This is a genomic window from Massilia jejuensis (assembly GCF_042656795.1).
Classification (GTDB): Bacteria; Pseudomonadota; Gammaproteobacteria; order Burkholderiales; family Burkholderiaceae_D; genus Telluria; species Telluria jejuensis.
Genome location: NZ_JBHSMS010000040.1, coordinates 1 through 115343, shown reverse-complemented (window position 1 = coordinate 115343; position 115343 = coordinate 1). Strand labels below are relative to the sequence as shown.

Sequence of the window (115343 nt, the reverse complement as noted above, 5' to 3'; positions counted from 1 at the left end):
TAGGCGCCATACTGCGCGACCAGCTTGCGCGAGGCGGCCCTGAAGTGTTCCAGGTCTTCCTTCGTCCACCAGTCGCGCAGCCGGCCCTGGGCGTCGAACTGTGCGCCCTGGTCGTCGAAGCTGTGGCTGATCTCGTGACCGATGATCGAGCCGATCGCGCCGTAATTGGCGGCCTCGGACCCTGTTGGATCGAAGAAGGGCGGCTGCAGGATCGCGGCCGGGAAGTTCATCGCGTTTTGCAGCGGCAAATTCACGGCGTTGACCAGTTGCGGCGGCATGGCCCATTCGGTGCGGTCGGGTTTGCGTTTTAGCTTGGCCAGTTCTTGCCGATAATGGTATTCCTCGGCGCGGATCGCATTGCCGAAGGCGTCGCCGGCGACCACGCGCAAGCCGTCGTAGGATTTCCAGCGCTCCGGATAGCCGATGCCGACATACAGCGCTTTCACCTTGGCCTGGGCATGCGCGCGGGTGGCCGGCGCCATCCACGCAAGCTTGTCGATACGGCGGCTGAAGGCGTCGATGATATTGGCCACCATTGCCTGTACCTTGGCCTTGTTTTCGGCTGGGAAATAACGGGCGACGTAGAGCTTGCCGACGGCCTCGTCCATCGCCGCATTGGTGGCGCCGAGCGCGCGCTTCCAGCGCCCCGACTGCTGCTGAGCACCGCTCAGCGCCTTGCCATTGAATTCGAAGCGCTGGTCGGAAAAGGCCTTCGGCAGCAGGCCTGCGTACTGGTTCAGCTTGTGGAAAGCCAGGTAGTCGCGCCAGGTGGCGACGTCGGCGTCGGCCAGCAGCTTGGCCGCGCCGACGATGGCGCCCGGGTGATAGACCTGGAAGCGGTCCTGGCCGGACAAGCCGGCCGCCCTGAAGAAGGCGTTCCAGTCGACACCCGGGGCCTTGGCCGCGAAATCCTGCATGGTCCAGACATGGTTTGACTTCTGGATATTCGCCGACTCCTCGCGCGTGGCGTGGGTCTGCGCCAGCGCCAGCTCGAGTTCGAAGACGCGCGCGGCGCGCGCGTCGCTCCTGTCCATGCCGGCCAGCTTGAGCATGGCGGCGATGTGCTGCTGGTACCGGGTGCGCAGCTCGGCCATGCGCGCATTGTTCTCGAGGTAATAGGCGCGGTCCGGCAAGCCGAGACCGCCCTGCAGCAGATAAGGCAGGTTGCGGGACGGTTCGGCCAGGCCTTGCGCCACCCATAGGCCGAACAGGTTCTCGGTGAAGAAATTGGTGGCGTTCAGGGGATCGACGTCGGCGCGGATCGAGCCGCCGAGCGCGCGCACCAGGCCGGCCTTGTCCTTGATGCCGGCAATACTCGCCAACACGGGTCTCAGCGGCGCCAGGCCGCGCTTCTCGATACCGGCTTCATCCATGTAGGCCGCGTAGAAGTCGGCCACCTTGCGCGCTTCGCCGCTCGTGCCCTTGGCCGCGCCGAGTTCCTCGATCATTGTTGCGATGCGCTCGTTGGTATCCTCGGCCAGGGCGCCCATCGCGCTCCAGGAACCGCGGTCGGCCGGGATCTCGGTCCTGGCCAGCCAGTCGCCATTGGCCCAGGTAAAGAAGTCGTCGCCCGGCAGCACCGTCATGGCGGCGCTCTTGCCTGGGGCGGGTTTGTCGGCGGGCGGCGCGACCTGGACCGCCTGGCCTGCCTGGACTGCGGCGATCGCCGGCGCGCCCAGGGCGCCACCGCAGAAGGCCAGAACGATGGCGGTGGTCGTCGGTGTCCAGCGAGTCTGCATGCTTTTCCTCGAATGATGAAGGATTGGATGACAATATAAGGACCGGATGACGCATCACGGTAGCGCTGCCGGCAAGGCGGCCAGCGCATCCGGTCCGAAGTTCTGGCCGCGACGTGTCGGTCAGTGTACCGCTCTCCCCTGTCCGCATGGCGCGTCGGCCGACGCCCCCGGCGACCGGAGCGCGCGGCTGGAAAAACTTTTCAATTATTTTCGCAAATACCCCTAAAGTTCCACCGCGCCCTGCCGTAAAAGGAGGACAACCGGTAATCCAGCCGAAAAAAAATTGTCGCGGCACTAACATGACCTCCAACGAAGTTCTCTCGATGTACGAAAATATTGCTGGCTTGACGGGCAAGATGGCGGTCGCGGCGCAATCGGGTGACTGGAAGCATTTCGACAGCTTGAAGGCGCAGTGCGCGGCTCAGGCGGGCGCGACGGCAAGCGGCGTGCCGCCGCTGGAAGGCGCCAAGCGCCTGCGCAAGATCGACCTGCTCAAGCAGATCATGGCCAACGACCGCGCCGTGCGCGACGTGACCGAGCCATGGATGGGCCAGCTGGAGCGCGCGATGCGCGCGCATTGAACCGCCCTCCCCGCGTCGTACGACAAGCGCCTGCGGGCGCTTTTTTTACGTCTGGACGAAAGACGCCTGCAATCGCAACGGAGGGAGCGAGCATGCCGACCGAGCCCTCCCGCACCACCCTGCCGACGGGTCCGCACTCCCGAAGCGTGCGCCGAGTGGACGCACAACAAAAAAGCGCCCGCAGGCGCTTGTTTGCTACGCAAGGGGTTGCGTATGAATTCGGAGAGCAACACCAGGTCGTCCCGGTGTTGCCTCTTTGCCGGTTGCATCCGGCGTCCGCTGCCGCTGTTGGCAGCGTGACCGCTTCCGAAAACAGGCGTCTCGCGACGTACATCCGGTACCCGCGCCACGCTATCGGTGGTGGCTGCGCCGAACTCTGTTTCGTTTTGTGGTTTTGATAACCAACAAATTCAGTATAGCGCAAATTTTAAGGATGTGTGATCGATTCGTGCGTGCCCTGTTCCGGCTGGGAAATCGCGTCGTCCAGGACCGGTTCGGCCGCCTTGGAAGGCGTTCCCTTGCCCCGTCCCGGCATCAGGCGCGCCTTCACCGCCGCCATGAAATGCGGCGTCGGCGCGCCGGGTACCGGCGCCGCCTTCGGCAGCTTGGCCGGTTTGTGCAGCGCCGCGATCTTGCCGAAGCCGGCGCCGTGGCGGCGGCGCAGCAGCATCAGCACCAGGGCGCCGAGCGCCAGCATGGCGGCCAGGCCGGCGCCGATCAGCTGCCATGGGGTGTCGGGTGCGGGCGGCTCGGCCTTCTTCGGCTTGCGGTGGATGCGCGGCGCGCCCGTGGGGGCGTCGCCGGGTGTCGCCTGCGCCGCCGGGGCGGACGCCGCGACGGGCCGCGGCGGCGCCGGCGGCGCGGTGCCTTGCAGCAGCTTGACCTTGTCTTCGAGCCGGTCCAGTTGCCGATGCAGCGCTGTATTCTTCTCGCCGAGCGCGACGCAGGCGTCCACATGCGCGCTGGGCGCCTGCGGGGCGCAGCTGGGCGCTTCGGCCGCGGCTTTCATGGGAGCAGCCGCTTTTTTCACGGGCGCCGGCCTGGGCGCGGCCTTGCGCGGCACGGGCGGTGTCGGCCCGCCCGCTTCCACGTATTCCTCGCCCGCATGCAGGGCAGCGGCCAGGCGCGGCGCCGGCACCGGCGCGCGGGCCGGGGCAGGAAGCTGGGGCGCCGGCTGCAGCTTCGGCGTCTCGGGCACGGGCGGCGGCGGCGGCGCCGGGTTCGGGTCCGGCGTCAGCCACAGGGTCACCAGGCGCACGCTGCGCTGGCCGCCGTCGGCCAGCTCGAGGTACAGGTGGAGATGGCGGCTCTCGACCGGTTTGAGCGAGGTCAGATGCAGGAACTGGCGGCCGTCGCGCCGCATCACCGTCATGGCCAGGCTGGAGAGGACCGGCGGCATGGCGATGTTCGCGCCGCGGTACACATCCGCGTGGGCCAGGCGCACGGCGACCGGCTTGCCGGGTTCCTCGACCAGGGTCAGCTCGACGTCCGCCACGAGCGCTTGCCCGATGTGCGACCGCACCTGGGCGTCGCCCAGTTCGGCGGCGTGGCCGGCCGCCGTCGCGGCCGCCAGCAACAGGCTTGAAAACAGGGTCAGTGTGCGAAACGCCATGGCGGGAAGAAGTTTGTAGCCTAAGCGTCATTAACGGGTGTTCGGATACACTCTTTAGCTCCCGCGTCGAATAAACAGGACAAGCCATGGAAATCCGGATGGAAAAAGACAGTTTCGGCCCGATCGAGGTCCCGGCCGAGCGACTCTGGGGCGCCCAGACCCAACGTTCTCTGCATCACTTCGATATCTCGACCGAACGCATGGCGCCGGAACTGGTCGCCGCGCTGGCCCAGGTCAAGCGTGCCGCGGCCGCCGTCAACCGGTCGCTCGGCAAGCTCGCGCGCGACAAGGCCGATGCCATCATCGCCGCCGCCGACGAAGTGCTGGAAGGCCGCCATCCGGACGCATTCCCGCTGGCCGTCTGGCAGACCGGTTCCGGCACCCAAAGCAACATGAACATGAACGAGGTGCTGGCCAACCGCGCCTCCGAGCTGATCGGCGGCGAACGGGGCGAGGCGCGCCTGCTGCACCCGAACGACGACGTCAACATGGGCCAGTCCTCGAACGACATCTTCCCCACCGCCATGCACGTGGCCGCGGCGCAGGCGGTGGCGAACAAGGTGCTGCCCTCGCTGGCGCGCCTGCGCGCCACGCTGCTGGTCAAGTCGCGCGATTTCGAGGACATCGTCAAGATCGGCCGCACCCACCTGCAGGACGCCACGCCCCTGACGCTCGGCCAGGAGTTCTCGGGCTACGTCGCCCAGCTCGAATTCGCCGAAAGCGCGATCCGCACCTGCCTGCCCGGCCTGCTGTCGCTGGCAGCCGGCGGCACGGCGGTCGGCACCGGCCTGAACGCGCACCCGGAGTTCGCGCCGCGCATCGCCGCCGAACTCGGTTCGCGCACGGGGCTCGCCTTCAAGACCGCGCCCAACAAGTTCGCGGCGCTGGCCGGACACGATGCGCTGGTGTCGGGCCACGGCGCCTTCAAGACGCTGGCCACGGCGCTGATGAAGATCGCCAACGACGTGCGCTGGATGGCCTCCGGGCCACGCTCCGGCCTGGGCGAGATCACGATCCCGGAAAACGAGCCGGGCAGTTCGATCATGCCGGGCAAGGTCAATCCGACCCAGTGCGAAGCGCTGACCATGCTGTGCTGCCAGGTGTTCGGGAACGACGTGGCGCTGACGGTGGGCGCCTCGCAGGGCAATTTCGAGCTCAACGTGTTCAAGCCGATGATCGCGCACAACTTCCTGCAAAGCGCGCGCCTGCTGGCCGACGGCATGCGCTCCTTCGACGAACATTGCGCCCGCGGCATCGAGCCGAACCGCGCCCGGATCGGCGAACTCATGGAGCGCTCGCTGATGCTGGTGACCGCGCTCACGCCGCACATCGGGTATGATGCCGCCGCGCGGATCGCCAAGCATGCGCAGCACGAGGGCATCACGCTGCGCGAGGCGGCCCGGCAATCGGGCCTGGTCACCGAGGAACAGTTCGACCAGTGGATCGTTCCGATGAACATGACGCGTCCCGATCCCGAGTAAGCGGCCCGCGCGGGCGCGCGCTTGCGCAAGCCCCGCCCCGGCACCCTGCTGAGGCGAGCCCAACCGTGCGCTCCATAATTCTCCCCGAGGATAATATGCAAAAGACAACTTTCGAACTGACATCCGAGTTCGTCGAACTCAACCAGCTGCTGAAACTGGTGGGCTTGTGCGACAGCGGCGGCGCCGGCAAGAACATGGTGGCCAGTGGCGTGGTGTCGGTCGACGGCAAGAAAGAACTGCGCAAGACCGCCAAGATTCGTACCGGTCAGACGGTGACGGTCGGCGACGTGCGGATTGCAGTTCAATAGGAGGGACTACCGGCCTCTACGGCGCACGTTTGCGCGCAGACAAACGCGACGGGTGGTCCTTGTTTTAATTTTAAGACGTGACCAATCGTCTTTTAAGGGTGAACGCAATGGAAACCCCGGAAGAAAATCCGCAAACGCAGGAACGGCTTATCGGCGATCTGCGCCTCGTCATCGAGAACGCACAAGAACTGCTGAAAAACACCGACCAATATACGAGCGTCCTCTACCAGAACGCGCGCGCCAAGCTGGCGATGGCCTTGAATGCCGCCAACGAGGAACTCGAGCGATTCGAGGATGCGCAGCTCAGTCGCATGATGGAAGCGGCCCGCCTGGCCGCCGAGAGTTGCGCGGGCCTCTCCGGCGAAGAGCGCGTCCTGCGCGCCTTCCATTGAAGTCACCGCGGCGCCATCGGGCGCCGCGCTTGCATTCCATCCGCTGCGAGGACGGGTCCTCGGTGCGGATCCGCCGGCGCCCCATGCGCCGGCCAGGATTTATGCCGTGGTGTTGATCTTGCTACCCAGGTTCGGGGGCAGGTTCTGCGGCGCCGGCGGCGGCGTGATGCCGTCGAGGATCTGGGTGATGGCCGTTTTCTGCGCGTCCTGCTGCTTCTTGAGCATGGTGACGGCGACTTCCTCCTTGCGGCCGGTCTCGGCGATAGTGGTGGACAAAGCGGCGATGCCGGTGACGTTCATTCGAGTCTCCTGGTGAGGGTTGTCCTCCTTTAACGGCTTGTCACGCGGAAACTTTAGCCTGCCTCAGCATCCAGTCGATCAGCCAGTCCAACACCGTCTCGGGTGCATTCAGGTCGAGCCAGGCCGGCCCCGGCCCCGCGGGCGCCGGCCCGTCGGACGCCACGGCCACGACCAGCGGGTCATCCGGGAACAGGGGTGCCCGCCCCAGCGACGGGCGATACACTTCGAGCTTGGGCAGCGGTTCCCATTTGTAGCCTTCGACCAGGGTCAAGTCGCCCGGCGACAGGCGCGCCAGCTGCTCGGCAAGCGGCGGCTCGGGCTGGCCGCGCAGTTCGCGCAGGATGGCGTAGCGGTAGGGCGAGGCGATCATCACTTCGGCCGCGCCGGCCATCCGCAGGCGCGCGCTGTCCTTCTGCGGCGGCTCCAGTTCGATGTCGTGGTGGCTGTGCTTGACCACGTTCACGCGCAGCCCGCGCCCGGCCAGCTGGGCGACGAGGAATTCGAGCAGCGTCGTCTTGCCGCTGCCCGACCAGCCGACCACGGCCAGCACGGCGCCCGCCACCGGATCAGTAGCCGACACGGTAACGGGTGCCCCGGAAATTCATGACCGCGTATTTCGGCATCAGGCGTTCCAGTACGAGGCCGGGCGCGAGCTCTTCGCCTTCGCGGCGCAGCATCTTGTCGACCAGCAGCAGCCGGTCCGCGGGATTGGGCGAGTAGATATAGCCGCCGACGGCCACCTTCGGCACCTCGCGCTGGATCGCCTCGGGCAGCTGCTGCAGGGTGCGCAGGTGTTCCTCGACGATCGGATCGGGCGCGCGGGCCGGTGCCGGCGCAGGTTCGGGCGAGCGCGCCGGCGCCGGCAGGTAGACCGGCTCGGGCACGGCTTCGCGCGCGGCCACCGGCGGCGCTGGCGCGACAGGGGCAACGTGCGGCGCCGCCGCTGTCGTGGGCCGGAGGGCGGCCGGCGGCGCAAGCGGGGCAGTGTCGCGCACCACCCTGGCAGGCTGCGCGGGCGGCACCGGCGTACCGGACGCCGGCGGCGTTTCCACAGGCGGCGCAACCGGCATGGCCGCTGGCGCCGCCGGCACGGACTGCGCCGACGCGCCGGGCGCGGCCTTGCCGGCCTGCGCCAGCACGGCAGGCGCGCCCGCCGGGGTGCGTGCGCGCCACATGAGTCCCGCCGCCACTGCCACGACGACCACGCCCGCGCCCAGGCCGACCAGCAGCGGCTTGCGCTGCGCGCCGGCCGCCACCACCGGCGCATGCACCGGCTGGGGCGTATGGATGCCGGGCGCATTGCCCAGCTGGCGTTCGGCTTGCGCCTTCTTGAGTGCTTCCAGAATGTACGACATTTAGTATCCCGTCCTGGCGGCGGCGAGCAGGCGCGGCTCGGCGACCCCGGTCAGCTGGTTGAGGCGCATGTAGGTGCGCGGTCCGGCGACGCCGTCCGCTTTCAAATTCTGCCTGGCCTGGAAGCTGCGCAGCAAGTCCTCGGTGCGCGCATCGAAAGGCTGCTGCGGGGCCGGCGCGGCGGCGCCGCCGAGCCGGGCCAGGCGCGCGGCCAGCCAGTCGACGTCCACGCCCTGGTCGCCGGGCGCCAGCCGGTCGCGGAAGGCGCGCGGCACCTTCCAGAAAGTCGTGTACTCGCCGGTGAAACGCGGCACCAGCGCGGCCAGGTCGACACGCTCGCGCTTGCCTTTGGCGAGCAGGGTCACGTTGCGCTCGTCCATGCCGACCAGCACCGCATGGCTGGTGGCGGGTCCGTCGCGCAGCACGATCACGGCCGGACGGTCGAGCTGGCGCAGTTCATAGATGCCGCCGCGCCCCGCATGGCAGCGCAGGTCGAGCCGCAGCGCGGCCTGGCAGGGTTCGCCCGGCGGCAAGGGCGCGCCCCACAAGGCGCCCAGGGCGCGCAGGGCGGAGGCCTCGTCGGCATGGCCGCGCGGCGCGCCGGCCAGCGCAGGGGCGGCGGCCGCGGCGGCGCCCTTTGCCACCGCATCCGCCCTGGCCGGCGCCGGCCCGGCAAGCGGCGGCAGCACTTGCCAGGCCGCAGCGGCGCTCAGTGCGGCGCCCGCCAGCAGGCCTGCGCCGACCAGCGGCCAGCGCGCCGTGCGCAGCGGCGCCGCTTCGTTCGCAAACACTTCCTCCGCGGCCTTTCTCAGGATGGTGCGCGTGACGGTGCCGCTGTTCTCGACATAGGCGCCCAGCAGCGCGCGGTCGCACAGCAGGTTGATGCGGCGCGGCACGCCTCCGGTCGCACGGTGCACCAGCGGCACGATCGCCGCCGGAAACACGGGCGCGCCCTGGGCGCCGGCCACCGCCATCCGGTGCGCGATATAGGCGCCGGTTTCCAGCTGCGACAGCGGTCCCAGGTGGTAGCGCGCGATCACGCGCTGCGCCAGTTGTTCCAGTTCCGGACGCGCCAGCATGGTACGCAGTTCCGGCTGGCCGATCAGAATGATTTGCAGCAGCTTGCGTTCGCTCGTTTCCAAGTTGGTCAGCAGGCGCAACTGTTCGAGCACATCGGGCGCCAGGTTCTGCGCCTCGTCGATGACGAGCACGTTGTTGCGCCCCTGCGCGTGCGATTCGAGCAGGCAGGCGTTGATGGCATCGACATAGCCCTTGATCCCATCCTTGCCGCCCGCGCCGCCGGGCGCGGCGATGCCGAACTCTTCGCAGACCGTTTGCAGCAGTTCGCCGACGGAAAGCTTCGGATTGAAGATATACGCGAGCCGGCAATTTTCGGGAACCTGCTCGATGAAGCAGCGGCAGACCGTGGTCTTGCCCGCGCCGATATCGCCGGTGAGCAGCACGAAGCCGCCGCCGCTGTTGATGCCGTACAGCAGGTGCGCCAGCGCCTCGCGGTGGCGCTCGCTCATGAACAGGTAGCGCGGGTCGGGGGCGATCGAGAACGGCGCCTGCTTGAGCTTGAAGTAATTGGTGTACATGCTGGTCTAGCGGCCTGGCGGAAGAGGTTTATACCTGGCGCAGTATATTTTGGATTTGCCCTGGTGATAAGCGATGACGCTGCCCGGGTTCGCCACCCTCAATGGCGCGGCCGAGGCATCGGCCGCCTTGTGGCGCAATCCCGCCCTCGCGCGGATCGCCGCTTCCAGTTCCTCCGGCTCGGCATCGATCACGGCGGCGACGAACACCATCGGATTGCTGTCGTCGCTGACCATGACGTCGAGCACCTGCTTGCCCCACAGGGTCGCGTCGCCCTTGAACCAGTGCGCGCCGCCCTCGCGCCGGGTGGAAGGACCGAGGGCGGTGCTCAGGTAAGCATGGAAATAGGCATTGTCGAGCTGACTGCGGCACAGCAGCGCGCCGCCGATGACGGGTCCGAACGTCGAGGGCAGCGCCTGCGCGCCGGCGCAGGCGAACGCCAGCAGCACGCCGGCGGCGCGGCGCTTGCCGCTCACAGCTTCGACAGCCAGTTGCGGTTGGCGGCGATCTTCGCCTTGGCCGATGCCGGCAAAGCCTCGTAGCAGCCCGGATGCTGCTTGAGCGCGTGCTCGCGGACCTCTTTCTCGAGGCCGTTCACGATAAACACGTAGACGGTGGCGCCTTCGCCATTCTTGCGCGTGCCCATATAACGAATCACTTGTTTCTCCTTACTCGACCCGCCCATTATGACACCTGCCGCCCCCGAAGGCAGCGCCGGGGAGCGGCGGGATGCCGCCGGACGCACCGGACAGCGTCGCGGATCGTTGTGCTCGAACCACGCTTCGACCTGCGCGCGCGCCGGCGCCGGCCGTGTGAACGTCGGCGGGTCCGGCGCGCGGCGCGTGGCGGCCAGCGCCGGATCATGCCGCGCGCCATACCAATTCAAATACCACCTGCACCGCCCCTCCTTCACAGGAACCTTATTCGAAGCAAGGGTCGTCCGTCACGACCGCCATGCAGAAGTTCAATACCAATTAGCTACCTGTTGACAAGCAGAACTCGCCTCCCTATAGTGCCCGGACCTCCCCAGCACCTATTTCCCATGATCGAATATCTCATCGGCGTCGATGGCGGCGGCACCGGTACCCGCGTACGCCTGGCCGATCCCAACGGTGTCGAACTGGCCCAGGCCAGCGCCGGCCCCTCCGCCCTCTCGCACGGCCTCGACAATGCCTGGACCGCCATCCTGTCGGCCATCGGCGAAGCCTGCGCGGTGGCCGACGTCGGCTTGCCGCCCCTGTCCTCGATGGCGATCGGCCTCGGGCTTGCCGGCGTGCACAACAAGGACTGGGCGGCGCGGTTCGTGGCCGCCGATCCCGGCTTCGCCGCGCTCGTGCTCGACACCGACGGCTTCACTACGCTGATGGGCGCCCATGGCGGCGCGCCGGGCGCGATCGTGGCGATCGGCACCGGCAGCGTGGGCGAAGCCATGCGCGCCGACGGCAGCAAGGTCGAAGTCGGCGGCTGGGGTTTCCCGGCCGGCGACGAAGCCAGCGGCGCCTGGATGGGCCTGCGCGCGTTGAACCACATCGAACAGGTGCTCGACGGCCGCGTGACGGGCGGCGCCTTTGCCGGCGACGTGATCGCCGCCTGCGGCGGGGAGCGCGACGCGGTGCAGATCTGGCTCGGCCGCGCCAACCAGACGGCCTACGCCGGCCTGGCGCGCTTCGTCGTGCTGCATGGCGAGAGCGACCCGGTGGCACGCGCCATCCTCGAACACGCCGGACGCGAAGTGGCGAGCATCGCCGCCGCCCTCGATCCGCAAGGCGCCCTGCCCCTCGCCCTGTGCGGCGGCCTGGGCGACGTGCTGCTGGCCTGGCTGCCCCCGGACACGCGCGCACGCTGCCTGCCTCCCCAGGGCGATTCCGCGCGCGGCGCCCTCTTCATGATCGAGCGCCACCTCAAGGACACCCGATGAGAGGCAACATCCTCACCCCCGGCGGCTGGATCGGCGGCGAATTGCGCTTCGGCGCCCGCATCGACGCCGTCGACGGCGGCCCGGTCGACCCGGTGGCGAACGGCGACGACTACATCCTGCCCGGCTTCATCGACGTCCACGTGCACGGCGGCGCCGGGCGCGACATGATGGAAGGCGGCGACGCGCCGCACGTGATCGCCGCGCTGCACGCCAGGCACGGCACCACCAGCCTGCTGGCGACGACGATGACCGCGCCGCCCGACGACATCGAGCGCGCCTTGCGCGCCATCGGCGCCGCCTGCAAGGAGCGCGGCAAGGGCGAAGCGCGCATCCTCGGCGTGCACCTGGAAGGCCCGTACATCAACGCGGCCAGGCTCGGCGCGCAGCCGCCGTTCGCGAAGGAAGCCACGCTGCTCGAGGTCGAGGCCTACGAGCGCCTCGCGCCGCTGCGCGTGATCACGGTGGCGCCCGAGATCCACGGCCACCTGGAACTGGTGCGCCACTTGAGCGACGCGGGCATCCGCGTCCAGATCGGCCACACCAGCGGCTCCTATGAAGACGGCGTGGCCGCGCTCGAACACGGCGCGGCCGGCTTCACCCACCTGTTCAATGCGATGCCGGGCCTGCACCACCGCGACCCGGGCATGGTCGGCGCAGCGCTGGCGCATGCCCGGTATGCCGAGATCATCCCCGACCTGCTGCACGTGCATCCGGGCGCGATCAAGGTCGCCCTGCGCGCGATTCCACAACTGTTCTGCGTGACCGATTCGACGGCGGCCGCCGGCATGCCCGACGGCGACTACATGCTGGGGCGCCAGGTCGTCCACAAATGCATGGGCGGCGTGCGCCTGGCCGACGGCACCCTGGCCGGCTCGACGCTGACGATGGACGGCGCCCTGCGCAACCTCGTGCGGATCGGCCTGTCGATCGAGGACGCTGCGCGCCGCGTCTCGACGAATGCCGCCGACTACCTTGGGGAAGCGCTGCGCGGGCGTCTCGCGCCCGGCTGCCACGCCGACTTCGTCGTGCTCGACCGCGGGCTCAATATCAAGGCCGTGTATATCGAAGGAGAAGCGCTGTGACTTCGCTCATGCTGCAGGAAGCCGTCTCCGCCGGCGACTGCGTCGCCCTGCAATTGTCGCAGGACGGGGAGCGCTACGCGGCGCTGGGCCGCACGCTGCGCTCGACCAATTTGAACAGCGCCGTGACCGTCGCGCGCGGCAGCTCCGACCATGCCGCCGGCTATGTCGCCTACCTGGTCATGTCGCGCCTGGGGCGCCTGGTGACGTCCTTGCCGATGTCGCTCGTCACGCTCTACAAGTCGCCGCTGGTGACGCGCGACACGCTGGCGATCGCGATCTCGCAATCGGGCCAGAGCCCGGACTTGGTCGAGCCGGTCCGCTATTTTCGCGACGGCGGCGCCACCACGGTGGCCCTGGTCAACGATACCGGGTCGCCGCTGGCGCAGGCCGCCGCCTGGGCCCTGCCCCTGCATGCGGGCAGGGAGCAGAGCGTGGCCGCCACCAAGAGTTTCATCGCGAGCCTGGTCGCCGGTGCGCGCCTGGTCGCCGAATGGCAGGACGACGCGGACCTGAAAGCCGGCCTGGCGGCCCTGCCCGGCGACCTGCGCGCCGCGTCCCGGATCGACTGGTCGGCCGCGCTCGAGGTGCTGGCGCCGGCGCGCAACATCATGGTCGTCGGACGCGGCATCGGCTTTCCGATCGCGCTGGAAGCGGCCCTGAAACTCAAGGAAACCTCCGCCCTGCAGGCGGAAGCCTTCTCCGGCGCCGAGATCAAGCACGGCCCGATGGCGCTGATCGAGGACGGCTATCCGCTGCTGATCTTCGCCACCCGCGGTCCGGCCCAGGCGGGCCTGGTGGCGCTGGCAACGGAGATGCGCGGACGCGGCGCGCGCGTGCTGCTGGCCGCGCCCGGGGATATCCCGAAGCGCGACCTGACGCTGCCGGTGGCGGCCACGCCCGACCTCGACCCGATCGTCGCCATCCAGGCCTTCTATGTCATGGCGGCGCAGTTGTCGAAAGCGCGCGGCCTCGATCCGGACCGGCCGCGCCACCTGAGCAAAGTGACCAGGACCAGCTAAGGATAGGTTCCAAGAATAGGTTCCAAGAATAGGTTCCAAGACCAACCAAGCAATCAAGACCAACCGAGGCCAGAGAATTTATGGACGACCTGAAACAACTTGCCGGCCAGCTGATCATGGTGCGCCTGTTCGGCACCGAACTCGACGACGACACGGCAGCCTTCCTGCAAGCGAACCGCGTGCGCGGCGCCTGCCTGTTCCGCCAGAACATGGTCGACGCGGGCCAGCTGACGCGCTTCACCCGCGCCCTGCGCACCGCCATGGGGCCCGCGGCGCTGATCGCGCTCGACCAGGAAGGCGGCGCCGTGGTGCGCTCGACCTGGGTGCCGGCGCCGCCGTCGGCGATGGCGCTGGGCGCGGCCAACGACCCGGAACTTGCGCGCGAGGTCGGCGCGGCCGTGGCGCGTGCGGTGCGTTCGCTCGGCTTCAACTGGAACTTCGCACCGGTGCTGGACCTGAACAACAACCCGCACAACCCGGTGATCGCCGAGCGCTCCTTCGGCGCCGACCCGGACGCCGCCACCCGCATCGCCATGGCCTGGATGGCCGGCAGCGCGCATGAGGGCGTGGCCTGCTGCGTCAAGCACTTCCCCGGCCACGGCGACACCCATGTCGATTCGCACCGTGCGCTGCCGACCGTCGACAAGCCTTTGGCCGAGCTGGAACGGTTCGAATTCGCGCCGTTCCGAATGGCGGCTCCCCACGCCCCGGCGATGATGACGGCCCATATCGTCTACCCGGCGCTCGACGCCGAGTATCCGGCGACGATGTCGCGCGCCATCCTCACCGGCATCCTGCGCGAGCAGTGGCAGTACCAGGGCGTGATCATCACCGACGGCATGGACATGGACGCGATCGCCCACCGCTACGGCGTCGGCGCGGCCGCGGTGCGCGCGCTGGTGGCGGGTGCCGACATGGTGATGGCGATCGGCTCGCGCGAGGCGCAGATCGAAACCATCGAGGCGATCGCCGCGGCGATCGGTTCGGGCGAGCTGCCGATGGCCGGTGTCGAGGCGCGCCTGGCGCGGCTGGCGAAGCTGGCCGCCGCGCACCCGGCCGGCGGCGCCATGCGTCCGGCCGCCCAGGTGACGGCCGCGGACCGGTGCGAAGTCCTGGTCAGCGAGGCCCCGGGCGCCGACGAGGCGCCGATCTACACGACCGACGACGAGGACCGCGCCCTGATGGCGCGCGCCTGGCGGCGCGGGCTGAGCGTCAGGGGGAACGCCTTGCGCCCCTCGCCCGGCGCGCGCCTGCGCCTGGTCGCGCGCCAGGACGTGGTCAGCGACGGCGTGTCGGAGGCGGGCGTGCCGGCCGCGCTGATCGCCGCCTCGCTGGCCCAGCACTTCGAGGTCGAGCTGGTGACCTTCGCCGATGCCGACAGCTTCGACTGGGCCGGCCTGCCCGAGGACGGCCGCTTCACGATCCTGGCCTCGACCTCGCGCCGCCGCTACAGCCCGCAGCTGCGCGCCCACTGGCATCCCGACCTGCACCTGGCGCTGTGGAACCCCTACCAGGCGCTCGACTTCGATGCGCCGGCCCTGATGACCTATGGCTTCGCCGCGCCCGCGCTGGCGGCGGTGAACGCCTGGCTGCTGGGCGAGATCGAGGCCACGGGCCAGTGCCCGGTACCCGGCTTCTGAAGCGCGTTGCCGCAGTGCGTTACCGTACGTCAATCACGGTAACGCAATGTAACGCCAGCCCCGTCCACCCTGGCCCTGCGGCACAATTGCGCCGCAGCGTCCCGCGGGTTTATGGGACAATGCGCGTTTGCCCAAGCTTGGCAAAAATGCCACCTTGCCGCGGATTTGTACCGCTCATCTTTTTCGAAGGATCATTCATGTCCCATTTCCGCCTTGCTCGCCTTTGCCTGCTGCTGGCTGCCGTCGGCCTGAACACCGCGCCTGCCCTGATGACGGGCGCGCACGCCCAGAAGGCCGCGGCGCCCGCGGCCGCGCCGGCCAACACCGTGCGTCCCGAGCTGTTCAAGCTGCTCGACTCGAACGCCATCCAGCAGCTGATCGCCGCCAAGAATTCGGCCGAACTGCAGAGCCGCATCGCCCAGGCCGACGCAATCGCGAACAAGACCCCGTACGAGAACTACGTCCTCAATCGCATCAAGATGGCGCACGCATCGTTGACCGGCAACGATCAGGGCATCCTGAGCGCCGCCGAGGAAGTGGTGAAGTCGGGCTTCGAGCCGCGTGATGCGCAGGCCAAGCTGGTGCTGGCAATGGCCAATATCCAGTACAACGCAAAGAACTACACCGCCGCCGCCGAACAGCTCAAGCGCTACGAATCGATGGGCGGCGACATGAGCGCGGCCCGTTCGCTGCAGGTGCGCGCCCAGTACCTGAACAAGGACTATGCCGGCGCCAAGACCCAGCTGCTGCAAGTGGTCAATGACGCCGAGAAGGCAGGCAAGGCGCCGTCCCAGGAAGACCTGAAACTGCTGATCAGTGCCGCGCACGAGTCGAAGGACAGCGCCGCCTACGAGACCGCGGTCCAGAAGATGGTCAACTACTATCCGAGCGACGAATACTGGAAAGAGCTGATTCGCGTGGGCGTGGTGCGCAAGCCGGGCTTCAGCCAGGACAACTACATGCCGGTGCTGCGCCTGGAATTCGCCGCCACCAAGGTCATGCGCGAAGAGGACTACGTCGACCTGGCCGAAACGGCCATGCGCGACGGCTTCCCGACCGAAGCGAAGAACGCGATGGACGCCGGCTTCGCCGCGGGCGTGCTGGGCAAGGGCGCGAATGCCAAGGCCCATAACGCGCTGCGCGGCCGTGCCGACAAGGGCGCCGCCGACGACGCCAGGAACATCGCCGCCGGCGAAGCCTCGGCCTCGAAGTCGAAGAACGGCGCCGGCCTGGTCAACCTGGGCTGGGCTTACTCGACGATGGGCCAGCACGACAAGGGCATCGGCTTCATCGAGCAGGGTATCGCCAAGGGCAACCTGAAGCAGCCCGACGAAGCCAAGCTGCGCCTGGGCGCGGCCCAGGCCAAGGCCGGCCGCAAGGACGACGCCATCAAGACCTTCGAGACCGTCAAGGCCGGCGGCGGCCTGTCGGACGTGGCGCGCGTCTGGACCATGATGCTCAAGCAGCCTGCCACGGGCGGCGCGCCGGCCACGGCGTCGGCGATGACCGCCACCCCGGCACCGGGCAAGTAATCACGCAGCTTCATGCGACAGCGGGCGGCGCCGGTGGTGCCGCCCGCTTTTTATTGCCGCGACCGTTCGCCAGCGTACATCGGGCGGCGCATGCCTTGCGCATAATCGACGCATCACATGGACGCATCACATGGAGAGTGTCATGACCACGGTACGCACAGGCCAGGCGCCGGCCCGACTCGAGCGCGAGCAGTTCCGCCGCAAATTCATGGATGGCTTTTTCGATCCCGCCTACCAGGAAGTTTCGGCCGAACTGGCGGCGGTCGAGGAAGTCGCCTGGCAAGCCTACCGCGACAAGCGCAAGGCGCCGCGCACCGTCAAGGCCGGGGCCGGCTTCGCCGATCCCGATTACGACCTCTCGATCGAATGGAAGGCCGCGCGCGACCGCCTGCTGGCGGCCGAAGCCCACCAGAAGGACCCGCAAACGCCCAACCGCATCCTGCTCATCAACGCCTCGGCGCGCAACGACGGCAGCTGTCCGGGCGAGATGTCGAAGTCGTGGCGCCTGACGAAAATCGCGCGCGACGCGCTGGCCGCCTGCGGCGTCGAGACCGACCTGCTCGACCTGTCGCGCCTGACCTCGGACTACGACCGCCACATCCATCCCTGCAAGGCCTGCGCCTCGACCGCCATGCCGCTGTGCCACTGGCCGTGCAGCTGCTATCCGAACCACGCCGAACGCCAGACCGGCGACTGGATGAACGAGATCTACGAACGCTGGGTCGCCGCGCACGGTGTCATCATCCTGACCCCGGTCTACTGGTACCAGACGCCGTCGACGCTGAAGCTGATGATCGACCGCCTGGTCTGCGCCGACGGCGGCAACCCGGACCCCAGCTCTACCCAGGGCAAGGATGCGATGCGGGCCAAGGAGATCGAGCTCGCCGGCTGGGACTATCCAAAGCACCTGGCCGGACGCGCCTTCGGCGTCGTCGTGCACGGCGACGTCGCCGGCATCGAAGGCACGCGCCGCTCGCTGACGGACTGGCTGAACTGGATGGGACTGGTCGACTCGGGCAGCTTCGGCGCGCTCGACCGCTTCATCGGCTACTACGAGTCGTATGCCGAGAGCCACGAGGTGCTCGACCGCGATACCGACGTGCAGGAAGAAGTGCGCAATGTCGCACGCGCGGTGGCGCTCACGGTGCAGGATTTGCGGTCGGGCCGCGTGGTGCCGCCGGCGGCGAAGCTGAAGGCGGCGCGGCTGAAATGACAGGGCCGCCGGCAAGGCGCCGGCGGCGGCGCCTACATCGCCGTGAACCCGCCGTCGACCGACAACTCGTGTCCGGTCACGAACGATGCCTGCGCGGAGCACAGCCACAGCGCCGCATCGGCGATTTCGCCCGCTTCGGCGAAGCGCCCCATCGGGTGCGCGGCGCGCAGTTTCCTTTCCATCGACGGCTCGTGACTGAGCGCGCGCGCCAGCATCGGCGTGCGCACGGCGCCCGGACACAGCGCGTTGACGCGGATGCCCTCTTTCGCGTACTCCAGCGCGGCGCTCTTGGTCAGGCCTGCCAGCGCGTGCTTGCTGGCCGCGTAGACGGCCTGCCCGGGCGCGCCGACCGCGCCGAACGCCGAGGACAGGTTGACGATCGCGCCGCCGCCCTGCTTGCCCATCTGGCGCAGCTGGTATTTCATCGACAGCCAGACGCCCTTGACGTTGACGTCCATGATGCGGTCGTAGACGGCTTCGTCGAGCTCGCTCAGGCGCGCGCCCTCCTCGAACAGACCGGCGCAGTTCACCGCGCAATCGAGCCGGCCGTACTGGCTGACGGTCTTGTCGACCAGGGCCGCGACCTCGGTCTCGCGCGTGACATTGGCCGGCACGAACAGGGCCTTGCCCCCGCTTTCGACGATCATCGCCGCCGTCGAATGGCCGCCGTCGACGGCGATGTCGGCCACGACCACGGCCGCGCCCGCGCGCCCAAAGGCGAGCGCCACCGCGCGGCCGATGCCGCTCGCCGCGCCGGTGACCAGCGCGACCTTGCCGGCGAACGCAATGGCGCCCGCTTCATGTTCTTTCCTGCCCTTCATCCGATGCTCCTGCCCGCGCCCGGCAAGGGCGCCTTGCGCTAGAAAATGCTGATAGGCAATATTCTAACGTCCTGGCGCCGATTCACCAAATTGGCGCGTGCGCGCTGGGCGGAGCCCGCATTCAGGGTGCGGGCCTGGCCCCGGCTGCCGCCCCGGCCCTGGCCTTGTCCTGGTCGCCTGCCATCACCACCGACAGTGTCGACGGATCGATCGCCTTGCGGAAGGCGGCGTTGAGCTGCGCCAGGGTGACGGCCATCAGCTTGGCCTCGAACTGGCGCGACCATTCGTAGGTGCGGTTGCGGTACAGGTAAGAGGTCCAGCCGGCGGCGAGCGCGCCGTCGTCGGCGCGGGTCTGCTGGCGCTGCTGCATCAGGCCCGATTTGGCGCCGGCCAGCTCGACGGCGGTGAAACCGTCCTTGAGCGCCCGCGCCAGCTCCGCGCGGACGGCGCCATCGAGGCGCTGCAGGTTCTGCGGCGCGGCGATCGCGCTGATGCCGAAGGCCCCTGCCCGGTCCAGGTCGCCCGCTTCGAGCTGCGAGCCGCCGCCGTACGACAGGCCATCTTTCTGGCGGATGCGGTCCATCAGGCGCGAGCGCAGGCCGCCTTCGCCGAAGATGTAATTGGCCAGCATCAGGGCCGGATAATCGGGGTCGTCGATGTTCAGGTCCAGGTTCAGGCGCGCGGTATAGAACCCGTTTTCCTTGTCCGGCGTATCGAGCGTGGTCTTCAGGGGCGCAATCTCGGCATGGCGGCGCAGGATGGGCGCGACGTTGGCCGGCGCTTTCCAGGCGCCGAAGAGTTCGCCCACCAGCGGCGCGATGGCGGCCGCGTCGAAGTCGCCGACGATGGCCATCTCGGCCGGCACGGTGCCGTAGAACTCGCGGTGATGCAGCCGCAGCTCGTCCAGCCGCGCGGCGTTCAGTTCGGCCAGGTCGTCGTCGAAACTGTTGGCGTGACGCACGTCGCCCTTCGGGTACAGGTTGAAATGGCGGGCCAGCGCGCGCGCGGCCACCGCCTGCGGTTCGGCGCGGCTCGCTTCCAGCGCGACGAGCGACTGGCGCCGCAGCTGTTCGAATTCAGGCGCCGGGAAGCTCGGCTCCTTGAGCACGTGGGCCACCAGGCGCAGCGCTTCGGCCAGGTGCTCGCGCGTGGTCTGGAAGTGGGTCAGGCCGCCGGCGATCTTCAGGCGGTCGAACTCGTCCGCCAGCTGCTCGCGCGTGAAGCGGCTGGTGCCGCGCATGAGCATGGCGGCCGTCAGCTCGGGCACGGCGCCTTTTCCGAACAGGTTCTTCTCGTCGCCCATGTGCTGGCGCAGGTTGACGGTGACCGCTTCGCCGCGGTTCTTCTTGGGCAGCAGCGCAAGCTTGACGCCGCCCTGGGTGAGGAGCTGGGTGCGTTTCAGGATGTTTTCCTGGGTCGGCTCGAAGTCTTCCGCCACCAGCGTCGAGGCCTGCGGCTTGAATTGCTTGAGAATGCTCTCCACGCTCGGCGCCGGCGGAATGACCGCGCGCTGCGGCGCGTCTTCGGGCAGGAAGGTGCCGGTGACGCGGTTGTCGCGGCGGAAATAGCGTTTCGCCACTGCCGCCACCTCCTCCGGGGTGATCGTCTTGATGCGCTCGCGGCCCGTGAAGAACAGCCGCCAGTCGCCCAGCGCGATGGTCTCGGACAAGGCCACGCCCACGCGCTGCGGATCGTTCAGGCTGCGCTCCATGTCGTTCTCGTACATGCGGCGGATGCGCGCCATTTCCTCTTTCGTCGGCGGTTTGCCGGCAAAGCTTTCGACCGTCTCGGTCAGCGCCGCGCGCACCGGTTCGAGCGGCTCGCCCTTCTTCACCACCGCGCCAACATACTGCAGGCCGGGCGCGTAGCCGGTTTCGCCGAAGCTGAACACCTGGCTCGCCTTGCCGGTCTCGACCAGCTGTTTGTGCAGGCGCCCGGTCGGCACGTCGCCCAGGATCGCCGAGGCGAAGGCCATCACGTCGCTGTCGTCGTGCAGGCTGGACGGCACTTTGTAGCCGAGCATGACGATCTGGACGTCGCCCTGGCGCCGCACGGCGAAACTGCGCTCGCCGTCCTGGGGCGGTTCCACCGTCCAGAATTCGGGCAGCGTGCGTTTCGGTTTCGGAATGGCGCCGAACAGGCGCGAAATCTTGGCCAGCGTCGCATCGGCGTCGAACTTGCCGGCCACCAGCAGCACTGCATTGTCGGGCTGGTAGTAGGTGCGGTAGAAGGCCTGCAGGTTGCCGATCTTGACGTTCTCGATATCGCTCCGGTTGCCGATCGTCGAACGGCCGTAGCTGTGCCAGTCGTAGGCGACGCTCTGCATGCGCTTGACCAGCACGCCCGAGGGCGAATTCTCGCCGCTCTCGAATTCGTTGCGCACGACCGTCATTTCGGAATCGAGGTCCTTCTTGGCGATGAAGGAGCCGGTCATGCGGTCCGCTTCCATCTGCAGCGCCCAGTCCAGGTTGGCCGGCGAGGCCTGGAAGACTTCGTAGTAGTTGGTGCGGTCGAGCGAGGTGGTGCCGTTGAAATCCATGCCGCGGTCGGCGAACTGGCGCGTGATGTCCGGGTTCTTCCTGGAGCCCTTGAACAGCAGGTGCTCGAGCAGGTGCGCCATGCCGGTCTCGCCGTAGTTCTCGTGGCGCGAGCCGACCAGGTAGGTGACGTTGACGGTGACGGTGGGACGCGAGGTATCCGGGAACAGCAGCACCTTGAGCCCGTTGGCCAGGCGGTATTCGGTGATGCCTTCGACCGAGGCGCCCAGCGTCACGCCCTTCGGCAGCGGCTTGGCGGGGGCCGCCAGCACGGCGCCGGTGGCAAGCAAGGCACAGGCGCCCGCGATCAGGTGCGCGCGCAGGCCGCGCGGGGTACTCGTCAAATTCATGTCATCCCGTCAGATTCGTGCGCCGGTGCGGCGCGCCAACGGCGATGGTAACAGATGGTTGCATGATAATGCCGCCACGCACTAGTTCGAATGCGCGGCGCCGCCGGCAGGACGGGCTGTCGCCGATGCCTTCAGTGGCGCGCGCGTTTTTCGTGGGCTTGCTGGTTGCCGCTGATGCGCGACAGGTCGCCCATTTCCTCGGCCAGGAATTCGAGCAGGTCGTCGGCGCTGACGATGCCGCACAGGCCGCCGTTGCTGTTGACCACCGGCACCCGGCGAATCCCGCGCACGCGCATGTGCTCGATGGTCTGGTAGACGTCGTCGTCTTCGCGGCAGGTCAGCAGGTCGTCGCTCATGATGTCGCCGGCTTGCAGGCTGGCCGGATCGAGCCCGAGCGCGACGACCGAGACGACGATGTCGCGGTCGGTGACGATGCCGGCGGGAATGGCTTCGCCGTCGCTGCCATCGACGACGACCAGGTCGCCCACATGGTGCTTGCGCATCAGGAGCGCGGCGCCCTGCACCGTTTCCTCGCGGCTGCAACTGATGGTTTGGACGGTGCAGATGTCGCTGATGTTCATGGTGTGTTCCCTCCCCTGCTGGTCGGATGGCCGGCCGCGCGCAGGCGCTGCCGAACCGCGCGCCGTTGTGCGGCCGTGCAAATTCAACCTAATGCAGCAAGGTGCTTTGAGTTTGATCTAGCTCAAACGCTTTCGGGAACTTAGCGCGCCTTAAGGCACTGTCGGCACGGAACGCAGCGCGCCCATGGCAGTCAGATCTTCGGAACGCCTGGCAACTCGACGAAGCAGGCATCGACGACTTGCAAGTCGTTGTCCTTGGCGAAGTCGATCAGGAAGTGATAGGCCAGCGGTTCGGCCTTTCTCAGCTTGTTATTGACGACCACGGCCTTGACGCCGTTGAGCACGGTCGGATGGACGTAGGGAGAGAACTGGAGATGGGCATGGCGGCCGCCGCTGCCTTCGGGACGAAAGCAGGACATGACGCCGCACAAGCGCTCCGCCCAGTCGCTGGGGCGGAACTGCTTGCCATTATTCGTGAGGCCCAGGATGAAGAATTCGCCGACGGCGCCTTCCGTCCCGGTGTGCGGTAACTCGGCCATAGTGCTGCTTGAACGCTGCGTGGAGGAGAGGCAGTATTATATCTTATAGAAGACTTGAGGGCGAGCCCATGTCGACATGGCTAGCCGAGCCAGGCCATACTCGACAGTAAAAGCAAAAGAATCATCCATAGTATCAGGGCGCGCCAGACAAGTCCTACCGTGCTTTGCAGTGCCCGCAGGCTGGGCTCTTCGCCCGGCAGGACGTCGTTGTCGGCGTCGCTCAGGTCCACCAGGGCGGCGTCGACCGGCAGCAGTTGCGGCGCGTTTTCGTTCGGGGTACCCAGGCGCACGCCCATGGCGCCGCCGCCGGCGGCCAGGATGATGCCGCGCGATTCGTCGGCCCAGCGGTTGGCGAAATTGCGCCAGGCGTAGATCGCGTCCTCGAAATTGCCGACCACGGCAAAGGCGATCGCGGTCAGGCGGACCGGGATCCAGTCGATCCAGTAGAACGCTTTCGCCGCGAACTGGCCGAAGGCTTCATTGCGCATGTGCTCGGGTTCGTTCCAGGCGCGCGCCAGGTATTCGGAGACGCGGTACAGCACCGCGCAGGCGGGGCCGGCCGGCATCAGGAACCAGAAAAACACCCCGAACACGCTGCGGTGGGTCGTGATGAGCGACATTTCGACGGCGATGCGGGCGATTTCGGTAGGGTCCATGCCGACCGTGTCGATGCGCGCCCATTCGGCTAGCAGCGCGCGCGCCGTGGCCTCGTCGCCATTATTCAGGGCCAGCTGGATGGAAGTGAAGTAGTGGCTGTAGTGGCGAAAGCCCAGCGTCAGATAGACGATGGCGACGTTCCACGCAAACGCCAGGAACACCAGGCCGAAGTATTGCAGCACCCAATACACGAGCGCGACCGGCAGTACCAGGATCGCCATCATCAGGAACCAGCCCATGCGGCCGTTTTTCGGCTCGCCCGCATTGAACCAGCCTTCGATCCGCATCGCCAGGCCCTTGATGCCGCCATACACCTGGTTATCCGCGCGCAGGGGCTTGAGCTGCTCGATCAGCAGTGCGCACAGGATGGAAAAAAATGTCATGCAAGTCCTTCTTTGTTTAAGGCAATACCACGCTGCCCGCTACGATAGCGCAGGTCACCGCCATAATCAAATCGGGGCTTGCAAGATTTTTCTAGGTTCTCAGGAAATGGAACAGGTTACGGAGCATGCCGGCCGTCGCGCCCCAGATGAAAAAACGTTCATAGGGCATCGCGTAGAAGCTGCGCCGGCCCTTCCCTTCGGGCAGCTCGAACGACATGCGCTGGTGGTGCAGGCCATTCATCAGGAAGGCGAGCGGCACTTCGAAAATCTCGGCGACCTCGTTCGGATCGGCCGCCAGCCCGAATGGCGGCGCGACCAGGGCGACCACGGGGGCGACGCGGTAGGCGCTGCCGGTGACATAGTCGGGCAGCACGCCGACGATCGACACATGGCGCCGGTGCAGGCCGATTTCTTCTTCCGACTCGCGCAGCGCGGTCTCGATCGGCGAGGAGTCGAGCTCTTCGGCGCGGCCGCCCGGAAAGGCGATCTGGCCGGCGTGGTTGGTGAGATGATCGGTGCGCAGGGTCAGCAGCACGTTCAAGCCTTCGGGGCGATCGACCAGGGGAATGAGCACGGCGGCGCGGCGCAGCTTGAAGCCGGGCGTGACCCAGGACTCGTCGGGCGACTCCGGTTCCCAAGCCAGGCGCGGGCGCGCGAAGCTGGCGCGCAGGTGCTGCGCCGTCAACAAGGCGGGATCGATGGCCGGTTCGCCTGCAATGGCGTCGACGGGCAACTTGGACGGATCCAGATGAACCTTCACCAAAGCGTTTCTCCTGGTTACGACATTAAACCGAAAAGAAAAAGGCATCCCGGGGGGATGCCTTTTTCCGTTCCACAGACGCGATTACTGAGCGGCTGGGGCGGTTGCGACCTTGCGCTGCGGCAGCTTTTCTTTGATACGTGCCGATTTGCCCGAACGCTCGCGCAGGTAGTACAGCTTGGCGCGGCGCACGTCACCGCGGCGTTTCACTTCGATCGAAGCGATCAGCGGCGAGTACAGCTGGAACGTACGCTCGACACCTTCACCGGACGAGATCTTGCGAACGATGAAGTTCGAATTCAGGCCGCGGTTACGACGCGAGATGACGACGCCTTCGTACGCCTGGGCGCGCTTGCGGCTGCCTTCGACGACGTTGACGCTGACGATCACGGTGTCGCCCGGTGCGAAATCAGGAATGGAGCGGCCAAGGCGCGCGATTTCTTCCTGTTCAAGTTGTTGAATCAGATTCATTTTTTATGACTCCATAAACCATCATGCTGGCGCGATTTGACAACCATGCGACGCCCAGTAGAGGATGGGGTTGAACGTACGGGCAACATGCCCCCACGTCTCGCACCTGACGGTGCATTTTTCGACATCACTGCGCAGCAGGGAGCGACATCAAAAACTTGTCGTCGGCCGGCGTCAGCTGGCCCGCCGCGCGCGCCTTGTCCAACAGTTCCGGCCGTTTCCTCGCGGTCGCCTCCAGCATGCGCTGGCGGCGCCACTTGCTAATCTCGGCGTGGTTGCCACCCATCAGGACCGGCGGCACCGGCACGCCCTCGTACACTTCGGGACGGGTATAGTGCGGCGCATCGAGCAGGCCGTTGACGAAGCTGTCTTCGACCGCCGAGGCATCGTCGCCCAGCACACCGGGCAATTGCCGCACTATCGCATCCATCAGGGCCATCGCCGGCAATTCGCCGCCGGAGAGCACGAAGTCGCCAAGTGAAATTTCCTCGTCAACCACGCGGTCCAGCAGGCGCTGGTCGACCGCTTCGTAGCGGCCGCACAGGACGACCAGGCCCGGCTCTTCCTTCAGCGCCATGACGCGTTCGTGCGTCAGCGGCTTGCCTTGCGGCGACATGAACACCACACGCGGCGGCGGCAGGCCGAGTCCGGCCTGGCGCGCCTTGGCCGCATCGACCGTCGCTTCGAGCGGCCTGGCCATCATCACCATCCCGGGGCCGCCGCCATACGGGCGGTCATCCACGGTCCGATGGCGGTCCGTCGTGAAATCGCGCGGATTCCACAGCGTCAATCCCCAGCGTTGCTGCTCGAACGCGCGGCGGGTCACACCCGACTGCGTCAACGCGGCAAACATCTCGGGAAACAAGCTCACGACGTCAAATTGCATCGGGACCTCGTCTCGCACAGACCGGGTTCACGCTGTTCAACCGAATCGTCAGGGCCAGGCGCATCGGCGCAGACTGTACGCCGCTACGGCGAGACGCATGCAACGCAGCCATGACGGTGTTGTCGAACGCGCTAATAATCCAGGCCCCAGTCCAGGGTAATCTTCTTGGTCTTGAGCTCGACGTGCTTGACGAACTGGTCGACGAATGGCACCAGGCGCTCGGGCGCCTTGTCCGTGCTTCCCTGCTCGGGCACGGGCGCGATGCGCAGGATCGACTGCGGACCGTTGCTCATCATGTCGATGACCGTGCCGAGCGCTTCGCCCTGGAGATTCACGACCTCCATGCCGATCAGGTCGGACCAGTAATACTCGTCGTCTTCGAGCGCCGGAAATTGCGCCCGCGATACGAACACGGCAGCGCCCTTCAGCGCCTCCGCCGCATCGCGGCCGGCCGTCCCGACCAGGGTCGCGACCACGTCGCCGCCATGCATCTTGGTGGTCCGCACGGCGACGGACCGCAGGCCCGGTTTATCGAGCCACCAGGTCTTCACGTTCAGCAGCGCATCGGCATCCGTCGAAAACGGCGTGACGCGGATGGCGCCGGCGATGCCATAGGCACCGGCCACGTACCCGACCTGGGTCAGGTCGTCAGGGGCTTGCACCCCTCCCGCGACTGGAGCAGCTGAATCGGTCAAACCTGGAACCCTGCTTTAGGCTGCCGGAGCCTGCTGGGCGACCAGGCGCGCGACGGTTGGCGACAGCTGTGCGCCAACGCCTTGCCAGTAAGCCAGACGGTCGGCGGTGATACGCAGGCCCACTTCGGCGCCCGAGGCCATCGGGTTGTAGAAACCGATGCGCTCGATGAAACGGCCATCGCGACGGTTACGCGAATCGGTTGCAACGATGTTGAAGAACGGGCGCTTCTTGGCGCCTCCACGAGCTAAACGAATAACGACCATAATAATTCCAAAAAGTTGTGCTGGGCGGAGAAAGCCGACGATTATAGCGCGCAATGCCGTGCAGCAGCAAGCGATAATGATAAGGTGAGCAACAAGGCGCGCGGTCCCGGCCGAATCGGGCATTATCCGCTATTTTTCACACGGCCGCTACCTGCCCGCTGCCTGCCCGCCACCCGCCCGCCGCACCCGCAGCCGGCTGCGACACCTTGATACATTGCATTTACATTAAAACTGGTGCTTTTGCCACCTTTATGGACGATACTCTGCATCTTCGTGTAACACATCCGTTAATGCATGGCACACAAAAACAAGACGCTCGCCACGGCGCTGGCGCTGACCCTGGGAACGCTGGGCGCGCATCGCTTTTACCTGCATGGCGGCGTCGACCGCCTCGGGCTGCTGCATATCGGCAGCCTGCCGATCGCCGGCCTCATCTTCAGTAACGCGCACGGCCTCCATCCCTTTTATGCGCTGCTGCCGCTGCTCGTGTCCGGCATCGCGGCCTGCATCGAAGCGCTCGTGATCGGCCTGACGCCCGACGACAAATGGGATCAGCGCTTCAATGCCGGCGGCAAAACGCCCTCGCGCTCGACCTGGATCCTGGCCGTGCTGCTGGTGCTGACCCTGCTGATCGGCACGACGGTACTGATCGCCACCATCGCGCGCCTGTTCGACCTGATGTACACCGGCGGCGCCTACGGCTAGCATTCCAGGCCCCGCCAGGCCGCCCTTCTCACAGGCCGGCCGGCCAGCGGTACTTCGGCAGCTCGGCCGGCGCGGCGCCACCGATGATGACGATTTCGCGGCGCGGCGCCAGCTCCAGCGTTGCCGGGTCGCCGGTGTAGCGTGTGAGCCGTTCGTTCTCGACCAGGTAGAAGCGCACCGGGCCGGCCAGGCCGGCGGTGCCGGACGTTCCCAGTGGCTGGTTCCAGAGTGCGAAAAACTGCCCGAGGGTAAATTTCTTCGCCACGTCGGCCTCCATGTGCACCATGCCCATGACGTCGTGGGTGTGCAGTTCGTAGGTACAGCCGCCTCGTCCCACGTTGTCGGGAATCCCGAGCCGCGTTCCTTCCTTGTAGACCGACACCAGCGAGTGCTGGTGGTAGCCGATGGTGCCGAGGCAGCCGACGCCGCCGACCGCCACCCGCCCGGCCGGGGCTACCCAGGCGCCCCAGCCGGGCGTGGCGGAAAGGGTGCTGGCGACGAGATCGGTATACGAGGCGGCCAGCACGGGCTCGGGCGGCGCCGGCTGCACGGGCGGCGCCGGCTGGGGCTGGGGAGCAGGACGCGGCTGGACCGGCGGCGCGTCCGTGACGATGGGCGCGGGATCGGAATCGCCGCCGCCGCAGGCGGCGAGCAACAGCAGGGGCGCAAGGGCGAAGGCGCAAAGGCGGATTGTCTTTGTCATGGTGGGCTCGAGGTATGGATGGGTCGAGCCACTCTACGAACGCGGCTGTCATGTTCCGTTTAACCTGAATCAAGCTCAGCGGATTCGCCGTTCGATTTGCCGGCCGACACGCCGTCCGATGTGCGCCCATGAAAAAAGCGGCTCGCAGGCCGCTTCGGTACTGCGCGGGGACACGGCCCCGGAACGCTCAGAACTGCTCGACGTCCAGCGCCAGCACGCCCGCGCTGCCTTCGACGATCGCGCTGCGCAAGCCGCCCGCGCCCGACAGGATATGGTCGGCGAAGAAGCGCGCCGTGCCGATCTTCGCGCGCAGGAAGGCGGCATCGCCTTCGCCCGCATCGAGCTTGCGCTGCGCCACCAGGGCCGCGCGCGCCATCTGCCAGCCGCCCAGCACGATGCCGGCCAGCTTCAGGTAGAGCACGGAACCGGCGAACACGCCCTTGATGTCGGATTTGACGTTGGCCACGACGAAGTCGACGACTTCTTCCAGCGCCGCCGAGCCCAGCGCCAGCTGCTTGCGGATCGCCGCCAGGTCCGCCGCATGGGCGCCGCCCTGGGCTGCGGCCAGGGCGCTTTCCGTCGCCCGCACCTGGGCGATGACCGACCTGGCCACCGCGCCGCCGTCGCGCACCGTCTTGCGGCCGACCAGGTCGTTGGCCTGGATCGCGGTCGTGCCTTCGTAGATGGTCAGGATCTTGGCGTCGCGGTAGTGCTGCGCCGCGCCCGTTTCTTCGATGAAGCCCATGCCGCCATGGACCTGCACGCCATCGCGCGCGACATTCTCGCTCATCTCGGTCGACCAGCCCTTGATGATCGGGACCAGGTATTCGTAGACCGCCAGATTGGCCTTGCGCGTGGCTTCGTCGGCGTGATGGTGGGCCACATCGGAGATGCCGGCGCCGACATAGGCCAGCGCGCGCGCCGCCTCCGTCTGCGAGCGCATCGACATCAGCATGCGGCGCACGTCGGGGTGGTGGATGATGGCAACGGGGCCTGCGGAACCGGCGAGATCGCGCGACTGCACGCGGTCCTTGGCGAAGGCGACCGCCTGCTGGTAGGCGCGTTCGGCCAGGCCGATGCCCTGCATGCCGACGCCGAAGCGGGCCGCGTTCATCATGATGAACATGTATTCCAGGCCGCGGTTTTCTTCGCCGACCAGGGTGCCGATGGCGCCGCCGTTGTCGCCGAACTGCAGCACGGCCGTCGGGCTGGCCTTGATGCCCAGCTTGTGCTCGATCGAGACGCAATGCGCGTCGTTGCGTGCGCCCGGCGTCCCGTCCGCATTGACCAGGAACTTCGGCACGATGAACAGCGAGATTCCCTTCACGCCCGGCGGCGCGTCCGGCGTACGCGCCAGCACCAGGTGGATGATGTTCTCGGCCATGTCGTGCTCGCCGTAGGTGATGTAGATCTTGGTGCCGAAGATCTTGTAGCTGCCGTCGCCCTGCGGCACGGCACGGGTGCGCACGGCGGCCAGGTCGGAGCCGGCCTGCGGCTCGGTCAGGTTCATGGTGCCGGTCCACTTGCCGGTGATGAGCGGCTCGAGGTAAATGGCTTTCTGCTCGTCGGAGCCTGCGGTCAGCAGCGCCTCGATGGCGCCGTCGGTCAGCAGCGCGACCAGCGCGAACGAGATCGATGCGGCGTTGAGCATCTCGGTGCACGGCGTGCCCACCAGCTTCGGCAAGCCCTGGCCGCCGAATTCGGTCGGGTGCCCGATGCCCTGCCAGCCGGATTCGCCGAAGGCCTGGAAGGCCACCTTGAAGCCGGCCGATGTCGTGACCTGGCCGTCGTGCCAGAAGCTCGGCTCCTTGTCGCTCGGATGGTTCAGGGGAGCGACGACTTCGCCGCAGAATTTCGCGTTCTCTTCGAGTACGGCTTCGACGGTGTCGCCGGTGGCATCCTCGCAGCCGGGCAGCCGGCTGACCTGCTCCAGGTTCGCCAGCTCGTTCAGGACGAACAGCATGTCTTTGATCGGGGCTTGGTAGCTCACGATATCTCCTCAGAATTGGATGTGAAACAGGCCACGGCAGCCGGGCGGATGCCGGGCCGGCGTGGCCTGTGCGCAGCGCGTTCCTGCCGGTTAACCGAGTTCCTTGACCAGGGCCGGAATCACTTCGAACAGGTCACCCACCAGGCCATAATCGGCCACCGAGAAAATCGGCGCTTCCGGGTCCTTGTTGATCGCGACGATCGTCTTCGAATCCTTCATGCCGGCCAGGTGCTGGATCGCGCCCGAGATGCCCACCGCGATGTAGAGCGACGGAGCGACGATCTTGCCGGTCTGGCCGACTTGCCAGTCGTTCGGCACGTAGCCGGCGTCGACCGCGGCGCGCGAGGCGCCCATGGCCGCGCCGAGCTTGTCGGCCAGCGGCTCGAGCAGCTTGAAATTGTCGCCCGAACCCATGCCGCGGCCACCGGAGACGATGATCTTTGCGGCCGTCAGTTCCGGACGGTCCGACTTGGCCAGCTCGCGGCCGACGAAAGCCGACTTGCCGAAGTCGGCGGCGGCGGCGATCGATTCGACGGCGGCCGCGCCGCCGGTGGCAGGGGCGGCATCGAAGCCGGTGCCGCGCACGGTGATCACTTTGACGCTGTCGGTCGACTGCACGGTGGCAATCGCGTTGCCGGCGTAGATCGGGCGCTCGAAGGTGTCGGGGGAATCGACCTTGGTGATTTCGGAAATCTGGGCCACGTCCAGCGTGGCGGCCACGCGCGGCAGGATGTTCTTGCCGTAGGCGGTCGCCGGCGCCAGGATGTGCGAGTACAAGGAGGAAGAAGAGCGGGCGACGGCCAGGATCTGCTCGGCCACGTTCTCGGCCAGGCCGTCGGCGAAGTAAGGCGCGTCGGCGACCAGCACCTTGGAGACGCCGGCGATCTGCGCGGCCGCTTCGGCGGCGGCGCCGCAGTTCGAACCGGCGACCAGCACGTGGACCTCGCCGCCGCACTGGGCGGCCGCCGTCACGGTGTGGTGGGTGCTGCCTTTCAGCGAGCCATTGTCGTGTTCAGCGATAACTAATGCGACCATGATGTTTCCTATATTGTGGTGTGGAGGCGATGGCCGGTCAGATGACTTTGGCTTCGTTACGCAGCTTGGCGACCAGGGTGGCGACGTCCGGCACCTTGACGCCGGCCGAGCGCTTGGCCGGCTCGACGACCTTCAGGGTCTTCAGGCGCGGGGCCACGTCGACGCCCAGTTCTTCCGGCTTGATCGTTTCCAGCGGCTTTTTCTTGGCCTTCATGATGTTCGGCAGCGTGACATAGCGCGGCTCGTTCAGGCGCAGGTCGGTCGTGACGATGGCAGGCAGGGTCAGCGCGACGGTTTCCAGGCCGCCGTCGACTTCGCGCGTCACGGTGACCTTGCCGTCTTCCAGCACGACTTTCGACGCGAAGGTCGCTTGCGGCCAGCCCAGCAGGGCGGCCAGCATCTGGCCGGTCTGGTTCGAATCGTCGTCGATGGCCTGCTTGCCGAGGATGATCAGCTGCGGCTGCTCCTTGTCGGCCAGCGCCTTCATGATCTTGGCCACGCCCAGCGGCTCGGTCTCGCCATTGGTTTCGACCAGGATGCCGCGGTCGGCGCCGATGGCCATGCCGGTGCGCAAAGTTTCCTGGCACTGCGGCACGCCGATCGAGACGGCAACCACCTCGGTGACCTTGCCGGCTTCCTTCAAACGGGTTGCTTCCTCGAGCGCGATTTCGTCGAACGGGTTCATCGACATCTTGACGTTGGCGATATCGACGCCGCTGCCATCGGACTTGACGCGGACCTTGACGTTATAGTCGACCACGCGTTTGACGGGTACCAGGACTTTCATAGGTGTGCCTTTGGAAAATTGAAGAGGTCTAGAGTGGCCTAGATTATAAGAGATAAACAGCTTCAGGGCCAAATTAAAGCACGATCGTGCGATTTTTGGCTAGAGGAATTCTTCCAAAAAGCTGCGACCGGTAACACGGGGAACGGGCGGGACAGTGTCGTGTCCCGCCGGGAAGGCGCTTACTTGCGGCGCATCAGGAAGACAAACTCGCCATTGGCCTGGGTATGGGACAGCAGCGCGTTGCCCGTCTGCTTGGCGAAAGCCTGGAAGTCGCGTACGGAACCGGTGTCGGTGGCCGTAATGCGCAGCACCTCGCCGGTGGCCATGTCGGCCAGCGCCTTCTTGGCTTTCAGGATCGGCAGCGGACAGTTGAGGCCGCGCGCGTCCAGGTCTTTCTGGAATTGAATAGTATCGGTATCGAAAATGATGTCGCTCATCGCAGGCCTGCTAAGGTGGTGATTCTGTTTGCATACTACTCCAATTACCGGATTATGACGCGCCGCACCAAAATAGTCACGAAATGTTGCGCACCCACCACCGGGAATGGATGAGCCACGAAAAGCTTGAACGCAGGCGTGCGGGCCAGGCAAGCCCGGCCATGCGGCAAGGCATGTCCTTCCGCCCGCGGCCGCGCCCTTTCCCCCGGTTTAACTTTTCCGCACCGCACCGATGCGCGGATGCACCGGGATGGCGCTGACCGTGGCTGGATGCTCCCGGCAGCGCCTAGGCGGATACCCCGTCGCCGCGCCCGATCGGCCGGCGAGAAACCGCGCCGTCCAAGCCGGTCCGGTTTCAGCCTGTCGCCTCAAGCGCGCGCGCCGACCCATGCCGCCACGCCGGCCAGCGCCGCCGGCAGGCCCGACGGATCGGTACCGCCCGCCTGCGCCATGTCCGGACGCCCGCCGCCCTTGCCGCCCACCTGCTGGGCCACGAAGTTGACCAGCTCGCCGGCCTTGACCTTGCCCGTGGCATCCTTGGTCACGCCCGCGATCAGGCTGACCTTGCCCTCGAGTACACTTGCCAGCACGATCGCGGCCGTGCCCAGCTTGTCCTTGAGCTTGTCCATCGTCTCGCGCAGGCTCGTCGCGTCGGCGCCGTCCATCGTCGCGGCCAGCACCTTGATGCCGTTCACGTCGACCGCCTGGTTGATCAGCTCGTCGCCCTGGCCGGCGGCGAGCTTCGACTTCAGCGCGGCCACTTCCTTCTCGAGCAGCTTGACCTGATCCTGCACCTGCGCGATACGCGACGGCAGTTCTTCCGGCGCCGTCTTGAGCGCGCCGGCGGCGGCCAGCAGCCTGGCGTTGGTGGCTTGCACCCAGGCCAGCGCGCCCTCGCCCGTCACCGCCTCGATGCGGCGGATGCCGGCGGCCACGCCGCCTTCGGAGACGATCTTGAACAAGCCGATGTCGCCGGTGCGCGTCACGTGCACGCCGCCGCACAGCTCTTTCGAGGAGCCGATGTCGAGCACGCGCACCTCGTCGCCGTACTTCTCGCCGAACAGCGCCATCGCGCCATGCTTGACGGCGTCGTCGAAGCTCATGTTATGCGCTTGCGTCGGATGGTTTTCGAGGATCTCGCGGTTGACGATCGTCTCGACCCGGGCAATCTGTTCCAGCGTTACCGGTGCGTTGTGGCTGAAGTCGAAACGGGTCTTGTCCGGATCGACCAGCGATCCCTTTTGCTGGACGTGCGAGCCGAGCACTTCGCGCAAGGCCTTATGCATCAGGTGCGTGGCCGAGTGGTTGCGGATGGTGCGCGCGCGCTTGGCCTGGTCGACCTGGGCATCGACCGTGTCGCCCACTTTCAACGCGCCGCTACGCAGCACGCCGTGGTGGCCGAAGACCTCGGCCTGGATCTTGAGCGTGTCTTCGACTTCGAATTCGCCGCCGGCGGCCTTGAGCAAACCGTGGTCGCCCACCTGGCCGCCCGATTCGGCGTAGAACGGCGTCGTGTCGAGCACGACGATGCCTTCCTGGCCGGCCTTCAATTCCTGCACCGAGACGCCTTCGGAATACAGCGCCAGCACATGGGTGTTGTGCAGCAGCGATTCGTAGCCGACGAACTTGGTCTTCTCGCCGGCGTACTCCACCTTCGCGGCCATCTTAAACTTGCCCGCGGCGCGCGCGGTCTTCTTCTGCTGCTCCATGGCGGCGGTAAAGCCGGCTTCATCGAGCGTCACGCCGCGTTCGCGGCAGATGTCGGCGGTCAGGTCGAGCGGGAAGCCGTAGGTGTCGTACAGCGTGAACGCGGTGCCGCCGTCGAGGTTCTTCGCATCCTTGGCCAGTTGCGCTTCCAGGATCTTCATGCCGTTTTCCAGCGTCTCGCCGAAACGTTCTTCCTCGGCCTTCAGCACTTGCGCGACGCGCTCTTTCGCGTCCAGCAATTCCGGATACGCGCCGCCCATTTCGAGATTCAGGTCCTCGACCAGCTTGAAGAAGAACGGACGGGTCTGGCCCAGCTTGTGGCCGTGGCGCAGCGCGCGCCGGATGATGCGGCGCAGGACGTAGCCATGGCCTTCGCTGCTCGGGATGATGCCGTCGACGATCATGAACGATGCCGCGCGGATGTGGTCGGCGATGACCTTCAGCGAATTGTTGTCCAGGTCCTGCGCGCCGGTTTCGCGGGCGGCAGCCTTGATCAGGGCCTGGAACAGGTCGATCTCGTAGTTGCTGTGCACGTGCTGCAGCACGGCGGCCAGGCGTTCCATGCCCATGCCGGTGTCGATCGACGGCTTCGGCAACGGGGTCAGGGTGCCCGACTCGTCGCGGTTGAACTGCATGAAGACCAGGTTCCAGATCTCGATGAAGCGGTCGCCGTCTTCCTCGGCCGAACCTGGCGGCCCGCCCCAGATGTCGGCGCCATGGTCGTAGAAGACTTCGGTGCACGGTCCGCAAGGGCCGGTGTCGGCCATCTGCCAGAAGTTGTCCGAGGCATAGCGCGCGCCCTTGTTGTCGCCGATGCGGATGATGCGCTCTTTCGGCACGCCGATTTCGTCGGCCCAGATGTCGTAGGCTTCGTCGTCCTCGAAGTAGACGGTGACGGTCAGCTTCTCGGCGGGGAGCATGTAGACCTGCGTCAGCAGCTCCCAGCAATAGTGGATCGCGTCGCGCTTGAAATAGTCGCCGAAGCTGAAGTTACCCAGCATCTCGAAGAAGGTATGGTGGCGCGCGGTGTAGCCGACGTTTTCCAGGTCGTTGTGCTTGCCGCCGGCGCGCACGCAGCGCTGCACCGAGGTCGCGCGCGAATACGGGCGCGAATCGAGGCCGAGGAAGACGTCCTTGAACTGCACCATTCCGCTGTTGGTCAACAACATGGTCGGATCGTTGCCCGGCACGAGGGGGCTGGACCGTACGATCGTATGGCCCTTGGACTCAAAGAACTTGAGGAACTTTTCGCGAATTTCGGAAGATTTCATGTTGGCGGGTGCGGAAAGAGCGCAGTACGGTAGATAAAGCAACGATTATATCAGCCGCTGGTCACTTGATTACATGGCCGTGGCACGGACGAAAACGGCCCCGGTTCAAGCGAAATCCGGCCCGATCAGGTCGATGCGGTCGGTGCAGAAAGCGTCCACGCCCCAGGCCAGCAATTCGCGCGCGCGGCGCGGCTCGTTGACGGTGTAGCAGAACAGGCCGAAGCCGGCCGCCCTCACCTCCCGCGCCAGGCGCGGCGTTAGGTGCCTGTGGCTGGTGTGGATGGCGACCGCCCCGACTTCCCGGGCACGGCGTTCCCAGTCGGGCGGCAGTTCGCTCATCAGGCAGGCGCGCGGTACCTGGGGCGCCACTTCGCGCGCCGCTTCCAGCGCCAGCATGCTGAACGAGGACAGCAGCGGCACCGCTGCCATGTGCCCGGCGGCGATCTCGTCGGCGAACAGGGCCGCTGCGACGTGCGCCACCGTGCCGCCGGTCTCCAGGTCGTAGTCGGGCGCCGGCTTGATTTCCATGTTCATCCAGACCCCGTGCGCCTTGCAGAACTGCGCATACTCGACCAACAGCGGCACCGGCTCGCCCTCGTAGGCGCGTGCGAACCAGCCGCCGGCATCGAACAGCGCCAGTTCGGCCGCGTCGTAGTCGTAGACATGCCCGGAGCCGGCCACGGTACGCCCCAGGTAGGGATCGTGCATCACCACCGGCACGCCGTCGCGCGCCAGCATGATGTCGTATTCGATGGCGCGAAAGCCGCGCCTCAGTCCCTCGCGCAGGCCGGCCAGGGTATTTTCCGGCGCCAGCACGCCGCCGCCGCGGTGGGCCAGCACGCGCGGGTAGGGCCAGGAGCCGGGACACGTCGCCATGGTCAAGCCGCCGACATGCGCGAGGACAGCCAGAGAAAGCCCGCCACGTTCGCCACTACCGTGCACCAGAACAATTGCTGGAACGAGCGCCTGGATGTCTTGTGGCGCAGCCACTGCTGGGCCAGCAGCGCGCCCGGCCAGCCGCCTACCAGGCCCAGCAGCAGCAAGCTGCCTTCCGGCGTACGCCAGCGGCCATGGCCGGCGGCGGACTTGTCGATGGCGTAGGCGACGAAGCAGCTCAGGCTCGTGATCAGATAGGCCGCAGCGACCAGCCACGACAGATTCCACATCAGCATAGCGGCGCCATAGAGCAAGGCGAACAGGAGAATCGGGAGATAAGGCATCGCATCAGCTTAGCGCGAGCGCCGTGCAATTGCTAGCTGGAACCGATGTGACTGCTTATCTGCGTATTTATGGCTACTACGTTCGATAACGTACCGAGTCGGGCCGGCAGGCACCCTACCCTCGTCGCTCACCTTGTCATTTATGCAGGAGAACATCATGGCTTTTGATTTAGGAAATCTGTTGCAGCAATACATGGGTGGCGCCCAGGGCGCCAACAACACCCGTGCCGAGCAGGACTTCGACCGTGTCGCGCAGGAAGCGCCGCGCGAAGCCGTTGCGCAGGGCGTGACCCAGGCCTTGCGCTCGGACCAGACGCCGCCCTTCCCGCAGATGGTCGGGCAGATGTTCGGCCAAAGTAATCCAAACGAGCGCGCCGGCATGCTCAACCAGCTGATCGCCGCCGCCGGTCCTTCCCTGATCGGCATGCTCGCCGGGCGCGGCAATTCGGGCGGACTGGGCGGTATGGCCGGCGGACTGGGCGGGCTGGGCGGACTGCTCGGCGGCCTGCTCAATGGCGGCGGCACTGGACAGCAGCCGCAGATCACGCCGGAACAGGCTTCGCAAGTCTCGCCTGAGCAAGTGCAGGAAATCGCCCAGAAGGCGGAACAAGAAAACCCGGGCGTGGTCGACCGGATGGGGGACTTCTACGCCCAGCATCCGAACGTCGTCAAGGGACTCGGCGGCGCGGCACTTGCCATCGCCCTTGCCCACATGGCGTCGAACATCCAGCGTCGTTAATTCCAGCATCATCCACCAACAACCAAGGAGCATCCCATGGGCATTCTGAGCAATATCTTCAACAAAATCTTCCCGAACTCGAACGCCGCCAAGCAGGCGCAGGCACAGGCACAGGCCCAAACCGCACCGCGTCCGACCGCTCCCGCAGCGCCGGCTCCAGCCGCGCCGACGGCGGCTCCCGCGCCGGCAGCGATGGACCAGGTCGACGTCGAAGCCATCCTCAACAGCAAACTGCAAGCCTCGGGCCAGCAGTTGAACTGGCGCACCTCGATCGTCGACCTGCTGAAGTTGCTCGACCTCGACAGCAGCCTGCAGTCGCGCAAGGAACTGGCTGCCGAGCTCAACTACACGGGCGACACCAGCGATTCGGCCTCGATGAACATCTGGCTGCACAGGCAGGTGATGAACAAGCTGGCCGCCAACGGCGGCAAAGTGCCGGCTGACCTGAAGGACTGATACAGGCATTGCCCGGGCGGCCCGATCGGCCGTTCCGGGCTCGCGTAGCCGGGACCTGGCGCCCGGTCGCGGGGGCGTTGCATGCATGGCAACCCGCGTCGTACGCAGCGCGCACTGCGCACCGGGCCGTCCTTCACGGCCAATCCATCCTGCTGGTCAAAATTGTTGTCCTGAAGCTGCATTTCCCCCTCCACTTTCCTCTTTGCGGCCACGGCGTGCGTCCTTGGCATATATACTCGTTAAGTTGCCATTGAGCAGCACCTATTGGCGTGCCTGACTGAACAAGCGGGCAGCATTGCCGCCGCCCCGGCGCGATCGCGGTCGATGCTGCTCGAAGAGACAGGTTCCGAGTATCGTTTCGATGAAAGTATCCATGCCCCTTCGCCACACTGCCCGCACCGAGTCGCAGCGCTTGCGCTGCCTGAATGAGTTGCAGGTACTCGACACCGCTGCCGAGGCGGAATTCGACAGCCTGGCTCAGATCGCCTCCCTGGTCTGCGAAGTGCCCATTGCCTTGATCAGCCTGGTTGCAGCCGACCGCCAGTGGTTCAAGGCGAATATCGGACTGCCCGATGTGGCCGAAACCGATCGCAGCTCGGCATTCTGCGCGCACACCATCCTCGGCGACGACTTGCTGGAGATCGAGGATGCGTCCGACGATTCCCGTTTTCATGACAATCCGCTGGTGCGCGGCGCACCTGGCATCCGGTTCTATGCCGGCGTGCCCTTGACCATGGCCGACGGCGCCAGCGTCGGCAGCATCTGCGTCATCGACCGCCGTCCGCGCCGGCTCGATGCGCGCCAGCGCGAGGTACTGCGCCACCTGGCCAATGCGGCGGTCAAGCTGCTCGAGGGGCGCCGCGCACTGCTCGATGAACGCGACATGGCCAGCGCCGCGCATGCGATGCTCGAGGAACTCGACGACACCCTGGAGCGTCTCGGATCGAGCGAGCTGCTGCTCAACCGCACCGGCGAGGTCGCCGGCGTCGGCGGCTGGCGGTTCGACCTTGCCACCCAGAAAATTGAATGGTCCAAGGAAACTTGTCGCATCCATGGCGTGGCGCCCGATTTCGTTCCAAAGCTTTCCCAGGCCCTTCAGTTCTATGCCCCGGAAGGCCGGCCCCTGATCGAACAAGCCCTCGCCATTGCGCTGGAGACGGGCAAGTCCTGGGACCTCGAACTGCCCTTCATCCGTGCCGACGGCAAGCGCATCTGGGTACGCGCCGTTGGCGAAGCCGAACTCGAAGCAGGCAAGCCGGTACGCCTGTTCGGGGCCTTGCAGGACATCACGCGCCAGCGTGCACTGACCGATGAAATCGCGGAACAGCACGAACTGCTGCGGGTCACGCTGCAATCGATCGGCGACGCGGTCATCACCACCGACGCCGATGCCATGGTTACCTGGCTCAATCCGGTCGCCGAGCGCATGACCGGCTGGCGCAACGACGATGCGCGCGGCCGCCCGGTCGGCCAGGTATTTCATATCGTAAATGAAGCTACCCGCGCACCGACCGAGAATCCTGTATACACCTGCATCGAGCAAGGCAAGATCGTCGGGCTGGCCAGCCATACGGTGCTCATTTCACGCGATGGCAACGAGTATGGCATCGAGGATTCGGCGGCGCCGATCCGCAGCAGCAACGGCCTCGTGATCGGCGTGGTGTTGGTATTCCACGATGTGACGGAGCAGCGGCGCCTGAGTGGCGAAATGAGCTACCGCGCCAAGCACGATGCGCTCACCGGTCTCGTCAACCGCACCGAATTCGAGGCGCGCCTGCGCAACGTGCTCGATAAGGCGCATGAGGAGCGCAGCATGCATGCCCTGCTGTTCATCGACCTCGACCAGTTCAAGCTCGTCAACGACGCCTGCGGGCATAGCGCAGGGGACCAGTTGCTGCAACAGGTCAGCAAGCTGCTGAAAGATACCGTGCGTGCGCGCGATACCCTGGCCCGCCTCGGCGGCGACGAATTCGCCGTCATCCTTGAATATTGCTCGATCGACCAGGCGCAACGCGTTGCCCAGCAAATTTGCCAGCGCATGGACGATTTCCGCTTCGTCCACGACAATCGGCGCTTGCGGATTGGCACCAGCATCGGGCTGGTGCCGGCCGACCAGCGCTGGAACACGATCGCGGCGCTGATGCAGGCGGCCGACACCTCCTGCTATGCGGCCAAGGAAGCAGGCAGGAACCGCGTGCATGTCTGGTTCGATACCGACCAGGCGATGCGCGCCCGGCATGGCGAAATGCAATGGGCCGCCAGGCTGGAACAGGCGTTCGACGAAGACCGTTTCATCCTGTATGCCCAACGTATCGAGGCGCTGGCCACCGGCGCCCAGGGCCTGCATGCGGAAATCCTGATCCGGATGCGCGATGCCGACGGCGCCCTGATCCAGCCGGCGGCCTTCCTGCCCGCGGCCGAGCGCTTCCATCTCGCTTCGCGCATCGACCGCTTCGTACTGGACCGTGCGCTGCGCTACCTGCTGTCGCTCCCGGCCCTGGACGGTCTGGACACGCTTTGCATCAACCTGTCGGGCCAGTCGATCGGCGACCGGGCCTTCCACCAGCATGCCATGGATGCCCTGACGAAGGCCGGGCCGCTGCTGTGCCGCTGCATTTGCCTCGAAATCACCGAAACGGCGGCGGTGACCAACATTGCCGACGCCAATGCCTTCATCACGCAGGTGCGTGCCTTGGGCGTGCGCATCGCGCTCGACGATTTCGGCGCCGGCGCATCCTCGTTCGGCTACCTGAAGAACCTCGATGTCGATATCCTGAAGATCGACGGCCAGTTCATCAAGAACCTGATCGACGATCCGCTCGACCAGGCGGCCGTTTCGTGCTTCGTCGAGGTCGCGCGCGTGGTGGGGGTGAAAACGGTGGCCGAATTCGTGGACCGGGCGGCGGTCCTGGAACGGGTGCGCGAACTGGGCATCGACTTCGCCCAGGGCTACCACCTGCACCAGCCGGAGCCGCTCGAAACGCTGTTCGAACGTGCCCTGGGCCAGACGCCGGTCGTGGCGGCGCCGGCCGTGCCGGGCCGGGGCTCAGCGCGGGCGGTCCTCGCGACCGACTAGAAGTAAGCCAGCCCCAGTGCGCGGCGCACTTCGTCGACCGTCCCGGCCGCCACTTCGCGTGCCTTCATCGTGCCTTCCTTGAGCATGTGCATGACCTGGCCCTTGTCCTGCGCGAACGCTTCGCGGCGGGCGCGGATCGGCGCCAGCATCTCCTGCAGCACCGCGTCGAGACGCTTCTTGACGATGCTGTCGCCCAGGCCGCCGCGCGTGTAGTGCGCCTTCATCTCTTCCAGCGCCGCCTTGTCGTTGTCGAAGGCGTCCAGGTAGAGGAAGGCGACGTTGCCCTCGACGTGGCCGGGGTCGGACACTTTCAGGTGCAGCGGGTCGGTATAGACCTGCTTGACGGCGGCGCGGATCTGGTCGGCGCTGTCGCCGAGATTGATCGTGTTGCCGAGCGACTTGCTCATCTTGGCCTTGCCGTCGATGCCGGGCAGGCGGCCGATCTCCGGCACCAGGGCCTTGCATTCGACCAGGATATCCTGGTTGACCAGGCGGTTGAAGCGCCGCACGATCTCGTTGCACTGCTCGATCATCGGGATCTGGTCGTCGCCCACCGGCACCAGGGTCGCCTTGAAGGCGCTGATGTCCGAGGCCTGGCTCACCGGGTAAGTCAGGAAGCCGGCCGGGATGTCGCGTTCGAAGTTGCGCAGCGCGATTTCGGCCTTGACCGTCGGGTTGCGTTCCAAACGGGCGACAGTGACAAGATTAAGATAATAGAATGTCAACTCCGCAAGCTCTGGAACCTGGGACTGGATGAAGATCGTCGAGCGTGCCGGATCGATGCCGACGGCGAGGTAATCGAGCGCCACTTCGACAACGTTCCGGTGTACCTTTCCGGTGTCATCCATGTTGTCGGTGAGCGCCTGGGCGTCAGCGAGCATGATGAACTGGCGGTATTCGTCCTGATAGGCAACGCGATTGCGCAGGCTGCCCACGAAATGGCCGAGGTGCAGCGGACCGGTCGGACGGTCGCCGGTCAGGATGACGGGTGCGGGAGTGGTCGTCGCAGGGGAACTCATTGCATTTCCTAGTCTGTGCCCCGATCCCGCCGCGCCAAAAAAAAACGCCACCTGAATCGAGGCGGCGTTCATGTGAGTCACATCTTCTCGTCTGGGCCGCGCGTCGTCAGCGGCGCCACCAGGTGCACATCGAGGAGTGTGGGTTGAGAAATTTCATGGATGGCATGGTTGCAGGTTGACGGCGCAATGTCAACCGGAAGTCGACGCTGGACCGCGACGAGGGGAAGCGGGCCGGCCCACCATGGCGGTGTCGGCACATTCCGCCTTTACAACGCGCAGCCAGATCCGAACGGTCGATTGTTCCGAACTTTATCTTTTCGGCGACCGTCTAAAAGTATTTTGTTGTTAAAATTCTAATAAGTGGTGAAACGATGAATAATACGAGCCCGAACAGCCAACCCCGCCCGCTCGAACTCTGGGGCGGCCTCGAATGTACCGTCAACCGTGTGCAAGACGATTATTTCAGCCAGCTCGACCGCAACGGCCATGCTGTCCGCAACTGCGACATCGGGCGCTTCGCCGCTCTCGGCATCCGTGCCATCCGCTACCCGATCCTGTGGGAGCGCACGGCCCCGGACGGCATCGACAAGGCCGACTGGACCTGGCCCGACGAGCGCCTCCCCGCCCTGCGCGACGCGGGCGTCACCCCGATCGCCGGCCTGGTCCACCATGGCAGCGGCCCGCGCGACACCAGCCTGCTCGACCCCGCCTTCCCGGAACGCCTGGCCGAGTATGCGGGCGCCGTGGCGGCGCGCTATCCCTGGCTGACCTACTACACGCCCGTCAACGAGCCCTGCACCACCGCCCGTTTCGCCGGCCTGTACGGCGTCTGGTACCCGCATGCGCGCGACGACGCGAGCTTCATCCAGGCGCTCCTGATCCAGTGCCGCGCCGTGGTGCTGTCGATGCGCGCCATCCGCGCGGTGAACCCGGACGCGAAGCTGGTACAAACGGATGACCTCGGCAAAACCTACAGCACGCTGGAAATGGCCAACGTCGCCGAGTTCTACAACGAACGGCGCTGGCTGGCCTGGGACTTGCTGTGCGGGATGGTCCAGCACGAGCACCCGCTCTGGAACTACCTGATCCGCTCCGGCGCCACCGAGGCCGACCTGCTCTGGTTCCGCGACAATACGTGCCCGCCAGACATCATCGGCGTGAATTATTACGTCACCAGCGAACGCTGGCTCGACCACCGTCCGGAGCGCTATCCGCAGCACCACCGCGGCGTGGCCGACGGCATCGCCTGCGCCGACATCGAGGCTTCGCGCGCGCTGGCCACGCCGACCGCCGGCATCGGTCCGCTGCTCACCGAGATCTGGGAGCGCTACCGGCTGCCGCTGGCGATCACCGAAGCCCATATCGACGCCAACCGCGAAGACCAGTTGCGCTGGCTGCTGGAAATCTGGCAGGCGGCGCACACGGCGCGCGCCAACGGCGTCGACCTGCGCGCCGTCACCGTCTGGTCGCTGCTCGGCTCCTTCGACTGGAACAGCCTGGTCACACGCAACGCCGGCTACTACGAACCGGGCCCGTTCGACGTGCGGTCCCCGACGCCGCGCCCGACCGCGCTGGCCGCGATGATGCGCGAACTTTCCTCCGGCCAGCCGCTGTCGCACCCGGTCCTGCGCGGCCAGGGCTGGTGGCGCCGTCCGGGCCGCTTCCTGTGCACGCCGGTCGCGACCCCGGCCGCCCTGACCTCGATCGTGGCCGACGGCCATCGCCTGCTGGGCGCCGCTGCCGGGTCCAGCGCCGCCCCCATCCTGATCACGGGCGCCACCGGCACCCTGGGCCGCGCCTTCGCCCGCGTCTGCCAGAAGCGCAACCTGGCCTACAAGCTGCTGTCGCGCCACGACATGGACATTGCCAACCCGGCTTCGGTCGAGCGCGCCCTGCGCCACTACCAACCCTGGGCCCTGATCAACACCAGCGGCTATGTGCGCGTCGACGACGCCGAGAACGAGGTCGAGCGCTGCATGCGCGAAAACACCGCCGGCCCGGCTATCCTGGCCGAGGCCTGCGCGCGCCACGGCGTGCACCTGACCACCTTCTCGAGCGACCTGGTGTTCGACGGCCGCAAGGAGCGCCCCTACGTCGAAAGCGACGCGCTCACGCCGCTGAACGTCTACGGCCGCAGCAAGGCCGAGTCGGAGGCGGCCGTGCTGGCCCGGCACCCGGGCGCCCTGGTGGTGCGCACCAGCGCCTTCTTCGGCCCCTGGGACAAGCACAATTTCGTGACCCTGGCGCTGAACGCACTGGAACGCGGCGAGACCTTCGTCGCGGCCGACGACATGACCGTGTCGCCGACCTATGTGCCGGACCTGGTGCACACCTGCCTGGACCTCGCCATCGACCGCGAATGCGGCGTCTGGCACCTCAACAACGGCGGCTCGGTCACCTGGTTCGCCCTGGCGCAACTGGCGGCCGGCAAGGCCGGCATCGATGCCTCGACCCTGGTGGCCCAGTCGTCCGGCACGCTCGGCATGGCCGCGGCGCGCCCGGTCTACAGCGTGCTGCACAGCGAACGCGGCATCCTGCTGCCGACGCTGGAAAACGCGCTCGACCGCTATATCGAACTGCGCACGGTCATCGACCCCGAGTACGAAGAACTGGTCAGGACGGCCGAGACCCGGGTACCGGTCGCCAGCGGCCATCGCCAGCAGGAACAAACGCCGGCCGAGGCGGTGCACGGGTTCTGAACCTTAGCGCTGCGCCGACGCTGCCGCCCTCATGCGCTGCGCCTGGCCAGCAGCGGTTGCAGCGGCACGCGCGGGCGGGCGCAGGGTGATGTTGAACGCCTATGATCTGTCTGCCCATTCTCTGCCGCCCGGGGCGATCCGTATCGAACCGCTTCCCTCCCGTCGCCCAGGGCGCTCCAGCGGCACGCATCGTCCCGCATGGTCCGGCTCCGGGTCCGACCGCCCGGCGTTATAGAATGCCAACGCCCCTCCCACAACTCCAAAGGCGCGTCCCGTGCAAGAGCAACACGCTTTCCCGTTTTTCCGGGAAATCATTCTATTCCTGATCCTCGCCGGCATCCTCATCCCCACGCTGCAGCGCCTGCGCATCAACCAGGTGCTCGGCTTCCTGGCCATGGGCGCCCTGGTCGGCCCCTTCGGGCTGGGACTGCTCGCGGCCCAATTCCCGTGGCTGGCCTGGCTCACCTTCCCCACCGGCCAGGGCATGTCGATGCTGGCCGAAATCGGCGTGCTGTTCCTGATGTTCATGATCGGACTCGAACTGTCGGCGGCGCGCCTGTGGTCGATGCGCGCCTGGGTCTTCGGCGCCGGCACGGCGCAGGTGCTGGCCTGCGCGGCGCTGATCGGCGGCGCCCTTGCCCTGCTCGGCCAACCCTTCGCCACCGCCGCCATCCTCGGGCTGGTGCTCTCGCTGTCCTCGACCGCGGTCGTGATGCAGCTGATGAGCGAACAGGACAGCACCGGCAGCCGGCTCGGCCAGGCGGCATTCGCCGTGCTGATGCTGCAGGACCTGGCCGTGGTGCCGATCCTGGTCGTCATCGGCGTGCTGGCGCGCGGCGGCGGCGACGGCGCCGCCACCATGGCCCTCGTCACGCTGGCGAAAGCCGGCGGCGCCATCGCGCTCATCTACCTGATCGGCGGGCGCGTGATCCATCCGCTGTTCAAGGCCTTCGCGCGCCACCGCCAGCCGGACGTCTTCATGGCGCTGATCCTGCTCAGCACCTTCGGCATCGCCGGCCTGTCGGCCGCCGCCGGCCTGTCGATGGCGCTGGGCGCGCTGATCGCCGGCCTGCTGCTGGCGGAAACCGAATTCCGGCACGAGGTCGAACTGATGGTCGAGCCCTTCAAGGGCCTGCTCATGGGCCTGTTCTTCATGACTGTCGGGATGGGCATGGACACGCGCCAGGTCGCCGAGGCGCCGCTCTGGCTGGCGGCGGCCGTGCTCGGCCTGGTGGCGATCAAGACGCTCGTGGTGACGCTGCTGTTTCGCGCCGGGCGCCTACCCTGGGGCCGCGCCGTCGAAGGCGGGCTGCTGCTGGCCCAGGGCGGCGAATTCGCCTTCATCGTGCTCGGCTACGCGGTCACGGCCAAGCTGCTCGATCCGGGCCTGGCCGCGCGCGTGATGCTCGCGGTCGGCCTGTCGATGTTCATCACGCCGATGCTGGCGCGCCTCGGGCGCGCGATCGGCGAACGGGGCGAGCGCGCCGCGCGCGAGCGTTCGGTCCGGCACGACGAGAACAAGCTGGCCGCCGCGCGCGGCCAGATCATCATCGCCGGCTTCGGGCGCGTCGGCCAGCAGCTGGCCAAGCTGCTCAAGGCGCAGGACATTCCCTTCATCGCCTTCGAGAACGACGCCGCCGTGGTCTCGCGCCTGCATGCGCAGGGCATCCCCGTCTTCTTCGGCAATGCCGCGCGTCCGGAACTGCTGCGCCTGGTGCAGGCGGAGGCGGCGCCCGCCATCGTGCTCACCATGGACAATCCCGCCTCCTCGCTGCAGGCGGTCAAGGGCATCCGCCGCGAATTCGCCGAGGTGCCGCTGTTCGTGCGCTCGCGCGACGAGCGCCACGCGCGCACGCTCAAGCGCGCCGGCGCGACGGTGGTCGTGCCCGAGACCCTGGAAGCGAGCCTGCAGCTGTCGGCATTTGTGCTGGAATCGATGGGACTGGACGAGCGCACCGTGGACGACATCGTCGACCGCGAACGCGACCTGTTCGCCGAGCAGCTCAACGACGCGGGCCTGCGCGAACCGGGTCACCGCACCTCGGACTGAGCCGGCCCGCGCCGCCGGGCCGGCCCCGGCGCGGACCGCCGAACGCGGCCAGCTATAATCGCGGCTCGACAACCTGGCAAACGAAATCATGACAGCTACCGCTAACGTCAACGGCGCGCCCAAGGCGCTGGGCCATATCCGCGTGCTCGATCTGTCGCGCGTGCTGGCCGGCCCGTGGTGTTCGCAAAACCTGGCCGACCTCGGTGCCGACGTGATCAAGATCGAGCGCCCCGGCAGCGGCGACGACACGCGCGCCTGGGGGCCGCCGTACGCGAAGGACGCCCAGGGCCGCGACACGAGCGAAGCGGCCTACTACCTGTCGGCCAACCGCGGCAAGCGCTCGGTGACGGTCGATATCGCCAGCGCCGAGGGCCAGGCACTGGTGCGCGAACTGGCGCTGCATGCGGACGTGGTGATCGAAAACTACAAGGTCGGGCAGCTCGAGCGCTATGGGCTGGACTACGCGTCGCTGAAAGCCGTCAAGCCGGACCTCGTCTACTGCTCGATCACCGGTTTCGGCCAGGACGGCCCGTACGCGCACCGCGCCGGCTACGACTTCCTGATCCAGGGCATGGGCGGCCTGATGTCGGTCACGGGCGAGCGCGACGAGCTGCCCGGCGGCGGCCCGCAAAAGGCCGGCGTCGCGCTGACCGACCTGATGACCGGCATGTACGCCACCGTTGCGGTGCTGGCCGCGCTGACCCACCGCGACCGCACCGGCGTTGGCCAGTACATCGACATGGCGCTGCTGGACACGCAGGTGGCGATGCTGGCCAACGTCGGCAGCAATTACCTCAACAGCGGCAAGGCGCCTGCACGCTGGGGCAACGCGCACGCCAACATCGTGCCCTACCAGACCTTCGCCTGCCTCGATGGCCACATCATCGTGGCAGCCGGTAACGACGGCCAGTACCGGAAGTTCGTCGAAGCCGGCGGACGGCCGGAACTGGCGGCCGATCCGCGTTTCGCGACCAACCCGCAGCGCGTGGCCAACCGCGACGTGCTGGTGCCGCTGCTGGCCGGGATGGTCGCCACGCGCCGGCGCGACGAATGGATCGCGCAGCTGGAAGCGGTCGGCGTGCCTTGTGGACCGATCAACGACGTCGGCGAAGTCTTCGCCAACGAACAGGTGCGGGCGCGCGGCATGGCGGTCGAACTGGCGCATCCGGCGGCCGGCAAGGTCACGCTGGTGCGCAGTCCGATGAAGCTGTCGTCGACACCGGCGACGAGCGACAAGGCGCCGCCGCTGCTCGGCCAGCATACCGACGACGTGCTGCGCGAGGTTTTAAGCAGGAGTGGCGACGAGATTGCGGCGCTGCGCGCGCGCGGAGTGGTGTAAGAACCTGCCCCAGCAGGAAATGAGTCCTTGCCGGCGCGCGTGATCGCGGGTCATGCGCGCGCCCGGCCGCGTGCCCCGGCCGGGTGCGCGGGTGGTACCTGCCTAGTGCAGCTTGTGCTTGAAGTCCGACAGCTCGGCATGCACGCGGGTGACGACCGCCTCCACATGCGCCGGCATGTGCGACGACGACCGGCTGATGCGCTTGGCTTCGTCGCCCATGTCTTCCAGGCTGTCGACGCACTGAACGATGCGTGCCTCATCGTTCGACTGCATCACGTCCTGCGCCTGCCTCACCTCGCGCGAAATACGCTCGATACATGCGCGCATTTCCGGCGGCGTATCCTGCGACGCCTTGCAGGCCTGTTCGGCTTCGCCGATGGTCTGCTGCAGGTGATTGTAACGTTGCTGAATTTCACTGGCTTGCAGCATGATGACCTCCTCAACATAAAGAGAGCAGCTTATTTTAGCGCTGGATCAAGAATGCGTGCGCGCCGTACGCACTGACCGATGCCAATAGGTACTGTCCCGCCTTCAAACATGCCTGGGCCGGTCCAGTGCGCACTGCCAGCCGCACGACGCCTGCTGGTTCAGCCGGATGGCGTCGCAGCGGAAGTCTCGAGCGGCGCCAGGCCGCGCAGGCGCAATGCGATCAGCATGGCGGCCACCAGCACGGCGCCGAGCAGGCCGACGACGCCGGGCCAGCCGGCGTACTCCCAGGTGTAGCCGCAGACCCAGCCGATCACGCTCGAGCCGAGGTAGTAGAAGAAGAGATAGAGGGCCGAGGCCAGTGCCTGCGGGGCGCGGGCGCGGCGGCCGACCCAGCTGCTGGCGACCGAGTGCGTGGCGAAGAAGCCGAAGGTGTAGAGGCCGACGCCGACGACGACCGCGGACAGGTTGCCGAACAGCGTCAGCAGGAGGCCCGCGAACATGACCGACATCACCAGCCACAGCACGTTGCGCCGGCCCAGGCGGTCGGCCAGGCGCCCGGCCCAGACCGAACTGAAGATACCCAGCAGGTAGAGCACCGACAAGGCGCCGACCGCGCTCTGGCGCAGGCCGAATTCGGGCCCGAGCAGGCGGTAGCCGATGTAGTTATACAGGCTGACGAAGGAGCCCATCAGCAGGAAGGACAAGGCGAACAGCCAGGGCAGGCCGGCGTCGCGGCCGTGGTTGCGCACGCCCTGGACCAGGCCTGCGAAGCCGCCCTGCCCGGGCCGGAAGCGCTTCGAGCCCGGCAGGCTGCGCCAGAATTCCCAGGCTGCATACAGGCCGGCCGCGCCCATCACGCCGAGCGCGGCGCGCCAGGACCAGAAATCGCTGATCACCGAGGCCAGCACGCGCCCGAACATGCCGCCGAAGGCGCTGCCGCTGATGTACATGCCCATCGACAGGCCGAGCGAGCCGCCCTCGATTTCCTCGCTCAGGTAAGCCATCGCGATGGCCGGCATCCCGCCCAGCATGAAGCCGAGCAGCGCGCGCAGGATCAGCAGCTGGGTATAGTCGCTGGTGAAGGCGGCCAGCAGCGTGAGCAGGCCGCCGCTGAGCATGGAGGCGGCCATCATGGGCTTGCGCCCGAAGCGCTCGGACAACACGCTCGAGATCAGCAGCGAGACCGCCAGCGTGGCGGTGGAGATCGACAGGGCCAGGCTGCTCTGGGCGGGGGTCAGGGAAAAGTCGCGCGCGAGCAGCGGCATCAGGGGCTGCACGCTGTAGAGCAAGGCGAAGGTGGAAAAGCCGCCGAAGGCCATGGCGCGGTTGATGCGCTTGAAATCGGCACTGCCGGCGGCGATGGCGGAAGAAGACATGGGCAATCCTGGAACTCGACCGCACATGATACCGAAGAATCGCAACGGCCATCGGCGCCCGCCTGCGGCGCCGGCAAGCGTCGAACTCAGGGATACTCGGTATCGAGCTCCGACCCCGCATAGTTCTCCAGCTCGGCGATCAGCTGGGTCATCGGCGCCTTGGTCCGGATGCTCTGCAGGACGGTACAGTGATCGCGGTACGAGGCCACGCGCTCGGCGATGACGGCGCGGTGCGGGGCGGGGATTTTTTCGAGGAAGGCGGCCCAGCCGGTCTCGTAGTCGGGATCGTTCTTGCGCACCGATTTCACGAAACGCTCGAAATCCTTCTGGCCGGCGCGCGCGACGACGGTGCCGCCCTCGACGGCGAAGATGACGGCCAGCGCGATCACGCCTTCGGCGTTCAGGTCGGGGTCGGCGATCGGGCCTTCGTAGTGGTGCTTGCGCAGCCAGCGGGCGGCCTGCACGATCGCTTGCACGCCCTCGCGCTGGCGCACCTGGCCGAGATAGCGGTCGTAGCCGGTCCAGGTCTCGCCCGGATCGGCGGTGCAGATGTCGACGAAGAGTTCCTTCAGGCGCCGGCTCGCATACACCGGGTCGTTGTCGTATTCGCCGACCAGGCTGTCCTCGGGCAGCGCCGACAGTTCGCGGATCATGCGAAAACCGGCCTGGAACACGTATTCGGCGCCGTCGGCGACCAGGATGTCGAGCGCCGCGATGTCGCTCTCCTCCTCGCCGCCGTTGCCGACCAGCTGTTCGAGGCCGAGCGACATGCCGCCCACCGTCAGCAGCAAGGCGCGCTGGATGCCTTCGGCGGTGCGGTCGTTGGTGAACTTCTCGGCCACCATCGCGGTGATCGACGCGAGCTCGTCGGCCAGGCCGATCGCCTCTTCGGCGTCGGCATGGGTCGGCAGCAGCCGGATCGCGCGCACCAGGCGCGGCAGCTTTTCAATGACGATGGCGGGCAGCATCGATGGCGATCCGCTCACGAAAAGATGTCCGAACCGATGCTCTTGCGGGTGCTGCGGCGCGGCATGGTGCGCACCGACGGCACCTGCTTGCGCAGGCGGTACAGCAGGTCGCGCGTGCTGCGCTGCTGGAAATCCGGGTCTTCGTCCGGGTCGTCCGGGAATTCGGCGTCGGCCATCTCGGCACTATGGCGGAACTCGGGGAAGAGTTCGATCAGCGAGCGCTCCCAGCCGTCCTCGCTGGCTTTGGCCAGGTCGATCGCCATCGGCACGATATCGCTGTCGGACGAGGTCTGGCCCGTTACGTAGCGGCCCTTGGCGATGATCTCGCCGGCCACTTCCAGGATTTCCTTCGGCGCCAGCGACCAGAGGATGGCGAACACGGTCGCGCCGTGGTCGGTGGCCGAGGCCTCCATCAGCAGCTCGTGGCGGCGGTCTTCGTCTTCGGTCGCGTAGACGACGCCGTGCACGTGGTTGAACAGGCCCTCGGCGATGCGCTCCGGGTCGTCCTCGATCATGTTGTCGGGCCAGGTCGCCGCCATGTAGGCCAGGCTGTCGGCCCAGGCCTTGGGCGGCACCAGCAAGGTCGCCAGCGAGGTCTTGCCGCCGTCGAAGCCGGCCAGGTGCAGGGCCGTCACTTGCGGCGGCAGCGTCGCCAGCACTTCGGTCACGGCATAGTCGCCGTGTTCGTCGGCCGCCTGCGAGAACGCTTCTTCGGCGTGTCCCAGCGAGCCGGCCAGCACCAGTTCGCTGACCTGGCGGGTCAGTGCCGGCAGGTTGGCGCTCGTGCTTGCGCCCTTGCGTGCATCGTCGCTCATTCGCGTTCTCCTTCGCCATCGAAGATCCCGGTGAAGTCTTCCGAGACCATGCCTTCGTCGTCGTCGCCGGTGTCGTCGCCGTCGTCGCCCTTGGCCAGCTGCTCGAGCGACTGGTCGTCGTCTTCCCAGCGCTGCTGGTGCTTGAAGAGGAAAGCGGTGATGATCGCCTGGCGCGCCAGCTCCGGGTGGTTTTCCGTCATCGAGGCGTACATCGCCGCGCCTTGCTCGCCCGTGCACTCGGCCATGGCGAACACCTTGTCGGCACCGTCGCCCTCGTAGTCGGCCGCTTCGCGCAGCAGGCCCTTCGGGTCGAGGAACCTGATCTTGTCAACGAGGGCGAATGCCATCAGGTTGACGTCGTCGATGCCCGAACCGCCGGCATATTCCGACACCAGGGCGTCGACCATCATCTGGTAATTTTTTTTGTTCGGCGGGTCGCCCAGCGTGCCATCGATCTGGCCCTCCAGTTCGCGCGACTGGTAGGCGAATTCGGGATGTACTCTTTTCATGTTCTGTCCTGTAAATGCAATGGGTGCGGCCGCGCTGTCGTGCGCTTCAGACCTGGAGCGTGACGCCGTTGAGCGCGAACAGCGAGCGCCACAACTCGAAGGCTTCGGCTTCGGCGTCGAGCACGATGCGGTGGTTCACGCTCTGGTTGTATTCGTCGCGCCGGGCCGGGTCCGACAGGATTTCGTAGGCCTTGGTGACGGCCTTGAAGCGCGCCTCCGCGCCCGGCGCATCGTTGCGGTCGGGGTGATAGCGCATCGCCAGCGAGCGGTAGACCTTCTTGATCTCTTCGTCGCCGGCATTCGGCGCGACGCCAAGGATCGCGTATAAATTTTCCATTTTGGAACTCTCCGGCTGCTGCCGATTCACCGGCAAAACGGGATTATCCTATAGAAAACGCCAACGTGACAGGAAGGCCGCAGGCCCGGTGCACCGGGCAGGCGCCGGAAAGCACCTGATATCGGTGGCCAGTATGATCCCCGCCAGGCAGGCGAACCGTGCGCTCGGCCACATAGCCCGACCCTGGCATGACCTGTCTACGGTAAAATGCGAGCAACTTTACCTATTCAACACACCATTCATGAGTAACGACAAGAACAAGGCGGCGGCCAGCGTGCCGCCGTCGAATTTTCTTCGCGCCATCATCGACCATGACCTGGCGGCCGGCACCCATACCCGCGAAGGCATGCCTTCGGTCATTACCCGCTTTCCGCCGGAGCCGAACGGTTACCTGCACATCGGCCACGCCAAATCGATCTGCCTCAATTTCGGCCTGGCGCGCGATTACGCCGGCCGCTGCCACCTGCGCTTCGACGACACCAATCCGGAGAAGGAAGACCAGGAATACGTCGACACGATCATGGATAGCGTCAGGTGGCTTGGTTTTTCGTGGGAGCAAGGCGGCGAGGAATTCCTCCACTACGCCAGCGATTATTTCGGCAAGCTCTACGAGATTGCCGAATACCTGATCCAGAAAGGCCATGCCTACGTCGACAGCCAGAGCGCCGACGACATGGCGCGTAACCGCGGCAACTTCGGCACGCCGGGCACCAATTCGCCGTTTCGCAATCGCCCGGCCGAAGAATCCCTGCAGCTGTTTCGCGACATGAAGGCCGGCAAATACAAGGACGGCGAACACATCCTGCGCGCAAAGATGAACGAGGACGCGATGTCGTCCCCGAACATGACCAACCGCGACCCGGCCCTGTACCGCATCCGTCATGCGCACCACCACCGCACGGGCGACGACTGGTGCATCTACCCGATGTACGACTACACCCACCCGCTCTCGGACGCGCTCGAATCGATCACCCATTCGATCTGCACCCTCGAGTTCCAGGACCACCGCCCGTTCTATGACTGGCTGATCGCCACCGTGACCGAAGGCGGCTTCTTCACGCCGCCGGTGCCGCGCCAGTACGAAATGTCGCGCCTGAATCTGACCTATGTGGTCATGTCCAAGCGCAAGCTGCGCCAGCTGGTCGACGAAGGCATCGTCGCGGGTTGGGACGATCCGCGCATGCCGACCATCGTCGGCCTGCGCCGCCGCGGCTACACGCCGGAGTCGATCCAGCTGTTCTGCGAGCGCATCGGCGTGTCGAAGTCCGACGGCTGGATCGACATGAGCACCCTGGAAGGCGCGCTGCGCGACGACCTCGATCCGAAGGCGCCGCGCGCGATCGCCGTGCTGCGTCCACTGAAGCTCATCGTCGACAACTTCCCGGACGGCGAGGCGCACGAGTGCACTTCGCCGGTCCACCCGCACCACCCGGAAATGGGCGTACGCACCTTCCCGTTCACGCGCGAGCTGTGGATCGAACAGGAAGACTTCATGGAAACGCCGGCCAAGGGCTATTTCCGCTTCACGCCGCCCGTGGGCGGGCAGCCGGGCAGCCGCGTGCGCCTGAAATACGGCTATGTCGTCGAATGTACCGGCTTCGACAAAGATGCCGACGGCAAGGTCACGGCCGTGCACGTCAATTACTTCCCGGATTCGAAATCGGGCACGCCAGGCGCGGACAACTACAAGGTCAAGGGCAACATCACCTGGGTCAGCGCGGCCTGCGCCCTGGCATCGGAAGTGCGCCTGTACGACCGCCTGTTCCTCGATGCCCAGCCGGACGCCGGCGGCAAGGATTTCAAGGCCCTGCTGAACCCGAACGCGCTCGAGACGGTGACCGCCTACCTCGAGCCGGGCATGGCGGCGGCGGCGCCCGAGCAGCGCTTCCAGTTCGAACGCCACGGCTATTTCGTGGTCGACCAGGCCGACTCCACGCCGGGCAAACCGGTGTTCAATCGCGTGACGACCTTGAAGGACAGCTGGGCAAAATAAGCTGCCCCGCACGACTGCTCCGATCCCGCCCGGGTTTTCTCTTGGCGGGATTTTTTTCGACCACGCCGTTCCCATTGCGTCACCTAGCAAGTCTGCCAGGTTTCAGCGTGCGCAGCTTGCGCGATTCTGATTCAAATCAATGAGCATAATGCTACGGGATTGGACATGGGGATCACACGCAGCTGGATCACGAAATTCAATGCAATCGGCATGGGTTCGTGGATGGGCGCGTTGCTGTCGCTCAGTGTCGGCGTCGCCCTGTACATCAGCACCAGCCAGGCGATCGAAAACGACGCCCGGACGCGCTTCGACCATATGGCGCGCAGCGTCCAGTCGACGCTCGATGGGCGTTTCAAGACCTATGCAGACTTGCTGCGCAGCACGGCCAGCCTGTTCCTGACGACCGAGCAGGTCACGCGCGAAACTTTCCAGCGCTATGTCGCGGGCCTCGACTTGCCGCACCATTTCCCCGGCGTCGAGTCGATCAATTTTGCCCAGTACCTCACGGATGCCGAACGCGATCGGTTCGAAGCGCACATGCTGCGCAATATCGACGGACGCGGGCGCAACGCGAGGATCCTGCCCGAGGGCCGGCGCACCGAGTACACGGTGCTGACCTTCGTCGAACCGGGGACGACCTGGATCAAGCGGATCGGCTTCGATTTGCACACGGCGATAGGCGCTGTGGAGCTCCTGGCGCATTCTCGCGACACCGGGGAAGTGTTGACGTCAGGCGCCCCGGTCAATGCAGGATCGCTGGTCATCGGCCTGACGATGCGCTTGCCCGTGTATGGCGCTCCCATGCCGTTGCCGGAGGTGGGCCAGCGCCGCGCCGCCTATCTTGGTACGGTTGGGATCGGGTTCAGCGTTGACAGCCTCGCTCAAGGCGTGCTCGACAATATGCCAAGGAACGCGACGCGGCTCGTGATCTCCGGCACGGCTCCGGGCAAGGAACCCGGCAGTGCGGCCGGTGGCTACCGCCGCAACGTGTTCTTCGACAACCGCCCGGGCCTGGCCGCGGACGAGCAGGTCGAATTCCGCGCGCGCTTGCCGGTCGGTGTGGACGGACGTGGCTGGGACATCGATTTTAGCGTGACGAAGCGCAGCCTGTATTCCAGGCTCGACCGCGCCCTGCCCTGGGTTGCGATGCTGGCCGGGATAATCGGCACCGCCCTGCTGTATGCACTGTTCCAGACGCTCAGTTGCTCGCGCCGGCACGCCATTGGCCTGGCCGAGGAAATGACCGGCGAATTGCGCGCCAGCGAAGCGAAACTGAAAAAAACCAACGAGAACCTGCGGCGCCTGGCCGCCCACGCGGAAAACATCAAGGAGAGCGAACGCAAGCGCATTGCGCGCGAGATCCACGACGACCTCGGCCAGAACCTGCTGGCGCTGCGTATCGAAGTCGACCTGCTCGCGTCGCGCACCGGGCGCCATCCGCACCTGAACGCGCGCACGCGCTGGATGCTCGAGCAGATCGACGCGACGATCAAGAGCGTTCGCCAGATCATCAACGACCTGCGCCCGAACGTGCTCGACCTGGGCCTGACGGCGGCGGTCGACTGGCAGATCGCCGAGTTCCAGCGGCGCACCGGCCTGAGCTGCGAGCTGGTGTCGCACAACCATGACCTGCATGTGAGCGACCGCTGCGCGACGACCCTGTTCCGCATCCTCCAGGAATCGCTGACCAATGTCTCGCGCCACGCCCGCGCCACCAAGGTGCGGGTCGAACTGGCCGTCGACCCCGAATCGATCTCGATGACCGTCAGCGATAACGGTGTCGGCCTGACCAAGGCCGGCGGGCAGAAGCCGGGCTCGTTTGGCCTGGTCGGCATCGAGGAAAGGGTCCGCATCCTGAGCGGCAAGTGCATCATCACCAGCGGTCCGCAAGCCGGTACGACGGTCCATATCTCGATCCCTGCGGCGAACAACCTGCTGTCCGTCTCCTATGTACCGGCATCGCCCGCCACGCCCCATCCCGCCTTCGACAGCATGTAGGCGCAGCGACTTGAATCTTGTAGGCCTACTGCCCGTCCTGCTGTAGGCGAATTTGCGACAAAAATTTATTGACACGATTCAACTTGCGGAAAATCAACGATTTTCGGGCGCTTGAAGCCGACAATTCATCTCAGTGCTTCGCGTCAATACTGACAGTCAAGCTTACCCGGAGGAGGACTAACCATTTGCCAGCACCACTACATCGATCGCCGGTATGCACACTCGAAATAACGATGCAGTCGCCAAAACAAAAGGATAGATCATGATCTCGAACAACGACTTCGCCCTCATCGCCGCCCTGGATTTGAACCCGATCAAAACAAAACTGATGCACAAGGAGTCCGGCGAGGGCTGGTCCCTGGAACGTGCGAATGCCATCGAGACCGAGTACCGCCGCTTCCTGTACCTGATGAAGGCCTTCCCGCATGTGCCGACGGCCCCGCTCGTGGACGTCGACACCTTCTGGCACTACCACATCCTCGACACGATGAAATACGCCCGCGATTGCCAGCAGGCCTTCGGTTACTTCGTGCACCACTACCCTTATCTCGGCCTGGTCGGCGAAGACGGCGCCGAAGAGCACAAGCAGGCTGGCGAGCGCATGCGCGAGTTATACGAGTCCACATTCGGTGTGTCGTATGTGCGTCCACTGCGGGCCGACGGCGTCCTGGAAGCCGCCGACGTGCAGACGGCCTGCGAGCCGGTCATGCGCAAAGCGGCGAACTCGGCATGGTGCGTCGGCCCGAGCGTCGTCAAGGCCGCCGATGTGCGGAGCGCATGGTGCGTCGGTCCGAGCGTCGTCAAGGCGGCCGATGTCCAGAGCGCCTGGTGCGTCGGCCCGAGCGTCGTGAAGGCGGCCGATGTCCAGAGCGCATGGTGCGTCGGTCCAAGCGTCGTCAAGGTGCGCGATGCCCAGACCGCATGGTGCGTTGGCCCGAGCGTCGTCAAAGTCGCCTGATATGCCACCGATCCCGGCGGCCGAACGCTTCATCGAAAGGTCGCCGGGGCAGGTATCGGGTGCGCCGGCCGCGCCGTCGTAGGCCGCGTGTAGCCAGCCCTGCCTGCCTCAGACACCGGCCCTTTCCGCCTGTGGCGCAATCGCCAAGCATCCACCGAGCGACGCAGTGCGCGCATGCCGCCGTCGCCAATTTCGTGCACGCCCAACAGTGCGCCTGGTGCATTAGGCAACACAAAAAGCCGACGCGGCTCGGGATACCAACTCAGGATTTCTTGTGACGCGCGCGCAGTTGCTGGCGTTCCTGGGTCTGCACCTTGTTCTGCCTGGCTTCGTACAGGGCCATCGCCTCCTTCCTGGCCTGCTCGACGGTACGCATCGCTTCGTGATCGTCGTGGGCGACGAAATAATCGTCGGCCTGGGCGTCGACGACCAGCTTGATGGCAGTCTCGTCGTCGAGTTCGTACATCTCGGTCAGCAGGGTGGTGACTTCGTCCAGGAAGGCTTCGTAGGTCAGGGTCGTCATGATGGGGCTCGTCTCGGAATGCTTGCGGAAAGGGCCGTCATTCTACCAGCGCCCACTGCGCCAGGGCGTGCTGGACGTCGGGATAGCGCAGGCGCACGCCGAGTTCGCGCCGCAGGCGCGTGTTGTCGAGCCGGCGCGACTCCGACATATACGACATCAGGAGCGGCGAGACCACTTCGCGCAATGCGGCGCGCGGCAGGCGCGGCGCACGCGGCAGGCCGTAGGCATCGGCCACCACGTCGAAATAGTCGGCCATCTTCAGGCGCGTATCGTCGGTGGCGTGATAGATCCGGCCGGGACGGGCGCGAAACAGCGCCAGCATGACGATGCGCGCCAGGTCGTCGGCCTGGATGTGGTTCGTATAGACGTCGTCTTGCGGGCGCAGCGCGGGCGTTCCCGCGTGCAGGCGCTTGAGCGGCAGGCGGTCATGCGCATAAATGCCCGGCACGCGCAGGATCGCGGCGCTGCTCCCGCTGCGCCTGGCCCAGGCGCGCAATACGCGTTCGGCGTCGACGCGCCGTTCGGCGCGCGCATTCTTCGGCGCCACGGGGCGCGTTTCATCGATCAGCGCCCCGCCGCAATCGCCATAGACGCCGCTCGTGCTCACATAAACGAGGCGCGCCCCCTCGGGTAGAATGGCGGTCACGTTGCGCGTACGGACATCGCGCGCGCCTGCCGCCGGCGGCGGCGCCAGGTGCACCACGTACCGTGCCAGGCCGCGCAGGCGCGCCAGGCTGGCCGGCCGGTCCAGGTCGGCGAGGATCGGCACGGCCCCGGCGGCGCGCAGGCGCGGGGCGTGTTCCGGATCGCGTGTGACGGCAAAGACGCGAAAACGCGGGCACAGCAGCGGCAAGAGGCGCATGCCCACATCGCCGCAGCCGATCAGGAGCAGGCGCGGACGGCCCAGGGGGTATTTATTGTTGTAGTTCATTTGAGGATTGTATGACGTTCCAGATCACTGTCCAGCCAAGCGGCACCCAATTTTCCTGCGAGGCCGACGAAACCGTGCTGGCCGCGGCGATTCGCGCCGGCGTCGGCCTGCCGTACGGCTGCAAGAACGGCGCCTGCGGTTCGTGCAAGGGCAAGGTGGTCGGCGGCGCCGTGACGCACAAGCCGCACCAGGGACGCGCCCTGTCGGAGCAGGAAAAACTGCAGGGCATGTCGCTGTTTTGCTGCGCGCTGCCGCAAGGCGACGTGGTGATCGAGGCGCGTGAAATCGGCGGCAGCAGCGATTACCCGATCCGCAAGATGCCGAGCCGGGTGCAGTCGATCACGCGCGCCGCGCCCGACGTCGCCATCGTCACGCTGCAGCTGCCGGCCAACGAGGCGCTGGCCTACCGCGCCGGCCAGTATGTCGAATTCCTGTTGAAAGACGGCAAGCGGCGCGCCTACAGCATCGCCTGCGCCCCGACCCTCGAGCGTCCGCTGGAGCTGCACATCCGTCACCTGGCCGGCGGCCTGTTCACCGACCACGTGTTCGGCGCCATGAAGGAACGCGACATCCTGCGCTTCGAAGGGCCGCTGGGCACCTTTTTCCTGCGCGAGGAGTCCGACAAACCGATCGTGCTGCTCGCTTCCGGCACCGGCTTCGCGCCGGTCAAGGCCCTGGTCGAACACCTGATGCACCTGAAGTCGGCCCGCCCGGTTCGCCTGTACTGGGGCGGACGCCGTCCGCAAGACCTGTACATGGACGAGCTGTGCCGGGCCTGGACCACGACCATGCCCGATTTCACGTACACGCCGGTCGTGTCCGACGCCCTGCCCGAGGATGGATGGAGCGGCCGCACGGGCTACGTGCACGCGGCGGTGATGCAGGATATTCCGGACCTGTCCGGCTACCAGGTGTATGCCTGCGGCGCGCCGGTGATGGTCGACGCGGCGCGCAAGGAGTATGCGGCGCAATGCGGCTTGCCGCCGGAAGAGTTCTTTGCGGATGCGTTCACGACGGAAGCGGATTTGGCGCAAGGGTAAGGGTGGACCCTGCTGTTTCCGGCGCCGCCAAAAACGGATCGCTTTCCTCATTGCAAGACGGATTGGGTATGCAGCCTGCGTACGGTACGCGGCAAACGTGGCAAAAAGTGTAAGATCGGCTTCAAGAACTTTGATAACGGGAGTCATCTTTATGCAAATCAATGTCAATACTGACCGTACTATCGACAAACACCAAGGCCTGGACGAGCACGTCCAGGCCATCGTGCAAAATTCCATTGGCCGTTTCGGCGAGCAGATCAACCGCGTGGACGTGCATCTGAGCGACGAAAACAGCCAGAAGCAGCTCGACGGCGGCAACAAGTGCATGATGGAAGCCCACGTCGCCGGCTATGCGCCGGTGGTCGTCACTGAACACGCGGTGAACCTGCACCAGGCCATTACCAACGCCGGCAACAAGCTCAAGCGCGCACTCGACAGCGCCCTGGGCCGCCTGGCCGACAAGGGCCGCCGCGAACCGCTGCCGCTCGACGTGATCGATACCGAGGACGAACTCGCGCCCGAACAGGACAAGAATCTCACCAGCGGCGCGTAAAGCCGGAACTGGAAAGAACGAGCGCGGCCTGGCCGCGCTTTTTTTACGTCCGCGTCCCTTCGAGCATCGCGTGCAGTGCGCGCAGGTAGCGCAAACCGGCCAATGCGCGGCTGCCATACCAGGACATCATTTCTCCATCGACCAGCAGCACTGGAATGCCGAGCTGCTTTTCGAGTGCATCCGCATGCGCCTCGGTGAACCGGTAGGGCTCGGTCGACAGCAGCACCGCGTCGAGCTTGCCAACCAGTTCGCTCGACCAGTCGAAGCGCGGATAGCGGCTCGCATCCGGCAGCGCCGGCACGTCCCAGCCGATTTCGCCGAGCATGCGCGCGATATAGGTGTCGTTCGAGACGCTCATCCACGGGTCTTGCCAGATGCAATACAGCACCGTGCGCGGCGGGCCGGCGGGCATGGCTTTGAGCAGGGCATATTCGGCCTCGAAGGCGGCGCACCAGTCTTCGGCCCGCTGCCCGGCGCAGAAGATGCCGCCCATTAGCCTTGCCAGGTCCAGGTTGTCGCGCGGCGCCAGCGGGTGGGTCACGACGACATGCGGCACGAATGCGGCCAGCGCCTCGGCCGTCGGTTTTTCGTTCTCGTCGATGTTGACGATCACGTGGGTCGGTGCGAGCTTGCGGATTTTTTCGAGGTTGACGTCCTTGGTGCCGCCCACTTTCGGGATCGCGGCAACCAGCCCGGCGGGATGGATGCAGAAGCCGGTGCGTCCGACCACCTGCCGCGCAAGGCCCAGCGCGCACAGCAGTTCGGTGATCGAGGGAACGAGCGAAACGATGCGCGCGTCCGGCGCCGGCGCGTGCGCGCGGCCGAGGGCGTCGATGGATGGATGGGGGGATGGATGCATGCCCGCTATTGGAACACCACTGTTTCCGAAACGCCAGCGGAACGCGGGGGAGGATGGTTTATCATGCCTTCATCCACACTACCCAGCCTGACGCGGAGGAACGTTTTGAAACTGATCGGACCATTTCGGGATTCGGGCTACACGGTGGACAACCTGGCGCTGTTTCGCGACGCCGACCTGGCTGCCGCCGCCCTCGCCTTGGCCGATTGCGAGGTGGTGCAAGTGGCCGCGGGCGAACCGATCGCGGACCCGGTGCGGGCGCGGCTGTACATCGTGCTGTCCGGCATGCTTGAAGTCGAGACCGACGGCCATGCCGGCAGTGCCGACGGCGGCGTCAACCGCATCATGCCGGGCGAGAGCGTGGGCGAACAGTCGGTGCTGGACGACGCCGCCAACCTCGACGCCGTGCGCGCGGTGGAAGAAACGCGGCTGCTGGTGATCGAATCGAAGCTGGCCTGGGAATTGATCGACCATTCGAACGCCGTGGCCCGCAACCTGCTGCGCCTGATGTCCTTCCGTATCCGCGCCGCCAATGCCCTGCTGCGCCGGCGCCAGAAGCTGGGCGAGTTCTATCGCCAGCTTTCGCTGAACGATACCCTGACGGGCTTGTACAACCGCGCCTGGCTGGCCGACATGCTGCCGAAACTGGTCGGTCGCGCCCGCGCCCAGGGCAGCCCGCTGGCCCTGCTGATGGTTGACCTCGACAATTTCAAGAAGTTCAACGACACCCACGGCCACCTGGTCGGCGACGCGGCCCTGTGCGCGGCCGCCAACGTGATCCGCGACGGCCTGCGTCCCTCCGACTTTGCGGTGCGCTATGGCGGCGAGGAATTAATGGCCGTGCTGCCAGAAACCACCGCCGAGCTGGCGCATATGGTGGCCGACCGCCTCTGCCAGCGGATGCGCGAAGCCGTGCTCTTTCCCGACATGCGCGTGCCGCTGCCGCACATCACTGCCTGTTTCGGCGTGGCCGTGCTCGGTCCGGACGGCGACGAAATCAGCCTGATCGAGGCGGCCGATGCCGCGCTCTACCGCGCCAAGGAAGCGGGCCGCAATTGTGTGAGCATGTGAGATTGACGCAAGCGCGCTTCGCACCGACAATCCGTGCCATTCTTGATTGTCCGTCAAGACCGCCCCACACAACGAAACGATGAGCACACATACTTTCCTCTGGCACGACTATGAAACCTTCGGCGCCCAGCCGCGCCGCGATCGGCCGGCCCAGTTCGCCGCGATCCGCACCGACGCCGACCTCAACGAGATCGGCGCGCCGCTGATGCTGTTCTGCCAGCCGGCCAACGATTACCTGCCCGATCCGCAGTCCTGCCTGATCACCGGCATCACGCCGCAGCAATGCCTGGAACTGGGCGTGCCGGAGCACGAATTCGCGCGCCAGATCGAGGCGGCCTTTTCCGAGCCGGGCACGGTGGGCGTCGGCTATAACACGATCCGCTTCGACGACGAGGTCACGCGCTTCCTGTTCTGGCGCAATTTGCTCGATCCCTATGCGCGCGAATGGCAACACAACTGCGGCCGCTGGGACCTGCTCGACGTCGTGCGCATGACCTACGCGCTGCGCCCGGACGGCATCGCGTGGCCGACGCATCCGGACGGACGTCCGAGTTTTCGCCTGGAAGACCTGACCCGCGCCAATGGCCTGGCGCACGAGTCCGCGCACGATGCGCTGTCGGACGTGCGCGCCACGATCGCCCTGGCGCGCCTGATTCGCAGCAAGCAGCCACGCCTGTTCGACTTCTGCCTCGAACTGCGCCGCAAGGACAAGGTCGCCAGCGAAATGGGCTTGCACCTGGAGCGCACGGCGCGCCAGCCTTTCCTGCACGTCTCGGGCATGTTCCCGGCCGAACAGGGTTGCCTGGGCCTGGTCTGGCCCTTGGCCCAGCATCCTGCCAACAAGAACGAGATCCTGGTCTGGGATTGCCGCCACGACCCCTCGGAACTGTTCGGTCTCGACGTGGACACGATCCGGCTGCGCCTGTTCACGCGCAGCGCCGACCTGCCCGAGGGCGTGACCCGGCTGCCGATCAAGAGCGTGCACCTGAACAAGTCGCCGATGCTGGTCGGGAACCTGAAAACACTGAGCGAGGCGCAGGCGACGCGCTGGGGTATCGACCTCGACCAGGGCCGCGCGCATGCGCGGCTGGCGGCGGACGGTCCCGACATGGCCGCCACCTGGGCCCAGGTCTACCAGAAGCCGGCGGCCTCGACCGCGACCGATGTCGACGAGGATCTGTATGGCGGTTTCGTCTCCAGCAGCGACCGCCGCAAGCTCGAAGCGCTGCGCATGCAGACGCCGGCCCAGCTGGCCAGCGCGCGTCCCTCGTTCGAGGACGAACGCCTGGCCGAACTGCTGCTGCGCTACCGCGCGCGCAATTTCCCCGAGAGCTTGAGCGAAGCGGAAATGGAACACTGGGAAGAACACCGCGCCGCCCGCCTGTTCGACGGCGCCGGCGGGGCGCGCACGATCGACCGCCTGTTCGGCGAGATCGATGCGCTGTCGGAAACGGCGGACGAGCGGGCCGAGGAGATCCTCGGCGCCCTGTACGAGTACGTCGAGGCGATTGCGCCGAGCAGGTGACGAGGCTGGCGGGCGTGGCGGGTCCGGCTGCCGCCGGCCTCGCCGACCGGCGCTCTACGCGCGCCGGTACCGGTTGATCTCATCGCGCGTCTCGCGCGCCACGCGCCGCGCGGCCGCCGCGAAATCCTCGCCGTCGTGCGCCGTCGCATACAGGATCGCGCGCGAAGAATTGATCATCATCCCGGTGCCATCGGCCGTACGGCCCGCGCGCACGGTTGCCTCGACGTCGCCGCCCTGGGCGCCGACGCCCGGCACCAGGAGCGGCATGTCGCCGACGATCTTGCGCACCTGCGCCAGTTCTTCCGGGAAAGTGGCGCCCACCACCAGCGCGCATTGGCCGTTGCGGTTCCACTTCTCCGCCACCAGGCGCGCCACGTGCTGGTACAGGGGTTGCCCGCCGACGTCGAGGAATTGCAGGTCCGAGCCGCCCGCGTTCGAGGTACGGCACAGCACGATCACGCCGCGGTCGGCCCATGCCATATACGGTTCGACCGAGTCGAAGCCCATGTAGGGATTGACGGTCACCGCGTCCGCGCCATAGCGCTCGAAGGCTTCGCGCGCGTACTGGTGGGCCGTCGCCCCGATGTCGCCGCGCTTGGCGTCGAGGATCAGCGGGATATGCGGATAGCGCTCGCGCAGGTAGCGGCAGATGGCCTCGAGCTGGTCTTCGGCGCCGAGGGCGGCGAAATAGGCGATCTGCGGCTTGAATGCGCAGGCGAGATCGGCCGTGGCGTCGATGATGGCGCCGCAGAACCGGACAATTGCGTCCGGTTGTCCCTGCAAATGGGCCGGGAAGCGGGTCAGGTCAGGGTCGAGGCCGACGCACAGCAGCGAATCGTTGCGGGTCCAGGCGGCGGAGAGTTTATTCATGAAATTCACGTTGGGCCCCTTGTAACAGTGTCATTGCAAACCCAATATTGTACCTGTCGCCCACGACCCGGTCCCGCTACAGGCCCGACCGTGCGACCGGCATGGACGGAGTACTGTATAGTTTTAACTATTCGACAACTCGCACTGACAGGGACATCATGACGTCTTCCGTATTTTCGCGCTGGATCCGCCTGCTGGCGGCGGCCACACTGGCAGGGTCGCTGCTCTCGGGCTGCGGCTACAACGAATTCCAGACCAAGGACGAAGCCACCAAGGCGGCCTGGAGCGAAGTGGTCAACCAGTATCAGCGCCGCGCCGACCTCATTCCAAACCTGGTCAATACGGTCAAGGGCTATGCCTCGCACGAACGCGAGACGCTCGAAGCCGTCACCCGCGCGCGCGCCGCAGCGACCAGCTTTCAGATCACGCCGGAAGTGCTGAACAATCCGGAAGCCTTCAAGAAGTTCCAGGAAGTGCAAGGCGAACTGTCCGGCGCGCTCTCGCGCCTGATGGTCGTCTCCGAGAAATATCCTGAACTGAAGGCCGACACCAGTTTCCGCGACCTGCAGTCGCAACTCGAAGGCACCGAGAACCGCATCACCGTGGCGCGCCAGCGCTACATCGCGTCGGTACAGGACTATAACGTCCAGGTACGCAAGTTCCCGACCAACCTGACGGCGATGATGTTCGGCTACGAAGCCAAGCCTTCGTTCACGGTCGAGAACGAAAAAGCGATCTCGACCGCGCCAACGGTCAACTTCGGCAAATAGCGATGGCCGTGCTGCGTAGCTTGTGGCTGGTGGTGCTGGCTGTCCTCCTGGCCGGCCCGGCCCAGGCCCAGCTGAAACCGGTGCCGGCGCTGACCGGCCGCGTGGTCGACGAGGCCGGCATGCTCGACGCCAGCCAGCGCCAGCGCCTGGAAGCGGTGCTGGCCGAGCACGAGGCCAGGAGCGGCAACCAGATCGCGGTACTCCTGGTCAAGTCGACCGAGCCGGAGGCGATCGAACAATTCGGCATCCGCGTGACGGATGCCTGGAAGCTCGGGCGCAAGGGCGTCGACGACGGCGTGCTGCTGCTGGTCGCGCGCGACAACCCGGGCGCGCTACGGCGCCTGCGCATCGAGGCCGGACGCGGCGTGCAAGGCGTGCTGACGGATGCGCAGTCGAAGCGCGTCCTGCAAGACGTCATCGCACCGCACTTTCGTAAAAACCATTACTACGAGGGCCTGGTCGCGGGGGTGGGCGCAATCGCCGCCCTGCTGAACCGGGAACGATTTCCCGAGCCGGCGCAGCAGGTAGCGCCAGCCGACAGGAATGCAGGTTCAGGAGAAGGCGGTTTCGGCATGTTCGGTATCTTGGCGTTGATAATTGGTTTCATGCTGGTGCGCTCGATGTTCAAACCCCGCCGTTCGCGCCTGTCGCGCGGCGGCTGGAGCAGCGGCGCCACCGGATTCATCCTTGGTAATATCCTCGGCAATGCGGGACGCGGCGGTGGCGGCTTCGGCGGCTTTTCGGGCGGCGGCGGCTTCGGCGGCGGCGGTGGTTTTTCAGGCGGCGGCGGCAGCTTCGACGGCGGCGGCGCCTCGGGAGACTGGTAATGGCAGATCACATGACCCATGAATCGTTCGGACAACGTTTCAAGCGTGTAGTGCGCCACTGGAGCAGCAGCAAGGCCGATGCCCAGCGCGCCTTCCCGGAAAGCACCTTGGCGGCAGCGGCGCAGGCGATCACGGCGGGCGAACAGACCCACCGCGGCGAAGTGCGCTTCATCGTCGAAAAGTCGCTCCCGACCGACGAGGTCTGGGACGGCGTCACGAATCGCCAGCGCGCCCTCGCCTTGTTCGCCGACTACGGCGTCTGGGATACCGAAGACAATTGCGGCGTGCTCATCTATGTGAACCTGGCCGAGCACAAGGTCGACATCGTGGCCGACCGCGGCATCGACCGCAAGATCGACGAAGCCACCTGGCAAGCCATCTGCCGCACCATGACCGACGGCTTCAAGCGCGGCGACTTCCACGGCGCCACGCTGGCGGCCATCGAGCAGGTCAACGCCCTGCTGCGTACCCATTTCCCCGCCGAAGGGGTGCGTCCCAACGAGCTGCCCGACAAACCGATCATGCTGTAACGCAAGCGCACGCCAGCGCCGCCACCGACGCCTTGCCAGGCCCTGGCCGCAGCGATCGGCGCCCTGGCAGCCGCTCTTTCCTCATCGGTGCCTGTCCCGGGCTTCGGGCCTGCCGTTACAATGACGGCAACTGAACTTCGTGAAAGAGCGCCATGAAACTCGCCGACAAGATCGCCCTCGTTACCGGGGCCAGCCAGGGCATCGGCCTGGCCTGTGCCCAGCGCCTGGTGCGCGAAGGCGCGCGCGTGATGCTGGCCGACGTGCGGCCGGAAGTGGCGCACGCCGCCGCCGCACTGGGCGAGGCCGCCCGCTTCTTCTGCGCCGACGTCAGCCAGAAATCCGACGTCGACGCCCTGTTCGCCGCGACCATCGGGACCTTCGGCCGGGTCGATATCCTCGTCAACAATGCCGGCATCACCCATGCTGCCGACTTCCTCGACCTGCTGGAAGAAGACTTCGACCGCGTCCTGCGCGTCAACCTGAAATCGATGTTCCTGTGCAGCCAGGCCGCGGCGCGCGACATGGTCAGGCGCCGCAGCGGCGGCTGCATCATCAACATGTCGAGCGTGAACGCCGAGCTGGTGATTCCGAACCAGGTGCCCTACGTGATCTCGAAAGGCGGCGTCAACCAGCTCACGCGCGTGGCCGCCATCGGCCTGGCCCAGCACGGCATACGCGTCAACGCCATCGGCCCTGGCACGATCCTGACGGAACTGGCCAGGCAAGCCGTGCTCTCGAGCCCCGAAGCGCGCCACACGATCCTGTCGCGTACGCCCCTGGGCCGCTGCGGCGAGCCGGAAGAAGTGGCGTCGATCGCCGTTTTCCTTGCCAGCGACGACGCCTCCTATATCACGGGCCAGACGCTGTATGCCGACGGCGGACGCATGCCCCTGAACTATACGGTGCCGGTCAGGGAATGAAGAAGGAAGGATCAGGGAAGAACCAGGGAATAGCGGAAAATGATCGCGCAAGACACGGTGGCCGGTGCCATGCGCCCAGGCGAACTCAGCAATATTCACGGAACGCATGTCAGGTATCTGAATTTGCAATTAGACAAATATATCGCGGCGCAGCATAATTCACCTGTCTCCACTATTCTCCTCCAAGAAAATAGTTTTAAGCCCGCTCATGAAGCGGGCTTTTTTTTGTCCGTTGCGGTCCACGTCGGATGACATCTGCAGAGTCTCCTGCATGTGAAACGTTCGCTACATCTCTCGAAAGCTTGCGGTAGGTCATATCCATGTCACGATCGCTCTTTATACTCGATTCATCTGCAGTACACGCAACCGATATGCCTGATTGCAGACAAGTGTGTGACGCAGACGCGTTGCACACCCACCGAACAATGTCTCTTGGCCCGATCTTGGGTTGTGCCCATCAAATTTTCTGATGGGCATTTTTTTATATGCAAGCATGCGCATTGCATAAATGTGAACATTGACCTTGCAGCTTGGGCGCTTTTGACTATCATGTAGTCTCGTCTCAAGCCGGCATACGCAAGCAGGATCGCCAGCCAGATCCCAAGGCCGATGCCGCCATTCACCAGACAAAGGGAGCCGGACCGATGAATTTTCAAGTCTCCGAACAGCATACCGAACGCGCATGCGCCAGCCGACGACAGCATGAAGAGGCCGATTGCCTGGTCCTCAGCGAACTCAACCCGCTCGTCGTGGTCGACCACATTGACGATCAGCAAGCCGCAGTCAACCTCCTTACCTTCGGCAACGTGCGCGAAATCTGTCCCAAGTGCCGCCACAGCCACTTGCAACTCGTGCTGCGCCAGACCGCCGTGCGCATGGCCCACCTGTTCTGCGCCGAATGCGAAAGCTGCTTCGACGCCCGCTATCCCGACGGCGCCCCGGCGCTGAGCATCTGATCGTCCAGCCGCACTCCCTGCCGTGCCTGCGCACGGTTACCTGCCGTGGTATGGTTGCCGTTTTTTAATCTGGTCGACCATGCCGCATTTCCTGTCCTGCCTGTTGCTCGACCCGCGCCTGAACAGGCTGCGCTACAGCGCCGCGATCGCGCTCTTTCTCTCGATCGTCGTTGCCGGCTCGATACCCGGGGCGCGTGCCGACATCGGCCAGGTCGCGCCGGGCGTGGTCCTGCATTCGGTCGCCTATGCCGCCCTGGCCTTGCTGTGGTTCACCGCCAGCAGTGGCAATGCGTCCAGCCGCAGCCTCGCCACCGTGCTGGCCGTCGCGCTCATGGGCGGTATCGACGAAGCGGTGCAGAGCCTGTTCCCCTATCGCGGCGCCGATCTGCGCGACTGGATGGTCGACTGCGCCGCGGCGCTCGCCACCTGCGCGATCCTGGCGCTGATCCTGCCCAAGGCGGCCCTGCAACGCAGCTGAACTCGGCTCGCAATCATTTTCCCGCAGAGATCCCCGCTTGATCTGCCTCATGCCGCACACGAGTCAGCTGGAACGTCGTGCCCGTTTGCGCCTCTTACCGAAGTGGCAGACGACATCGTCACGCATACCCACTGACAAAATCAACGGAGGATCGATCATGAAACAACAACATCGGAGCGTGTTGCTGGCGGGCTTGCTGGCCATGGCCGTGGGCCTGTCGGGCTGCAAAGCCATGCGCGGCGGCGATGCCAGCGGCGATGCCGGCGGCTCGGCCAGCTGGGGCGGCGGCACCGGTTCGGGCACCACCGGCGGCACCACCAGCAGCGACCAGGCCGGCACCTCGGGCGCGAGCAGCACGGGCAGCACCACGCAAGGCAGCGCCACGGGCACCACGTCCGATACCGGCAGCGGCGCACAGGGCGCGTCCCAGGCGGGCAGCGCCACTGCCGCCAGCGCCAGCCCGAACGGCACGGTCGTCTCGATCGAACTGGTGCCACGTCCGGCCAGCGGCATCGGCGGCGCCGGTTCGGTCGGCGGGGCGGCGGTCGGCAGCAGCGGCACCGGCGCGACCGGCAGCTCGACGGCCTCGGACCGCGTCTACCGCGTCACCCTGCGCATGGACGACGGCAGCACCCAGGTCGTCACCCAGGAAACCACGCCGGACTTCCGCAGCGGCGACCGCGTCAACATCAGCGGCGGCACGATCCGGCGTTAAAGCCGGACATGCGCGGCCGGCCCAGGCGTCCCGTCACGGCGCATGGGCTGGACTGTCCGCCGGGCAATTTCCGCAACCTTAGCATGATCAAACCACCCGCTCGACCAGATAGCCGCGCTGGTGCGCCATGCTGGCCAGGCCGATGCCCTTGTGGTGCAGGGCGCCGCGCAGCCGTTGCTTGGTATCGGCCGGGATGTGCCGTGTGATGTCGTCGCCGGGCGCCGAGCGGCCGTGGCGCGCGAGTGCGCGCGTGAAATCGTCGCCGTCCCGCGTGGCTGGGTCGGCAGGCACGGCAACGGCAAGTCCATTCCGGTCACGGTGCGCTCCCGCCACCGGGGTATGCCGCGGTCCGGCCCGCCTCACGCGGGCGAGCGCGCCAACCGGGAAGCGGCGAGGTGCCGCTTGCGCCGGGTGTCCGCCGCCGTGTGCGGATTGCCCCGGCCTGTCCCATCGACGGGAATCAGGCCGGGTCGACGTCCTTCTCGTCCTCTTCCTTGCGGGGGTGCAGCTGGACGTTGCGCGTAGCCGCCGAGATCACTTCGAGCGGCAACTTCGGCGTGCGGTCCGCGTTTAGCAGGCCGTTGGCTTCCTGGAAGGTATCGGCGAACTGGGTGTAGCAAAAGCCGCTGAACATGAAGGTTTCATTGACCACCTTCAACAGCCCGCGGTACAGGTTGTGGAAGCCGTCGGCCGTGGTCGAGCGCGAATACCCCCAGGTGCCCTCTTCCGGCGTGCCGCGGGTGTCGTAGGCGATGCCGCCGAACTCGGTCAGCACGATCGGCTGGCCGCGGTGCGGGAAACCGTCCAGCGTCAGGATGCGCCCGCCCGGACGCCGCTGGTCGAACAGCGTGCGCACCGGATCGCTCACTTCATAGCGCGCCTTGACCTTTTCCGGATCGCAATCGTAGTCGTGGATGCCGAGAATATCCGTGGCCGACGCCTCCCAGCCGTCGTTGCCGATCACCGGCCGCGTCGCGTCGAGCGTGCGCGTCAGGTGGTACAGCGCCTCGACCGCGTTGCGATGCGCTTGCGTCAGTGTCAGGTTCGGCACGCCCCAGGATTCGTTGAACGCGACCCAGACGATGATGCAGGGATGGCTGTAGTCGCGGTCGATCGCTTCGGTCCACTCGCGCACCATGCGCGTGATCGCCTTCGGGCTGAAGCGGTAGGCCGAGGGCATCTCTTCCCACACCAGCAGGCCCAGCTTGTCGGCCCAGTACAGGTAGCGCGGGTCTTCGATCTTCTGGTGCTTGCGTACCCCGTTGAAGCCCATCTGCTTGGCCAGTTCGACGTCGCGTTTCAGGTGCTCGTCGGAGGGGCCGGTAAGGAAGGATTCGGGCCAGTAGCCCTGGTCGAGCACCAGGCGCAGCTGGTAAGGCCTGCCATTGAGCATCAGGCGGTCGCGGTTGATCGCAAACGCGCGCAGCGCCGTGTAAGACTTGATGCGGTCGACCACGCGGTCGCCGCAGCGCAGCGTCACCTCGGCATCGAGCAGGGTCGGACGCTCCGGGCTCCACAGCAATTCATTGCGTGAATCGTCGATGCCGGGGTCCGACAGCGCGATCTTGCGGTTCGCCTCGCCAGCCAGCAGCTTGTAATGATCGTCGGCCAGCAGGTGTGCGCCGTGCCAGATCTTGACCTCGATGAACATGTCGTCGCGGATTTCGCCGCCGGCGAAGACCTCGCAGCCGATCTCGAAGGTCTCGAAGATCGGCGTCCACTTCAGCTTCTGGATAAAGGTTTTTTCGACTTGCTCGACCCAGACGGTCTGCCAGATGCCGGTCGTGCGCGGATACCAGATCGAATGCGGCTCCAGCAACCAGTCCTGCTTGCCGCGCGGCTTGGCCAGGTCGGCCGGATCATCCTCCACATACACCGTCACCAGCTGCTTGCCGTCGGCCTTCATGGCCGAGGTGATGTCGGCCGAAAACGGGGTATGGCCGCCTTCGTGCTCGGCGACCAGCTGGCCGTTGACCCAGACGCGCGCGGAATAGTCGACCGCGCCGAAGTGCAGGATCGTGCGGCCCTCGTTCGGCATGACGGTGAACTCGCGCTCGTACCAGCAGACGCGGTGGAAACCGGTGTCACCGATGCCCGACATCTTGGTCTCGGGTGCGAACGGGACTTCGATTTCGTGGGTCCATTCGGTCACCTCGCCCGGCAGCTTGAAGCGCATCTCGTCGTCGAAACAGAAGCGCCACTTGCCGTTCAGGCTGATCCAGTTGTCGCGTACCAGTTGAGGACGTGGATATTCAAACTGACTCATTGTTTTCCTTTCGTTCAGTCGGAACCGGGATCAGGATGCGGCCCTGCCGCCCGTTCCTGTTGTATTCGTTGAGGGCGGCCTCGGCCGCCTGTTGCGCGTGACCCGCGCTGCACAGCGCCACGCACGCGCCGCCGAAACCGGCGCCGGTCAGGCGCGCGCCGACCACGCCCGGCTGCGCGCGCAGCAGCGCGCACAGCTCGTCGAGTTCGGGGATCGACACTTCGTAGTCGTCGCGCAGGCTGAAGTGCGACGCGTTCATCAGTTCGCCGAAGCGCGCGGCCGGCACGCCGCCGGTCGCCTCCAGCACACGCAGGTTTTCCCGCACCACGTGGCGGGCACGGCGTTTCAAGGGTTCCGGCAGGCTTTCCACCGAGTCCGGATCGGCGACATCGCGCAGCGCCTTCACGCCCAGGATGCGCGACGCTTCCTCGCACTCGGCGCGCCGCTCGTTGTACTTGCTGCCGGCCAGCTTGCGCGCAATGCCCGAGTCGATCACGATGATCTCGCTGCCCGCGGGCATGGGCGCGAGCCGGTGTTCGAGCGTGCGCGCATCGATGAACAGCATGTGCGACTCATCGGCCAGGCTCGAGGCCATCTGGTCCATGATGCCGCAGTTCACGCGCGCATATTCGATCTCGGCGCGCTGGGCGATGCGCGCCAGCTTGACGTCGTCGAGTTCGAAACCGAGCATCTGGCGCAGCGCGCGCAGCGTCGCCACTTCCAGCGCCGCGCTCGAGGACAGGCCCGACCCCACCGGCACGTCGGTCGCGACCCATATCCGCAGCGGCGGCACCTTCACGCCTTCGGCCTCGACCAGGCGGATGCAGCCTTCGATATAGCTGCCGAAGCCCGAGGGCGCGCTGGCCTCGGGTGCGAAGGTCACGTTCGCATCCAGGGTGCTCGAGTAGAAGTGGAAGTGGCCGTCGTTGCTGCGAGCCAGGGCCACCGTCGTGCGCTGCGGCGTGGCCACCGGCAGCATGAAACCGTCGTTGTAATCGGTATGCTCGCCCAGCAGGTTCACGCGTCCGGGTGCGGACGCATTGACCTCGGGCGCACCGCCGAAGAAGGAATCGGACGTCACCATCAGTTTGTCTCCAGCCAAAGGGGCCGCTGGCGGCCATGCACGCTCACGGCGGGCCAGCGCGGGTCCAGGGTGAGATTGTCCAGTCCCTGCGGGCCGAGGAGGAAGGTGTCCTCGATTTTCAGGCCCGCAAAGCTGGGGTTGAATGCGAAGGCCATGCCCTCTTCCAGTTCGGTCGCGGTGCTGGCGGTAGCGACGATCTCGCGCGCCAGGTAGCCGGTGATGCCGCCCTGGTGGTGCTCGTTGATCGCTTCCTGGCGATCGGCATGGTGATAGGCCGCCGCAAAGGCGTGGTACACGGCCGACAGCGATTTACCGGGCGTGACGGTGGCCAGGCCGGTGGCCTCGACTTCCATCAGCGCACCCTGTTCCTGTGGCGCGGGCCCGAAGCTGACGAAGCGCGTGAGGTTGGCATACAGGCCGTGGCGGCGCGCGCAGAATACGAGCATGGCGCGCGCGCCGATCGGCTCGTGCGACGGCGTCGGATGGCGGTAGAGGGGCATGCGCCGTTCGCCGGCGGCCAGCACCAGCGCCGGATGGATGCCGCGCCGCCAGAGCGCCGCGGCGCCGGCGCCGGCCAGCTGGTACTCGGTCCAGTCGGGACGCGCGGCATGCATGACCTCGGTCATCGCCTCGGCCGCTTCGCGGCCCAGCAGGCGGTAGCGCGCCTGCTCCGAGGCGGCCAGCACCAGGCGCCGCTGGCGCAAGCCGTTCGGCAGCGCCAGCTCCTGGCCGCGCGGGTGGTCCGACAGCACCCCGCCCTCGCCGGCCAAACCGAGCACATAACGCTCGCGCAGTTCGACCTGGGCCCAGGGCGTGACGTGGAAAGTGAAGCCGGCGGGCACTTCTTCGTCGCGCAGGCGCGCCGCCTCGATTTCGTCGGTCAGGATGACCGCTTCGTCGCGCGTCACCAGCACTTCGGCCACGCCCAGTTCCGCCGTATGCAGCACCGCGTTCGAGCCGCCGGCCGTGGCCCAGGCGAACCAGTCGACGCCGCGCAGGCGGATCGCCGCCGCGCCGGCCTGCTCGAGGCAGTCGCGCAGCAGGGCCAGCTTGGCCGCCACCTCGGCGGCGCGTTCGGGACCGCTCATGCGCCCTCCAGGGATACGTGCACGGCCTTGAGTTCGGCCGCCGTGTTCTCGGGCAGCACGTCCATCGCGAACATGCCGGCGCCCAGCTCGGTGCCGGCCAGGTATTTCAGGCGGTCGCGCGAGCGGTAAGGCGGATAGAACTGGGCGTGCAGCTGGGTTTCCGGATGCGCCGCGCCATCGGTGGGCGCCTGGTACCAGGCCATCAGGTAGGGGAAAGGCCGGTTCCACATCGCCTCGTACTTGAGCAGCACGGTCTTCAAGGCACGCGCCAGGCTCGTGCGCTGCGCATCGGACAACGAGGCGAAATCCTGGCAGGGCGCGCTCGGCAGCACCCACACCTCGTAGGGATAGCGCGCACAGGCCGGCACGAAGGCGATCGCGTGCTCGTCCTGGAACAGCACGCGGCTGCCGTCGGCCGCTTCGTTCCTGGCCATGTCGCACAGCAGGTTCGTGCCATGCTCGAGAAAATACTCGCGCTCCTGGGCCAGCATGCGCGCCGGCACCTGCGGCACGAACGGATACGCATAGATCTGGCCGTGCGGATGGTGCAGCGTCACGCCGACCTCCGCACCGCGGTTCTCGAACGGCAGCACGTACTCGATCTGCGGGTTGGCGCCGATGCGCCGCGTTCGGTCGCCCCAGACCTGCAGCAGCAGTTCGATGCGCGACAGCGGCAAGTGCACCAGCGCCGTGGTCGGGTCCTGCGTGAACACCACCACCTCGCAGTGGCCGTTGGCCGGCGCGGTCGGCACCGTCAAGTGCGGCGGCGAATGCGATTCGAGCGCCAGCGAAGGGAAGCGGTTGTCGAACACGGCGATCTCGTAGTCGCCCTGCGGCAGTTCGGTCGGGTTGGCCGGGTCGACGGTCACCGCCAGCGGGTTGTATTCCGGCGGCGGCAGGAAGGTCCGGTTCTGGCGGAATCCGGCATAGGTCACCCACTCGCCGCGCAGCGGATGCCAGCGCAGGTGCGGATTCGCATTCATCGGGTCGGGGAACGGGCTGGGCGCCACGAGGCCGTCCGGAATCGGCCGGTTGCTGTAGAGAGTCAGGTGTCGTCCGTCGGGCTTTGTCAATTCTTTACTGTGCATGGCATCGCTTTATGTCGGCAGATCACATACGCTCGCAGGCGATAGAAATCCCCTGCGTTCGCGGCTAGGGATGGATCCTAACATGGCGTTTACGCCACAGTTTCAGCCCGGAACGTATCTATTTTCCAACAGTTAATGCCTCAGCTGAGCAGCTGGCATGGCGGGAGGCCGCCAAGACCCCGCTCTCCTATGGAAACCCGCGTCGCGACGCATTCCAGCCAGGCAGTCCACCACTCTTTGTAGGTCTAAACCTACAAAACGCTTAGAATTTTTTACGGGGTTTGGCAAGACAAAACCTGACAAGCCCAACAGGATCGCCGACAGCGCGAACGACCTCTTCCGGCCTGTTGTGGTAGCAAAAGGAAACACCGGCCCGGGTGTGCCGGTATCGACGGGGCGATGCCTACTTCGCCAGTTCGGCCAGCACCGCCGTGTACATCTGCAGGTTCAGCAGCAACTGCCTGAGCGTGATGAATTCGTGCTCGGAGTGGCCCGTGTACACCTTGCCCGGCATGCCGGGGCCGAAGCCGACCGCGTTCGGGAACAGGCGCGAATTGGTGCCGCCGCCGATCGCCACCGGTTTCGGGTCCTTCATGCCCGTGAAGTAGGAGAACACGTTCATCAGGATCGGCAGCTGCGGCGCGTCCCTGCGCAGCCAGGGCTCGCCCATGCGCACCGTGACGTTCGCCAGCGCCAGGTTACGGCTTTGCCAGGCGGCGAGCGCCGTGTTCACCTCGCCCGTGAGCTGCTCGACGCTCTTGCCCTGCGGACGGCGCACATTGAGCGAGACCTCGATGCCTTCGTCCTTCTGGCGGATCACGGTCGGGGCCACGGTCATGCGGCCCATGAAGCTGTCGCGGTAGGCAATGTTCCCGAACCTTTCGCCATACAGGCCGGTGCCCACCATGTCGTTGAGATAGTTGACGGCGGCGCCGGCCGTCGTATTCGGCCAGGGCTGCACCGCCAGCGCATCGGCCAGCATGGCGACCGCGTTGACGCCGTCCTCGGGCTTGGACGAATGCGCCGAGACGCCGCGCGCGCGCACCTCCAGGTCCTGGCCCTTGCGCGCGAACTCGTAGCGCATGCCATCCTGCCGCGCGCCGCGCGCGCGCACCTGCGCCTCGATCGCGGCGCTCGCGTTGGCGACAGTCGCGCTGGCGTCTTCCGGAATCTGGCTGCCGAAAAAGCCGCCGGCAAAGGCGGCCAGGTAGGCCTCGCCCGCCGCCGGCACGGCCGCGCCGGCTGCCGGGAACGTCACGGCGATCGTGCCCGATGCCTTTTCGGCCACCACCGCCGGATACTCGGCGTCGAGCGTGATGTTCATCTGCGGCGGCTCGTGGGTTTTCAGGAAGTCGACCAGCGGCTGCCAGTTCGATTCCTCGCCCATGTACACGTACAGTTCGATGCGCTTCGAGAGTGGCACCTGCTGGTCCTTGAGCGCCTTCATCGCGTACAGCGCGGTGGCGATCGGGCCCTTGTCGTCCTCGGCGCCGCGCGCCAGGAGTTTGCCGGGCTCGCTCGTCTGGTCCAGTACGAAGGGCGACTTCTTCCACTTCGCCGGGTCGACCGGCTGCACGTCGCCATGGGTGACGATGCCGACGCGTTCTTCGCCTTTCCCCATCCCGACGATGAACACCCAGCCATGGTCGGCGAAGTCGAAACCGAGACGGGTTGCCTCGCTTTTCAGATAGTTCTTGAAGGCGATGTGCTGCGGGTTGCGGTCCGAGGGCAGGTTCGGATCGGCCACCGTGTTGTAGCTGACCAGGCCCGACAGGGTCTTGACCACCTCGAGGCGGTAAGCCGTGACCGCATACTTGGCGGCCTTGACGGCGGCCGGACCCGGGACGGCGGCGGCGCCCTGGACGGCGGCGCCGGCGTGCACGGCGGATGCCAGCAGCAGGCTGGCGAGGATGGCACGTTTCGTGGTCACGGATGTCTCCATTGCATAGGCGCAACGAGTCTAGCACAGCAGGCGACGCCCGGTTCGCCGCATTCCAGCGCATTTCCGGTATCGTGGCGGTCAACGGCAAGAACAAACGAGGACAACAACCATGAGCGACAAACTGGTGCGCCGGATCCATCCGGCCCTGCGCGACGACATCGGCGACCTGATCACCCAGCGGCCCCTGCCGAACGCCCACCTGGACCAGGTCGATCCCTTCCTGTTCCTGAACCACCACGGCCCGCAAACCTATCCGCCGCACAACCGCGGCCTGCCTTTCGGCCCGCATCCGCACCGCGGTTTCGAGACCGTCACCTTCATCCTCGCCGGCATGCTGACCCACAAGGACAGCGCCGGGCACGAGAGCATCATCCGCGCCGGCGGCGTGCAGTGGATGACGGCCGGCAGCGGCCTGATCCACGCCGAAATCTCGCCGCGCGAATTCCTCGACAAGGGCGGCCCGCTCGAGATCCTCCAGCTCTGGGTCAACCTGCCGCCGCACCTGAAGATGACCGCGCCCGCCTATACCGGCCTGCAGAAGGAAGACATCCCGGCGCTGGTGCTGGACGGGGGCCGCGTGACGATGCACCTGAGCGCGGGCGAGTGGGACGGCACCCGCGGGCCGGTGAACTCGCTCACCGGCGTCTTCATGAGCGCCGTCGAATTCAAGGCCGGCGGGCGCCTGCGCGTGCCCGGCCTGGCAGGGCGCAACGTCTTCCTGTACGTCGTGCGCGGCGCGCTGCAGGTCGGCGTGGCCGACGACCGCGTCGGCGCCTTCCACCTCGCCGAACTGGGCAGCGAGGGCGACGAGGTCGGGATGCGCGCGCTCGAAGACGCCGTGGTCCTGCTCGGCCACGCCGAACCGATCGGCGCGCCGATGGTCGCGCACGGCCCCTTCGTGATGAATTCGCGCGCCGAGATCGAACAGGCGATCCGCGACTACCAGGCCGGCAAGTTCGGCGCATCCATGTAGGCCGGCGCGCCCGCAGGCGTGGCGCCGTGTTTGCCATGCCTGCTTTAGAGTAGCCCGATCGACCACTTCGCGGAATCCGAGCATGCACACAGTTCCCCTTGCCGCCACCACGCGCGGCTATCCATCGTCCGGCTACACGGTCGAGAACATCCATGCCGGCGCGGTCGCCGTCGTGGACCGCGAAGGCCGCCTCCTGGCCTGGGCCGGCGACCCGCGGTACCAGACGTTTACGCGTTCGGCCCTGAAGCCTTTCCAGGCGCTGCCCTTCCTGCTGGACGACGGCCCGGCCGAATTCGGCCTGGCGCAAGAAGAACTGGCGCTGCTGTGCGCCAGCCATTCGGGCGAAGACAAGCACCTGGCCGGCGTGCGTTCGATCCTGGCCAAGATCGGCATGGATGCCGGCCGGCTCGAATGCGGCTGCGGCGCGCCGCTCTACTACGAGGCGAACAACCTGCCGCTGCCGCAGGACCAGGCCTGGACGCCGCTGCACCACAACTGCTCGGGCAAGCACAGCGGTTTTCTGGCCTGGTGCCGCCAGCATGGGGTGCCGACGGCCGGTTATGTGGAGTTCGACCATCCGCTCCAGCGTGCCGTGCGCGGCGCGCTGGCCGATGCCGTGCAGCTGCCCGAGTCCAGCCTGCCCGGCGGCATCGACGGCTGCTCGGCGCCGAACTATGCGCTGCCGCTGGCGAGCCTGGCGCACCTGTATGCGCGCCTGGCGCAGGGCACGACGGATGCGCGCCTCGGCCATGCGCTCGGTCCGCTGTTCGAGGCCATGACGCACCGGCCCGACATGGTCTCCGGCACCGAGCGCAGCGACCTGGTGTTCATGACCGCGGGCGGTGGCGACTGGGTCGCCAAGATCGGGGCGGACGCGGTGCAGGCGATCGGCATCCGCTCGGCCGGCATCGGCATCGCGATCAAGGTGGCGGACGGGAACAACCGCGGCCTGCACACGATCACCTATCACGTGCTCGATCAGCTGGGGCTGCTGGATGAAGGCAGGCGCGCGGCGCTCGAGCGGTTCAGGCAGCCGCAGATCAGGAATGCGCGCGGGACGGTCGCCGGGGACATCCGCTCCATGTTGACATTGCAGCGGGCGTGACGCCCGTCGCCCTCGGTCGCTGTGCGCATCGAAACGCCGGCCGGGGACGCTTATGAGAGCGCCTGACAAAACCTTCAGAGCAAGGCGCGGCGACGACGACAGTACGACTGTACGGCGTGGAGCTGCAACGCGGCTACGGAGGTCTTGTCAGGCGCTCTTTAATCGACCAGCCGCCTGAGCATTCCCGCCAGCGGCTCGAGCACTTCCTTGTCCTTCCAGTAGGCGTTATGCGACAACGGATTCCAGCTCTTGAGCATCCATCCCACCGCTCCCTGCCCGGCATTGATCGCCCGGTCCTCGACCAGCGTGCGGTAGCCGGAGGACAAGGGCTGCAGCGGCCAGCCCAGCACGTCGTCCGGATCGTACAGGTTCAGCCAGTGAAACAGGGGCGTGGGCGGCGCGATCGGCTTGATGTGCATTTCCTTGTGGGCGGCCACGAAGATCGGGATATTGCAGCCGGTCGTGACGAGGCCGGTGCAGGTGCCCGCCGCCAGGAAATGCCGTTCGCGCTCGCTCGGCAGGCGTCCCAGGGCAGATCGCGACCAGCCGTCGAAGTCGCGCCAGACGCCCGCCTCCACCCGTCCGCCGCCGAGCGCCTTCTGCGCGTCGTAGATGAAACTGGAGAGCACCTGGCAGCCCAGCGAATGCGCCAGGAAGACGACCGGCATGCCGGGATTGGCGGCGCAGGCGGCCAGCAGGGCACGGGCGATCTGGGCTTGCGCCAGTTCGTAGACCGAGCCGGGATCTTCCTTGCGGTTTTCCAGCCCGGCGGCGTCGGCAAAGCCGAACAGCATGAACTTGCGCAGCTCGTCGTAGTGCACCTTGCTGGCGCTGTCGACGCGCTCCCACACCGTCTGCTCGTTCTTTTGCAGGATGTCCTGGTAATACACGGAGTAGAAGGCCGCGCGCTCGCGCAACGCCGGGCCGAGCCGGATACGCATCTCGCCGAAGACGCCGGCCGCGTAGTCGCGCGGCGTCTGGCCCATTCCGTGAACCGTGATCAGTGCGACCTGGGGCATGGTGACCTCCATTAAATGTCAGAAACGCCCTCATCAATGAAGCAGATTCCTAACCCAAGCTTACCACCAGCCGCGCCGTCCCGCAGGCCGGGCACGCTCGCGAAACGCGCGCGCCACGGCTGCGCTTTTTTGTGGGAACGACGGCCGAGCTCTACGGGCGCGGCGCGCTGGCCGCCGCTTGCAGGATGCGCACCAGCTCCGCCATGTCGACCGGCTTGACCACGGCCCAGGAACCGGTGAAGGCTTGTCCCAGGGGCTGGCCGAAGACGGCCGGATGGCGTTCGCCGAGCAGCGCGGCGCAGGCGTCGTTGTAGACCAGGCGCCGTTCGCGGCCCCAGGCGGCGAACATCGGAAAGCCCGAGCCGAGCATCAGGTCGACGACGGCGCGCAGGCCCTCGGGCCAGTCGCTGGCGGGGGGCAAGGCGGCGCGCAGCAGTGCGCGTACGCCCTCGCCGCCGGTCTCCTTGGGTGTGGCGCGCCTGGCTGGATTTATTCACGGGATCATGCTATTTCGGCAAGTCGGGATCCGCCGATTATAGCGGCCGCAGCGGCGCCGAAGAAGTGCCCGGCCCGCTTTCCTGGCCAGGTCATGCAGGGGAATGAAGCGCATGCGCGGCGCATGGAAAACGCGCCGCGCCTGTCTTTTATCGGTCGACCGAGAAGCGCAGGCGCGACTCGGTCGCATAGACCTGGCCGGGACGCAGGATCGTGTTCGGGAAGCCCGGCTGGTTCGGCGAATCGGGGAAATGCTGCGGCTCCAGGCAAAAACCGCTGCGGTGCGCGTAGGTCCGCCCTTTGCCGGTCAGCGAGCCATCGAGGAAATTCCCGCTGTAGAACTGCACGCCCGGCTCCTGCGTAAACAGTTCGAGCACGCGACCCGACATCGGCTCGCGCACATGGGCCGCGCGCGTCATGCCCCCGGGCGCCGGCCGGTTCAGCACGAAGCAGTGGTCATAGCCGCTGCCGTGGGCGAGCTGTGCGTGCGCTTCATCGATGCGCGCGCCGATCGGGCGCGGGGTGCGGAAATCGAAGGGCGTGCCGGCTACCGGCGCCAGGCTGCCGAGCGGAACCAGGCCGGCGTCGATCGGTACGAAACTGTCCGCATCGATCGTCATGGCGTGGCCGAGGATATCGCCGCCGCCGGCCAGGTTGAAGTAACTGTGCTGGGTCAGGTTGACCGGCGTGGCGCGGTCGGTCACCGCCTCGAAACGCACCATGATCTCGTTGTCCGCCGTCAGCCGGTAGTGCACCGTGACGTCGAGCGTGCCCGGATAGCCCTGCTCGCCGTCGGCGCTGCGGTATTCCAGCACCAGCGTGTCGTGCTCGATGCGCGAGCGCCACAGCACGCGGTCGAACCCGGGCACGCCGCCGTGCAGGTGGTTCGCGCCGTTGTTGACCGGCAGCGTATAGGCCTGGCCGTCGAGCGTGAAGCGCCCGCCCGCGATGCGGTTGCCGTAGCGCCCGATCAAGGCGCCGAAATACGGGCTGTCGGCCAGGTAGGGCGCGAGCGTGTCGAAGCCGAGCGCCACGTCGGCGAACACGCCGTCGCGGTCGGGCACGTGGATCTCGGTGATGATGCCGCCGAAGTCCAGGATACGGACGATCATGCCGGCTGCGTTGGCAAGCGTAAACACGTTCACCTGGCTACCGTCGGGCAGCCGGGCGAAGGGAGATCGTTCGATTGCGGAATGCACCTTGTCCTGTCCTTTCGCGGGTCGTTGTCGGCACGATCCTAGCACGGGCGGGAAGCCGGGCCGCGCAGCCTTGCGCATGCGGCATCCCATGAATCGGACAATGGATGCGCCCGATGCCGGGCAGCCGCGCAAGGCCCCCCGCGCTCCCGGCGGTTGTTGGCGTCGGTCAGAAGGCGACCCACTCCGCTTCGTTCGGCGCGGCTTTCACCGCTTGCGGCGCGGCCGTCTTGCGCGGCGTTGCGGGCGCCGGCCTGGCCGGCCGGGCCAGCGCGGCGCGCGGCGCCGCAGGAACGGCGGGGCGCGGTGCCGGTGCGGCGGCGCCGCCGTCGGCCACCTTGAACACGCTGACGGCGTGCGTCAGGTTGACGGCCTGCTCCTGCATCGACGCCGATGCGGCGGCGGCTTCCTCGACCAGTGCGGCGTTCTGCTGGGTCACCTGGTCCATCTGGGCAATGGCTTCGTTAATCTGCTCGATGCCGGCCGTCTGCTCGACGCTGGCGGCGCTGATCTCGCTCATGATGTCGGTCACGCGGCGCACGCTCTCGACGATCTCCTGCATCGTCGCGCCGGCTTCGCCGACCAGCTTGCTGCCTTCCTGCACGGCCTGGGTCGAGTCCCCGATCAGGCCCTTGATCTCCTTGGCCGCCGCAGCCGAGCGCTGCGCCAGGTTGCGCACTTCGGACGCGACGACCGCGAAACCGCGTCCCTGCTCGCCGGCACGTGCCGCTTCGACCGCCGCATTGAGCGCCAGGATATTGGTCTGGAAGGCGATGCCGTCGATCACGCCGATGATGTCGGCGATCTTGCCGGCCGAGCTGTTGATCTGGTCCATGGTGCCGACCACGTCGCCGATCACCCGCCCGCCCCGCTCGGCCACCTGCGAAGCGGCATCGGCCAGCACGTTGGCCTGGCGCGCATTGTCGGCGTTCTGCTTCACCGTCGAGGTCAATTCTTCCATCGAAGACGCGGTCTCTTCGAGCGAGCCGGCCTGTTGCTCGGTACGGGCCGACAGGTCGAGGTTGCCGGCCGCCACTTCGTTGGTCGCGGTGGCGATCGTCTCGGTGCCGCTGCGTACCGTCACGACCGTGCGCACCAGGCTTTCGTTCATGGTCTTCAGGGCCTGCAGCAACTGGCCGGTTTCGTCGGTCGTCGTCACGTCGATGCGGCTGGTCAGGTCGCCGGCGGCGACGGTGTTGGCCACTTCCAGCGCTCGCGCCATCGGACGGGTGATCGAACGGGTATTCCACCAGGCGATGAAGGCGGCCAGCAACAGCGAGGCCAGGGCCATCGCCATCATCAGGGTGCGGGTCGACGCGAAGGTCGCTTGCGCCTCGCTTGCAGTCTTGCGCGCGATCTCGTCCTGCAGCGCCAGCTGTCCGCTGACCGCTTCCTTGAGCTCGCGGAGCAGCGGGCGCATCACCTCGCGGCTGTATTGGACCATCGCCGCCTGGTCGCCGCCTTCGATCAGCTTGAGCATGTGCTCCACCGACTTCATGTAGCCATCGAAGGAGGCGGTCATGCGATCCAGCAGCGCGCGCCCCTGTGGAGAAACCAGGTTCGTGCGCAGCTTGTCCAGGTTGTCCTGGGCCAGGCGGCGCGACGAGGCGATTTCCTGCACCTGTTTCTGGCGGTCGGCCGGATCGTCGATCAGGATCATGTTGCGCACCGCGATGGCGATGTCGTTCACTTCGGCCAGCACTGCGCTGGTGGCGACGATGTTCGGGACGCGACGGTTGGCCAGGTCGTCCGTTCCTTCGTTGACCTTGCCGAGCATGTGGATGCCGAAGAGCTGGATGGCGACCAGCAGGACGCACAGGGCACCGAAGCCGAGCGCGAGACGATGGGCGATTTTCAGGTTTGCGAGTTTCATGGGAAATAGTGAGATGGAGTTGCGGGCGGCGCCAGGACCAATAATTGCCGTAGAGAAAATATTTTACGGCCTGCACCGGCTAAACTCGATGGCCATTTGTTAACTTCGACGAAAAAACGCAAATTTGCTCGCCTTTTTGGTACAAACGCGACAGATTCGGAACGCCGACGATGTGGCCGGTGCCGCAGGCAGACAAGGCCCCGCTACATCGGGAACCCATGCCAGCAGCCGGCAATCCACCTCGCGCGAATGCCAGGGCCGGCAAGAGCCTGGTCGTCCCCCGGCCGATCGCGCCGCCGATCCCGGCTCCCGCTTGCCATGCAGCCTCACCCGCTTCCTGCGCCCCGCCGGGCCAGGTTCCTGGAAGCGCTCAACGCTTGACGCGCCCGAACGCATCGCCTTGCTTCCAGGTCGGCATCGCCCGCCCGTTGGCCACCGCATAGCCCAGGTTCAGCGTGAACTGGGCCTGCTGCACCATGCCCGATAGATCCCAGTTCGCGTGATAGGCGTCCGTCACCTGGTGGTAATCGCCCTTGAAGCCAATCATGGTGGCGCTGGAATGGGCCTGGTCGTGCTCGAACTCGAAGTGGCCGTCGCCCGAGAACACGGCCGAGCCGACGTTAAAGGCCGGCACCCCCGCCTTGGCGAAATTGAAGTGGTCGGCGCGGAAATAAGCGCCCGACAGATCCGGAATCGTCGGCGCCAGCTTGAGCCCCATCCGCTTCGCCACGCCCGCCGCCGTGCCGTACAGGCTGCTGCGTTCGGCGCCCGGCACGCCGATGTCTTTCGTGCGGCCGACGAAATTGAGGCTGTCGAGGTTCAGGTTGGCGGCCGTCTTCGCCAGCGGCACCACCGGCCTGGCCACGTAGGCGGCGCTGCCCAGCAAGCCCTGCTCTTCGGCGGCGGGCCACAGGAAGACCTGGGTGCGGCGCGCCGGTTGTTTCACGGCTTCGGCCGCCATCGCCAGCAGCGCGGCGCTGCCGGTGGCGTTGTCGACGGCGCCGTTGAAGATGCGGTCGCGCCCTTCCGGAATGTTCTGGTCGATGCCGAAGTGGTCCCAGTGCGCCGAATACACGACCGCCTGGTCCTTCAGCTTCGGATCGGTGCCGGGCACCAGGCCGACCACGTTGAAATCCTCGACCTGGCGGATCGCGGACTTGAGTTCGACGCGCGTGCCCGTCTTCAGGTCGACCGGGGTGAAGTCGCGCCGTTCGGCCTGCGCGCGCAGCTTGTCGAGATCGAAGCCGGCGGCCGCGAACAGTCCGCGCGCCATGTCTTCGTGCAGCCAGCCTTCGATGCGGTTGCCCGGACCGGCCAGGTGGAAACGCTCGTGCGAGAAGCCGTTCGCCGGCACGCCCCAGGCGTACGAGGCCGACGGCGTCGTGTGGATCAGGAGCGCGCCGGCCGCGCCGCGGCGCACGGCTTCCTCGAATTTGTACAGCCAGCGGCCGTACCAGGTATAGGCCTTGCCGGCGAAGCGGTTCGGTTCCTCGGCCGTCGGCTGCGGGTCGTTGACCATCATGACCAGGATCTTGCCCTTGACGTCGACGCCCTTGTAGTCATCCCATTTTTCTTCCGGCGCATCGATGCCGTAGCCGACGAAGACCAGGGGCGCGTCGAAGGACAGGCTGGTTTGTCCGCTGCCGGTGCCGAAGACGATGTCGCGGCCGGCTTTCGGTGCGATGCGCCTGGCGCCGGCCTGGAAGACGACTTCGCTGCCGGGCAGCAGGCGGCTGCCCTGGATGCGGACCGGCTGGCGGTAGGCGCCGTCGGCCATGGGTGTCAGGCCGATCGCGGCGGCCTGGGTTTCCAGGTAGCGCACCGTCAGCGCGCCGCCGCGCTGGCCGGTGCCGCGGCCTTCGAGCAAGTCGTCGGCCAGGAAGGACAAGTGCGCGCGCAGCGCCGCCTCGGAGACGGCGGGCGCTCCCTGGGCGCAGGCGTGGCTGGAAAAACTGAAGGCGGCGCAAACAGCCGCGAAGGTCGTGGAGCGAAGGCGCATCGGTGCTGGTCGTGGGCGGGTGGAAGATGCGCACCATGGTAACCCAGCCGGCACCCGGCACGGACCGCTCCGGCCTGTTGCGTTCGCCACGCACGGCCTGCCATCGAGGAATATTCCGTTGACAATTTAATTTCCTGACCCTACTATTCTCACAGATCGAATGGAAACGTTTCCATAATTTCCAGGAACGGCGATTGCGAGGCGGCAGGTCAGCCGGCCGGCCATGGAAACCCGGCGCTGCGCGGCTGACGATCACACCTATAAGAACGAGGAGAAGACATGCACTACCCTGTGGCAAAGCAAAAGATCATCAGCCTGGCTGTCGCCGCCGCTTGCGCGGCCTATCTCGCGCCGGCCGGCGCGCAGCAAGCGGACGCACCGGCGACGTCGAGCGCCGGTGCGCCCGTCGCCGCGGACGTCGCGGACGCTGCGGGCCAGCCGCAAGTGGTCGTCGTCAAGGGCCTGCGCCAGAGCATGGCCTCGTCGCTGAACCTCAAGCGCAATGCCGACGGTTTCGTGGACGGCATCGTCGCCGAGGACATCGGCAAGTTCCCCGACACCAACCTGGCCGAATCGCTGCAGCGCATCAGCGGCGTGTCGATCGACCGCGAGATCGGCGAAGGCTCGAAGGTCACCGTGCGCGGCGTCGGTCCCGATTTCAACATGGTGCTGCTCAACGGGCGCCAGATGCCGACCTCGAACCTGGGCGACCGCAACGGCCGCGCCTTCGATTTCGCCAACATCGCCTCCGAAGGCATTTCCCAGATCCAGGTCTACAAGTCGGCGCGCGCCGATACCCCGACCGGCGGCATCGGCGCCACGCTCAACGTCATGACGGCGCGTCCGCTCGAGCGCAACGGCAAGCAGGCCAGCATCGGCGTCAAGGGCGTGCATGACACGTCGGCCGGCAACCTGCCGGCCGACGTCAAGCGCGGCGACAAGCTCACGCCCGAGGTCTCCGGCATCTACAGCACCACCATGGCCGACGGCACCTTCGGCGTCGCCATCAGCGGCAGCTACCAGGAACGCAACCTGGGCTTCAACCAGGCATCGGTGTCGAACGGCTGGCGCGGCCCGTTCCGCGGCGACGAAAACAACTGGGGCACGATTCCCCAGCCGGGCACGCCATCGGGCGACAGCATCGTCAACCGTCCCGCCGGCGCCACCCTGTACCAGGTGCCGCAGAACCTGAATTATGCGATGAGCGGCGTGCAGCGCCAGCGCACCAACGGCCAGCTGACCTTGCAATATGCGCCGAGCAAGGCGCTCACCACGACGCTCGACTACACCTATTCCGAGAACAAGATCCAGACCCGCCGCCAGGACCTGTCGGCCTGGTTCAACTTCGGCGATTCGACCAGCGCCTGGGCCAATCCGAGCGGCGGCATCGCCGCGCCGCTGGTCTACACCGAATTCATCAATCCCGCGGTCAGCGACATCGCCATGGGCGGCGCCGACTTCGCCACCCGCACGCAAAACAAGTCGCTCGGCTTGAACGCGGTGTGGAAGCCGACCCCGGGCCTGCGCCTGGAACTCGACGCCCACAAGTCGAGCGCCGAATCGGCCCCCGACAGCCCGTTCGGCTCCTCGAACGTGCTGGGCACGGCGAGCTTCAGCCGCGGCACCACGACCGCCGACTTCTCGAAGGACTTCCCGGTTTTGAGCATCCAGGGCGCCGACTTCGCGCGCGCGCCGCAGCAGGTGACGGGCTCGGTGTTCCAGAACGGCTACATGAAAGGCGACATCGAGCAGACCCAGGTCAAGGGTAGCCAGAAACTGTTCGAGGCCTCGACCCTGAACTTCGGCCTGGCGCTGACGAAAGCGGAAAACCGCTCGGCGTTTTCGAACCAGCAGCGCGATACCTGGGGCGGGGCCACCAAGCCGGCCGATTACCCGGCCAGCGTCTTCCACCAGGAGACGCTGCGCCAGTACTTCGACAAGCTCGACGGCAGCGACAATCCTAACCTGTTCAACACCTTCTATACCTTCGACTTCAACCAGGTGCGCGAACTGGCGGCCAGGGCCTCCGGGCAGCCCGACCTGTACCTGCCGAAGAAGACCTTCGACACCGACCAGCGCACGCGCGAAAAGTCCAAGAGCCTGTACGTGCAGTTCAATACCGACTGGGACACGGCGCTGCCGATCCACACCGGCGTCGGCGTGCGCTACGAGAAGACCGACGTCGTCTCGACGGCCCTGGTCCCGACCGCGACCGGCATTTCCTGGGGTTCGCAGAACGAACTGTCGGTCCTGTTCGGGCCGGCCAGCTTCACCACGCTGACCGGCAAGTACGATTACTTCCTGCCGACCTTCGACGCCGACGTCGACCTGCGCCCGGACATGAAGGTACGCTTCGCCTACGGCCAGACCATCGGCCGTCCACGCTACGACCAGATCGCCGGCGGCCAGGTCCTCGACCAGCTGGCGCGCACCAACGGCGGTACCGGCTCGCAGGGCAATCCCGGCCTGCTGCCGGTCAAGTCGAAGAACATCGACCTCTCCTGGGAGTGGTATTACGGCAAGCAGAACTTCGTTTCGGTCGGCTACTTCCGCAAGGACCTGGAAAACTATGCCGGCCAGTCGAAGGTGACGGCCCAGCCATTCAACCTGCACACGCCGATCGGCGGCGCGTTCTGGAACGAGGCCATCGCGCGCGGTTGCCCGACGGCCGACACGACCTGCATCCGCAACTACATCTTCCGCAACAAGGCCGGCCAGCCGGGCGTGGTGCGCAAGGCCGACGACGCCCTGGGCAACGCTACCGGCGACATCATCGGCCAGCCCGCCGATCCGGTCGCCAACTTCGAGATCACCACCTTCTCGAACCAGAAGAGCGCCAAGCTCGACGGCCTCGAGTTCAACGTCCAGCACATGTTCGGCAACAGCGGCTTCGGCGTGTCGGCCAACTACACCTATGTCGATTCGGGCCTGAAGTTTGACAACACCGGCCTGAAGGAACAGTTCGCCCTGGTCGGCCTGTCCGACTCGGCCAACCTGGTCGGTATCTTCGAGAACGCCAAGTGGTCGGTGCGCGCCGCCTACAACTGGCGCGACAAGTTCCTCTCGGGTACCTTCGACGGCTCGGGACCGAATCCGAACTACACCGAAGCGTACGCCCAGCTGGACCTGAGCATCGGCTACAACGTCGACGACCGCCTGAGCCTGCAGTTCGAGGCGATCAACGTCACCGACGAAACCATGCGCAGCCACGGCCGCACCAAGAACCAGGCCTTGTACGTAACCCAGTCGGGGCCGCGCTACATGCTCGGCGCGCGCTACAAGTTCTGATGGCAGGCAGGCGCGCCTGAAGCGGGGCCGCGGCGCTGCCGCGGCCTTTCCTCTTGCGCGCCCTAGGTTTACACTTCAGCCCACTCTGGTTCTGCATTGGATGCTTTCATGGTAAGCGAGGCCGTCAGGCATGTGGTCATCGTCGGCGGCGGCTCGGCCGGCTGGCTGACGGCGGCCGTGATCGCCGCCGACCACCGCGCGGCGCACCCCGACGGCCTGCGCGTGACCCTGGTCGAGTCGCCCGAGGTGGCGCCGATCGGCGTGGGCGAAGGCACCTGGCCGTCGATGCGCGACACCCTGCGCCGCATCGGCGTGTCCGAATCCGATTTTTTCCGCGAATGCGACGCCGCCTTCAAGCAGGGCTCGCGCTTCGACCGCTGGGTCGACGGCGGCGCCGGCGATTATTATTTCCACCCCTTCTCGCTGCCCCAGGGCTTCGGCGAGGCCGACCTGGCGGCGCGCTGGCGCGACGCCCACGGCGCCATCCCGTTCGCCGACCTGGCCAGCTTCCAGCCCCACCTGTGCGTGGCCGGGCGTGCCCCGAAACAGGCATCGACGCCGGAATTCGCCGCCGTCGCCAACTATGGCTACCACCTCGACGCCGGCAAGTTCGGCGTCTTCCTGAAAAAGCACTGCCTGGAGCGGCTCGGCGTGCACTACGTGCCGGATAACGTGCTCGGCGTCGAGGCGCACCCGAATGGCGACATCGCCGCCCTGCGCACCCAGGCGCACGGCCTGCTGGCGGGCGACCTGTTCGTCGACTGCAGCGGCATGCGCTCGCTGCTGCTGGGACAGCATTTCGAGGTCCCTTTCCTGGACCGGCAGGATGTGCTGTTCAACGACAGCGCGCTGGCCGTGCAGATTCCCTACCCGTTCGACAACAGCCCGATCGCTTCCCAGACCACTTCCACCGCGCAGCGCTGCGGCTGGATCTGGGACATCGGCCTGCCGGCCCGGCGCGGCGTCGGCCACGTGTATTCGAGCGCCCACACCAGCGACGACGCGGCCGAAGCGGCACTGCGCGCCTATGTCGCCGCCAGCGGCGGCCCGGCCGACTGCCCCGCCCCGCGCAAGATCGGTTTCCGGCCCGGCTACCGCGAGCGCTTCTGGCACCGAAACTGCGTCGCCGTGGGCCTGTCGGCCGGCTTCATCGAGCCGCTCGAAGCGTCGGCGCTGGCACTGGTCGAATTGTCGGCCGCCATGCTCAGCGACGAGATGCCGGCCGACCGCGCCGGCATGGAGCTCGTCGCGCGCCGCTTCAACGACACTTTCCGCTACCGCTGGGAGCGCGTGATCGACTTCCTCAAGCTGCACTATGTGCTGAGCCGGCGCACCGATGCGGACTACTGGCACGACAACCGCGCCCGGGAAACGATCCCGGAACGCCTGCGCGAACTGCTGCTGCTGTGGGCGCATCGGGCGCCGGCGCGCGGCGACTTTCCGCGCATCGAGGAAGTGTTCCCGGCGGCGAGCTACCAGTACGTGCTCTACGGGATGGACTTTCGCGCCGCCGGCGCCGGCACCCGGCGCCGCGATCCGGCGCTGGCCGACGGCTACTTTCGCGAAGCGGCCGACCTGACCCGGCGCATGCTCGGCGCCCTGCCCGACAACCGCACCCTGATCGACCACATCCGGCGCCATGGGCTGCCGCGCATCTGATCCACCCATCCCAAGACAAAGGCCGAGCGATTCCATGTCCCATCCCGTTTTGTTGAACAACCGCGACCACAAGGACCTGCGCGTGATCACCGCCCGCGGCGCCGCCTACGGCGACAACGCCATGTCGGCCCTGACCTTCCCCGACGAATTTCGCACCCTGCAGGCGCATTACCCGATCGTCTTCCACAAGACCGGGGACGGCACCGGCTTCCAGGCGCTGGCGCTGCTCGGCTTCCAGGAAGGCGAAAACCTGTTCCTCGACGGCGAACGCTGGGACGCGCCCGACCTGCCGCTGACGGTCGAGCGCCAGCCCTTCCTGATCGGCGTCGACGGCGAGCAATTGATGGTGCACGTCGACATGGACAGCCCGCGCCTGCGCAGCGGGGGCGCCGAAGGCGAAGCCGTGTTCCTGCCCCAGGGCGGCAGCAGCGACTATCTCGAGCGCGTCAATTCGGTGCTGCTGGCGATCCACAATGGCCTGCAGGGCGCGTCCGCCTTCATCGGCGCCCTGCTCGACTACGGGCTGCTCGAATCCTTCGTGGTCGACATCACGCTCGACGACGGCTCCCAGAACCGCCTGGCCGGCTTTTATGCGATCCACGAAGAGCGCCTCGCCGCGCTCGGCGCCGACGCCCTGGCGCGCCTGCACCGCGCCGGCCACCTGCAGGCGATCTACATGGCGATCGCCTCGCTGTCGAATTTGCGCGCCCTCATCGAGCGCAAGAACCGCCGCCATGCTGCCCAGCGCTGAAGCCGTTGCCGAGATCGACGGCGCCGCGCCCGGCGCGCCGGGCGACGCCTTGCTGGCCTCGACGCGGCCCGTGGTGCTGCGCGGCCTGGTGCGCGACTGGCCCTTCGTGCAGGCGGCGCGCACCTCGTTCGAGGCGGCGCGCGCCTACCTGGGCCGCCACTACCGCGACGCGGCCGTGGTGGCCATGCTGGGCGCGCCCGACATCGAAGGACGCTTCTTCTACAACGACGACCTGAGCGGCTTCAATTTCGCCCCGCTGCGCGTGAAGCTCGACGCGGTGCTGGGCGAACTGGCGGGCCATTACGCCAATCCGGCGCCGCCGGCGATCTATGTCGGCTCGACCACGATCGACACCTGCCTGCCGGGTTTCCGTGGCGACAACGACGTCGACCTCGGCACGCGCGACGCCCTGGCCAGCATCTGGATCGGCAACCGCACCCGCATCGCGGCCCACTACGACCTGCCCGACAACCTGGCCTGCGTGGCGGCCGGGCGGCGCCGCTTCACCCTGTTCCCGCCGCAGCAGCTGGAGAACCTGTATATCGGGCCGCTCGACCTGACGCCGGCCGGCCAGGCGATCAGCCTGGTCGACTTCCGGCGGCCCGACCTGGCGCGCTTCCCGAAATTCGAGGAAGCGATGCGCCACGCCCTGGTGGCCGAGCTCGGCCCCGGCGACGCCCTCTTCATCCCCAGCATGTGGTGGCACCACATCGAGGCGCTCGACCCCTTCAACGTGCTGGTGAACTACTGGTGGCGCCAGTCGCCGGCCTTCATGGACACGCCGACCAACGCGCTGATGCACGCGCTGATGAGCGTGCGCGGCCTGCCGCCGGAGCAACGCCGCGCCTGGCAGGAACTGTTTCGCCACTACGTATTCGAGGCCGACGACGCCACCGCCGCGCATATTCCGGCGCACGCGCGCGGCGTGCTCGGGCCGCTGGACGACGAGGCCACGCGCCTCTTGCGCGCGCAACTGCTGAAACGAATGAACCGCTGAGGAGACTGGCATGCACGACCATCATCCGCAACAACCGACGCCGGATCGCCCGATCCGGCGCGTGATCATCGCCGGCGGCGGCACCGCCGGCTGGATGGTCGCCGCCGGCCTGTCCAAGACGCTCGGCAAGCTGCTCGACATCCGCCTGGTCGAGTCCGACGAGATCGGCACCGTGGGCGTGGGCGAGGCGACCATCCCGACCCTGATGAATTTCCATCACCTGCTCGAGATCGACGAGCAGGAATTCATGGCCGCCACCGGCGCCACCTTCAAGCTCGGCATCAGTTTCGAGAACTGGCGCGAACGCGGCGAAGACTATATCCACTCCTTCGGCAGCACCGGCACCGACCACTGGACCGCCGGCTTCCAGCACTTCTGGCACAAGGGACGCGAGCGCGGCCTGGCAGGCGACTACGGCGACTATTGCCTCGAGCTGCGCGCGGCCCAGGAGCACCGCTTCGCCCATCTGCCGCGCGCCGGCATGAACTACGCCTACCACCTCGACGCGAGCGCCTACGCGCGCTACCTGCGCCGCTTCAGCGAGCGTTTCGGCGTCCGGCGCATCGAGGGCAAGATCGTCGACGTCGCGCTGGCCGCCTCGGGCGACATCCGCGCGATCCGCCTCGATTCGGGCACGGAGCTCGAGGGCGACCTGTTCATCGACTGCACCGGCTTTCGCGGCCTGCTCATCGGCCAGGCGCTGGGCGTCGGGTACGAAGACTGGTCGCACTGGCTGTTATGCGACAGCGCCGCGGCGCTGCAGACGGCCTCGACCGGACCGGCCGTGCCCTACACGCGCTCGATCGCGCGCGACGCGGGCTGGCAGTGGCGCATCCCGTTGCAGCACCGGGTCGGCAACGGCATGGTGTTTTCGAGCCGCTATCAAGGCGACGCGGCCGCGATCGAGACGCTGCTCGGCAATGTCGAAGGCGCACCCTTGACGGCGCCGCGCGTGATCAAGTTCCAGCCCGGCCAGCGCAGCAAGGTGTGGCACCGCAACTGCGTCGCCATTGGTCTGGCCAGCGGCTTTCTCGAGCCGATCGAGTCGACCAGCATCCACCTGATCCAGCGCGGCATCGTCCGCCTGATGCAGTGCTTTCCGTCGCACGGCATCGTGCAGCCGGATATCGACGAGTACAACGCCCAGGCGGCGGGCGAGATCGCCCACATCCGCGACTTCATCATCCTGCACTACAAGGTCACCAACCGGCGCGACACGCCCTTCTGGCGCGACTGCGCGGCCATGGCGGTGCCGGCGTCGCTGCAGCACCGGATCGAGCTATTCCGCGAGACGGGACGCGTGTTCCGGATTCCGAACGAGCTGTTTGCAGAGAATTCGTGGATCCAGGTAATGCTGGGCCAGGGCATCCTGCCGGCGCGCCGCCACCAGACGGCCGACCTGATGGACGACGCCGAGCTGCGCCGGTTCCTGGAAGGGATCAGCGGGCCGATCGAGCGCACCGTGGCCCAGTTGCCGCCCCACGAAGCCTACGTGCGCCAGTACTGCGCGGCGCCGAAATAGACCGCCGCCCTGGCGGGCGGGCCGGGCCGCCTTGCGCGCCCCGGCCGTTTATTCGTTTACGCGGCCACGCCCTGGCGGTGCAGCGTGGCGTACTTCACGCCGTAGAACAGGATGAACAGGTAGCAGGCCGCCGGCACCAGGAACGAAGGCTGCAGTCCCGCCGCGTCGGCCACGCCGCCCTGGATGAAGGGCACGATCGCGCCGCCGACGATGGCCATGCACAGGATGCCCGAGCCCTGGCCGGTGTGGCGTCCCAGGCCGTGCAGCGCCATGCTGAAGATGGTCGGGAACATGATCGAATTGCACAGGCCGACCGCCAGGATCGCCCACATCGCGACGCTGCCTTCGGCGAAGACCGCCACCAGCACCAGCGCGATCGCGCCCAGCGAACTGACCGCCAGCGTCTTGCCCGGGCTGACATGGCGCATCACGGCAAAGCCGATGAAGCGGCCGACCAGGGCGCCGCCCCAGTACAGGCTGACGTACTGGGCCGCATCCGCATGCGACAGGCCGGCGATGTGCGCCTCGCCGAGGAAGTTCACCAGGAAGCTGCCGATGCTGACCTCGCCGCCCACGTACAGGAAGATGGCGACCGCGCCCAGCACCAGGTGGCGGTATTGCCATGCCGAGCCCTGCTCGCCGGCGGCCGGCGCGCTGCCGTCGTCGTGGCTCACCCGCGGCAGGCGCGCCAGCGCGAACAGCACGGCCAGCAGCGCCAGCGCCCCGGCCAGCGCCAGGTAAGGCCCCTGCACGGCGGCCGCCTCCCTGGCGCGGTACGCCGCCTGCTCGGCCGCCGGCAGCGCCGCCAGCTGGTCGGCGCCGAGCGCGGCGGCCGAGAGGATCAGCACGCCGCCCAGCGCCGGACCGACCGTGGTGCCGAGCGCATTGAAGGCCTGGGTCAGCGTCAGGCGGCTCGACGCGGTGCGCGCCGGTCCGAGCACGGTGACGAAGGGATTGGCCGCCACCTGCAAAATCGTGATGCCGCTGGCAAGGACGAAAAAGGCGAACAGGAACAGCGCATAGCCGTTCTGCGCGGCCGGATAGAACAGCGCGCAGCCGGAGGCCGCGATCAAGAGGCCGGTGACGGCGCCGCGCTGGTAGCCGATGCGCCGGATCAGGGCGCCGGCCGGCAGCGAGACGAGCGCATAGGCGCCGAAGAAGCAGAACTGAACCAGCATCGCCTGGGTATAGCTGAGCGTGTAGAGCGACTTCAGGTGCGGGATCAGGACGTCGTTCAGGGAGGTCAGCAAGCCCCACATGAAAAACAGGATGGTGACGATGACGAGCGCGCCGGTCTGCGACTGCATCGGTGCCTGCCCGGGCTGGGCGGCGGTGGGACGGCTTGCGGTGTGTTCCATGTGATTCCTCGTTTAGTGGTGAGCGGCGACGTGCGCCGACAGCATCGCCGCCACGCCCTGCAGCGCCGGATACGGCTCGGTGATGACCCAGGTGGGAATGCGCGCGACGTAGGACGCCAGGCGTCCCTTGTCCTCGAAGCGGCGGCGGAACGACGATTGCGCGAACAGCGGTCCGAGGCGGGGGACGATGCCGCCCCCGATGTACATGCCGCCGGTAGCGCCCAGGGTCAGGGCTACGTTGCCGGCGACGCTGCCGAGGATGCCGCAAAAGGTCTCGACCGTGCGCAGGCAGGCCGGGTCGGCCCCGGCCAGCGCACGGCCGGTGATCGCGGCCGCGTCCAGGCGTTCGCCAGCCAGCACGCGGTGGATCGCCTCGATCCCCATGCCCGACAGCAGGCGCTCGGCCGAGACGTGGCCGTGCTCGGCGCGCAGCGCCGCCAGGATAGCCGCTTCGTCGTCGGTGCAAGGCGCGAAACTGGCATGCCCGCCCTCACCGGCCAGCGCGATCCAGCGCTCGCCGGCGGGGACCAGGCCCGACACGCCGAGCCCGGTGCCCGGCCCGATCAGGCCCAGCGGGCGCCCGCCCGATTCAACGCCGCCGCCGATGCGCTCGCGCTGTCCGTCGCGCAGGGTCGGCAGCGCCATCGCCAGCGCCGCGAAGTCGTTCACCACCAGCAGCGTCGCCAGGCCGTGCTCGGCGCGCATGGCGGCGATCGAAAAGCACCAGTGGTGATTCGTCATGCTGATCCAGTCGCCGTCGACCGGATTGGCGATCGCGATGGCCGCATGCGCCAGTTCGCCGACCGCGAAGCCGCGCTGCGCGGCCAAGGCGAGGTAGGCCTTGACCGCCGCCGACAGGGTGTCGTACGCCGCGCAGGGCAACACTTCGATGCACGCGAAGCCTCCTTCGCCGTGCAGCGCGAAGCGTGCATTGGTGCCGCCGATATCGGCCAGCAGCTGCATGGGAGCGGCCTTCATCGCAGTTCCTCGCAGCGCACCGCTTCCGGCGCCAGCGCGGCGCCGCCGGCGATCTCGATGTTGGTAACGGCGGCCGTGAAGGCGGCATCGCTGGCAAGCACGAAGGGTGCCTCGACGCGCGCCAGGTCGACCCCGCGCGCCGTGAAGCAGGCCAGCGGGATGACGACGGCCTGCTTGCCCTTGCCGGCCAGGCGCTTGAAGAGCGCCGTGGCGTCGAGCGGCGTGCCGCAGCCCGCGGCGCAGGCCATGGCGAGCGTCACCTTGCCGGCGGGCGCCGCCGTGACGATGGTGTCGAAGCGCAGCGCGCCATCCCTGGCCGCAGCCGGCGGCAGCACCATCGCCCTGGCGCCGCGCGCCTCGATGCTGGCCGCGCCGCTCCAGGTGAGCTGCTTGGCGTCCTGCTGGGTATTGATCTGCGAGGTCTGCACGCTCACCCCCGGCAGGGCGATCGTCGCGTTCAGGTCGGCGCCCAGCGGCATGACCTGGCCGCCGCTGCGGATGGCCAGCGGGAAGCTGGCGCGGTCGGCCTGTCCGAACACGGGGAAACTGTTGCTGCTGCCGCAGCCGCCGGCCGGATAGGCCGTGTCGAGCTGGCCGAGGGCGGAACGGGTACCCGCGCGCAGGCCGTAGCCGAGCTTGAACAAGGGCGCGTAGTCGGCGCTGCCCGCGTTCAGGGCGGTCTGGCAGACCGATTTCGGCCAGGAGAAGGACAGCCTGCCGCTGAAGTCGTGGCGTTCGGGACCGGCGACGAGCAGGTCGGCCACGCCCTTGCCTTCGGTGCCCGGCAGCCAGGCCGCGACGAAGGTGTTCGACCGGTTCAGCAGGTCGTTCACCCACAGCGGCCGGCCGGCGACGAAGACCGTGATCACAGGCTTGCCCTTGCCGGCGACCGCTTCCAGCACGGCCAGGTCTTCCGGATGGCGGCTGCTGTGGCGCAGCGTGCCGGACGGGCCGATGTCGCCGTCGCCTTCGGCATACGGCGTCTCGCCGACCACCGCCACGACGGCGTCGTAGTCGGCGACGTTCACGTCGCGGCCGTCCAGGCTGTAGCGCACCTTGTCCGCGCCGGCGGCGGCCCGGATGCCGGCCAGGATCGAATCGGCGTGCGGGAAGTCGGCGTTCGTGTTGGCCGTGCCCTGCCAGGTCAGCGACCAGCCGCCCGACTGGTTCGACAGGTTGTCGGCGCTCTTGCCGACCACGAGGATGCGGCTGCCGCGCTTCAGGGGCAGGCGCGGACCCTCGTTCTTGAGCAGCACCAGCGACTGGCGCACCGCGCGGCGCGCCAGTTCGCGCGCGCGCAGGGCCTCGTCCTTGCCGGCATGGGCGTTCTGCGCGGGACGCTTGTCGAACAGGCCGGCGCGCAGCTTGACGCGCAGGATGCGGGTCACGGCGTCATCGATGCGCGCCATCGGGATCTCGCCGGCCTCGACCTGTTTCGTCGTATTCGCGATGAAGGCCTTCCAGTCGTCGGGCACCATGAACATGTCGATGCCGGCATTGACCGCCTGCGCGCAGCTGTCGTTGCGGCAGCCGGGCACCTCGGCGATGCCGTTCCAGTCGCTGACGACGAAGCCGTCGAAGCCGAGCTTGTTCTTCAGGATGTCGGTGACGGCGTGCCTGCTGCCGTGCAGCTTGCCGTGGTCGACGCCGGCGGCGGTATCGTTCCAGCTGTTGAACGAGACCATCACCGTCTGGGCGCCGGCCGCCAGGCCCGCGTAGTAGCCCTGGGCGTGGACGTTCATCATCTCGCGCGCGCCGGCCCTGGTCACGCCGCGGTCCTTGCCCTGGTCGGTGCCGCCGTCGCCCAGGAAATGCTTGACCGAGGCGACCACGTTGGCGTCGTCCCTGAAGCGCCCCTGCAATCCCGTCACGTAGGGGCCGGCATAGCTTTTCACCAGCAGCGGGTCTTCCGAGAAGCTTTCGTAGGTGCGTCCCCAGCGGTCGTCGCGCACCACCGCGACCGTCGGGCCGAACACCCAGGCGATGCCGGTGGCGCGCACGGCGCGCCCGGTGGCGGCGGCGACCTCGCCGGCCAGCTTCGGATCGTGCGCCGCGCCCAAGCCGATATTGTGCGGGAACAGCGTGGCGCCGGCGACGTTGTTGTTGCCGTGCACGGCGTCGATGCCCCAGATGACCGGCACCTTGACCGCCATGTCGGTCGCCATCGAGGCGGCGTGGTATTGCTCGGCCAGGGCCAGCCATTCGGCCGCGCCGGCCCGCTTGTTCCCGTTCGGCCAGCTGCCGCCGCCGTTCAGGACCGAGCCGAGGTAGTAGCGCGTCACGTCGGCCGGGGTGGCGGCCTTGATCTCGGGCTGGGTCATCTGGCCGATCTTCTGCGCCAGCGTCATCCGCGCCACCATCGCGGCCACGCGCGCCTCGAGGGCGGGGTCCTTGCCGATGGCGCTTCGCGGGCGCGGCCAGTCGGCCAGGGGCGCGGCCATGGCGGGCAAGGCCAGCGCCAGGGCAAGCGCCAGCGGGGTCGTTTTCAGCATCGTCATCATCATCTCTCCAATTCGGTTCATTGCTGGCGCAGGAAGGCGCGGTACCACTTGCCGCTGTCCTTGAGCCGGCGTTGCTGGGTGTCGTAGTCGACGTGGATCAGGCCGAAGCGGCGCAGGTAGCCTTCGGCCCACTCGAAGTTGTCGACCAGGCTCCAGGCGAAATAGCCTTTCACGGGCACGCCGCCCCGGATCGCGTCGCGCAGCGCGGCCAGGTGGCGCTGCAGGTAGGCGGTGCGCCCGGCGTCGTGCACCTGTCCGTCCGGGCCGACCTCGTCGTCATAGCAGGCGCCGTTCTCGGTGATGTACATGGGGCCGGGCCGGTAGTCGTGTTCGATCCGCACCAGCAGCTCGGCCAGGCCCGCGGGCGCCACCTCCCAGCCCAGGGCCGTGGTCTCGACGCCGCTCGGAGGCAGCACGCGCGCGTGCAGCGGGCCTTCCCCCGGCGCATCCTGGATCGTCTCGGGGAAGTAGTAGTTCACGCCCAGGAAATCGGTGGCCACTGCGATGGCCTCCATGTCGCCCGGCTCGACCCGCGGCGCGCAGGCGCCCACCGCTTCCAGCGTGGCCTGCGGATAGCCGCGCCCATGGAGCGGATCGAGGAACCAGCGGTAGCGCAGGCCGTCGTGGCGCAGGGTGGCGGCGCGGTCGGCCGCGCTGTCGCTGGCGGGGCGCACCGGATGCAGGCTGAGCGCGATGCCCACTTGCGCATCGGGCACGTTGGCGCGGATCAGCGGCACCGCCTTGCCGTGCGAGAGCAGCACATGGTGGCAGACCTGGAGCGCGGTGGCGAAATCGGTCAGGCCCGGCGCATGCAGGCCTTCGTAGTTGCCGATCATCGCCGTGCACCAGGGCTCGTTGTGGGTGATCCAGTGCTTGACGCGGTCGCCCAGGCGGCGCGTCACGGCGTCGACAAAGGCGAGATAGGCCTCGACCGTGGCGCGCTCGGCCCAGCCGCCGCGTTCCTGCAGCGCTTGCGGCAGGTCCCAGTGGTAGAGCGTGGCCCAGGGCTGCAGGCCGCGCTCGAGCATGCCGTCGACCAGGCGCGAATAGAAATCGAGCCCCTTCTGGTTGGGCGCGCCGCCGGAGCCGGAAAAAATCCGCGGCCATGCGATCGAGAAGCGGTAGGCGTTCAGGCCCATGTCGCGCGCGATGTCGAAGTCCTGCGGCCAGCGGTGGTAATGGTCGCAGGCGACCGCGCCGTTGGAGCCGTCGCGCACCTTGCCGGGAGTGGCGGCGAAGCGGTCCCAGATCGACTCGACACGGCCGTCGACGGCGCCGGCGCCCTCGATCTGGTATGACGAGGTGGCGCAGCCCCACAGGAAGTCGTCGGCGAAATCGCTGCGCGCCGGCGGGAGCGGTTGAATGCTGTTCGGTGTCGTCATGGTCTCGTTCAGGTCATCGTTATTCAAGATTGGAAAGCTTTCCATACTACGTCCAAAAAAAAGCGCCGCGCCGGCGCCTCAGGCCGCCTTGCGCCTGCGCCCGCCCGCCTTGGCCAGCGACGCGCGCAGCGTCACCGAAACGGGGAAGTCGCGCGCCACCGGCCGCTGCAGGTCGTAGCAGCGGTTGAGCAGCGCGTTGACACCGTTCAGGGTCATTTCGCGCCAGGGCATGCGCACCGAGGTCAGGCGCGGCGCCGAAAACTCCGCGCTCGGGGTGTCGTCGTAGCTGATGACCGACAAGTCGTGCGGCACGCGGATGCCGGCCTCCTGGAAATACGACAGCGCGCCGACGGCCATCTCGTCGTTGGCGCAGAACAGGGCCGTGCAAGGGTGGCCCGACTCGGCCAGCTCCTTGGCCGCGTTCCAGCCGCCTGCCGGCGAAAAGTCGCTCTCGGCGACCCACAGCTTGCGCGTGTCGACGCCGGCCGCTTCGAGTTCGTCCATGAAGCCGCCGATGCGCTCGACGTTGTCGGTCAGGCTGGCCGGTCCGGCGACGACGGCGATGTCGCGGTGCTTGTGCTCGAGCAGCGTGCGCGCCGCCAGCCGGCCGCCGAGGCGGTGGTCGACCATGAAACACTGCTCGGCCATGCCGTCGAAGCTGTGGTTCAGGACCACGAGCAGCTCGCGCTTGGCGCCGAGCGCGGCGACGTCTTCGTCGAGCAGCGCGCTGGTCATCACGATCAGGCCGTCGCAGCCGCGCTCCATCAGGAATTCGATGCCCTCGACCGCCTGGCGCCGGGCGTCGCCCAGGCCGACGCCGAAGGCGACCACCATGTGCAGGCCGGCCGCGCGCAGTTCGGTATCGATGATCTGCAGGATCGGCGTGTAGAAGGTGCCCGACAGGACCGGAATGTAGACGCCGATCATGCGGCTCGAACCGGACAGCAGCGCGCGCGCCGCGTGCGAGGGCCGGAAGCCCAGCTCGTCGATCGCTTTCTTCACGCGCGCCAGCGTGGCCGGCGACACGGAACCCTTGCCGCTCACGACGCGCGAGGCGGTTCCGAGCCCGACGCCGGCCAGGCGCGCTACGTCTTTGATGGTTGTCACGAACAGTCCTTCCCGGTAGGTCGTTGTCTTATTGCCAAATCAAACAGAAGCATACTGCATGCCGGCGCTTTGGATGCGCTTGCCTTCGGCATCGAACAGCGACACGTGCGCGGCGTCGATGCGGAAACGGATCGCCTGCCCCGGCGCGTAGGCTGCGTCGGCGGGCACGATGGCAGACAGCAGGTGGGGGCCGCACGCGAACCAGACCACCTGGTGGTTGCCCATCGGCTCGATCACGGTGACCTCGGCCGCCAGCGCGGCGCCGGCCTCGATGTGCACGTGTTCCGGGCGCACGCCCAGCGTGGCCGTGCACGGTCCTGGCGCGTCCGCCAGCGACAGCGCCAGTTCCCCGGCCACGAAACGCTGCTGCGGGTCGACCCCGCCGTCGATGAAATTCATCGCCGGCGCGCCCAGGAAGCCGGCCACGAAGCGGTTCGCCGGCCGCGCGTAGACCTCGAGCGGCGTGCCGACCTGCTGCACCTCGCCGCCCCGCATGACGACCAGGCGCGACGCCAGCGTCATCGCCTCGACCTGGTCGTGGGTCACGTAGATCATGGTCGAGCCGAGGCGCGCGTGCAGGAGTTTCAGTTCGCGCCGCAGTTCGGCGCGCAGCTTGGCGTCCAGGTTCGAGAGCGGCTCGTCGAACAGGAACACATCCGCCTCGCGCACCAGCGCGCGGCCGATCGCCACGCGCTGGCGCTGGCCGCCCGACAGTTGCGCGGGCTTGCGCGACAGCAGCGCGTCGAGCTGCAGCATGGCGGCGGCGCGCTCGACGCGGCGTGCGATCTCGGCCTTTGGCGTGCCCGCCATTTTCAGGCCGAAGGACATGTTGTCGCGCACCGTCATCGTCGGGTAGAGCGCGTACGACTGGAAAACCATGCCGATGCCACGCTCGCTGGGGTCGGCCAGCGTCAGGTCGCGCCCGCCGATCTCGACGCTGCCGGCGCAGGCGTCGACCAGGCCGGCGATCGCATGCAGCAGGGTCGACTTGCCGCAGCCCGAGGGGCCCAGCAGGACGAGGAATTCGCCCGGCTCGACCTGCAGGTCGAGTGCGCGGATGATCGGCTTGCCGCCGAGGGTGATGGACAGCTTGCGCAGGTGGACGTTGGACATGATCAGCCTTTCACGGCGCCGGCGGCGATGCCGCGCACGAACCAGCGGCCGGAGAAAAAATAGATTGCCAGCGGCACCAGGGCGGTCAGGATGGTGGCGGCCATGTTGACGTTGTACAGGCGCGTGCCGGTGGTGGTGTTGATCACGTTGTTGAGCTGGACCGTCATCGGCAGGTTGTCGCGCCCGGCGAACACCAGGCCCAGGATGTAGTCGTTCCAGACTCCCGTGATCTGCATGATGGCTGCCACCACGGCGATCGGCAGCGACAGCGGCAGCATGACGTGGATGAAAATGCGCCAGAAGCCGCCGCCGTCGATGCGCGCGGCATGGAACAGCTCCTGCGGCAGGCTGGCGTAGTAGTTCCGGAACAGCAGCGTCATCACCGGCATGCCGAAGATCAGGTGCACCAGCACGATGGCGGGGAGCGAGCCGAAGATGCCGGCGCCGGCCAGCAGCCGCACCAGCGGGTAGATCATCACCTGTACCGGAATGAAGGCGCCGGCCAGCAGCACGCCGAACAGCAGGTTGGCGCCGCGCGGGCGCCAGAACGAGAGCGCGTAGCCGTTGACGGCGCCCACCAGGATCGGCAGCACCGTGCCGGGCACAGTGATGGCCACCGAATTCCAGAAGCCGGCGCGCACGCCTTCGCAGGCGGCGCCCGTGCACACTTCGCTCCAGGCCTGGCGCCAGGGCTCGAACGTCCAGGCGACCGGCAGCGCCAGGATGCTGCCGGCGCGGATCTCGTCCATGCCCTTGAACGAGGTGGTGAGCATCACGTACAGCGGCAGCAGGAAGAACAGCGCGGCGCCGAACAGGAACACGTGGATGCCAGCGCGCGCCGGCGTGAACACGCGCCGCGTCACGCCCGGCTCCGGCGGCTGCGCGCATAGGCATACGGCGCCAGCAGGGCCACCACGGGCGCCAGCAGCATCACGGCCGCGGCCGAGGCCAGCCCGATGTTCGAGCGCAGGAACAGGTGGTCCATGATGAATTTGGCGGGCACTTCGCTCGCGGTGCCGGGCCCGCCCTGGGTCATGGCGACGACCGCGTCGAAGAGCTTGACGACCGAGGTGGCCAGCAGCAGGAACACGGTGGCCACGGTCGGCCACAGCATCGGCAGCACGATCGACAGGTAGACGCGCCAGGCCGGGATGCCGTCCAGGCGCGCCGCCTTCCAGATCTCGCCGTCGATGCCGCGCAGGCCTGCCAGCATCAGCGCCATCACCAGGCCGGCCGATTGCCAGACGGTGGCGATCACGATCGTGTAGATCGCCATGTCCTGGTCCACGATCCAGTCGAAGCTAAAGCCGGGAAACCCCATGCGCGCGATGGCGCCGTCGATGCCGGCGCCGGGCGTGAGCAGCCATTGCCAGGCCAGGCCGGTGGCCACGAACGACATCGCGTAGGGATACAGGAAGACGGTGCGCAGCACGCCCTCCCCCGTGACGTTCTGGTCGATGAACACGGCCAGCAGGAAGCCGATCAGGAGACAGGCGACGATGAACAGGACGCCGTACAGCGCCAGGTTGTGCAGCGAATGGGTCCAGCGCTCGTTGTCGAACAGGCGCGTGTACTGGGCCAGGCCGATGAACTTGTCCGACGCGAACGTGCGCGAGGCCGTAAACGAGGTGCGCACCGTCCACAGCACCGTGCCGAGATAGGCGACGACGACGGTGAGCGCCATCGGCAGCAAGGCTGCGTAGGGCATGAGCGCGCGGGCCGGACGCATCAATCGCGCAGCGCCGCGGCGATGTTCTTCTGTGCCTTCTCCACCGTCATGCCGGTGTTCCAGTAGGCGGTGAGCACATCCTGCATGGCGCCGTTCTGGTCCGGCGTCAGGTAGACCTCGGACACGCCCAGGTGGCGCGCGCGGTCCTTCATGATGGCGATGCCCTTCTGGGCGCACAGGTCGGCCTGCGAGGCGTCGACGTCGCTGCGTACCGGGATCGAGCCCTTCAGGCGACTGAAGGCAAGCTGGGTGGCGGGCGCCGCGACGACGCCGGCGAGCAGCTTTTGCGCGCGCACGGCGCCGGCGTTGCCGGTTTTCGGGAACACGAGCACGTCGCCCTGGATCAGGTAGGGCGAATCGGGCGCGAGACCGGCGATGCACCCGAACTGCTGGCCGGCGGCCTGCCTGGCGGCCGTGAATTCGCCCTTGGCCCAGTCGCCCATGACCTGCATGCCGGCGCGCCCGGCGATGACCATGGCGGTGGCGTCGTTCCAGTTGCGGCCCGGCGAGCGCGCATCGACATAGGTTTGCAGGCGCTTGTAGGCCAGCAGCACCTTGCGAAACGCCGGCGAGGCGATCGCGCGCTGGTCGCGGTCGCGCAGCACCTTCAGGTACAAGTCCTTGCCGCCCAGGTTGGACAGCATCGCCGTGAACAGGATGGTTTCCTGCCAGGCCTGGCCGCCGTGCGCGAGCGGCACGATGCCGGCCGCCTTGAGCTTGTCGAGCGCGGCGAAGAATTCGTCGACCGTGGCCGGTTCCTTGGCGATGCCGGCCTTCTGGAAGGCCGCCTTCGAATACCAGATCCAGGCCTGCATGTGGATGTTGACGGGAACGGCGTAATAATGGCCGTCGACCTTGATCACGCTGACGATCGGTTCGGGCATCAGCTTGTCCCAGTTCTGCGCGCGGGCAAGGTCGTCGACGTTATCGAGCATGCCCTGTTCGATGACGTCGAAGAACTGTTTCGAGGTATTGAACTGGGCGGCGGTCGGCGGATTGCCGCCGACGATGCGGTTGATCGTCACGGCGCGCGCCTGGTCGCCGCCGGCGATCGCGGTGTCGACCCAGATGCCGCCCGCGGCGCGGTAGGCCTGCGCGATCTGCCTGACCGCCGCCGACTCGCCGCCCGAGGTCCACCAGTGAATCACTTCCGCCTTCGGCGCCGCCGGCGCGGCCGCCATGGCAGGCGCGCAGGCGCCCGCCGCCATGAGAGCGGCCCAGGCCAGGGCCAGTGTCTGTGCTTTGTACATCGTGTCTCCGATCCATCGCCTGCTACTTGCGGCACGTTTTTGGAAACGTTACCATTTCATTTTCCCCGACTATAGCACCTGCCCTTTTTCGGTGTCAAACCATGACGCTCGAGTGACGAACGCCGTCGCGCGTGGCATCATGCGCGCTGCGCGCCGGGAACGGCAACGGCATCCCATCAAGACGACAGGACAGAGAGATATTATGCACACAGCCATGGGAACGACCGAGATCTTTTTGATCGCGATGCTGGTGATCTTCACGCTGCCCTACCTGATCTGGCGCCTCGCGAATATCGATTACTGGGCGCCGCTGGTGGTGGTGCAGATCATCACGGGCGTGCTGCTCGGCCCCGGCATTCTGGGTCGCGCCTATCCGGACTACTACGCTTTCGTGTTCAATCCCCAGGTGATGCTGGCGCTGAACGGCATTGCCTGGTGGGCGGTGATGATTTTCGTAATGATCGCCGGAATCGAGCTCGATCTGAAAAAGGCGTGGGAGCACCGGCGCGAGAGCACGATCACGGCCTCGCTGGCGCTGAGCGTGCCGCTGGCATTCGGCTGCGTGGCGGCCGCCGGCATGCTCGGCTACGCCGGCTGGAAAGGCGCCGGCGCGCAGGACTGGCAGTTCGTGCTGGGCGTGGGCATGGCCTGCGCCGTCACCGCGCTGCCGATCCTGATCCTGCTGATGGAAAAACTGGAGATCCTGCGCGAGCCGATCGGCCAGCGCGTGCTGCGCTATGCGAGCCTGGACGACATCGCGATCTGGGGCGTGCTGGCGCTGATCCTGCTCGACTGGACCCGGGTCGGGCGCCAGGCGGGCTTCATGCTGGTGTTCGTGGTGGCGACGGTCGGCTACCGCCGCCTGATGGTCTGGCTGCAGGAGCGCGACCGCTGGTTCGTGGCCCTGGTCTGGCTCGGCGCCTGCGGCCTGGCTGCCGATTGGGCCGGCCTGCACTTCATGGTCGGCGCCTTCCTGGCCGGCGCCGTGATGGATGCGCACTGGTTCGACCAGAACAAGCTCGATGCGCTGCGCCAGAACGTGCTGCTGGTGATGATGCCGGTGTACTTCCTGAGCACCGGCCTGCGCACCGACTGGGGCGTGGGCGGTGCGGCCGTGTTCATCGCGGCGGCGGTGCTGCTGGCGGCCTCGGTGGCGGGCAAACTCGCCGGCGCCCACCTGGCCGGGCGCATCCTCGGCTGGGGCAAGGGAGAAGCGTCGATCATCGGCTGGCTGCTGCAGACCAAGGCCCTGATCATGATCATTTTCGCGAACATCCTGCTCGACAAAGGGATCGTCACCAGCGAAACCTTCACCGCACTGCTCTTGATGGCGATCGGCAGCACCATGCTGACGGTGCCAGTGGTCTATCCGAAGCTGCGGCGCGTCGCCGCGCTCGTCTTCAAGTCGAGCTGACGGGTGCCAGCGCCTGCAGCGGCACGCGCTCCAGCGCAAGCTTGAGCGCCTCGAAACAGCGTGCGTCGAGCGCGGTGCCGACGGTTTTTTCCATCATCTCCAGCGCCTGCGGCACCGGAATCGCGCCGCGGTAGGGGCGCTCGGCGGTGATGGCGTCGAAGATGTCGGCGGTCGTGATGATGCGCGTTTCGAGGTCGATCTGGTCGCCGGAAAGGCCGCGCGGATAGCCGCCGCCATCGAGGCGCTCGTGGTGGGCGCCGGCGATCCGGCCCAGTTCCGCGAATGCCGAGATGCGGCCCAGGATGGTCTCGGTGTATTCGGCATGCTGGCGCACCGCGGCCCATTCCTCGCGGTCGAGCGCGCCGGCCTTGTCGAGGACGCTGTTGCTCACGCCGAGTTTGCCGACGTCGTGCAGCAGCGCGCCGCGCTTGAGCCAGCGGCGCCGCTCGGCCGACATCCCGAGCGCTTCGGCGATCATGTCGGTGTAGAGCGCGACGCGGCTGCTGTGGCCACTCGTGTACGGACTTTTCGAGTCGACCACCTGGCCGAAGGCGGCGGCGATATCGTCCAGATAGTCGTCGTCGAGCGCAATGGTGTGTTCGGCCGGCTCCATCGCGAACACGGTCTGGTCGATCTCTTTGGAGACCAGCATGTCCCAGAACGCATCGTTCCTGCCCACCCGCTCGAGGGCGGCGACCAGGCGCGGGTCGAACCAGCCGCCGCTGCGGGCGCGCGCCTCCCTGAGCGCGGCCGCGCGCCCGCCCTCGGCATGGAACACGTCCACTACCTGCGCCAGCAGGGCAATGCGCGAATACACGGGAATGGCTTCGCCCGCCAGCTTGGCCGGTTTGCCCTTGCCGTCGAAATGCTCGTCGAGGCTGTAGATGCCGGCGGCGACGCGCTCGGGGAAACGCAGCAGGCGCGCGATGTCGGCGCCGCGCGAGCAGCGCGTGGCGATCATTTCCTGGGCGATCGCCGGACCGTCGCGCAGGATCGTCATCACGCTGCGAAAGCGCTCGGCCAGGCCCGCCTTCAGGCCGGTATGCTTGAGCACGAACCCGAGCACCTGCGGCAGGCTGTCGCCGACGGTCTTGAATTCGCGCTTGAAGCCGAGGTCGTCCGTCATGTACAGCTCGCAGATACGCGCGGCATTGCTGCTGCAGCCGAGGTCCTTCAGGAGCAGCGTGTAATACAGCTCCCAGAGCTGCTCCTGGCTCATGCCCGCGTCGCGCCCGATGTGCATGCCGATCCAGCAGACGCGCACGCAATGCCCGTCCGGCTGGCCTTCGGTAATGTCGAGTGCGTAGCTGAGCGATCCGATCAATTCGGACAGCTTCATATCGGCCGGCTGCGTGGCGGCGCCCTGCGGTAATCGGTCCATGGCGCGACTTATTTCCTTGTAGAAATATATTATTGTACGCGGCAACATTGCTTCGTGCTTATCCGCCTTGTTGAAACAGCCTGTTTTGTCGTCAGGCTGCCACGGCCGTGGGTGCGGGAAGGCGTGGGGCCGGGTCATGCCTGGCACCCAGCGGCACGATGGCGACTGGTTGCAATCGGTATAGGGGGCACGCTGCGCCAGCGCGTGGCCTCGCGGGCCGCGACCGCTTTCAGAGTCGGCTGCCGGCCCCCCCCTTTGCGCCATGGCCGGCCACGCGCGCCGGCAGTGCACTCGGGGGCTGGGTCGTACAGGGCCGCGAAACTGCCGTCGGCCTCGACGAAATAACCGTGGCTCGATCCCATCGAATCGCAGTAATATCTTTGGCAGCCGAGCTAAGTACCTGGCACCGATTTTTCTGTCGACCCTGCAGTATTCTTGACGGTCACGTCAGTTGGAACGTAATATCCTTTCACTTCCACGTACATCGCAGAGCATTGTTCCTCAACGATTTGCTTATCGAAACGGAATTCTCGTTCCTCGCCACGATGCATGATCAACGGATACCGCAAAACGCCGGCCGTGGGTATACCGGGACTGTCAACAACGCGGCCATCACCTAGTTCGCACGATACTTTAATCCCGTATAAGTAGGTTATCTCGGGATCTTTCTCGGATACAGTGATCTTATCTGGCCAAGTCCGGAGATGCCGCCGATCGGAGCCCAAATGCGCTTTTGAACTCCGTCCAACCAGGATTTTCCCTAAATAAACAGGCAATTTATCATCCGCCACCATATACAAATGGGGGCAACTTCCACCAGGAAAAGAGTTCGAGATGTACATGCCTCCTGCAGAAATAGGGTCAACGGGGATCGTGATTCCGTTGACCTCTAACCGCGAGACGACATATTCCGCGGTCAGCTTTTCAGATTCCGAACTCGGAGCACTTGGAAGCTCGTAACTGCCGGTAATCTGTTGCGGAGTCAATGAGAAGACTGCTTTCTGGCCAGGCACTGGCGAAGCCGAGGAAGAAGGCGCGGCTTCCGTGACTTCTTCTTGTGAGATCGATTCATTTTCATTCACAGGCCCGTCCTTAGTGACAGAAGTCGTAGTTTCTGATTCAGATGGCATCGCCTGCGCGGCGTCATCAGCCTCAGCTATGTCTGATTCGTGCGCATTCTTGTGGGGCACCAATTCAGGCGGCGCGCTGTTTGCAGAGGCGTTCTCGCTGTCTGTCGACAAGCTTAGCTCGACATTTTCGGGGACGAGTTGTGGTTCTTCTGATGCCATGAATACGATTGGCTTGCTTAGCTCAGCGATCGTCTTCGGCAGCTTGTTGAGCGGGATGGTTGGCGTGCTTAACTCTCTACTTTCATTCGTCATTTCCAGATGCAACCCGGTTGGAATGATAAGCCTATCTTCGGGCAGTAGCGTGCCGTCGCCAACTCTGTTGGTGGACCCATCCAGTCCGATAATTCTGTTGATCTTGGCTGGCTTGCCGGATATATTCTGAATGACGAGAACGTTCATCGTCAGCTTCGGGAGAAACAAAGCGACCGACCATCCCGTTCCGCCACAAGCTGCGTCTAAATATGTTGCAACAACCGGAAATCTTATTCGTTCACATTTATGTTGGGCTAGTTCAGCATACAAATCCGCCTCGTTCATATCGGAGTCGGCCAACAATTTAGCGGCCTGGCCGCAATTTAATAATTGGGAAAAAGCCACACTACCAGCAGGCATTGTACCTTTCGCCATAGCCGCCGAAATTTCGTTAGGCGTCATCTCTTCAATAAATGAAATCTTCCACCGCTTATCTTCGCTAGGAATCCCTAACAAGGAAAAAGTACTCTCGGCGTCAAGAGCGACAAGCCCTCCAACGGCACCGCTGATCAGCGGCGTCTCAGGGGAAGTCGCTTTGTGTTCTTCTCCGGAAAAAGACTCGTCAAAAGTATTGCTGCCCAGTGGTTTTGCGAAACGGCTGTGCAGTTCCTTTGCAGCGCGATAGACTCCGTTTTGCCAGACGATGGGGCGTCCGCCTAACAATTCCTTCAATCGCCCATCGATTTTGCCGATCAACATTAGGGAAACTGCGTCACCACTAACTTGAAATCGTTGAACCCGCACAAGCGGAGGCGGATCTTCTATCGGACGAAGCTTATGAATGTCCTCCCAAAAATTTGCAACAAAAGCAAGGACCGCGCCGATAGCCAGGATTGCCAGTGTGATGGGATGATCCTTTAGCTTAGCAACAATTCTGGCAGTTGTAGAGCTATTGGCGGAAGGGGTCTCGTCGTCGGCCATCATCATCCCCTAGTCTATTAAAACTATAGAACTGTCTACGGATCTCTTCCCCAGATTTGTACATCTCACCGCACAATGAAGAGAACCGCTCAAGATAGGCAATTTTGCTAAGAAAATTTGTTTACCGCGACTCAATCCTTAATCGTATGACAGTGGCGAAGTTTACTTTTCTATTCTTCCCGTTGCGAGAACGGTAGTCAAAGATTTTTACAAAATGGGCTGGCGGTCCGGCTTTCGTCATGGATGTAACTTTAAGGGCCACACTTAAGATCCACGGCACTTCATCGCCCTTGCCCTCTCGACTGCCATAGAAACGCCACCTGCCGCTTTTGTCGGGCTCTGGGAACATCGCGGGCTCGAATCCCCCGCGCAGAGCCCGGCTTCTCCGCTATGCAACAAGAAAATGGGAGGTACGACGCGCGCCCTCGGCGCGCGGAACCGTCGCCCTTGGCGACGGTAGTCAGTCGATTCGAAGAGTCTTGGGCCTGCAGGCCCAAGCCTTCGAATCCCCCGCGCAGAGCCCGCAGGGCTCTGCTTCTCTCCGCCATGAAACAAAAAATGGCCACCCGAAGGTGGCCATCTTTTTGTATTCCTGGCGGAGAGAGGGGGATTCGAACCCCCGGTAGGCTATGAACCTACACACGCTTTCCAGGCGTGCGACTTAAACCACTCATCCATCTCTCCTGCATGCTTCGCTTTTACGAAGCCGCCTATTATAGCAACAATTCTCGGCAGTTCAAGCACAATCCCGCCCCCCTCCCGCCCCAACCCAGGCACTTGCTCAATCGCCCACGTGGCAGAGCGCCGTCCCAGCGCAGTCGATATCGCGCCCGCGCACGCGCCAGTGCTTGTGGCAAGTAGCCCTGCACGCGTCCGAAGAAGAACGCTGCGCCACAAGGCGCATGCCGGTTGAAGCAACCGCCCAAGGATGGCAAACTGACAGCCGGCCTCACCTCATCTCCGGGAGAACGACGATGACTACCATGACGGACACCAATCGACCAGCACGGCGGATCGGCGGCAAGCAGGTCCTGCGCGTCTTCCTCGTCACGGCGGCCATTCTCCTGATTCCTTTCGTCGCCATGCGCTTTACCGGCGAAGTCGACTGGACCGGCAGCGATTTCGCCATCGGCGCCGTCCTGCTGGCGGGCACGGGGATGCTGGTCGAGCTGGCGAAAGCCAGGCTGCGCACGCGTAAGGCGCGCATGATCGGCATCGCCATGATCGCGCTGGGCTTCGTGTTCGTCTGGGCGGAACTGGCGGTCGGTCTCGTCGGCAGCCCGTTTGCCGGCGCGTGATCCACGCGGCACGGATTCACGGACGGCGCGCATCGGTCTTCTACTGCCGGACCGTCAAGTTTCCTGGCGGGCCGGAACGAGCAGCCTTGCCAGCCACTCCCCGATCGGTTCCGGGCGCGAGTAGAAATATCCCTGCATGAGCTGACAGCCATTGGCGACCAGGAAGTCGGCCTGCTCCCTGGTTTCGACGCCTTCGGCCACCACGTGCAGGTTCAAGTGCCGCGCCATCGACAGGATCATCCTGACGATGGCCGTGTCGTCGCCATCGTGCGGCATGTCCTGCACAAAGCTTTTGTCGATCTTGAGCTCGTGCAGGGGCAGACGCTTCAGGTAGGCCAGGCTGGAATAGCCGGTGCCGAAATCGTCGATCGAGAACCGGATGCCCAGTGCGGCCAGTTCGTTCATGCGTTCGATGGCCTCGTCGAGGTTGTCGATCAGTAGGCTTTCGGTCACTTCGAAGATCAGTTGCGCCGCCGGCGCACCGGTCCTGGCCAGCAAGGCATGCACTTGGTCGACGAAGCCCGTTTGGCGAAATTGTTTTGGGCTGACATTGATCGACAGCGGCAGGCGGCAGCCGGCCTCGTGCAACCTCGCCAGCGTGCGGCAACCCTGTTCCAGCACCCAGGCGCCCAGTGGCAGGATCAACCCGCTGTCTTCGGCGATCGGAATGAACTGGGCGGGCGAGACATTGCCCCGTTCCGGATGCTGCCAGCGCAACAGCAATTCGGCGCCGGCCGGCTCGCCATCGCTGTCCACCTGGGTCTGGACATGGACACGCATCTGCCCGCCGGCGATGGCCATCCCCAGATCGTGCTCGAGGCTGAGCCTGAACTCCACTTCCAGCTGCATTGCCTGTTCGAAGAAGGCGACATGGTTGCGTCCCCTTTTCTTGGCCCGGTACATCGCCGTATCGGATTCGCGCAGCAAGTCGTGCACGGTTTGCGCGCCGCCGCGCAGCAGGGTCACGCCGATGCTCGCGGTCGAGCTGTAGGGCTGGTCGTCGATCTCGAACGGCAGCGCCAGGGCCTCGCACACCTCGCGCGCCGCGATCATGCTCATGGCGGCGGCGGCGCGCTCGTCTGCGTCCAGCGCGGGCATCAGGATCACGAATTCGTCGCCGCCCAGCCGGGCCAGCGTGTCCTGGGCACGCACCACGGCGGCCAGGCGGTGCGCGACGACTCGCAGGAACGCGTCGCCGACGGCGTGGCCGCGCGCATCGTTGATGTTCTTGAAGTTGTCGAGGTCGACGAACAGCACCGCCCCCAGCAAGCCATCGCGGGTGGTCGTGGCCAGCGCCGCCTCGATGCGGTCCATCAGCATGGGCCGGTTGGGCAGATCGGTGAGCGCATCGAAGTAGGCGAGCCGATGTATGCTGCGCTCGGCCTGCTTGCGCACGGTGACGTCGCGCTCGATCGAGACCCAGTGGGCGAGCGTCCCGGCCGGGTTGCGGATCGGGATCATGTCGAGCTCGACCCAGAACTCGACGCCGCGGCGGGTGGTGTGGATCAGTTGCTCGCGAAATGGCGCCTGCGACAGGAAACCCAGGCGCATGCGGGCAACCGCTTCCGGGTCGGTGCCAGGACCGTGCAGCAGGGAACTGGGCTTGCCCACCACCTCGCTGCGCGCATAGCCGGTGGTGTCCTCGAAGGCATCGTTGACGAATACGATCGGAGGCCAGCCCGCCACGCTTTCCTGCGCATTCATGATGATGACCATGTCGGTCAGATGTTTGACACAGGTGCCCAGCAGCACCAGCTCCGACTGCGCGTCGGCCAGCTTGGTCTGGGAAGCGCGGATCGCGTCGAGCATGTGGTTGAACTGGACCGCGAAGTCGGCGACCTCGAGCGGACCGGCATAGGGAACGCGCGTATCGAGGTCGCCCGCGGCGGCCTTGCGCGCCGCTTCCTGCACCTGCGCCATCGGCCGCGCAATGCGCTTGCTGAGGTAGACGGCGAAAATGAAAACCAGCAGCATCGTCAGGCCGCCGAACACCAGGTTGCGCACCGCCGCCTGGCGCGCGCTGGACAGGACCGTATCGGTGGTGGTGCCGGCAACGGCGTACCAGTTGGTGTCGGGGATCGGGACGAAGCCCAGCACCCGCTCGGTGCCGTCCGAGGTCGAGGCGCGTCCGGTACCGTTTTTCCTGGCAAGGACGATCTTGACACCCTCGATGTCGCTCAGGTTCCGGCCGACCAGCGCCTCGGCGTTGCGCGAGCGCGCCACCAGCACGCCGCGGTCGTCGATCACGGCGACGACGGTCGATGCCGGCAGTTTTTCGGCGCCCCGGATCACGCGCAGCTTGGCCAGGTCGATCGGCATCTGGATCGACCCGGTCATGTTACCGGCTTCGTCGAACAGCGGTTGCGCCAGTACCGCGACCACGCGTCCGCTGATCGGCCCCTTGTAGGGTGGACCCAAGGTGAAGCGGCCGCTGCTGAAGACTTGCCTGTACCAGACCGCGTCGCCCACGAAGGTCGGCTTGCCGCCAGGCTGGACCTTGGCCGAGCAGATGACATAGCCGCGCCGGTCCGCCTGGCTGAGATTGGCGAACTGCGGATACAGATCCTTGAACTGATCGAAGATCGGGTCGCAGCCCTGGCTCGATGTCGCACGTATGCCGGGGCGCTGGGCGATCTTGCCCATCACGTCGCGCGCATCGGTCAGCATACCCTGCACGTTGTCTGCCGTTAACTGGGCAAGGTTATGGGCCGAGCGCGCCGCCTCGCGCTCGTCTGTCCGGTACTGGTTCCAGACCGAGAACGCCAGCAGGAGCGAGGCAGGGACGACCGCTGCCGCCGTCAGGCTGTAGAGCAGGCGGCGAACCGACCACTTCGTGTGAGTGCGCAATACAAGTCCCTGGCTGAATATCGATGGTGCGCCGGTGCGCACCGGCGAAGTGTAGCACCAAGATTGCGGGACAAAGTGTAGATCGCTACAGGTCGGACTCCCGTTCCAGGAGAAAGCGACGCCGTGGACGGGCCGGGACGTTGCGGCACCGGTGATTGTTCCGCTTGCGGGGCGCTGCCCTGGCCGGCCGCCACCCCGCGCACGAGCGCTGGGTGGCGGCACCTTTATGCCGATTCCCTGAGCTGCTCGAGGATGGCCGGGTTTTCCAGCGTCGACACGTCCTGGGTGATGGTTTCGCCCTTGGCCAGCACGCGCAGCAGGCGGCGCATGATCTTGCCCGAGCGCGTCTTCGGCAGGTTGTCGCCGAAACGGATCTCCTTCGGCTTGGCGATCGGACCGATCTCCTTGCCGACCCAGTTGCGCAGCTCGGCGGCCAGCTTCTT

At 66.5% G+C, this 115343-nt stretch carries 102 protein-coding genes and 1 tRNA gene (1 of these 103 running past the window's edge); 41 read left to right on the top strand and 62 right to left on the bottom strand.

Annotated elements, in window-relative coordinates; translation table 11 throughout:
• A protein-coding gene (locus ACFPOU_RS13605; protein WP_379722089.1) for a M13 family metallopeptidase crosses the window boundary here: on the bottom strand, positions 1-1739 show its 5' portion. It extends 337 nt beyond the left edge of the window; the window shows 1739 of its 2076 coding nt (coding positions 1-1739); its start codon is at positions 1737-1739; its stop codon lies off the left edge, out of view.
• 299 nt (positions 1740-2038) lie between these two features.
• Here ACFPOU_RS13605 and ACFPOU_RS13600 point away from each other — a divergent pair, with 299 nt between their 5' ends.
• The gene (locus ACFPOU_RS13600; RefSeq protein WP_379722087.1) at positions 2039-2320 is read left to right on the top strand and encodes a flagellar protein FliT; all 282 of its coding nucleotides are present in this window, start codon (positions 2039-2041) and stop codon (positions 2318-2320) included.
• Positions 2321-2747: 427 nt separating this feature from the next.
• Here ACFPOU_RS13600 and ACFPOU_RS13595 read toward each other — a convergent pair whose 3' ends face one another.
• On the bottom strand, positions 2748-3932 hold the full coding sequence (locus ACFPOU_RS13595; RefSeq protein ID WP_379722085.1) for a FimV/HubP-related protein: 1185 nt from the start codon (positions 3930-3932) through the stop codon (positions 2748-2750).
• Positions 3933-4018: 86 nt separating this feature from the next.
• On the opposite strand from ACFPOU_RS13595, the gene fumC reads away from it, so the two are divergent.
• The 3 genes from fumC (at position 4019) to ACFPOU_RS13580 (ending at position 6113) form a co-directional block, all read left to right on the top strand.
• On the top strand, positions 4019-5413 hold the full coding sequence (gene fumC, locus ACFPOU_RS13590) for a class II fumarate hydratase (RefSeq protein ID WP_379722083.1): 1395 nt from the start codon (positions 4019-4021) through the stop codon (positions 5411-5413).
• A gap of 95 nt (positions 5414-5508) precedes the next feature.
• A complete protein-coding gene (locus tag ACFPOU_RS13585; RefSeq protein WP_379722081.1) occupies positions 5509-5721 on the top strand; it encodes an RNA-binding S4 domain-containing protein in 213 nt (70 codons plus the stop codon).
• Positions 5722-5828: 107 nt separating this feature from the next.
• Positions 5829-6113 carry a DUF883 family protein gene (locus ACFPOU_RS13580; protein WP_379722079.1) on the top strand — a complete coding sequence of 95 codons (285 nt, stop codon included), beginning with the start codon at positions 5829-5831 and terminating at the stop codon, positions 6111-6113.
• Positions 6114-6212: 99 nt separating this feature from the next.
• Here the strand turns inward: ACFPOU_RS13580 and ACFPOU_RS13575 are convergent, their stop codons facing one another.
• The 6 genes from ACFPOU_RS13575 to ACFPOU_RS13550 are packed head-to-tail and all read right to left on the bottom strand — an operon-like array spanning position 6213 to position 10020.
• Positions 6213-6413: a YjfB family protein gene (locus ACFPOU_RS13575; protein WP_379722077.1), complete on the bottom strand. Its 201-nt coding sequence runs from the start codon at positions 6411-6413 to the stop codon at positions 6213-6215.
• 40 nt (positions 6414-6453) lie between these two features.
• Positions 6454-6993 (bottom strand): molybdopterin-guanine dinucleotide biosynthesis protein B, encoded by a 540-nt coding sequence (mobB, locus tag ACFPOU_RS13570; protein WP_379722075.1) that lies wholly within the window; start codon positions 6991-6993, stop codon positions 6454-6456.
• A complete protein-coding gene (locus ACFPOU_RS13565; RefSeq protein WP_379722073.1) occupies positions 6980-7768 on the bottom strand; it encodes a general secretion pathway protein GspB in 789 nt (262 codons plus the stop codon). Before ACFPOU_RS13565 ends, mobB begins: the two co-directional genes overlap by 14 nt.
• Positions 7769-9364, bottom strand: coding sequence for an ExeA family protein (locus ACFPOU_RS13560; protein WP_379722071.1), 1596 nt, complete (start codon positions 9362-9364; stop codon positions 7769-7771).
• 6 nt (positions 9365-9370) lie between these two features.
• Positions 9371-9838 (bottom strand): hypothetical protein, encoded by a 468-nt coding sequence (locus tag ACFPOU_RS13555; RefSeq protein WP_379722069.1) that lies wholly within the window; start codon positions 9836-9838, stop codon positions 9371-9373.
• A complete protein-coding gene (locus ACFPOU_RS13550) occupies positions 9835-10020 on the bottom strand; it encodes a hypothetical protein (protein WP_379722067.1) in 186 nt (61 codons plus the stop codon). Before ACFPOU_RS13550 ends, ACFPOU_RS13555 begins: the two co-directional genes overlap by 4 nt.
• Positions 10021-10404: 384 nt before the next feature.
• On the opposite strand from ACFPOU_RS13550, the gene ACFPOU_RS13545 reads away from it, so the two are divergent.
• The 6 genes from ACFPOU_RS13545 (at position 10405) to ACFPOU_RS13520 (ending at position 17766) form a co-directional block, all read left to right on the top strand.
• The gene (locus ACFPOU_RS13545) at positions 10405-11280 is read left to right on the top strand and encodes a glucosamine kinase nucleotide-binding domain-containing protein (RefSeq protein WP_379722065.1); all 876 of its coding nucleotides are present in this window, start codon (positions 10405-10407) and stop codon (positions 11278-11280) included.
• Positions 11277-12362, top strand: a complete 1086-nt coding sequence (nagA, locus tag ACFPOU_RS13540) for an N-acetylglucosamine-6-phosphate deacetylase (protein ID WP_379722063.1) — start codon at positions 11277-11279, stop codon at positions 12360-12362. The genes ACFPOU_RS13545 and nagA overlap by 4 nt, the downstream gene beginning before the upstream one ends.
• 8 nt (positions 12363-12370) lie before the next feature.
• The gene (locus tag ACFPOU_RS13535) at positions 12371-13381 is read left to right on the top strand and encodes an SIS domain-containing protein (protein WP_379722467.1); all 1011 of its coding nucleotides are present in this window, start codon (positions 12371-12373) and stop codon (positions 13379-13381) included.
• 80 nt (positions 13382-13461) lie between these two features.
• Positions 13462-15021 carry a beta-N-acetylhexosaminidase gene (gene nagZ / locus ACFPOU_RS13530; RefSeq protein WP_379722061.1) on the top strand — a complete coding sequence of 520 codons (1560 nt, stop codon included), beginning with the start codon at positions 13462-13464 and terminating at the stop codon, positions 15019-15021.
• A 197-nt stretch (positions 15022-15218) separates the two neighbouring features.
• Positions 15219-16553 (top strand): tetratricopeptide repeat protein, encoded by a 1335-nt coding sequence (locus ACFPOU_RS13525; RefSeq protein WP_379722059.1) that lies wholly within the window; start codon positions 15219-15221, stop codon positions 16551-16553.
• 142 nt (positions 16554-16695) lie between these two features.
• Positions 16696-17766 carry a flavodoxin family protein gene (locus tag ACFPOU_RS13520; RefSeq protein WP_379722057.1) on the top strand — a complete coding sequence of 357 codons (1071 nt, stop codon included), beginning with the start codon at positions 16696-16698 and terminating at the stop codon, positions 17764-17766.
• 32 nt (positions 17767-17798) lie between these two features.
• Here ACFPOU_RS13520 and ACFPOU_RS13515 read toward each other — a convergent pair whose 3' ends face one another.
• From ACFPOU_RS13515 to rpsP, 10 genes are all read right to left on the bottom strand, one after another.
• Positions 17799-18587, bottom strand: coding sequence for an SDR family oxidoreductase (locus tag ACFPOU_RS13515; protein ID WP_379722055.1), 789 nt, complete (start codon positions 18585-18587; stop codon positions 17799-17801).
• Positions 18588-18708: 121 nt separating this feature from the next.
• Complete coding sequence (locus tag ACFPOU_RS13510) at positions 18709-21474, bottom strand: M16 family metallopeptidase (protein ID WP_379722053.1); 2766 nt, start codon at positions 21472-21474, stop codon at positions 18709-18711.
• 131 nt (positions 21475-21605) lie between these two features.
• Positions 21606-22055, bottom strand: coding sequence for a CBS domain-containing protein (locus ACFPOU_RS13505; protein WP_379722051.1), 450 nt, complete (start codon positions 22053-22055; stop codon positions 21606-21608).
• Positions 22056-22246: 191 nt separating this feature from the next.
• A complete protein-coding gene (locus ACFPOU_RS13500) occupies positions 22247-22594 on the bottom strand; it encodes a DUF3579 domain-containing protein (RefSeq protein ID WP_379722049.1) in 348 nt (115 codons plus the stop codon).
• Between the two features lie 80 nt (positions 22595-22674).
• Positions 22675-23634, bottom strand: a complete 960-nt coding sequence (locus ACFPOU_RS13495) for a CobD/CbiB family protein (RefSeq protein WP_379722047.1) — start codon at positions 23632-23634, stop codon at positions 22675-22677.
• A 91-nt stretch (positions 23635-23725) separates the two neighbouring features.
• Positions 23726-24397: a CoA pyrophosphatase gene (locus tag ACFPOU_RS13490; RefSeq protein ID WP_379722045.1), complete on the bottom strand. Its 672-nt coding sequence runs from the start codon at positions 24395-24397 to the stop codon at positions 23726-23728.
• A gap of 81 nt (positions 24398-24478) precedes the next feature.
• The gene (gene rplS / locus ACFPOU_RS13485; protein ID WP_379722043.1) at positions 24479-24865 is read right to left on the bottom strand and encodes a 50S ribosomal protein L19; all 387 of its coding nucleotides are present in this window, start codon (positions 24863-24865) and stop codon (positions 24479-24481) included.
• Positions 24866-24992: 127 nt separating this feature from the next.
• The gene (gene trmD / locus ACFPOU_RS13480) at positions 24993-25751 is read right to left on the bottom strand and encodes a tRNA (guanosine(37)-N1)-methyltransferase TrmD (RefSeq protein ID WP_379722041.1); all 759 of its coding nucleotides are present in this window, start codon (positions 25749-25751) and stop codon (positions 24993-24995) included.
• A gap of 131 nt (positions 25752-25882) precedes the next feature.
• The gene (rimM, locus tag ACFPOU_RS13475) at positions 25883-26413 is read right to left on the bottom strand and encodes a ribosome maturation factor RimM (RefSeq protein ID WP_379722039.1); all 531 of its coding nucleotides are present in this window, start codon (positions 26411-26413) and stop codon (positions 25883-25885) included.
• Between the two features lie 48 nt (positions 26414-26461).
• Complete coding sequence (gene rpsP / locus ACFPOU_RS13470; RefSeq protein WP_379722037.1) at positions 26462-26710, bottom strand: 30S ribosomal protein S16; 249 nt, start codon at positions 26708-26710, stop codon at positions 26462-26464.
• A 294-nt stretch (positions 26711-27004) separates the two neighbouring features.
• On the opposite strand from rpsP, the gene ACFPOU_RS13465 reads away from it, so the two are divergent.
• Positions 27005-27415 (top strand): NINE protein, encoded by a 411-nt coding sequence (locus ACFPOU_RS13465; RefSeq protein ID WP_379722035.1) that lies wholly within the window; start codon positions 27005-27007, stop codon positions 27413-27415.
• 28 nt (positions 27416-27443) lie between these two features.
• Here ACFPOU_RS13465 and ACFPOU_RS13460 read toward each other — a convergent pair whose 3' ends face one another.
• From ACFPOU_RS13460 to ACFPOU_RS13425, 8 genes are all read right to left on the bottom strand, one after another.
• Positions 27444-28118 carry a hypothetical protein gene (locus ACFPOU_RS13460; RefSeq protein ID WP_379722033.1) on the bottom strand — a complete coding sequence of 225 codons (675 nt, stop codon included), beginning with the start codon at positions 28116-28118 and terminating at the stop codon, positions 27444-27446.
• Positions 28119-28305: 187 nt separating this feature from the next.
• The gene (locus tag ACFPOU_RS13455; protein ID WP_379722031.1) at positions 28306-30108 is read right to left on the bottom strand and encodes an acyl-CoA dehydrogenase; all 1803 of its coding nucleotides are present in this window, start codon (positions 30106-30108) and stop codon (positions 28306-28308) included.
• A 90-nt stretch (positions 30109-30198) separates the two neighbouring features.
• Complete coding sequence (locus tag ACFPOU_RS13450; RefSeq protein WP_379722029.1) at positions 30199-31143, bottom strand: electron transfer flavoprotein subunit alpha/FixB family protein; 945 nt, start codon at positions 31141-31143, stop codon at positions 30199-30201.
• A gap of 37 nt (positions 31144-31180) precedes the next feature.
• Complete coding sequence (locus ACFPOU_RS13445) at positions 31181-31930, bottom strand: electron transfer flavoprotein subunit beta/FixA family protein (protein WP_379722027.1); 750 nt, start codon at positions 31928-31930, stop codon at positions 31181-31183.
• A 179-nt stretch (positions 31931-32109) separates the two neighbouring features.
• Complete coding sequence (locus tag ACFPOU_RS13440; RefSeq protein WP_379722024.1) at positions 32110-32367, bottom strand: sulfurtransferase TusA family protein; 258 nt, start codon at positions 32365-32367, stop codon at positions 32110-32112.
• A gap of 368 nt (positions 32368-32735) precedes the next feature.
• Entirely contained in the window at positions 32736-35345 is a 2610-nt protein-coding gene (alaS, locus tag ACFPOU_RS13435; RefSeq protein WP_379722022.1) for an alanine--tRNA ligase, read from the bottom strand.
• Between the two features lie 105 nt (positions 35346-35450).
• Positions 35451-36221: a glycerophosphodiester phosphodiesterase gene (gene ugpQ, locus ACFPOU_RS13430; RefSeq protein WP_379722020.1), complete on the bottom strand. Its 771-nt coding sequence runs from the start codon at positions 36219-36221 to the stop codon at positions 35451-35453.
• Positions 36222-36223: 2 nt separating this feature from the next.
• Complete coding sequence (locus ACFPOU_RS13425; RefSeq protein WP_379722018.1) at positions 36224-36565, bottom strand: DUF1294 domain-containing protein; 342 nt, start codon at positions 36563-36565, stop codon at positions 36224-36226.
• A 157-nt stretch (positions 36566-36722) separates the two neighbouring features.
• Between ACFPOU_RS13425 and ACFPOU_RS13420 the strand changes: the two genes are divergently transcribed.
• The 3 genes from ACFPOU_RS13420 (at position 36723) to ACFPOU_RS13410 (ending at position 40836) form a co-directional block, all read left to right on the top strand.
• Positions 36723-37304 carry a hypothetical protein gene (locus ACFPOU_RS13420; protein WP_379722016.1) on the top strand — a complete coding sequence of 194 codons (582 nt, stop codon included), beginning with the start codon at positions 36723-36725 and terminating at the stop codon, positions 37302-37304.
• 36 nt (positions 37305-37340) lie between these two features.
• Complete coding sequence (locus ACFPOU_RS13415; protein WP_379722014.1) at positions 37341-37760, top strand: DUF3597 domain-containing protein; 420 nt, start codon at positions 37341-37343, stop codon at positions 37758-37760.
• Positions 37761-38133: 373 nt separating this feature from the next.
• A complete protein-coding gene (locus ACFPOU_RS13410; RefSeq protein ID WP_379722012.1) occupies positions 38134-40836 on the top strand; it encodes an EAL domain-containing protein in 2703 nt (900 codons plus the stop codon).
• Here the strand turns inward: ACFPOU_RS13410 and trpS are convergent.
• On the bottom strand, positions 40833-41855 hold the full coding sequence (trpS, locus tag ACFPOU_RS13405; protein WP_379722010.1) for a tryptophan--tRNA ligase: 1023 nt from the start codon (positions 41853-41855) through the stop codon (positions 40833-40835). The genes ACFPOU_RS13410 and trpS overlap by 4 nt on opposite strands.
• Positions 41856-42226: 371 nt before the next feature.
• On the opposite strand from trpS, the gene ACFPOU_RS13400 reads away from it, so the two are divergent.
• The 3 genes from ACFPOU_RS13400 to ACFPOU_RS13390 all read left to right on the top strand — a co-directional run bounded on the left by ACFPOU_RS13400 (position 42227) and on the right by ACFPOU_RS13390 (position 47943).
• The gene (locus ACFPOU_RS13400) at positions 42227-44554 is read left to right on the top strand and encodes a family 1 glycosylhydrolase (RefSeq protein WP_379722008.1); all 2328 of its coding nucleotides are present in this window, start codon (positions 42227-42229) and stop codon (positions 44552-44554) included.
• A gap of 274 nt (positions 44555-44828) precedes the next feature.
• Positions 44829-46604: a cation:proton antiporter domain-containing protein gene (locus ACFPOU_RS13395; protein ID WP_379722006.1), complete on the top strand. Its 1776-nt coding sequence runs from the start codon at positions 44829-44831 to the stop codon at positions 46602-46604.
• Positions 46605-46692: 88 nt separating this feature from the next.
• Positions 46693-47943: a CaiB/BaiF CoA transferase family protein gene (locus tag ACFPOU_RS13390; protein WP_379722004.1), complete on the top strand. Its 1251-nt coding sequence runs from the start codon at positions 46693-46695 to the stop codon at positions 47941-47943.
• A gap of 102 nt (positions 47944-48045) precedes the next feature.
• On the opposite strand, the gene ACFPOU_RS13385 is transcribed toward ACFPOU_RS13390, so the two are convergent.
• The 6 genes from ACFPOU_RS13385 to ACFPOU_RS13360 form a co-directional block, all read right to left on the bottom strand.
• Entirely contained in the window at positions 48046-48372 is a 327-nt protein-coding gene (locus ACFPOU_RS13385) for a hypothetical protein (protein WP_379722002.1), read from the bottom strand.
• A gap of 158 nt (positions 48373-48530) precedes the next feature.
• Positions 48531-49748, bottom strand: a complete 1218-nt coding sequence (locus tag ACFPOU_RS13380; protein ID WP_379722000.1) for an MFS transporter — start codon at positions 49746-49748, stop codon at positions 48531-48533.
• A gap of 86 nt (positions 49749-49834) precedes the next feature.
• Positions 49835-50716 (bottom strand): hypothetical protein, encoded by an 882-nt coding sequence (locus ACFPOU_RS13375; RefSeq protein ID WP_379722465.1) that lies wholly within the window; start codon positions 50714-50716, stop codon positions 49835-49837.
• 14 nt (positions 50717-50730) lie between these two features.
• Positions 50731-51531: a hypothetical protein gene (locus tag ACFPOU_RS13370; protein ID WP_379721998.1), complete on the bottom strand. Its 801-nt coding sequence runs from the start codon at positions 51529-51531 to the stop codon at positions 50731-50733.
• Positions 51528-52040 carry a hypothetical protein gene (locus tag ACFPOU_RS13365; protein ID WP_379721996.1) on the bottom strand — a complete coding sequence of 171 codons (513 nt, stop codon included), beginning with the start codon at positions 52038-52040 and terminating at the stop codon, positions 51528-51530. Before ACFPOU_RS13365 ends, ACFPOU_RS13370 begins: the two co-directional genes overlap by 4 nt.
• Positions 52041-52086: 46 nt before the next feature.
• Complete coding sequence (locus ACFPOU_RS13360) at positions 52087-52377, bottom strand: DnaJ domain-containing protein (RefSeq protein ID WP_379721994.1); 291 nt, start codon at positions 52375-52377, stop codon at positions 52087-52089.
• 241 nt (positions 52378-52618) lie between these two features.
• Between ACFPOU_RS13360 and ACFPOU_RS13355 the strand changes: the two genes are divergently transcribed.
• From ACFPOU_RS13355 to ACFPOU_RS13345, 3 genes are all read left to right on the top strand, one after another.
• Complete coding sequence (locus tag ACFPOU_RS13355; protein ID WP_379721992.1) at positions 52619-54370, top strand: glutamine--tRNA ligase/YqeY domain fusion protein; 1752 nt, start codon at positions 52619-52621, stop codon at positions 54368-54370.
• A 165-nt stretch (positions 54371-54535) separates the two neighbouring features.
• The gene (locus tag ACFPOU_RS13350) at positions 54536-56368 is read left to right on the top strand and encodes a CHASE domain-containing protein (protein ID WP_379721990.1); all 1833 of its coding nucleotides are present in this window, start codon (positions 54536-54538) and stop codon (positions 56366-56368) included.
• 262 nt (positions 56369-56630) lie between these two features.
• On the top strand, positions 56631-57326 hold the full coding sequence (locus tag ACFPOU_RS13345; RefSeq protein WP_379721988.1) for a glycine-rich domain-containing protein: 696 nt from the start codon (positions 56631-56633) through the stop codon (positions 57324-57326).
• Positions 57327-57588: 262 nt separating this feature from the next.
• Here ACFPOU_RS13345 and ACFPOU_RS13340 read toward each other — a convergent pair whose 3' ends face one another.
• Positions 57589-57849, bottom strand: a complete 261-nt coding sequence (locus ACFPOU_RS13340; RefSeq protein WP_379721986.1) for a hypothetical protein — start codon at positions 57847-57849, stop codon at positions 57589-57591.
• Between the two features lie 37 nt (positions 57850-57886).
• A complete protein-coding gene (locus ACFPOU_RS13335) occupies positions 57887-58780 on the bottom strand; it encodes an SDR family oxidoreductase (protein ID WP_379721984.1) in 894 nt (297 codons plus the stop codon).
• An 11-nt stretch (positions 58781-58791) separates the two neighbouring features.
• Here ACFPOU_RS13335 and ACFPOU_RS13330 point away from each other — a divergent pair, with 11 nt between their 5' ends.
• On the top strand, positions 58792-59820 hold the full coding sequence (locus ACFPOU_RS13330) for a CDP-6-deoxy-delta-3,4-glucoseen reductase (RefSeq protein ID WP_379721982.1): 1029 nt from the start codon (positions 58792-58794) through the stop codon (positions 59818-59820).
• A 151-nt stretch (positions 59821-59971) separates the two neighbouring features.
• Positions 59972-60373, top strand: a complete 402-nt coding sequence (locus tag ACFPOU_RS13325; RefSeq protein ID WP_379721980.1) for an HPF/RaiA family ribosome-associated protein — start codon at positions 59972-59974, stop codon at positions 60371-60373.
• Positions 60374-60416: 43 nt separating this feature from the next.
• Here the strand turns inward: ACFPOU_RS13325 and ACFPOU_RS13320 are convergent, their stop codons facing one another.
• Positions 60417-61232 (bottom strand): helical backbone metal receptor, encoded by an 816-nt coding sequence (locus ACFPOU_RS13320; protein ID WP_379721978.1) that lies wholly within the window; start codon positions 61230-61232, stop codon positions 60417-60419.
• Positions 61233-61337: 105 nt separating this feature from the next.
• Here ACFPOU_RS13320 and ACFPOU_RS13315 point away from each other — a divergent pair, with 105 nt between their 5' ends.
• Positions 61338-62303, top strand: coding sequence for a GGDEF domain-containing protein (locus ACFPOU_RS13315; RefSeq protein ID WP_379721976.1), 966 nt, complete (start codon positions 61338-61340; stop codon positions 62301-62303).
• Between the two features lie 79 nt (positions 62304-62382).
• Positions 62383-63828 (top strand): exodeoxyribonuclease I, encoded by a 1446-nt coding sequence (sbcB, locus tag ACFPOU_RS13310; RefSeq protein ID WP_379721974.1) that lies wholly within the window; start codon positions 62383-62385, stop codon positions 63826-63828.
• 54 nt (positions 63829-63882) lie between these two features.
• Here the strand turns inward: sbcB and pyrF are convergent, their stop codons facing one another.
• Entirely contained in the window at positions 63883-64707 is an 825-nt protein-coding gene (pyrF, locus tag ACFPOU_RS13305) for an orotidine-5'-phosphate decarboxylase (protein ID WP_379721972.1), read from the bottom strand.
• A 149-nt stretch (positions 64708-64856) separates the two neighbouring features.
• Between pyrF and ACFPOU_RS13300 the strand changes: the two genes are divergently transcribed.
• The 8 genes from ACFPOU_RS13300 (at position 64857) to ACFPOU_RS13265 (ending at position 69894) form a co-directional block, all read left to right on the top strand.
• Positions 64857-65468: a LemA family protein gene (locus ACFPOU_RS13300; RefSeq protein ID WP_379721970.1), complete on the top strand. Its 612-nt coding sequence runs from the start codon at positions 64857-64859 to the stop codon at positions 65466-65468.
• A gap of 2 nt (positions 65469-65470) precedes the next feature.
• Positions 65471-66295, top strand: a complete 825-nt coding sequence (locus tag ACFPOU_RS13295; RefSeq protein WP_379721968.1) for a TPM domain-containing protein — start codon at positions 65471-65473, stop codon at positions 66293-66295.
• Positions 66295-66825: a TPM domain-containing protein gene (locus ACFPOU_RS13290; protein ID WP_379721966.1), complete on the top strand. Its 531-nt coding sequence runs from the start codon at positions 66295-66297 to the stop codon at positions 66823-66825. The genes ACFPOU_RS13295 and ACFPOU_RS13290 overlap by 1 nt, the downstream gene beginning before the upstream one ends.
• Before the next feature lie 152 nt (positions 66826-66977).
• Positions 66978-67745 carry an SDR family NAD(P)-dependent oxidoreductase gene (locus ACFPOU_RS13285; RefSeq protein WP_379721964.1) on the top strand — a complete coding sequence of 256 codons (768 nt, stop codon included), beginning with the start codon at positions 66978-66980 and terminating at the stop codon, positions 67743-67745.
• 39 nt (positions 67746-67784) lie between these two features.
• On the top strand, positions 67785-67997 hold the full coding sequence (locus tag ACFPOU_RS13280; protein WP_379721962.1) for a hypothetical protein: 213 nt from the start codon (positions 67785-67787) through the stop codon (positions 67995-67997).
• A 278-nt stretch (positions 67998-68275) separates the two neighbouring features.
• A complete protein-coding gene (locus tag ACFPOU_RS13275; protein WP_379721960.1) occupies positions 68276-68701 on the top strand; it encodes a hypothetical protein in 426 nt (141 codons plus the stop codon).
• Between the two features lie 79 nt (positions 68702-68780).
• Positions 68781-69179 (top strand): VanZ family protein, encoded by a 399-nt coding sequence (locus ACFPOU_RS13270; RefSeq protein ID WP_379721958.1) that lies wholly within the window; start codon positions 68781-68783, stop codon positions 69177-69179.
• A 157-nt stretch (positions 69180-69336) separates the two neighbouring features.
• Positions 69337-69894, top strand: a complete 558-nt coding sequence (locus tag ACFPOU_RS13265) for a hypothetical protein (protein WP_379721956.1) — start codon at positions 69337-69339, stop codon at positions 69892-69894.
• An 87-nt stretch (positions 69895-69981) separates the two neighbouring features.
• Here the strand turns inward: ACFPOU_RS13265 and ACFPOU_RS13260 are convergent, their stop codons facing one another.
• The 6 genes from ACFPOU_RS13260 to ACFPOU_RS13235 all read right to left on the bottom strand — a co-directional run bounded on the left by ACFPOU_RS13260 (position 69982) and on the right by ACFPOU_RS13235 (position 77350).
• Positions 69982-70185 carry a hypothetical protein gene (locus tag ACFPOU_RS13260; protein ID WP_379721954.1) on the bottom strand — a complete coding sequence of 68 codons (204 nt, stop codon included), beginning with the start codon at positions 70183-70185 and terminating at the stop codon, positions 69982-69984.
• Between the two features lie 169 nt (positions 70186-70354).
• Positions 70355-72160, bottom strand: coding sequence for a glycoside hydrolase family 2 protein (locus tag ACFPOU_RS13255; RefSeq protein ID WP_379721952.1), 1806 nt, complete (start codon positions 72158-72160; stop codon positions 70355-70357).
• Positions 72147-73244, bottom strand: coding sequence for a galactokinase (gene galK / locus ACFPOU_RS13250; protein ID WP_379721950.1), 1098 nt, complete (start codon positions 73242-73244; stop codon positions 72147-72149). The genes ACFPOU_RS13255 and galK overlap by 14 nt, the downstream gene beginning before the upstream one ends.
• Complete coding sequence (locus ACFPOU_RS13245; protein ID WP_379721948.1) at positions 73244-74332, bottom strand: M24 family metallopeptidase; 1089 nt, start codon at positions 74330-74332, stop codon at positions 73244-73246. Before ACFPOU_RS13245 ends, galK begins: the two co-directional genes overlap by 1 nt.
• Positions 74329-75420: a galactose-1-phosphate uridylyltransferase gene (gene galT, locus ACFPOU_RS13240; RefSeq protein WP_379721946.1), complete on the bottom strand. Its 1092-nt coding sequence runs from the start codon at positions 75418-75420 to the stop codon at positions 74329-74331. Before galT ends, ACFPOU_RS13245 begins: the two co-directional genes overlap by 4 nt.
• A 403-nt stretch (positions 75421-75823) precedes the next feature.
• Positions 75824-77350 carry a dipeptidase gene (locus ACFPOU_RS13235; protein WP_379721944.1) on the bottom strand — a complete coding sequence of 509 codons (1527 nt, stop codon included), beginning with the start codon at positions 77348-77350 and terminating at the stop codon, positions 75824-75826.
• 121 nt (positions 77351-77471) lie between these two features.
• On the opposite strand from ACFPOU_RS13235, the gene ACFPOU_RS13230 reads away from it, so the two are divergent.
• A complete protein-coding gene (locus ACFPOU_RS13230; RefSeq protein WP_379721942.1) occupies positions 77472-78335 on the top strand; it encodes a pirin family protein in 864 nt (287 codons plus the stop codon).
• Between the two features lie 82 nt (positions 78336-78417).
• On the top strand, positions 78418-79440 hold the full coding sequence (locus tag ACFPOU_RS13225; protein WP_379721940.1) for an asparaginase: 1023 nt from the start codon (positions 78418-78420) through the stop codon (positions 79438-79440).
• A gap of 158 nt (positions 79441-79598) precedes the next feature.
• Here the strand turns inward: ACFPOU_RS13225 and ACFPOU_RS13220 are convergent, their stop codons facing one another.
• The 5 genes from ACFPOU_RS13220 to ACFPOU_RS13200 all read right to left on the bottom strand — a co-directional run bounded on the left by ACFPOU_RS13220 (position 79599) and on the right by ACFPOU_RS13200 (position 86022).
• Complete coding sequence (locus tag ACFPOU_RS13220; protein ID WP_379721938.1) at positions 79599-80459, bottom strand: hypothetical protein; 861 nt, start codon at positions 80457-80459, stop codon at positions 79599-79601.
• Positions 80460-80610: 151 nt separating this feature from the next.
• Positions 80611-80880 (bottom strand): hypothetical protein, encoded by a 270-nt coding sequence (locus ACFPOU_RS13215; protein ID WP_379721936.1) that lies wholly within the window; start codon positions 80878-80880, stop codon positions 80611-80613.
• Between the two features lie 223 nt (positions 80881-81103).
• Positions 81104-82153, bottom strand: coding sequence for an aldose epimerase family protein (locus ACFPOU_RS13210; RefSeq protein ID WP_379721934.1), 1050 nt, complete (start codon positions 82151-82153; stop codon positions 81104-81106).
• Positions 82154-82319: 166 nt separating this feature from the next.
• Positions 82320-84023 carry a methyl-accepting chemotaxis protein gene (locus tag ACFPOU_RS13205; protein ID WP_379721932.1) on the bottom strand — a complete coding sequence of 568 codons (1704 nt, stop codon included), beginning with the start codon at positions 84021-84023 and terminating at the stop codon, positions 82320-82322.
• 370 nt (positions 84024-84393) lie between these two features.
• A complete protein-coding gene (locus ACFPOU_RS13200; protein ID WP_379721930.1) occupies positions 84394-86022 on the bottom strand; it encodes a M28 family peptidase in 1629 nt (542 codons plus the stop codon).
• Between the two features lie 279 nt (positions 86023-86301).
• Between ACFPOU_RS13200 and ACFPOU_RS13195 the strand changes: the two genes are divergently transcribed.
• From ACFPOU_RS13195 to ACFPOU_RS13175, 5 genes are all read left to right on the top strand, one after another.
• A complete protein-coding gene (locus ACFPOU_RS13195; RefSeq protein ID WP_379721928.1) occupies positions 86302-89310 on the top strand; it encodes a TonB-dependent receptor in 3009 nt (1002 codons plus the stop codon).
• A 108-nt stretch (positions 89311-89418) separates the two neighbouring features.
• Entirely contained in the window at positions 89419-90969 is a 1551-nt protein-coding gene (locus ACFPOU_RS13190) for a tryptophan halogenase family protein (RefSeq protein ID WP_379721926.1), read from the top strand.
• Between the two features lie 34 nt (positions 90970-91003).
• Positions 91004-91720 (top strand): SapC family protein, encoded by a 717-nt coding sequence (locus ACFPOU_RS13185; protein ID WP_379721924.1) that lies wholly within the window; start codon positions 91004-91006, stop codon positions 91718-91720.
• On the top strand, positions 91704-92717 hold the full coding sequence (locus ACFPOU_RS13180; protein ID WP_379721922.1) for a cupin-like domain-containing protein: 1014 nt from the start codon (positions 91704-91706) through the stop codon (positions 92715-92717). Before ACFPOU_RS13185 ends, ACFPOU_RS13180 begins: the two co-directional genes overlap by 17 nt.
• Positions 92718-92727: 10 nt before the next feature.
• Positions 92728-94239, top strand: a complete 1512-nt coding sequence (locus ACFPOU_RS13175) for a tryptophan halogenase family protein (protein ID WP_379721920.1) — start codon at positions 92728-92730, stop codon at positions 94237-94239.
• 56 nt (positions 94240-94295) lie between these two features.
• Here the strand turns inward: ACFPOU_RS13175 and ACFPOU_RS13170 are convergent, their stop codons facing one another.
• The 9 genes from ACFPOU_RS13170 to ACFPOU_RS13130 form a co-directional block, all read right to left on the bottom strand.
• Entirely contained in the window at positions 94296-95597 is a 1302-nt protein-coding gene (locus ACFPOU_RS13170) for a sugar MFS transporter (RefSeq protein WP_379721918.1), read from the bottom strand.
• A 12-nt stretch (positions 95598-95609) separates the two neighbouring features.
• Positions 95610-96575 carry a glucokinase gene (locus tag ACFPOU_RS13165; protein WP_379721916.1) on the bottom strand — a complete coding sequence of 322 codons (966 nt, stop codon included), beginning with the start codon at positions 96573-96575 and terminating at the stop codon, positions 95610-95612.
• A complete protein-coding gene (locus ACFPOU_RS13160) occupies positions 96572-99097 on the bottom strand; it encodes a glycoside hydrolase family 3 protein (protein WP_379721914.1) in 2526 nt (841 codons plus the stop codon). Before ACFPOU_RS13160 ends, ACFPOU_RS13165 begins: the two co-directional genes overlap by 4 nt.
• A complete protein-coding gene (locus ACFPOU_RS13155; RefSeq protein WP_379722463.1) occupies positions 99094-100458 on the bottom strand; it encodes a GH1 family beta-glucosidase in 1365 nt (454 codons plus the stop codon). The genes ACFPOU_RS13160 and ACFPOU_RS13155 overlap by 4 nt, the downstream gene beginning before the upstream one ends.
• A gap of 78 nt (positions 100459-100536) precedes the next feature.
• Positions 100537-101565 (bottom strand): LacI family DNA-binding transcriptional regulator, encoded by a 1029-nt coding sequence (locus ACFPOU_RS13150; RefSeq protein WP_379721912.1) that lies wholly within the window; start codon positions 101563-101565, stop codon positions 100537-100539.
• Between the two features lie 39 nt (positions 101566-101604).
• Positions 101605-102678, bottom strand: a complete 1074-nt coding sequence (locus ACFPOU_RS13145; RefSeq protein WP_379721910.1) for an ABC transporter ATP-binding protein — start codon at positions 102676-102678, stop codon at positions 101605-101607.
• 2 nt (positions 102679-102680) lie between these two features.
• Positions 102681-103541, bottom strand: coding sequence for a carbohydrate ABC transporter permease (locus ACFPOU_RS13140; RefSeq protein WP_379721907.1), 861 nt, complete (start codon positions 103539-103541; stop codon positions 102681-102683).
• On the bottom strand, positions 103538-104386 hold the full coding sequence (locus tag ACFPOU_RS13135) for a carbohydrate ABC transporter permease (protein WP_379721905.1): 849 nt from the start codon (positions 104384-104386) through the stop codon (positions 103538-103540). Before ACFPOU_RS13135 ends, ACFPOU_RS13140 begins: the two co-directional genes overlap by 4 nt.
• A 20-nt stretch (positions 104387-104406) precedes the next feature.
• Positions 104407-105657 carry an ABC transporter substrate-binding protein gene (locus ACFPOU_RS13130; RefSeq protein ID WP_379721903.1) on the bottom strand — a complete coding sequence of 417 codons (1251 nt, stop codon included), beginning with the start codon at positions 105655-105657 and terminating at the stop codon, positions 104407-104409.
• A 202-nt stretch (positions 105658-105859) separates the two neighbouring features.
• Here ACFPOU_RS13130 and ACFPOU_RS13125 point away from each other — a divergent pair, with 202 nt between their 5' ends.
• Complete coding sequence (locus ACFPOU_RS13125; RefSeq protein WP_379721901.1) at positions 105860-107071, top strand: cation:proton antiporter; 1212 nt, start codon at positions 105860-105862, stop codon at positions 107069-107071.
• On the opposite strand, the gene ACFPOU_RS13120 is transcribed toward ACFPOU_RS13125, so the two are convergent.
• From ACFPOU_RS13120 to ACFPOU_RS13110, 3 genes are all read right to left on the bottom strand, one after another.
• Positions 107058-108452, bottom strand: coding sequence for an HD-GYP domain-containing protein (locus ACFPOU_RS13120; RefSeq protein ID WP_379721899.1), 1395 nt, complete (start codon positions 108450-108452; stop codon positions 107058-107060). The two genes, ACFPOU_RS13125 and ACFPOU_RS13120, sit on opposite strands and share 14 nt — an antisense overlap.
• A 392-nt stretch (positions 108453-108844) precedes the next feature.
• Entirely contained in the window at positions 108845-110755 is a 1911-nt protein-coding gene (locus tag ACFPOU_RS13115; protein ID WP_379721897.1) for a hypothetical protein, read from the bottom strand.
• Positions 110756-111348: 593 nt separating this feature from the next.
• A tRNA-Ser gene (locus ACFPOU_RS13110) sits at positions 111349-111439 on the bottom strand.
• Between the two features lie 290 nt (positions 111440-111729).
• Here ACFPOU_RS13110 and ACFPOU_RS13105 point away from each other — a divergent pair.
• Positions 111730-112053, top strand: a complete 324-nt coding sequence (locus ACFPOU_RS13105; protein ID WP_379721895.1) for a hypothetical protein — start codon at positions 111730-111732, stop codon at positions 112051-112053.
• 54 nt (positions 112054-112107) lie between these two features.
• Here the strand turns inward: ACFPOU_RS13105 and ACFPOU_RS13100 are convergent, their stop codons facing one another.
• Both ACFPOU_RS13100 and ACFPOU_RS13095 read right to left on the bottom strand, forming a co-directional pair.
• Positions 112108-114900, bottom strand: coding sequence for a bifunctional diguanylate cyclase/phosphodiesterase (locus ACFPOU_RS13100; RefSeq protein WP_379721893.1), 2793 nt, complete (start codon positions 114898-114900; stop codon positions 112108-112110).
• 224 nt (positions 114901-115124) lie between these two features.
• Positions 115125-115343: AMP-binding enzyme (locus tag ACFPOU_RS13095; RefSeq protein ID WP_417568525.1), on the bottom strand; the 219-nt coding region annotated here is incomplete at its 5' end.

Bases quoted from the DNA above. Each gene is read 5' to 3' on its own strand.
- ACFPOU_RS13355 (WP_379721992.1), top strand. From the start codon at position 52,619: ATGAGTAACGACAAGAACAAGGCGGCGGCCAGCGTGCCGCCGTCGAAT.
- ACFPOU_RS13125 (WP_379721901.1), top strand. From the start codon at position 105,860: ATGCACACAGCCATGGGAACGACCGAGATCTTTTTGATCGCGATGCTG.
- ACFPOU_RS13380 (WP_379722000.1), bottom strand. From the start codon at position 49,748: ATGTCTTCTTCCGCCATCGCCGCCGGCAGTGCCGATTTCAAGCGCATC.
- ACFPOU_RS13255 (WP_379721952.1), bottom strand. From the start codon at position 72,160: ATGAGTCAGTTTGAATATCCACGTCCTCAACTGGTACGCGACAACTGG.
- ACFPOU_RS13115 (WP_379721897.1), bottom strand. From the start codon at position 110,755: ATGGCCGACGACGAGACCCCTTCCGCCAATAGCTCTACAACTGCCAGA.
- ACFPOU_RS13350 (WP_379721990.1), top strand. From the start codon at position 54,536: ATGGGGATCACACGCAGCTGGATCACGAAATTCAATGCAATCGGCATG.
- ACFPOU_RS13220 (WP_379721938.1), bottom strand. From the start codon at position 80,459: ATGCCCCAGGTCGCACTGATCACGGTTCACGGAATGGGCCAGACGCCG.
- ACFPOU_RS13580 (WP_379722079.1), top strand. From the start codon at position 5,829: ATGGAAACCCCGGAAGAAAATCCGCAAACGCAGGAACGGCTTATCGGC.
- ACFPOU_RS13345 (WP_379721988.1), top strand. From the start codon at position 56,631: ATGATCTCGAACAACGACTTCGCCCTCATCGCCGCCCTGGATTTGAAC.
- ACFPOU_RS13135 (WP_379721905.1), bottom strand. From the start codon at position 104,386: ATGCCCTACGCAGCCTTGCTGCCGATGGCGCTCACCGTCGTCGTCGCC.
- ACFPOU_RS13595 (WP_379722085.1), bottom strand. From the start codon at position 3,932: ATGGCGTTTCGCACACTGACCCTGTTTTCAAGCCTGTTGCTGGCGGCC.
- ACFPOU_RS13565 (WP_379722073.1), bottom strand. From the start codon at position 7,768: ATGTCGTACATTCTGGAAGCACTCAAGAAGGCGCAAGCCGAACGCCAG.
- ACFPOU_RS13460 (WP_379722033.1), bottom strand. From the start codon at position 28,118: ATGACAAAGACAATCCGCCTTTGCGCCTTCGCCCTTGCGCCCCTGCTG.
- trpS (WP_379722010.1), bottom strand. From the start codon at position 41,855: ATGAGTTCCCCTGCGACGACCACTCCCGCACCCGTCATCCTGACCGGC.
- ACFPOU_RS13335 (WP_379721984.1), bottom strand. From the start codon at position 58,780: ATGAACTACAACAATAAATACCCCCTGGGCCGTCCGCGCCTGCTCCTG.
- ACFPOU_RS13385 (WP_379722002.1), bottom strand. From the start codon at position 48,372: ATGCTGCAAGCCAGTGAAATTCAGCAACGTTACAATCACCTGCAGCAG.
- ACFPOU_RS13280 (WP_379721962.1), top strand. From the start codon at position 67,785: ATGATCGCGCAAGACACGGTGGCCGGTGCCATGCGCCCAGGCGAACTC.
- ACFPOU_RS13340 (WP_379721986.1), bottom strand. From the start codon at position 57,849: ATGACGACCCTGACCTACGAAGCCTTCCTGGACGAAGTCACCACCCTG.
- ACFPOU_RS13170 (WP_379721918.1), bottom strand. From the start codon at position 95,597: ATGGAACACACCGCAAGCCGTCCCACCGCCGCCCAGCCCGGGCAGGCA.
- ACFPOU_RS13520 (WP_379722057.1), top strand. From the start codon at position 16,696: ATGACCACGGTACGCACAGGCCAGGCGCCGGCCCGACTCGAGCGCGAG.
- ACFPOU_RS13190 (WP_379721926.1), top strand. From the start codon at position 89,419: ATGGTAAGCGAGGCCGTCAGGCATGTGGTCATCGTCGGCGGCGGCTCG.
- ACFPOU_RS13575 (WP_379722077.1), bottom strand. From the start codon at position 6,413: ATGAACGTCACCGGCATCGCCGCTTTGTCCACCACTATCGCCGAGACC.
- ACFPOU_RS13120 (WP_379721899.1), bottom strand. From the start codon at position 108,452: ATGGACCGATTACCGCAGGGCGCCGCCACGCAGCCGGCCGATATGAAG.
- ACFPOU_RS13270 (WP_379721958.1), top strand. From the start codon at position 68,781: ATGCCGCATTTCCTGTCCTGCCTGTTGCTCGACCCGCGCCTGAACAGG.
- ACFPOU_RS13410 (WP_379722012.1), top strand. From the start codon at position 38,134: ATGCCCCTTCGCCACACTGCCCGCACCGAGTCGCAGCGCTTGCGCTGC.
- ACFPOU_RS13425 (WP_379722018.1), bottom strand. From the start codon at position 36,565: ATGCCTTATCTCCCGATTCTCCTGTTCGCCTTGCTCTATGGCGCCGCT.
- ACFPOU_RS13265 (WP_379721956.1), top strand. From the start codon at position 69,337: ATGAAACAACAACATCGGAGCGTGTTGCTGGCGGGCTTGCTGGCCATG.
- alaS (WP_379722022.1), bottom strand. From the start codon at position 35,345: ATGAAATCTTCCGAAATTCGCGAAAAGTTCCTCAAGTTCTTTGAGTCC.
- ACFPOU_RS13230 (WP_379721942.1), top strand. From the start codon at position 77,472: ATGAGCGACAAACTGGTGCGCCGGATCCATCCGGCCCTGCGCGACGAC.
- trmD (WP_379722041.1), bottom strand. From the start codon at position 25,751: ATGCAATTTGACGTCGTGAGCTTGTTTCCCGAGATGTTTGCCGCGTTG.
- ACFPOU_RS13545 (WP_379722065.1), top strand. From the start codon at position 10,405: ATGATCGAATATCTCATCGGCGTCGATGGCGGCGGCACCGGTACCCGC.
- nagA (WP_379722063.1), top strand. From the start codon at position 11,277: ATGAGAGGCAACATCCTCACCCCCGGCGGCTGGATCGGCGGCGAATTG.
- ACFPOU_RS13505 (WP_379722051.1), bottom strand. From the start codon at position 22,055: ATGAACATCAGCGACATCTGCACCGTCCAAACCATCAGTTGCAGCCGC.
- ACFPOU_RS13105 (WP_379721895.1), top strand. From the start codon at position 111,730: ATGACTACCATGACGGACACCAATCGACCAGCACGGCGGATCGGCGGC.
- ACFPOU_RS13300 (WP_379721970.1), top strand. From the start codon at position 64,857: ATGACGTCTTCCGTATTTTCGCGCTGGATCCGCCTGCTGGCGGCGGCC.
- ACFPOU_RS13145 (WP_379721910.1), bottom strand. From the start codon at position 102,678: ATGTCCAACGTCCACCTGCGCAAGCTGTCCATCACCCTCGGCGGCAAG.
- ACFPOU_RS13510 (WP_379722053.1), bottom strand. From the start codon at position 21,474: ATGAATTTGACGAGTACCCCGCGCGGCCTGCGCGCGCACCTGATCGCG.
- ACFPOU_RS13130 (WP_379721903.1), bottom strand. From the start codon at position 105,657: ATGTACAAAGCACAGACACTGGCCCTGGCCTGGGCCGCTCTCATGGCG.
- ACFPOU_RS13375 (WP_379722465.1), bottom strand. From the start codon at position 50,716: ATGCTGCCCGCCATCGTCATTGAAAAGCTGCCGCGCCTGGTGCGCGCG.
- ACFPOU_RS13295 (WP_379721968.1), top strand. From the start codon at position 65,471: ATGGCCGTGCTGCGTAGCTTGTGGCTGGTGGTGCTGGCTGTCCTCCTG.
- galT (WP_379721946.1), bottom strand. From the start codon at position 75,420: ATGCACAGTAAAGAATTGACAAAGCCCGACGGACGACACCTGACTCTC.
- nagZ (WP_379722061.1), top strand. From the start codon at position 13,462: ATGGACGACCTGAAACAACTTGCCGGCCAGCTGATCATGGTGCGCCTG.
- ACFPOU_RS13200 (WP_379721930.1), bottom strand. From the start codon at position 86,022: ATGCGCCTTCGCTCCACGACCTTCGCGGCTGTTTGCGCCGCCTTCAGT.
- ACFPOU_RS13175 (WP_379721920.1), top strand. From the start codon at position 92,728: ATGCACGACCATCATCCGCAACAACCGACGCCGGATCGCCCGATCCGG.
- galK (WP_379721950.1), bottom strand. From the start codon at position 73,244: ATGGTGACGTCCGATTCCTTCTTCGGCGGTGCGCCCGAGGTCAATGCG.
- sbcB (WP_379721974.1), top strand. From the start codon at position 62,383: ATGAGCACACATACTTTCCTCTGGCACGACTATGAAACCTTCGGCGCC.
- ACFPOU_RS13500 (WP_379722049.1), bottom strand. From the start codon at position 22,594: ATGGCCGAGTTACCGCACACCGGGACGGAAGGCGCCGTCGGCGAATTC.
- ACFPOU_RS13330 (WP_379721982.1), top strand. From the start codon at position 58,792: ATGACGTTCCAGATCACTGTCCAGCCAAGCGGCACCCAATTTTCCTGC.
- ACFPOU_RS13180 (WP_379721922.1), top strand. From the start codon at position 91,704: ATGCTGCCCAGCGCTGAAGCCGTTGCCGAGATCGACGGCGCCGCGCCC.
- ACFPOU_RS13370 (WP_379721998.1), bottom strand. From the start codon at position 51,531: ATGAGCGACGATGCACGCAAGGGCGCAAGCACGAGCGCCAACCTGCCG.
- ACFPOU_RS13325 (WP_379721980.1), top strand. From the start codon at position 59,972: ATGCAAATCAATGTCAATACTGACCGTACTATCGACAAACACCAAGGC.
- ACFPOU_RS13600 (WP_379722087.1), top strand. From the start codon at position 2,039: ATGACCTCCAACGAAGTTCTCTCGATGTACGAAAATATTGCTGGCTTG.
- ACFPOU_RS13320 (WP_379721978.1), bottom strand. From the start codon at position 61,232: ATGCATCCATCCCCCCATCCATCCATCGACGCCCTCGGCCGCGCGCAC.
- ACFPOU_RS13365 (WP_379721996.1), bottom strand. From the start codon at position 52,040: ATGAAAAGAGTACATCCCGAATTCGCCTACCAGTCGCGCGAACTGGAG.
- fumC (WP_379722083.1), top strand. From the start codon at position 4,019: ATGGAAATCCGGATGGAAAAAGACAGTTTCGGCCCGATCGAGGTCCCG.
- ACFPOU_RS13225 (WP_379721940.1), top strand. From the start codon at position 78,418: ATGCACACAGTTCCCCTTGCCGCCACCACGCGCGGCTATCCATCGTCC.
- ACFPOU_RS13155 (WP_379722463.1), bottom strand. From the start codon at position 100,458: ATGACGACACCGAACAGCATTCAACCGCTCCCGCCGGCGCGCAGCGAT.
- rplS (WP_379722043.1), bottom strand. From the start codon at position 24,865: ATGAATCTGATTCAACAACTTGAACAGGAAGAAATCGCGCGCCTTGGC.
- ACFPOU_RS13400 (WP_379722008.1), top strand. From the start codon at position 42,227: ATGAATAATACGAGCCCGAACAGCCAACCCCGCCCGCTCGAACTCTGG.
- ACFPOU_RS13515 (WP_379722055.1), bottom strand. From the start codon at position 18,587: ATGAAGGGCAGGAAAGAACATGAAGCGGGCGCCATTGCGTTCGCCGGC.
- ACFPOU_RS13560 (WP_379722071.1), bottom strand. From the start codon at position 9,364: ATGTACACCAATTACTTCAAGCTCAAGCAGGCGCCGTTCTCGATCGCC.
- ACFPOU_RS13245 (WP_379721948.1), bottom strand. From the start codon at position 74,332: ATGAGCGGTCCCGAACGCGCCGCCGAGGTGGCGGCCAAGCTGGCCCTG.
- ACFPOU_RS13360 (WP_379721994.1), bottom strand. From the start codon at position 52,377: ATGGAAAATTTATACGCGATCCTTGGCGTCGCGCCGAATGCCGGCGAC.
- ACFPOU_RS13585 (WP_379722081.1), top strand. From the start codon at position 5,509: ATGCAAAAGACAACTTTCGAACTGACATCCGAGTTCGTCGAACTCAAC.
- ACFPOU_RS13450 (WP_379722029.1), bottom strand. From the start codon at position 31,143: ATGGTCGCATTAGTTATCGCTGAACACGACAATGGCTCGCTGAAAGGC.
- ACFPOU_RS13525 (WP_379722059.1), top strand. From the start codon at position 15,219: ATGTCCCATTTCCGCCTTGCTCGCCTTTGCCTGCTGCTGGCTGCCGTC.
- ACFPOU_RS13535 (WP_379722467.1), top strand. From the start codon at position 12,371: ATGCTGCAGGAAGCCGTCTCCGCCGGCGACTGCGTCGCCCTGCAATTG.
- ACFPOU_RS13290 (WP_379721966.1), top strand. From the start codon at position 66,295: ATGGCAGATCACATGACCCATGAATCGTTCGGACAACGTTTCAAGCGT.
- rpsP (WP_379722037.1), bottom strand. From the start codon at position 26,710: ATGGTCGTTATTCGTTTAGCTCGTGGAGGCGCCAAGAAGCGCCCGTTC.
- ACFPOU_RS13390 (WP_379722004.1), top strand. From the start codon at position 46,693: ATGACAGCTACCGCTAACGTCAACGGCGCGCCCAAGGCGCTGGGCCAT.
- ACFPOU_RS13495 (WP_379722047.1), bottom strand. From the start codon at position 23,634: ATGACATTTTTTTCCATCCTGTGCGCACTGCTGATCGAGCAGCTCAAG.
- ACFPOU_RS13205 (WP_379721932.1), bottom strand. From the start codon at position 84,023: ATGAAACTCGCAAACCTGAAAATCGCCCATCGTCTCGCGCTCGGCTTC.
- ACFPOU_RS13160 (WP_379721914.1), bottom strand. From the start codon at position 99,097: ATGAACCGAATTGGAGAGATGATGATGACGATGCTGAAAACGACCCCG.
- ACFPOU_RS13420 (WP_379722016.1), top strand. From the start codon at position 36,723: ATGGCTTTTGATTTAGGAAATCTGTTGCAGCAATACATGGGTGGCGCC.
- ACFPOU_RS13195 (WP_379721928.1), top strand. From the start codon at position 86,302: ATGCACTACCCTGTGGCAAAGCAAAAGATCATCAGCCTGGCTGTCGCC.
- ACFPOU_RS13415 (WP_379722014.1), top strand. From the start codon at position 37,341: ATGGGCATTCTGAGCAATATCTTCAACAAAATCTTCCCGAACTCGAAC.
- ACFPOU_RS13440 (WP_379722024.1), bottom strand. From the start codon at position 32,367: ATGAGCGACATCATTTTCGATACCGATACTATTCAATTCCAGAAAGAC.
- ACFPOU_RS13165 (WP_379721916.1), bottom strand. From the start codon at position 96,575: ATGAAGGCCGCTCCCATGCAGCTGCTGGCCGATATCGGCGGCACCAAT.
- ACFPOU_RS13445 (WP_379722027.1), bottom strand. From the start codon at position 31,930: ATGAAAGTCCTGGTACCCGTCAAACGCGTGGTCGACTATAACGTCAAG.
- ugpQ (WP_379722020.1), bottom strand. From the start codon at position 36,221: ATGGCGACGTGTCCCGGCTCCTGGCCCTACCCGCGCGTGCTGGCCCAC.
- ACFPOU_RS13185 (WP_379721924.1), top strand. From the start codon at position 91,004: ATGTCCCATCCCGTTTTGTTGAACAACCGCGACCACAAGGACCTGCGC.
- ACFPOU_RS13285 (WP_379721964.1), top strand. From the start codon at position 66,978: ATGAAACTCGCCGACAAGATCGCCCTCGTTACCGGGGCCAGCCAGGGC.
- ACFPOU_RS13465 (WP_379722035.1), top strand. From the start codon at position 27,005: ATGGCACACAAAAACAAGACGCTCGCCACGGCGCTGGCGCTGACCCTG.